This window comes from Reella acinonychis (assembly GCF_052828705.1).
Genome location: NZ_CM128256.1, coordinates 1382438 through 1497780, shown reverse-complemented (window position 1 = coordinate 1497780; position 115343 = coordinate 1382438). Strand labels below are relative to the sequence as shown.

The 115343-nt window shown below is 37.8% G+C and carries 97 protein-coding genes, 1 other RNA gene and 3 riboswitches (2 of these 101 running past the window's edge); of the genes, 68 read left to right on the top strand and 30 right to left on the bottom strand.

The window, feature by feature from the left end; translation table 11 throughout:
- From mepM to ACUXZ4_RS07375, 8 genes are all read left to right on the top strand, one after another.
- Positions 1 to 480, top strand: partial view of a murein DD-endopeptidase MepM gene (gene mepM / locus ACUXZ4_RS07410; protein WP_464972576.1) — the 3' portion only. The gene continues 984 nt to the left of window position 1, outside the view; 480 of the gene's 1464 nt are visible here — the last part of the coding sequence; the start codon falls outside the window, past its left edge; the stop codon is at positions 478 to 480.
- Positions 481 to 1000: 520 nt separating this feature from the next.
- Complete coding sequence (gene ompA / locus ACUXZ4_RS07405) at positions 1001 to 2065, top strand: porin OmpA (RefSeq protein ID WP_464972575.1); 1065 nt, start codon at positions 1001 to 1003, stop codon at positions 2063 to 2065.
- Positions 2066 to 2213: 148 nt separating this feature from the next.
- A complete protein-coding gene (locus ACUXZ4_RS07400) occupies positions 2214 to 2795 on the top strand; it encodes a LemA family protein (RefSeq protein WP_464972574.1) in 582 nt (193 codons plus the stop codon).
- Between the two features lie 62 nt (positions 2796 to 2857).
- Positions 2858 to 3298 (top strand): TPM domain-containing protein, encoded by a 441-nt coding sequence (locus ACUXZ4_RS07395; RefSeq protein ID WP_464972573.1) that lies wholly within the window; start codon positions 2858 to 2860, stop codon positions 3296 to 3298.
- A complete protein-coding gene (locus ACUXZ4_RS07390) occupies positions 3291 to 4082 on the top strand; it encodes a TPM domain-containing protein (protein WP_464972572.1) in 792 nt (263 codons plus the stop codon). The genes ACUXZ4_RS07395 and ACUXZ4_RS07390 overlap by 8 nt, the downstream gene beginning before the upstream one ends.
- A gap of 91 nt (positions 4083 to 4173) precedes the next feature.
- Positions 4174 to 4503: a Grx4 family monothiol glutaredoxin gene (grxD, locus tag ACUXZ4_RS07385; protein WP_464972571.1), complete on the top strand. Its 330-nt coding sequence runs from the start codon at positions 4174 to 4176 to the stop codon at positions 4501 to 4503.
- Between the two features lie 181 nt (positions 4504 to 4684).
- Positions 4685 to 6001 (top strand): glutamyl-tRNA reductase, encoded by a 1317-nt coding sequence (hemA, locus tag ACUXZ4_RS07380; protein ID WP_464972570.1) that lies wholly within the window; start codon positions 4685 to 4687, stop codon positions 5999 to 6001.
- 60 nt (positions 6002 to 6061) lie between these two features.
- Positions 6062 to 6724 (top strand): glutathione S-transferase, encoded by a 663-nt coding sequence (locus ACUXZ4_RS07375; protein WP_464972569.1) that lies wholly within the window; start codon positions 6062 to 6064, stop codon positions 6722 to 6724.
- Positions 6725 to 6759: 35 nt separating this feature from the next.
- On the opposite strand, the gene ACUXZ4_RS07370 is transcribed toward ACUXZ4_RS07375, so the two are convergent.
- Together ACUXZ4_RS07370 and ACUXZ4_RS07365 are read right to left on the bottom strand one after the other, a co-directional pair.
- Positions 6760 to 8688, bottom strand: a complete 1929-nt coding sequence (locus tag ACUXZ4_RS07370) for a MacB family efflux pump subunit (protein ID WP_464972568.1) — start codon at positions 8686 to 8688, stop codon at positions 6760 to 6762.
- 24 nt (positions 8689 to 8712) lie between these two features.
- The gene (locus ACUXZ4_RS07365; protein ID WP_464972567.1) at positions 8713 to 9873 is read right to left on the bottom strand and encodes an efflux RND transporter periplasmic adaptor subunit; all 1161 of its coding nucleotides are present in this window, start codon (positions 9871 to 9873) and stop codon (positions 8713 to 8715) included.
- Positions 9874 to 10110: 237 nt separating this feature from the next.
- Here ACUXZ4_RS07365 and glnS point away from each other — a divergent pair, with 237 nt between their 5' ends.
- The 9 genes from glnS to ACUXZ4_RS07320 all read left to right on the top strand — a co-directional run bounded on the left by glnS (position 10111) and on the right by ACUXZ4_RS07320 (position 24615).
- Positions 10111 to 11775 (top strand): glutamine--tRNA ligase, encoded by a 1665-nt coding sequence (glnS, locus tag ACUXZ4_RS07360; RefSeq protein WP_464972566.1) that lies wholly within the window; start codon positions 10111 to 10113, stop codon positions 11773 to 11775.
- Positions 11776 to 11922, top strand: coding sequence for a hypothetical protein (locus ACUXZ4_RS07355; RefSeq protein WP_464972565.1), 147 nt, complete (start codon positions 11776 to 11778; stop codon positions 11920 to 11922).
- 59 nt (positions 11923 to 11981) lie between these two features.
- A complete protein-coding gene (locus tag ACUXZ4_RS07350; RefSeq protein WP_464972564.1) occupies positions 11982 to 12425 on the top strand; it encodes a YcgN family cysteine cluster protein in 444 nt (147 codons plus the stop codon).
- A 65-nt stretch (positions 12426 to 12490) separates the two neighbouring features.
- Positions 12491 to 14578: a 4-alpha-glucanotransferase gene (gene malQ, locus ACUXZ4_RS07345; RefSeq protein WP_464972563.1), complete on the top strand. Its 2088-nt coding sequence runs from the start codon at positions 12491 to 12493 to the stop codon at positions 14576 to 14578.
- Positions 14579 to 14587: 9 nt separating this feature from the next.
- Positions 14588 to 17110: a 1,4-alpha-glucan branching protein GlgB gene (gene glgB, locus ACUXZ4_RS07340; protein ID WP_464972562.1), complete on the top strand. Its 2523-nt coding sequence runs from the start codon at positions 14588 to 14590 to the stop codon at positions 17108 to 17110.
- 67 nt (positions 17111 to 17177) lie between these two features.
- Entirely contained in the window at positions 17178 to 19151 is a 1974-nt protein-coding gene (gene glgX, locus ACUXZ4_RS07335; protein WP_464972561.1) for a glycogen debranching protein GlgX, read from the top strand.
- Between the two features lie 140 nt (positions 19152 to 19291).
- The gene (glgC, locus tag ACUXZ4_RS07330) at positions 19292 to 20596 is read left to right on the top strand and encodes a glucose-1-phosphate adenylyltransferase (protein ID WP_464972560.1); all 1305 of its coding nucleotides are present in this window, start codon (positions 19292 to 19294) and stop codon (positions 20594 to 20596) included.
- A 74-nt stretch (positions 20597 to 20670) separates the two neighbouring features.
- Complete coding sequence (gene glgA / locus ACUXZ4_RS07325) at positions 20671 to 22101, top strand: glycogen synthase GlgA (RefSeq protein WP_464972559.1); 1431 nt, start codon at positions 20671 to 20673, stop codon at positions 22099 to 22101.
- A 66-nt stretch (positions 22102 to 22167) separates the two neighbouring features.
- Positions 22168 to 24615 (top strand): glycogen/starch/alpha-glucan phosphorylase, encoded by a 2448-nt coding sequence (locus ACUXZ4_RS07320; RefSeq protein ID WP_464972558.1) that lies wholly within the window; start codon positions 22168 to 22170, stop codon positions 24613 to 24615.
- 102 nt (positions 24616 to 24717) lie between these two features.
- On the opposite strand, the gene ACUXZ4_RS07315 is transcribed toward ACUXZ4_RS07320, so the two are convergent.
- Entirely contained in the window at positions 24718 to 25332 is a 615-nt protein-coding gene (locus ACUXZ4_RS07315; protein ID WP_464972557.1) for a DedA family protein, read from the bottom strand.
- A gap of 11 nt (positions 25333 to 25343) precedes the next feature.
- On the bottom strand, positions 25344 to 25895 hold the full coding sequence (locus ACUXZ4_RS07310) for a nitroreductase family protein (protein WP_464972556.1): 552 nt from the start codon (positions 25893 to 25895) through the stop codon (positions 25344 to 25346).
- Positions 25896 to 25987: 92 nt separating this feature from the next.
- Between ACUXZ4_RS07310 and sppA the strand changes: the two genes are divergently transcribed.
- Both sppA and ACUXZ4_RS07300 read left to right on the top strand, forming a co-directional pair.
- A complete protein-coding gene (gene sppA, locus ACUXZ4_RS07305; RefSeq protein WP_464972555.1) occupies positions 25988 to 27838 on the top strand; it encodes a signal peptide peptidase SppA in 1851 nt (616 codons plus the stop codon).
- A 146-nt stretch (positions 27839 to 27984) separates the two neighbouring features.
- Positions 27985 to 37467, top strand: coding sequence for an ESPR-type extended signal peptide-containing protein (locus ACUXZ4_RS07300; protein ID WP_464972554.1), 9483 nt, complete (start codon positions 27985 to 27987; stop codon positions 37465 to 37467).
- Positions 37468 to 37586: 119 nt separating this feature from the next.
- Here the strand turns inward: ACUXZ4_RS07300 and tdeA are convergent, their stop codons facing one another.
- Positions 37587 to 38957: a toxin/drug exporter TdeA gene (gene tdeA / locus ACUXZ4_RS07295; protein ID WP_464972553.1), complete on the bottom strand. Its 1371-nt coding sequence runs from the start codon at positions 38955 to 38957 to the stop codon at positions 37587 to 37589.
- 208 nt (positions 38958 to 39165) lie between these two features.
- Between tdeA and dapB the strand changes: the two genes are divergently transcribed.
- The gene (gene dapB / locus ACUXZ4_RS07290; RefSeq protein WP_464972552.1) at positions 39166 to 39978 is read left to right on the top strand and encodes a 4-hydroxy-tetrahydrodipicolinate reductase; all 813 of its coding nucleotides are present in this window, start codon (positions 39166 to 39168) and stop codon (positions 39976 to 39978) included.
- Positions 39979 to 40033: 55 nt separating this feature from the next.
- On the opposite strand, the gene ACUXZ4_RS07285 is transcribed toward dapB, so the two are convergent.
- The 4 genes from ACUXZ4_RS07285 to ACUXZ4_RS07270 form a co-directional block, all read right to left on the bottom strand.
- Positions 40034 to 41410 (bottom strand): Do family serine endopeptidase, encoded by a 1377-nt coding sequence (locus ACUXZ4_RS07285; RefSeq protein ID WP_464974012.1) that lies wholly within the window; start codon positions 41408 to 41410, stop codon positions 40034 to 40036.
- 170 nt (positions 41411 to 41580) lie between these two features.
- Positions 41581 to 43719: a phosphate acetyltransferase gene (pta, locus tag ACUXZ4_RS07280; protein ID WP_464972551.1), complete on the bottom strand. Its 2139-nt coding sequence runs from the start codon at positions 43717 to 43719 to the stop codon at positions 41581 to 41583.
- Between the two features lie 65 nt (positions 43720 to 43784).
- Positions 43785 to 44978: an acetate kinase gene (locus ACUXZ4_RS07275; protein ID WP_464972550.1), complete on the bottom strand. Its 1194-nt coding sequence runs from the start codon at positions 44976 to 44978 to the stop codon at positions 43785 to 43787.
- A gap of 211 nt (positions 44979 to 45189) precedes the next feature.
- Positions 45190 to 46053 (bottom strand): fructosamine kinase family protein, encoded by an 864-nt coding sequence (locus ACUXZ4_RS07270; RefSeq protein ID WP_464972549.1) that lies wholly within the window; start codon positions 46051 to 46053, stop codon positions 45190 to 45192.
- Positions 46054 to 46160: 107 nt separating this feature from the next.
- On the opposite strand from ACUXZ4_RS07270, the gene grxB reads away from it, so the two are divergent.
- Complete coding sequence (gene grxB, locus ACUXZ4_RS07265) at positions 46161 to 46811, top strand: glutaredoxin 2 (RefSeq protein ID WP_464972548.1); 651 nt, start codon at positions 46161 to 46163, stop codon at positions 46809 to 46811.
- A 121-nt stretch (positions 46812 to 46932) separates the two neighbouring features.
- On the opposite strand, the gene ACUXZ4_RS07260 is transcribed toward grxB, so the two are convergent.
- Positions 46933 to 47514: a response regulator gene (locus ACUXZ4_RS07260; RefSeq protein WP_464972547.1), complete on the bottom strand. Its 582-nt coding sequence runs from the start codon at positions 47512 to 47514 to the stop codon at positions 46933 to 46935.
- A complete protein-coding gene (locus tag ACUXZ4_RS07255) occupies positions 47499 to 49217 on the bottom strand; it encodes a sensor histidine kinase (protein WP_464972546.1) in 1719 nt (572 codons plus the stop codon). Before ACUXZ4_RS07255 ends, ACUXZ4_RS07260 begins: the two co-directional genes overlap by 16 nt.
- 148 nt (positions 49218 to 49365) lie before the next feature.
- Here ACUXZ4_RS07255 and ttrB point away from each other — a divergent pair, with 148 nt between their 5' ends.
- The 9 genes from ttrB to rplT all read left to right on the top strand — a co-directional run bounded on the left by ttrB (position 49366) and on the right by rplT (position 59967).
- Positions 49366 to 50094: a tetrathionate reductase subunit TtrB gene (ttrB, locus tag ACUXZ4_RS07250; RefSeq protein ID WP_464972545.1), complete on the top strand. Its 729-nt coding sequence runs from the start codon at positions 49366 to 49368 to the stop codon at positions 50092 to 50094.
- A 1-nt stretch (position 50095) separates the two neighbouring features.
- Entirely contained in the window at positions 50096 to 51157 is a 1062-nt protein-coding gene (nrfD, locus tag ACUXZ4_RS07245) for an NrfD/PsrC family molybdoenzyme membrane anchor subunit (protein ID WP_464972544.1), read from the top strand.
- The gene (locus tag ACUXZ4_RS07240) at positions 51150 to 54239 is read left to right on the top strand and encodes a molybdopterin-dependent oxidoreductase (RefSeq protein WP_464972543.1); all 3090 of its coding nucleotides are present in this window, start codon (positions 51150 to 51152) and stop codon (positions 54237 to 54239) included. Before nrfD ends, ACUXZ4_RS07240 begins: the two co-directional genes overlap by 8 nt.
- Before the next feature lie 261 nt (positions 54240 to 54500).
- On the top strand, positions 54501 to 56432 hold the full coding sequence (thrS, locus tag ACUXZ4_RS07235) for a threonine--tRNA ligase (RefSeq protein ID WP_464972542.1): 1932 nt from the start codon (positions 54501 to 54503) through the stop codon (positions 56430 to 56432).
- A gap of 236 nt (positions 56433 to 56668) precedes the next feature.
- On the top strand, positions 56669 to 57622 hold the full coding sequence (locus ACUXZ4_RS07230) for a bile acid:sodium symporter family protein (protein WP_464972541.1): 954 nt from the start codon (positions 56669 to 56671) through the stop codon (positions 57620 to 57622).
- A 111-nt stretch (positions 57623 to 57733) separates the two neighbouring features.
- Entirely contained in the window at positions 57734 to 58546 is an 813-nt protein-coding gene (locus tag ACUXZ4_RS07225) for a D-hexose-6-phosphate mutarotase (protein WP_464972540.1), read from the top strand.
- Positions 58547 to 58699: 153 nt separating this feature from the next.
- Positions 58700 to 59218: a translation initiation factor IF-3 gene (infC, locus tag ACUXZ4_RS07220; protein ID WP_464972539.1), complete on the top strand. Its 519-nt coding sequence runs from the start codon at positions 58700 to 58702 to the stop codon at positions 59216 to 59218.
- Between the two features lie 109 nt (positions 59219 to 59327).
- The gene (gene rpmI, locus ACUXZ4_RS07215; RefSeq protein WP_005596065.1) at positions 59328 to 59525 is read left to right on the top strand and encodes a 50S ribosomal protein L35; all 198 of its coding nucleotides are present in this window, start codon (positions 59328 to 59330) and stop codon (positions 59523 to 59525) included.
- A gap of 88 nt (positions 59526 to 59613) precedes the next feature.
- The gene (gene rplT, locus ACUXZ4_RS07210; protein ID WP_006249240.1) at positions 59614 to 59967 is read left to right on the top strand and encodes a 50S ribosomal protein L20; all 354 of its coding nucleotides are present in this window, start codon (positions 59614 to 59616) and stop codon (positions 59965 to 59967) included.
- 241 nt (positions 59968 to 60208) lie between these two features.
- Here the strand turns inward: rplT and arcA are convergent, their stop codons facing one another.
- Together arcA and ribA are read right to left on the bottom strand one after the other, a co-directional pair.
- Positions 60209 to 60916: a two-component system response regulator ArcA gene (arcA, locus tag ACUXZ4_RS07205; RefSeq protein WP_464972538.1), complete on the bottom strand. Its 708-nt coding sequence runs from the start codon at positions 60914 to 60916 to the stop codon at positions 60209 to 60211.
- Positions 60917 to 61060: 144 nt separating this feature from the next.
- Positions 61061 to 61723, bottom strand: a complete 663-nt coding sequence (gene ribA, locus ACUXZ4_RS07200) for a GTP cyclohydrolase II (protein ID WP_464972537.1) — start codon at positions 61721 to 61723, stop codon at positions 61061 to 61063.
- Positions 61724 to 61793: 70 nt separating this feature from the next.
- Between ribA and ACUXZ4_RS07195 the strand changes: the two genes are divergently transcribed.
- Positions 61794 to 62549 (top strand): phosphatase PAP2 family protein, encoded by a 756-nt coding sequence (locus ACUXZ4_RS07195; protein ID WP_464972536.1) that lies wholly within the window; start codon positions 61794 to 61796, stop codon positions 62547 to 62549.
- Between the two features lie 14 nt (positions 62550 to 62563).
- The gene (nagK, locus tag ACUXZ4_RS07190) at positions 62564 to 63475 is read left to right on the top strand and encodes an N-acetylglucosamine kinase (RefSeq protein ID WP_464972535.1); all 912 of its coding nucleotides are present in this window, start codon (positions 62564 to 62566) and stop codon (positions 63473 to 63475) included.
- A gap of 64 nt (positions 63476 to 63539) precedes the next feature.
- Here nagK and purU read toward each other — a convergent pair whose 3' ends face one another.
- The gene (purU, locus tag ACUXZ4_RS07185; RefSeq protein WP_464972534.1) at positions 63540 to 64379 is read right to left on the bottom strand and encodes a formyltetrahydrofolate deformylase; all 840 of its coding nucleotides are present in this window, start codon (positions 64377 to 64379) and stop codon (positions 63540 to 63542) included.
- 41 nt (positions 64380 to 64420) lie between these two features.
- Positions 64421 to 64822, bottom strand: coding sequence for an H-NS family histone-like protein (locus ACUXZ4_RS07180; protein ID WP_464972533.1), 402 nt, complete (start codon positions 64820 to 64822; stop codon positions 64421 to 64423).
- Between the two features lie 168 nt (positions 64823 to 64990).
- Positions 64991 to 65161: riboswitch (Lysine riboswitch) on the top strand.
- A gap of 109 nt (positions 65162 to 65270) precedes the next feature.
- Between ACUXZ4_RS07180 and ACUXZ4_RS07175 the strand changes: the two genes are divergently transcribed.
- The 5 genes from ACUXZ4_RS07175 (at position 65271) to torA (ending at position 73417) form a co-directional block, all read left to right on the top strand.
- Positions 65271 to 66809: a Na+/H+ antiporter NhaC family protein gene (locus tag ACUXZ4_RS07175; RefSeq protein ID WP_464972532.1), complete on the top strand. Its 1539-nt coding sequence runs from the start codon at positions 65271 to 65273 to the stop codon at positions 66807 to 66809.
- Between the two features lie 277 nt (positions 66810 to 67086).
- Positions 67087 to 68823, top strand: coding sequence for an acetolactate synthase 3 large subunit (locus ACUXZ4_RS07170; RefSeq protein ID WP_464972531.1), 1737 nt, complete (start codon positions 67087 to 67089; stop codon positions 68821 to 68823).
- Positions 68816 to 69307, top strand: coding sequence for an acetolactate synthase small subunit (gene ilvN / locus ACUXZ4_RS07165; RefSeq protein WP_464972530.1), 492 nt, complete (start codon positions 68816 to 68818; stop codon positions 69305 to 69307). Before ACUXZ4_RS07170 ends, ilvN begins: the two co-directional genes overlap by 8 nt.
- Positions 69308 to 69655: 348 nt before the next feature.
- Positions 69656 to 70774: a NapC/NirT family cytochrome c gene (locus ACUXZ4_RS07160; RefSeq protein ID WP_464972529.1), complete on the top strand. Its 1119-nt coding sequence runs from the start codon at positions 69656 to 69658 to the stop codon at positions 70772 to 70774.
- Between the two features lie 2 nt (positions 70775 to 70776).
- Positions 70777 to 70912: riboswitch (molybdenum cofactor riboswitch) on the top strand.
- 18 nt (positions 70913 to 70930) lie between these two features.
- On the top strand, positions 70931 to 73417 hold the full coding sequence (torA, locus tag ACUXZ4_RS07155; protein ID WP_464972528.1) for a trimethylamine-N-oxide reductase TorA: 2487 nt from the start codon (positions 70931 to 70933) through the stop codon (positions 73415 to 73417).
- A gap of 59 nt (positions 73418 to 73476) precedes the next feature.
- Here torA and ACUXZ4_RS07150 read toward each other — a convergent pair whose 3' ends face one another.
- Together ACUXZ4_RS07150 and dnaK are read right to left on the bottom strand one after the other, a co-directional pair.
- Entirely contained in the window at positions 73477 to 74745 is a 1269-nt protein-coding gene (locus ACUXZ4_RS07150; RefSeq protein WP_464972527.1) for an O-acetylhomoserine aminocarboxypropyltransferase/cysteine synthase family protein, read from the bottom strand.
- 102 nt (positions 74746 to 74847) lie between these two features.
- The gene (gene dnaK / locus ACUXZ4_RS07145; protein ID WP_464972526.1) at positions 74848 to 76749 is read right to left on the bottom strand and encodes a molecular chaperone DnaK; all 1902 of its coding nucleotides are present in this window, start codon (positions 76747 to 76749) and stop codon (positions 74848 to 74850) included.
- Positions 76750 to 77016: 267 nt separating this feature from the next.
- Between dnaK and ACUXZ4_RS07140 the strand changes: the two genes are divergently transcribed.
- Positions 77017 to 78459, top strand: coding sequence for a YdgA family protein (locus ACUXZ4_RS07140; protein ID WP_464972525.1), 1443 nt, complete (start codon positions 77017 to 77019; stop codon positions 78457 to 78459).
- Between the two features lie 42 nt (positions 78460 to 78501).
- Here the strand turns inward: ACUXZ4_RS07140 and ACUXZ4_RS07135 are convergent, their stop codons facing one another.
- Complete coding sequence (locus ACUXZ4_RS07135; protein WP_464972524.1) at positions 78502 to 79248, bottom strand: YdcF family protein; 747 nt, start codon at positions 79246 to 79248, stop codon at positions 78502 to 78504.
- Positions 79249 to 79375: 127 nt separating this feature from the next.
- On the opposite strand from ACUXZ4_RS07135, the gene ACUXZ4_RS07130 reads away from it, so the two are divergent.
- The 7 genes from ACUXZ4_RS07130 to ACUXZ4_RS07100 are packed head-to-tail and all read left to right on the top strand — an operon-like array spanning position 79376 to position 86298.
- Complete coding sequence (locus ACUXZ4_RS07130) at positions 79376 to 80344, top strand: polysaccharide pyruvyl transferase family protein (protein WP_464972523.1); 969 nt, start codon at positions 79376 to 79378, stop codon at positions 80342 to 80344.
- 1 nt (position 80345) lies between these two features.
- On the top strand, positions 80346 to 81554 hold the full coding sequence (locus ACUXZ4_RS07125; RefSeq protein WP_464972522.1) for a lipopolysaccharide biosynthesis protein: 1209 nt from the start codon (positions 80346 to 80348) through the stop codon (positions 81552 to 81554).
- 1 nt (position 81555) lies between these two features.
- On the top strand, positions 81556 to 82341 hold the full coding sequence (locus tag ACUXZ4_RS07120; RefSeq protein WP_464972521.1) for a glycosyltransferase family 25 protein: 786 nt from the start codon (positions 81556 to 81558) through the stop codon (positions 82339 to 82341).
- Positions 82329 to 83501, top strand: a complete 1173-nt coding sequence (locus ACUXZ4_RS07115; RefSeq protein ID WP_464972520.1) for a hypothetical protein — start codon at positions 82329 to 82331, stop codon at positions 83499 to 83501. Before ACUXZ4_RS07120 ends, ACUXZ4_RS07115 begins: the two co-directional genes overlap by 13 nt.
- Positions 83501 to 84382, top strand: a complete 882-nt coding sequence (locus ACUXZ4_RS07110) for a glycosyltransferase family 2 protein (protein WP_464972519.1) — start codon at positions 83501 to 83503, stop codon at positions 84380 to 84382. The genes ACUXZ4_RS07115 and ACUXZ4_RS07110 overlap by 1 nt, the downstream gene beginning before the upstream one ends.
- Positions 84382 to 85191, top strand: coding sequence for a glycosyltransferase (locus ACUXZ4_RS07105; RefSeq protein ID WP_464972518.1), 810 nt, complete (start codon positions 84382 to 84384; stop codon positions 85189 to 85191). Before ACUXZ4_RS07110 ends, ACUXZ4_RS07105 begins: the two co-directional genes overlap by 1 nt.
- 9 nt (positions 85192 to 85200) lie before the next feature.
- Positions 85201 to 86298, top strand: a complete 1098-nt coding sequence (locus tag ACUXZ4_RS07100; RefSeq protein ID WP_464972517.1) for a lytic murein transglycosylase — start codon at positions 85201 to 85203, stop codon at positions 86296 to 86298.
- Between the two features lie 77 nt (positions 86299 to 86375).
- Here the strand turns inward: ACUXZ4_RS07100 and ACUXZ4_RS07095 are convergent, their stop codons facing one another.
- Positions 86376 to 87392 carry a branched-chain amino acid aminotransferase gene (locus ACUXZ4_RS07095; RefSeq protein ID WP_464972516.1) on the bottom strand — a complete coding sequence of 339 codons (1017 nt, stop codon included), beginning with the start codon at positions 87390 to 87392 and terminating at the stop codon, positions 86376 to 86378.
- Between the two features lie 432 nt (positions 87393 to 87824).
- On the opposite strand from ACUXZ4_RS07095, the gene ACUXZ4_RS07090 reads away from it, so the two are divergent.
- The 4 genes from ACUXZ4_RS07090 to truA are packed head-to-tail and all read left to right on the top strand — an operon-like array spanning position 87825 to position 91031.
- Positions 87825 to 88709: a transcriptional regulator GcvA gene (locus ACUXZ4_RS07090; protein WP_464972515.1), complete on the top strand. Its 885-nt coding sequence runs from the start codon at positions 87825 to 87827 to the stop codon at positions 88707 to 88709.
- Positions 88709 to 89131 (top strand): DUF423 domain-containing protein, encoded by a 423-nt coding sequence (locus ACUXZ4_RS07085; RefSeq protein WP_464972514.1) that lies wholly within the window; start codon positions 88709 to 88711, stop codon positions 89129 to 89131. Before ACUXZ4_RS07090 ends, ACUXZ4_RS07085 begins: the two co-directional genes overlap by 1 nt.
- On the top strand, positions 89124 to 90224 hold the full coding sequence (gene rlmM, locus ACUXZ4_RS07080) for a 23S rRNA (cytidine(2498)-2'-O)-methyltransferase RlmM (RefSeq protein ID WP_464974011.1): 1101 nt from the start codon (positions 89124 to 89126) through the stop codon (positions 90222 to 90224). The genes ACUXZ4_RS07085 and rlmM overlap by 8 nt, the downstream gene beginning before the upstream one ends.
- A 15-nt stretch (positions 90225 to 90239) precedes the next feature.
- Complete coding sequence (gene truA / locus ACUXZ4_RS07075) at positions 90240 to 91031, top strand: tRNA pseudouridine(38-40) synthase TruA (RefSeq protein WP_464972513.1); 792 nt, start codon at positions 90240 to 90242, stop codon at positions 91029 to 91031.
- Between the two features lie 38 nt (positions 91032 to 91069).
- Here the strand turns inward: truA and bioB are convergent, their stop codons facing one another.
- Positions 91070 to 92077 (bottom strand): biotin synthase BioB, encoded by a 1008-nt coding sequence (gene bioB / locus ACUXZ4_RS07070; protein ID WP_464972512.1) that lies wholly within the window; start codon positions 92075 to 92077, stop codon positions 91070 to 91072.
- 245 nt (positions 92078 to 92322) lie between these two features.
- Here bioB and accD point away from each other — a divergent pair, with 245 nt between their 5' ends.
- Together accD and folC are read left to right on the top strand one after the other, a co-directional pair.
- Positions 92323 to 93225 (top strand): acetyl-CoA carboxylase, carboxyltransferase subunit beta, encoded by a 903-nt coding sequence (gene accD / locus ACUXZ4_RS07065; RefSeq protein ID WP_464972511.1) that lies wholly within the window; start codon positions 92323 to 92325, stop codon positions 93223 to 93225.
- A gap of 19 nt (positions 93226 to 93244) precedes the next feature.
- A complete protein-coding gene (gene folC / locus ACUXZ4_RS07060) occupies positions 93245 to 94576 on the top strand; it encodes a bifunctional tetrahydrofolate synthase/dihydrofolate synthase (protein WP_464972510.1) in 1332 nt (443 codons plus the stop codon).
- Positions 94577 to 94605: 29 nt separating this feature from the next.
- On the opposite strand, the gene ACUXZ4_RS07055 is transcribed toward folC, so the two are convergent.
- Positions 94606 to 95244, bottom strand: coding sequence for a histidine phosphatase family protein (locus tag ACUXZ4_RS07055; RefSeq protein WP_464972509.1), 639 nt, complete (start codon positions 95242 to 95244; stop codon positions 94606 to 94608).
- A gap of 35 nt (positions 95245 to 95279) precedes the next feature.
- Here ACUXZ4_RS07055 and ACUXZ4_RS07050 point away from each other — a divergent pair, with 35 nt between their 5' ends.
- Positions 95280 to 95939: a TIGR01621 family pseudouridine synthase gene (locus ACUXZ4_RS07050; RefSeq protein ID WP_464972508.1), complete on the top strand. Its 660-nt coding sequence runs from the start codon at positions 95280 to 95282 to the stop codon at positions 95937 to 95939.
- Positions 95940 to 96038: 99 nt separating this feature from the next.
- Positions 96039 to 96380 carry a YegP family protein gene (locus tag ACUXZ4_RS07045; RefSeq protein WP_464972507.1) on the top strand — a complete coding sequence of 114 codons (342 nt, stop codon included), beginning with the start codon at positions 96039 to 96041 and terminating at the stop codon, positions 96378 to 96380.
- A gap of 15 nt (positions 96381 to 96395) precedes the next feature.
- Here ACUXZ4_RS07045 and ACUXZ4_RS07040 read toward each other — a convergent pair whose 3' ends face one another.
- Positions 96396 to 97328: a gluconeogenesis factor YvcK family protein gene (locus tag ACUXZ4_RS07040; protein ID WP_464972506.1), complete on the bottom strand. Its 933-nt coding sequence runs from the start codon at positions 97326 to 97328 to the stop codon at positions 96396 to 96398.
- A gap of 190 nt (positions 97329 to 97518) precedes the next feature.
- A riboswitch (molybdenum cofactor riboswitch) is annotated at positions 97519 to 97657 on the top strand.
- Here ACUXZ4_RS07040 and moaA point away from each other — a divergent pair.
- From moaA to ACUXZ4_RS07010, 6 genes are all read left to right on the top strand, one after another.
- A complete protein-coding gene (moaA, locus tag ACUXZ4_RS07035; RefSeq protein WP_464972505.1) occupies positions 97646 to 98656 on the top strand; it encodes a GTP 3',8-cyclase MoaA in 1011 nt (336 codons plus the stop codon). Its footprint overlaps the riboswitch before it by 12 nt.
- A 10-nt stretch (positions 98657 to 98666) precedes the next feature.
- Positions 98667 to 99143, top strand: a complete 477-nt coding sequence (moaC, locus tag ACUXZ4_RS07030; RefSeq protein ID WP_464972504.1) for a cyclic pyranopterin monophosphate synthase MoaC — start codon at positions 98667 to 98669, stop codon at positions 99141 to 99143.
- Between the two features lie 24 nt (positions 99144 to 99167).
- Positions 99168 to 99413: a molybdopterin synthase sulfur carrier subunit gene (gene moaD, locus ACUXZ4_RS07025; RefSeq protein ID WP_464972503.1), complete on the top strand. Its 246-nt coding sequence runs from the start codon at positions 99168 to 99170 to the stop codon at positions 99411 to 99413.
- Positions 99414 to 99866, top strand: a complete 453-nt coding sequence (moaE, locus tag ACUXZ4_RS07020; RefSeq protein WP_464972502.1) for a molybdopterin synthase catalytic subunit MoaE — start codon at positions 99414 to 99416, stop codon at positions 99864 to 99866.
- Between the two features lie 186 nt (positions 99867 to 100052).
- Entirely contained in the window at positions 100053 to 100856 is an 804-nt protein-coding gene (gene xthA / locus ACUXZ4_RS07015) for an exodeoxyribonuclease III (RefSeq protein ID WP_464972501.1), read from the top strand.
- Positions 100857 to 100868: 12 nt separating this feature from the next.
- Complete coding sequence (locus ACUXZ4_RS07010; RefSeq protein ID WP_464972500.1) at positions 100869 to 101672, top strand: TIGR01619 family protein; 804 nt, start codon at positions 100869 to 100871, stop codon at positions 101670 to 101672.
- Positions 101673 to 101720: 48 nt separating this feature from the next.
- Here the strand turns inward: ACUXZ4_RS07010 and sixA are convergent, their stop codons facing one another.
- A complete protein-coding gene (sixA, locus tag ACUXZ4_RS07005) occupies positions 101721 to 102179 on the bottom strand; it encodes a phosphohistidine phosphatase SixA (protein WP_464972499.1) in 459 nt (152 codons plus the stop codon).
- 205 nt (positions 102180 to 102384) lie between these two features.
- Here sixA and pyk point away from each other — a divergent pair, with 205 nt between their 5' ends.
- The 4 genes from pyk to ACUXZ4_RS06985 all read left to right on the top strand — a co-directional run bounded on the left by pyk (position 102385) and on the right by ACUXZ4_RS06985 (position 105488).
- Complete coding sequence (pyk, locus tag ACUXZ4_RS07000) at positions 102385 to 103824, top strand: pyruvate kinase (protein ID WP_464972498.1); 1440 nt, start codon at positions 102385 to 102387, stop codon at positions 103822 to 103824.
- Between the two features lie 201 nt (positions 103825 to 104025).
- Entirely contained in the window at positions 104026 to 104664 is a 639-nt protein-coding gene (gene sspA, locus ACUXZ4_RS06995) for a stringent starvation protein SspA (protein WP_464972497.1), read from the top strand.
- 5 nt (positions 104665 to 104669) lie between these two features.
- Complete coding sequence (locus tag ACUXZ4_RS06990; RefSeq protein ID WP_464974010.1) at positions 104670 to 105131, top strand: ClpXP protease specificity-enhancing factor; 462 nt, start codon at positions 104670 to 104672, stop codon at positions 105129 to 105131.
- Between the two features lie 66 nt (positions 105132 to 105197).
- A complete protein-coding gene (locus ACUXZ4_RS06985) occupies positions 105198 to 105488 on the top strand; it encodes a hypothetical protein (RefSeq protein ID WP_464972496.1) in 291 nt (96 codons plus the stop codon).
- 427 nt (positions 105489 to 105915) lie between these two features.
- On the opposite strand, the gene ssrA is transcribed toward ACUXZ4_RS06985, so the two are convergent.
- Positions 105916 to 106282: a transfer-messenger RNA gene (gene ssrA, locus ACUXZ4_RS06980) on the bottom strand.
- A 98-nt stretch (positions 106283 to 106380) separates the two neighbouring features.
- On the bottom strand, positions 106381 to 107289 hold the full coding sequence (locus tag ACUXZ4_RS06975) for a LysO family transporter (protein ID WP_464972495.1): 909 nt from the start codon (positions 107287 to 107289) through the stop codon (positions 106381 to 106383).
- A gap of 133 nt (positions 107290 to 107422) precedes the next feature.
- Here ACUXZ4_RS06975 and dinB point away from each other — a divergent pair, with 133 nt between their 5' ends.
- Both dinB and ACUXZ4_RS06965 read left to right on the top strand, forming a co-directional pair.
- Positions 107423 to 108490, top strand: a complete 1068-nt coding sequence (gene dinB, locus ACUXZ4_RS06970) for a DNA polymerase IV (RefSeq protein WP_464972494.1) — start codon at positions 107423 to 107425, stop codon at positions 108488 to 108490.
- A gap of 33 nt (positions 108491 to 108523) precedes the next feature.
- The gene (locus ACUXZ4_RS06965) at positions 108524 to 109075 is read left to right on the top strand and encodes an elongation factor P hydroxylase (protein ID WP_464974009.1); all 552 of its coding nucleotides are present in this window, start codon (positions 108524 to 108526) and stop codon (positions 109073 to 109075) included.
- Here ACUXZ4_RS06965 and ACUXZ4_RS06960 read toward each other — a convergent pair.
- On the bottom strand, positions 109072 to 109740 hold the full coding sequence (locus ACUXZ4_RS06960) for a SanA/YdcF family protein (RefSeq protein ID WP_464972493.1): 669 nt from the start codon (positions 109738 to 109740) through the stop codon (positions 109072 to 109074). The genes ACUXZ4_RS06965 and ACUXZ4_RS06960 overlap by 4 nt on opposite strands.
- Before the next feature lie 194 nt (positions 109741 to 109934).
- Here ACUXZ4_RS06960 and metX point away from each other — a divergent pair, with 194 nt between their 5' ends.
- Positions 109935 to 111005 (top strand): homoserine O-acetyltransferase MetX, encoded by a 1071-nt coding sequence (gene metX / locus ACUXZ4_RS06955; protein ID WP_464972492.1) that lies wholly within the window; start codon positions 109935 to 109937, stop codon positions 111003 to 111005.
- 17 nt (positions 111006 to 111022) lie between these two features.
- Here the strand turns inward: metX and moeB are convergent, their stop codons facing one another.
- Both moeB and moeA read right to left on the bottom strand, forming a co-directional pair.
- A complete protein-coding gene (moeB, locus tag ACUXZ4_RS06950; RefSeq protein WP_464972491.1) occupies positions 111023 to 111745 on the bottom strand; it encodes a molybdopterin-synthase adenylyltransferase MoeB in 723 nt (240 codons plus the stop codon).
- A gap of 1 nt (position 111746) precedes the next feature.
- Entirely contained in the window at positions 111747 to 112958 is a 1212-nt protein-coding gene (gene moeA / locus ACUXZ4_RS06945) for a molybdopterin molybdotransferase MoeA (protein WP_464972490.1), read from the bottom strand.
- Positions 112959 to 113093: 135 nt separating this feature from the next.
- Here moeA and folE point away from each other — a divergent pair, with 135 nt between their 5' ends.
- Positions 113094 to 113756 (top strand): GTP cyclohydrolase I FolE, encoded by a 663-nt coding sequence (gene folE, locus ACUXZ4_RS06940; RefSeq protein WP_464972489.1) that lies wholly within the window; start codon positions 113094 to 113096, stop codon positions 113754 to 113756.
- Positions 113757 to 114442: 686 nt separating this feature from the next.
- Entirely contained in the window at positions 114443 to 114793 is a 351-nt protein-coding gene (locus ACUXZ4_RS06935; protein ID WP_464972488.1) for an Asp23/Gls24 family envelope stress response protein, read from the top strand.
- A gap of 26 nt (positions 114794 to 114819) precedes the next feature.
- Here ACUXZ4_RS06935 and ACUXZ4_RS06930 read toward each other — a convergent pair whose 3' ends face one another.
- Both ACUXZ4_RS06930 and ACUXZ4_RS06925 read right to left on the bottom strand, forming a co-directional pair.
- On the bottom strand, positions 114820 to 115005 hold the full coding sequence (locus tag ACUXZ4_RS06930) for an antitoxin VbhA family protein (RefSeq protein ID WP_464972487.1): 186 nt from the start codon (positions 115003 to 115005) through the stop codon (positions 114820 to 114822).
- 41 nt (positions 115006 to 115046) lie between these two features.
- Positions 115047 to 115343 carry the 3' portion of a hypothetical protein gene (locus ACUXZ4_RS06925; RefSeq protein WP_464972486.1) on the bottom strand. It continues 123 nt past the right edge of the window, so the window shows 297 of its 420 coding nt (coding positions 124-420); its start codon lies beyond the right edge, outside the window; its stop codon occupies positions 115047 to 115049.

Sequence of the window (115343 nt, the reverse complement as noted above, 5' to 3'; positions counted from 1 at the left end):
GGTTTCGCTCGTATCCCATTGCAGCGACAAGCAAGAATATCTTCGCCTTTTAACCCTCGCAGACGCCATCCTGTAACTGGGCGTGTCCGACCACACAAAGGAACTGATTTTGCTTTACCTGTGGGCACACCTGTTATTGCTCCTGCTGATGCTGTTGTTGAAAAAGTGGCGTATCAAAGTGGCGGTGCGGGACGATATGTTGTTTTACGCCATGGTCGTGAATATCAAACTGTCTATATGCATCTCAGCAAAGCGCTTGTGAGAGCAGGACAATCTGTTAAGCGAGGAGAACGGATTGCTTTATCTGGCAATACGGGGATTTCAACAGGCGCCCATTTGCATTATGAGTTTCATATAAATGGACGACCAGTTAATCCGATGACGGTTAAATTACCGGGTGGAAATACGGGAATGGCAGATAGCGAACGTAAAACGTTCTTAGTGAGAGCTAAGGCAGTTGAAAGACAATTAAAAATATAAGCATTTATTAGGATAAATAATAAAGCGCGGTGGAAAAATGACTTTTTTTAACCGCGCTTTTGTTTTAGTATTAAGTTCTACTTTCATACATTAAAACAATGAAAAGAGAATCACTTAACTAAAAGTATCGACTTTTTAATAATAGCTGATATAATACAGACAATGTTTATGAATGTTCGTTCATTTTTATTTTGTAATAAAAATGTAAGATTGAACAAAAATAAACCAATATTTAGTTTCTTTGCTTATAAAACAACCAAAAAAGCAAAAAAATGTTTGATTTTTCCTATTTAGGATTGGATAATACGCCCACTTTTGAAATGTTCTTCTTGATATAGATCAAGGTAGAATTGAATTTGTCAAAAGGAATAGGGCAAATTCAACCCTAGTAGGCAAATCTAGTGCTATAAATCTTTATAGCTAAGATAAAATAAAAGGTACATCTTTTGTACTCGGAATTCAGCTGAATCCAGCTGATATTTTTGAAATTAGATGACTAAAAAGTAAGAGGATCATCACAATGAAAAAAACAGCTATCGCATTAGCTATCGCTGGTTTAGCAGCGGCATCAGTTGCACAAGCAGCTCCACAAGAAAACACTTTCTATGCTGGTGCTAAAGCAGGTTGGGCATCATTCCATGACGGTTATACTCAATATGAAGATGCTGCAAATGGTTTAGGTACACTTAAAAACTCTGTAACTTACGGCGTTTTCGGTGGTTATCAAATTTTAAACCAAGACAACATGGGTCTTGCAGTAGAATTAGGTTACGATGACTTCGGTCGTGCTAAATTACGTGAAAATGGCGTAACTTCTGCAAAACACACTAACCATGGTGCACACTTAAGCTTAAAACCAAGCTATGAAGTATTACCAGGTTTAGATGTTTACGGTAAAGTTGGTGCAGCATTAGTTCGTTCTGACTACAAAACTCAAAAAGGTTTCACTAACAACTTCAATGGCGTTGAGCGTACACATAGCTTAAAAACTTCATTACTTTTAGGCGCTGGTGTTGAGTATGCAATTCTTCCAGAATTAGCGTTCCGTGTTGAATACCAATGGTTAAACAACGTGGGTAAATTAAAAAATGCTGATGGTACACGTTTCGACTATACTCCAGAAATCCACAGCGTAACTGCAGGTTTATCTTACCGTTTCGGTCAAGGTGCTCCAGTTGTAGCTCCTGAAGTTGTGAACAAAACTTTCACTTTAAACAGTGATGTTACTTTCGCATTCGGTAAATCAACATTAAAACCTGAAGCTGCTTCTACTTTAGATGGTATCTATGGCGAAATCGCTCAAGTTGCTAGCCCAGCAGTTGCAGTAAATGGTTATGCTGACCGTATCGGTAAAGATGCAGCAAACTTAAAACTTTCTCAACGTCGTGCTGAAACAGTTGCTAACTACTTAGTATCTAAAGGTTTAGATTCTAACGCTGTAACTGCAACTGGTTACGGTGAAGCTAACCCAGTAACTGGCAACGCTTGTGACGCAGTTAAAGGTCGTAAAGCATTAATCGCTTGCTTAGCGCCAGACCGTCGCGTTGAAGTTCAAGTTCAAGGTAACAAACAAGTTACTATGTAATTTGAGATATCTAATTATTAGTTAGATTTATTCCGAAAAGACCTAAACTTAGTTTAGGTCTTTTTCTGTATTATGCGATATTCATTGAACTAAGTTTCAGTTTATTTGTCTTAATACTGATTTTATTTTTATAAAAGGAAACTTTAGAATGAAAAAATGGTTACTTATTCTTGTTGTTGCTGTTGTTGCTGGCTTTACATTAATGTCTAGCTACAATGGTTTAGTGAAAGCTGAAGAAGAAATTGATTCTGTGTGGGCGAATGTTGAATCTCAATACCAGCGTCGTGCGGATATGATTCCAAATTTAGTGAATACAGTGAAAGGTCAAGCTAATTTTGAAAAAGAAACCTTAACAGGTGTGATTGAAGCACGTGCTAAAGCAACACAGGTTAAAATTGATCCAGCAAATATGACGGAAGAGCAATTAACGCAATTCCAACAAAACCAAGATTCTGTTGGTTCAGCGCTTTCTCGTTTACTTGTTAGCGTAGAAAAATATCCAGAATTAAAAGCACATGATGGTTTTAATAACTTACAAGCTCAGTTAGAAGGTACTGAAAATCGCATTAATAAAGCACGTAATGACTTTAATGCGGCAGCAAAAATTTATAACCAAAAAGTGCGCCAATTCCCAACAAAATTAGCAGCGTTGATTTTAGGCTTTAAAGAAAAACCTTACTTTAAATCAACCGCTGGTGCAGAAAATGCACCAACAGTGAACTTCCAATAAGATTAATTGAATTTATATGGGGTTGTTGATTGTTCAGCAACCCTGATTTTTAAAGAAAAATTATGTCGCTATTTTCTCGAATTCCGTTTGATAAAAAACAAATTGAAGCTGCAATTGCAGAATTAGAAAAAAATTCTTCAGCAGAGCTTCGTGTTTATATTGAACGTCATTTACCTAAAAATACCTTAATTTTAGACCGCACTTTAGCTGTATTTAAGCAATTAGATATGCACGAAACAGCAGCCAAAAATGCAGTGCTGATTTATATTGCCTATAAGGATCATCAATGTTCAATTATTGGGGATATTGGTATTCATCAGTTTGTTGGTGAACAATTTTGGCAGCAGCAATGTGACTTAATGATAAGTTATTTTAAACAAAAGCAATATACTTCTGGTGTAGTAGCTGCTATTGAGCAAATTGCTGGCGAGTTGACGACCTATTTTCCTGTTCAAGCTGATGATATTAATGAATTACCAAATGAGGTGATTATTAATGAATAAATTATTTCAAAGTGCGGTATTTTTTTGCTTAGTTTTTGTTAGTGTTTTAGCAAAAGCAGCTGATTTCCCTGCTAGTCCGAATCCATTTCGCTATGTGAATGATTACACTAATACATTATCTGCAGCAGATAATCAGTATTTAGAAAATAAACTGATTCAATATGGGCAGAAGACGAGTTCTCAAATTGCAGTAGTTATTATTCCAACGACTGGCGAATATGAAATTGCGCAATATACAGCAGAATTAGGCGATAGATGGGGAATTGGACGTAAAAAGCTAAATAATGGCGTTTTATTTCTGATTGCTAAAAATGATCGCAAAGTGTTTATTGCTACTGGGCAAGGTTTGCAAGGTGTTTTACCTGATGCTTTTTTATCACAGTTAATTCGCAAGGTGATTTTGCCTTCTTTTAAACAAGGGCAATTTGCACAGGGTATCAACCAAGGATTAGACTATATTATTGCCGCTAGCCAAGGCGAATTTGATGCGGCAAAAGTAGAGTCAGAGGAAAGTTTAGAAGATTATATTCCTTTCTTTATGGTTGTCTTGTTTATTCTTTTTGTTTTATTTGGTGAATTGAGCTGGCGTCGTAAACCTTATATTAGCCCAACCGCAAATCATGATTTACAAAATGCAGCAATCATCGCTGCTTCCGTATTAAATAGTCGAAGACGTAACGGCGGTGGATTCGGAGGCGGCTTTGGAGGCGGTTTTGGTGGAGGATCTGGTGGTGGCTTCGGCGGCGGTGGTTTTGACGGAGGCGGTGCTGGCGGTAGCTGGTAAGCAAGAAGTTGATAATCCCACTCGGTTATAGCATAAAGGAAAAAACTTGTGATAAAATAACCGCACTTTTAAATACGACAAAGGAAAAATAATGGAAACATTAGATAAAATCAAAAAACAAATTGCTGAAAATCCAATTTTAATTTACATGAAAGGTTCGCCGAAATTACCTTCTTGCGGTTTTTCTGCGCGTGCAGTCGAAGCGTTAATGAACTGCCAAGTACCATTTGGGTATGTTGATATTTTACAGCATCCAGATGTACGTGCTGAGTTACCAAAATATGCAAATTGGCCGACTTTCCCACAATTATGGGTAGAAGGTGAATTAATTGGTGGTTGCGACATCGTATTGGAAATGTTCCAAGCTGGCGAGTTACAAACCCTGTTAAAAGAAGTAGCAGAACGCCATCCTCAAGCTTAAGTTAGTAAAGAGCAAGCCATCATATTGATGGCTTGTTTTTATTACAAACTATTCTCATTAAAAACAATTCTTGTGTATTTCATTGCAAATTTCCGCTAGAATATCCCCCATTATTTTTTAGTTCTATTTTAATCTAAGTATCAGATATATCTACTTATTTTGAGGTATAGAGTAAGATTCTATGACAATTCTAGTTTTGGGTATTAATCATAAAACAGCAACGGTGGCTTTGCGGGAAAAAGTAGCGTTTTCGGAAGAAAAGCGTCAAATTGCCCTACAACAAATTCACCAGTTGGACTTGGCTCAAAGCGCGGTCATTTTATCTACTTGTAACCGTACAGAAATTTATTTGCATAACAAGCAAATATCACCAGAAGAACAAGATGTTAGCTTGTTTTTAGATCAAGCTGTTGCTTGGTTTGCTCAAATTCATCAAATTAGCTCAGAAGAATTACAATCTTGCCTTTATTTGCATATTAATCAACAAGCGGTTAATCATTTAATGCGGGTTGCTTGTGGTTTGGATTCATTAATTTTAGGTGAGCCACAAATTCTAGGCCAAGTAAAACAAGCTTATCAATTAACGGAAGAATTTGCTGAGCTGCATCATTTAGCATTAACAGGTGAATTTTCTCGTTTATTCCAACGCACTTTTTCTGTTGCGAAACGTGTGCGTACGGAAACCAATATTGGTGAAAATGCAGTATCTGTGGCTTATGCAGCTTGTAGTTTGGCCCGTCAAATTTTTGAGAATTTAAAATCCTTATCGGTATTATTAGTCGGTGCGGGTGAAACCATTGAATTAGTGAGTCGCCACCTTTTACGCCATGGTGTGAAAAAAATCATGATCGCTAACCGCACTTTATCAAGAGCGGAAGAACTGGTTGCTCGCCTTGATCGCAGTGACAAAATTGAAATTATGCCTTTAAGTGAATTGCAACAAGGATTAAATCAATGTGATATTGTTATTTCTTCTACTGGTGCACCTCATATCTTAATTTCGCAAGAAATGGTTAAACAGGCTCAAAAGTTGCGTAAAAATGCCCCAATGTTATTGGTTGATATTGCGGTTCCTCGTGATGTAGAAGACAGTGTGGGCGATCTTGATCGTATTTATCATTATACTGTTGATGATTTGCAAAATATTATCCAACGTAATATGGATGAACGAGAAAAAGCGTCAGCTCAAGCACAACAGATTATTAATCAAGAATGTCAGGATTTCTTTGAATGGCTTAAAGTGCATCAATTTTCCAATTTAATTCGCACTTATCGTGATAATGCAGAACAAACGCGTCAGGCGTTGTTAGAAAAAGCCATCAATGCGTTACAACAAGGTGAAAATGCCGAACTAGTTTTACAAGAACTAAGCTATAAATTAATGAATAAATTAATTCATTCGCCAACTCAGGCTATGCAAGGAATGGTAAAAGCGGGTAACGCAAAAGGATTACGCAGTTTTTCGCAAGCATTAGGTGTAGAATATTTTGAAAAGTAGCGATAGCTACTTTTTTATTACTCGACAAACGATAAAATTCAGTAATTAATAGGATAAATTATGATTACCTTATATGCATTAAAGCAATCCCGCGCTTATCGTATTGCTTGGTTGTTGGAGCTTTTAGAAGTTGAATATAATCTTGTTTTAATCGACAGGGATAAACAGACCTTTCTGGCCCCAAATGATTTACGTAAAATGCATCCTTTAGGTAAATCCCCTTTAATTCAAGATGGCGAATTGATTCTGGCAGAAAGTGGCGCTATTGTTGAATATTTGCTCAATCGTTATGATGTTCAATGTCGTTTCAAGCCCCAAAATAGCGATGCATCTTATACGGATTATATTTACTGGTTACATTATGCAGAAGGATCAATGATGCCCTTGTTGGTTATGTCATTAATTTTCAACCGCATTGATGCACAAAAAGTCCCATTTTTTGTCAAACCTATAGTGAGAAAAATCACCACAACATTTCGTCATCATTTTTTACATCCTCAATTGAAATTGCATTTAGACTATATTGAACAAAAACTAGCGAATAAAACTTGGTTTTTAGGTGAACAATTAACGGGTGCAGACATTATGATGAGCTTCCCACTACAAGCATTGGTTTATAAAGGTTTAGATAATTACCCAAATATTAATAACTACGTTAAACGCATAACACAAAACAATGCTTATCAAAAAGCTGAAATGAAAATAGGGAAGTTGGAGATATGAGATAAAGCCTTTGATTATCATCAAAGGCTTTATTATTACTCTCTTGCAAGTGCCATAATGGGATCTAATTGAGCGGCTTTTTTAGCAGGCATATAACCAAAGATGATACCTATGAGTGTTGAAAATAACACTGCAGCGATAATGGAGAACATTGAAAATGCCATGTGGAAATTATTAACAAAACTATTAAATACATAGCCAATAATCAATGAAAGAGCAATGCCTGAAAGACCGCCTATGATACAAATAAGTACGGCTTCAATTAGGAATTGTTGCAAAATATCGCTTTTACGCGCACCAATTGCCATTCGGATACCAATTTCTTTTGTGCGTTCGGTTACTGATACGAGCATAATATTCATTACCCCAATACCACCGACAACCAGTGAAATAAAGGCAATAGATGAGATTAATAATTTCATCGTATCGGTTGTACTTTCAAGGGTTTGTTTAATCGTATCGCTATTCATAATAAAAAAATCTTTTTTACCATGGCGAGAAATAAGGTATTGCGTCACACTTTTTTCGGCAACGCTAGTATTTATATCATCATTCACTTTAACGGTAATAGAACTAATTTTGCTACCACCCGTTACACGATACATTAACGTGCTATAAGGCACATAAAGGTTGAGATTGCTTGATACGCCCATTTGACGATTGGAAACGACACCAATAATGCGAAATGGACGATGAGCAAAAAGCACAACTTTACCAATGGGATCTTCATGAGCAAAGATGGCTTGTTTGGCACTTTCATCAATAATGGCGACTTGGGCATTGTGAACGACTTCTTCTGCATTAATTAAACGCCCCATTCTTAATTTCATGCCTTCCACATCAAAGTATTGTTCGCCAATTCCTTTTAGATTTGTTGCCACGAAAGATTTATTGCCATAAATTAATGTGCCTGTGGCGGCATTATTTGGCGTAACCCCTTGCACATAGCTCTGCTTTAATAGAGCATTCGCATCTGCAACAGTTAAATTTTGCATATTTTCAGCACGTCGATCACCAAAGCCTGTACCATTAAAAATGGTCATGGTATTGGTGCCTAATCCATTGATATTCGACAATATTTTTTGTTGAGAACCGTTGCCTAAAGCAACCACAGAAACCACAGAAGTGATTCCAATGATAATGCCCAACATGGTGAGTAGGGAACGCATTTTATGCGCAATAATGGCACTCATCGACATTCGGAATGCTTCAATCAATTGATCTCGGTTAAAGCCAAAACCGCGGTGTGTTTTTGACGACTTTTGTACCGCACTTTTTACATTAGCTTTTTGTTGATCACTAATGATTTCACCATCTTTAATTTCAATAATACGGTTGGCACTTGCCGCAATATTGGGATCATGAGTGACGATAATAATGGTATGTCCTTCCTGATGAAGTTGACGTAAAATGGTCATCACATTTTCACCACTTTGCGAATCCAGTGCGCCAGTGGGCTCATCAGCTAAAATAATTTCACCACCATTCATCAACGCACGTGCAATACTCACGCGTTGTTGTTGACCACCTGATAGTTGATTAGGCTTATTATTTTCTTTATTGTCTAAGCCTAATTTGTGTAATAAGGTTTTCGCTTGTGCAAGACGTTCATATTTGGATTGACCTGCATAAATAGCGGGAAGCGCTACATTTTCTTGCGCTGTTAGCGTGGATAAAAGATTATAACGTTGAAAAATAAACCCAAATTTCTGGCTGCGAAGTTGAGATAATTGCGTTGAATTAAGCGTAGTGGTTTCCTGTCCTGCAATTTTATAAGAGCCAGTGTTGGCTGTATCCAAACAACCAAGGATATTCATCAGCGTTGATTTTCCCGATCCTGATTGACCAATAATGGCAACAAAATCGCCTTGTTGAATGTTCAAAGAGATGTTTTTTAGAATATGAACTTGATTTTCGCCTTCACCAAAATAGCGATTTAATCCATTGATTTCAATAATATTCATTCAATTTTCACCGCACTTTTAGGGTTACAATATACGGGGGCCACGCGTTGAATTTCCCACTTTTTCGCCTTCATTTAATTGCGATAAAATCACTTTTTCACCTTCTTTTAAGCCTGACTTAATTTCAGTTTGGAAATCATTTTGCATACCAATTTCAACCTGTCTTGGTTCCGATTTATTTTCACTCACTAATACATTGACCATGTATTTATTCTGTTGGCGTTGCAATGCCATATTGGGTATGGCTAATACATTTTGGGCTTGCGCGATTTTGATGGTGTTTTCAGTGGTCATGCCAATTCTCAACACTCGATTGGGATTATCAACAACTAAATTTGCATAATAATACACCGCAGTTGGCGAAGTATTTGTTGTGGTTCGCGCATCAGTAATAGTTGTTGTTGCAGGATCAACACTTTCAATCACAGCATGATACTGGGTTGAATAATCAGACAAAATGGTAAAGCTGACTTCTTGTCCTGCTTTCACTTTGGTGATATCTCCCTCAGAAATTTCAGGTTTAATGAGCATTTTGTCTAAATTAGCCACTGTTACAATTGTGGGAGCTGCTTGATTGGCGTTGACGGTTTGCCCTTGTGAAATGGGAATAGAAACCACAGTGCCTGTAATAGGCGATGTAATTTTAGTGTAGCCAACATTCGTTTCTGCGGTGTTGACTTCAATTTCTGCTTGTTTAATTAATTCTTTTAATGCCGCTATTTCATATTTTGCCGTATCTAAACTATTTTTAGCTGCATTAAAACTTTCTAAGGAAGTGGATTGTTGCGCGTATAATTTAGCCTGACGATTATAGCTAGATTGCGCTACATCATAGGCGGTTTTTTTCGCATTTAATTGCGATTGATAGCTCGCTAATACCGCTTTTTTGGTGTTCAACATATTCACTTGAGTGGTGGAATCTATTTCTGCGATCAATTCACCTTTTTGGATATCCTGTCCTAAGGTGACATGTAGTTTAGTAATTTTGCCTGATACCTGTGCGCCGACATCCACTTGATTCAAGCTATGAACAGTGCCTGATGCAATAACCACTTTTTCTAAATTAATGCGTTTTACTTCCTCTGTGAGATAAGTTGTCGCTTTGGTTTTGTTAAAGGCGAAGAAGTACAGTGCTGCGGCAGCACAAAGAAGTAATATGAGTAGAGCAAAAATTTTCTTTTTCATAATGTATTAATCATTTCAATCACAAACAGATAAAGCTAAGTTGAGTTTTATCTAAACAGCAAAATTCTAACATGAATTCAGGCAGAGAAGAAAAGTGCGGTGGATTTTCCTCATGTTTTATGTAAAAGCACGCTTGAATTTAAAATAAATAGGCGCTTGCAAGATAAAGCAAACTTTTGAATTTTCAGGCTAAAACGTGTAGAATGAACAGAATTTTTAACAACGCAATTTAGTACTATGACAACAGAGAATATTGAATTAGAAGAAGCTCGTCCGAGTAACTTTATTACCCATATTATTGATGAAGATTTGGCTTCAGGCAAACATACGCATGTACATACACGTTTTCCACCAGAGCCTAATGGTTATTTGCATATTGGTCATGCAAAATCCATTTGTTTAAACTTTGGTATTGCTAAAGATTACAATGGGTTATGTAATTTACGTTTTGATGATACTAACCCTGTAAAAGAAGATGTGGAATATGTTGAATCTATTAAACAAGACGTAAAATGGCTTGGTTTTAACTGGGAAGGCGAAGTGCGTTATGCATCAGATTATTTTGATCAACTTTATGCCTATGCCATTGAGTTAATTCAAAAAGGCTTGGCTTATGTTTGTGAATTATCGCCAGAAGAAATGCGTGAATATCGTGGTACCTTAACAGAGCCGGGTAAAAATAGTCCATATCGTAATCGTTCTGTTGAAGAAAACTTAGCGTTATTTGAAAAAATGAAAAATGGCGAATTTGAAGAAGGTAAAGCCAGTTTACGCGCTAAAATTGATATGGCATCACCATTTATGGTGATGCGCGATCCTGTGTTATATCGTATTAAATTTGCAAGTCATCATCAAACAGGCGATAAATGGTGCATTTATCCAATGTATGATTTCACTCATTGTATTTCCGATGCGATTGAACGTATTACCCATTCATTATGTACTTTGGAATTCCAAGATAATCGTCGTTTATATGATTGGGTGTTAGATAATATTTCCATTGAACGTCCATTGCCACACCAATATGAATTTTCTCGTTTAAATTTAGAAGGCACTTTAACGTCTAAACGTAAATTGTTGAAATTAGTCAATGATGGCATTGTTGATGGTTGGGATGATCCGCGTATGCCTACGGTTTCAGGTTTGCGTCGTCGTGGTTATACACCAGCTTCATTGCGTGAATTTGCACGTCGTATTGGTGTCACCAAACAAGATAATGTGGTGGAATATAGTGCGTTAGAATCCTGTATTCGTGATGACTTAAACACCAATGCACCACGTGCAATGGCGGTTATTAACCCAGTAAAAGTGATTATTGAAAACTTTGAAGGGGAAGAAATTTTAACGGCACCAAATCACCCAAATCGCGAAGAATTAGGTGTGCGTGAATTGCCTTTCACTCGTGAACTTTATATTGATGAAGCCGATTTCCGCGAAGAAGCCAATAAACAATATAAACGTCTTGTGCTAGGCAAAGAAGTGCGTTTACGCAATGCTTACGTGATCAAAGCAGAGCGTGTAGAAAAAGATGCAGAAGGCAAAGTGACCACTATTTATTGTACTTATGATCCTGACACTTTAGGCAAAAATCCTGCGGATGGTCGTAAAGTAAAAGGGGTAATTCAGTGGGTATCTGCAATGCAAAATTGCCCAGCAGAATTCCGTCAATATTCGCGTTTATTCACTGTAGCTAATCCTGGTGCAGAAGAAGATATTCTTGCTGCAATCAATCCTGACTCATTGATTATCAAACAGGGTGTTGTGGAAAAAAGTTTAGCAAATGCACAACCAGAACAAGCTTATCAATTTGAGCGTGAAGGTTATTATTGTGCGGATAGCAAATACAGTCGTCCAGATCATTTAGTATTTAACTTGACGGTCAGCTTAAAAGAAGGATTTTAAATGAAAAAACTCATGTTATTGATTGCCGGTGTCCTTATGATAGCGGCTTGTTCTCAACCAAAAGATATCTATTTTAATGGTTCAGAAGGCTCTCATTCGGGAATGAAATACGACAAAGCAAGTCAATCATTCCAAATTAATAAATAAGCCTAAAGTGCGGTTAAAAAATCAAAAATTTTAACCGCACTTTTTATTAAGGACATCTCATGCAACAACGATTTTGGGAACAGAAATCTTTAGCGGAAATGAGCGAAGCAGAATGGGAAGCGCTATGTGATGGTTGTGGAAAATGCTGTTATCGTAAATTTATTGAAGGCCACGGTAAGCGTGAGCGCCTGTATTTTACCCGCATTGCTTGTAATTTGCTGGATTTGGACTGTGGCAAATGCAGTGATTATCCTAACCGATTCAAAATTGAGAAAGATTGTACCAAGCTAACCAAGAAAAATTTACCTGATTTCGTTTGGTTGCCTTCCACATGTGCTTATCGCTTGCTTTATGAGGGCAAGCCGTTATTTGATTGGCATCCTTTAATTTCAGGTAAACCAGAATCTGTTAAATTAGCTAATGTGATGATCAAAAATGGTATTCATGAACGTGACGTCATTGATTGGTTTGATTTTGTGATTGATGAAGATCACAAAATTTAGCTAAATCGATTGTGTTTATTTGCCGCCTTGCTAGAATGAAAGCAGAATGATTGCTAAGGCGGTATATGATGTTTTCAGAACAACAAAAGCAACAAGCCGAACAACTCGGTATTTCCTTATCTCATTATGATATTGATGGGCATTTAATTTATGTGAAGCCCGAAACATTAGATTATTTCACCGCGCTTTTTACCCAAAAACGTGACAATTCAACCGCGCAAAACAGCCCCTTATTTGATGATGTTGTTGTGTTAAATGAAGCACAAACAACAGAATATGATTTTCAACATTTCTTTACTTCCACTGTAACTTGCCAACTTGTAGATGAAAATCAGCAAGCCATTTTTGAGCAAAAAGCAGCACAAAAAATTAGCTTGCCTGCGTTATCTATGGGGTATTATCAGCTAAATTTACGCAATAAAAATCAGCAGAAAACCATTCGTTTATTGGTTCAACCCAAAACCAGTTTTCAATCCCCTGTATTACAAAATAAAAAAGCTTGGGGATTGAATGTGCAACTTTATAGTTTGCGCTCAGCGCGTAACTGGGGTGTCGGTGATTTTGCGGATTTGATTTATTTAATTAAAAGTGCGGTGCAATTTGGTGCAGATTTTATCGGTATTAATCCTCTACACAAAATGTATGCCGCTGTACCAGACTGGGCAAGTCCTTATAGTGCAGCTTCTCGTCGTTGGCTTAATCCTATGTATTTAGCGGTGGATCAACTACCTGAATTTGCTTATGCCAAATCGACGCAAAATTGGTTTAATCAGCAGCAACAATATATTGAGCAGCTGCGAAATGAGGATAACGTAAATTATGCGGCAGTTTTTGCGTTGAAATTAGAGGCGCTTAAACAACTCTTTGCATTTAGTAATCGTAGCAAAAGTGCAGAAATCATCGAGCGCCGTCAACAATTCCAGCAATTTATGCAACAACATGGCGAGGCGTTGTTGGATCAAGCATTATTTGATGTGTTAGATCAACAATCACATCAGGGCATGCCAGAAGATGAAAATCAAATCGGTTGGTTAGGTTGGCAGGCAGAATGGCAGCAACTCGATCAAAAACAACGCCAAGCATTACATCAAAAATATCAAGCTGAAGTGCTGTTTTATGCTTGGTTACAATGGCTGACCGAGCAACAATTAGCAGAAGTGCAACAAGTTGCCAAAGATGTGGGGATGCAATTAGGCATTTATGGTGATCTTGCAGTGCAAAGTTCCAGAGGCAGTGCTGATGTATGGTGCGATCCTGAATTATATTGTGTGAATGCAAGCGTCGGTGCGCCGCCAGATCCTCTAGGACCCGTTGGTCAAAATTGGAACTTGCCACCCTATAATCCTTCCATATTAAAAGCAAGAGGATTCCAGCCCTTTATTGAAATGTTACGTGCCAATATGCAATATTTTGGCGTGTTACGTATTGATCATGTGATGGGTTTATTCCGTTTATGGCTGATCCCTGAACATAAAAACGCGAGCGATGGTGTTTATGTGCATTATCCGTTTGATGAGTTAATGGCCATTTTAGCCATTGAAAGTCAGCGTAATTATTGTATGGTCGTTGGCGAAGATTTGGGGACTGTTCCTGATGAAGTGCGGTCAAAATTAAGTGAGTTTTTCATTTTTTCCTATTTTGTGCTGTACTTCTCACAACGTCATGGCGAATTTCCACGCGCTGATCATTATCCAACTCATGCCTTTGCGACCATTGGTACACATGATGTGCCTTCGTTACGCAGTTTCTGGCATTGTCGTGATCTGGAATTATTTAACCAATTGGGCATTTTACAAGGTGATTTCTTGCAACAAAAATATGATCAGCGTGTGCAAGATAAACAGGCTTTATTGAATACATTACATCGAGATCAATATTTACCCGATGATTATCAAGGTGATGCAATGAGTATGGCGATGCATGATCATCTTAATGTCGTCATCCATCGTTATTTAGCCCAAAGTCAGAGTTTATTGATAGGGGTACAGTTAGAAAACTTGATTGATCAGGAAATGTCGTTTAATTTACCAGGTACATCAACAGAATATCCTAATTGGCAACGAAAATTAGCATTACCTTTAGAGCAGATTTTTATCAATCCTCGCATTCAAGCGTTATTGACTGAAATCAACCACAACCGAAATCAACAGTAGGAATGGCTTATGAAAAAATTAGTAGAACAATCCGTAATTAATGCTTTTTTTAATGGTACTCATGCAGATCCTTTTGCAGTATTGGGTATGCATGAAACAGAGCGAGGCATTGAGGTGCGAGTGTTAATGCCTGATGCTGATCAGGTTGTCGTTATTCATCGTGACACCCAACAACCTTTATTAACCTTAGATTGTATTGATGAGCGAGGTTTTTTCTGTGGCGTTGTGCCAGATATTCGAGAATTTTTTGCTTATCAGTTAGAAGTGACTTGGGGTCATGAAAGTCTGTTAATTGAAGATCCTTATCGTTTCCATCCAATGATTGAGGAATTAGATCATTGGTTATTGGCTGAAGGTTCGCATTTACGCCCTTATGAAGTGTTAGGTGCACATTTTATTGAACATGATGGTGTTGCAGGGGTGAACTTCCGTTTATGGGCACCAAATGCAAAACGTGTATCTGTCGTCGGGGATTTTAACTATTGGGATGGTCGTCGTCATCCAATGCGTTTCCATGCAAGTAGCGGTGTATGGGAATTATTTATTCCAAAAGTCACATTAGGACAGCTGTATAAATTTGAATTATTAGATAGCAACAATCATTTGCGTCTTAAAGCAGACCCTTACGCGTTTGCAGCTCAATTACGCCCAGATACCGCTTCACAAGTGAGTGCATTGCCTGAAATTGTTGAAATGACCGAGCAACGTCGCAAAGCAAATCAATCTGATCAACCTATTTCTATTTATGAAGTGCATTTAGGATCTTGGAGACGTAATTTAGAAAATAATTTCTGGTTAGATTATGATCAGCTAGGTGATGAGCTCATTCCTTATGTAAAAGATATGGGCTTTACCCACATTGAATTGTTACCGATTTCTGAATTCCCATTTGACGGTTCTTGGGGCTACCAACCGCTAGGTCTTTATGCACCAACAAGTCGTTTTGGTACACCAGAAGGATTTAAACGTTTTGTTGAAAAAGCGCACAAAGCGGGCATTAATGTGATTTTAGACTGGGTGCCAGGCCATTTCCCAAGCGATACCCATGGTTTAGCGGCTTTTGATGGTACAGCATTGTATGAACATGCCGATCCAAAAGAAGGATACCATCAAGATTGGAATACCTTAATTTATAATTATGGTCGCCATGAAGTGAAAAATTACTTATCAGGTAATGCATTATATTGGTTAGAACGTTTTGGCTTAGATGGCTTGCGTGTTGATGCGGTAGCCTCGATGATTTATCGCGATTATAGCCGTTCTGATGGTCAATGGATCCCGAATCAATATGGTGGGCGTGAAAATTTAGAAGCCATTGAGTTTTTAAAACATACTAACTATGTCTTAGGCACTGAAGCCTCTGGCACAATGAGTGTTGCAGAAGAATCGACTTCTTTCGCTGGGGTGACTTTGCCACCAGAGCATGGAGGTTTAGGTTTCCATTATAAATGGAATATGGGTTGGATGAATGATACTTTATCCTATATGAAACTTGACCCAATTTATCGCCAATATCATCACAGTAAAATGACATTTGGTATGCTATATCAATACAGTGAAAACTTCGTATTGCCTTTATCACATGATGAAGTGGTGCATGGTAAATGTTCATTGCTAGGTAAAATGCCAGGGGATGCATGGCAAAAATTTGCTAATTTACGTGCATATTATGCTTATATGTGGGGTTATCCGGGCAAAAAACTTTTATTTATGGGGAATGAATTTGCTCAAGGTCGAGAATGGAATTACGAAGAAAGCTTGGATTGGTTCTTGCTAGATGATTACCATGGCGGCGGTTGGCATAAAGGTGTGTTGCAGTTAGTGAAGGATTTGAATAAAACTTACAAAAATCACACCGCACTTTATCAGTTAGATAGCAAACCAGAAGGCTTTAATTGGCTTGTTGTTGATGATGCACAAAATTCGGTATTTGCCTTTGAACGCTGTGATAGCAATGGTGAACGCATTATTGTGGTCAGTAACTTTACACCTGTGCCTCGTGAAAATTACCGAATTGGTGTTAATGCCGAAGGCGAATATGAAGAAATCCTAAATACAGATTCAGTTTATTATAAAGGATCGAATTTGGGTAATTCTGGCGTTGTTGTCTCAGAGGAAGTGGAAAGCCATGGAAAAGCGCATTCTATTTCTGTTGTTGTACCGCCATTAGCAACAGTTTATCTCCGTTGGAAAAAAGTGGAGAAAGCAGTGAAAAAAACGCGTAAGCCGCGTCAGCCGAAAGCGGTAAAAGAGGCTGAAATGGGGGCAGAGAAGACTGTTAAAAAAACAAGAACAGTCAAAGCAAAAGCCACAACTGCAGAAAAAACGAAAACCACTAAATCTGTGAAATCTACGGCTGCGAAAGCAGAAAAAGCAAAAACAGCTAAAGCGGATAAAGAAAAAACAGAAAAAGTGGTAAAAGCGAAAGCAGAAAAGGTGGTTAAGGTAAAAGAAGAAAAAACGAAAACAGCCAAAGCTGCAAAAGAGAAAAAAGCAACAGAAAAAACAACAAAGGCAAAAACTGCCAAATAATATTATTTCACTCATTTAGGGCGTAGCGATACGCCCTATCATTTTATTATTGTAGTAGGAATGAACAATGCAAGATTTGCAAACTGAAATGGGAATTCAATTTGAACAACGAAATCAACAATCAGGCGTAAATTTTAGCCTGTATTCATCACAAGCAAGCCATATTGAACTTTGTTTATTTGATGAACAAGACAATGAACAACGCTTCGCGATGCAAGTCAATGACAAACATATTTGGCAATGTTGGTTGCCGAATATCTCTGAGGGGACTAAATATGGCTATCGTATTTATGGCGATAATGAATTAAGCAACCCGAACAAATTAATGCTCGATCCTTACGCCAAAAAAGTGGTCGGCAAACCTGATTTATCTCATTATGAAGCTTGCTCTTGGTTTCTCCTTTCTGATGATCGTGATAATGCACAAAAAGCACCTAAAGCAGTCGTATATCAACCAACAGAATTTGATTGGGAGGATGATAAATCGTTGCAAACACCTTGGGCTAACACAATTGTGTATGAATTGCATGTGAAAGGATTTAGCCAATTACGCGAAGATTTACCCCAAAATATTCGTGGGACTTATGCGGGATTAGCGCATGCAAAAAGCATTGCTTATTTGCAGGATCTTGGTATTACTGCGGTTGAGCTATTGCCGGTCAATTTTGCCATAAATGAACCGCACTTACAGGAAAAAGGCTTAAGTAATTACTGGGGATATAATCCTTTAGCCATGTTTGCTTTAGAGCCTAATTATGCTGCAACAGAAGAACCAGAGATCGAATTTAAGCAAATGGTTAAAAAGTTGCATAAAGCGGGCATTGAAGTGATTTTGGATATTGTTTTTAACCATAGTGCAGAGAGTGAAAAATATTATCCAACTTTTAGTCAGCGTGGCATTGATGATCAAACTTATTATTGGCAAAACGAGCAAGGGCAATATCTGAATTGGACAGGTTGTGGAAATATGCTGGATATTTCAAAACCAGCGAGCAGAGCTTGGGTGTTGGATTGTTTACGCTATTGGGTAACAGAATATCATATTGACGGTTTTCGTTTTGATTTAGCCACCAGTTTAGGCAGAGAAAGCCCTGAATTTAATCCTAAAGCAGTACTATTAACGGAAATGGAACAAGATCCTATTTTAAGCAAATGCAAATTGATTTGTGAACCTTGGGATCTTGGTGAAGGCGGATATCAAGTGGGAAGATTCCCCGCCTATTTTGCAGAATGGAACGACCGCTATCGTGATGATATGCGCTTATTTTGGTTGTGGAAAAGTGGCAACTTAGGCGCTTTTGCTGAACGTTTAGCTGGTTCAAGTGATATTTATCGCAAGGAAAACCAATACCCACATAAAACGTTGAATTTTTTAACCGCACATGACGGTTTTACATTACGCGATTTAGTGAGTTATAACCATAAGCATAATTTGGCGAATGGCGAAGATAATCGTGATGGACGCAATGATAATTTCAGCTATAACCATGGTGTTGAAGGAATGGTCAATGCCTTACCATTGCAGCAACAAAGTGCGGTGGAAAATCAACGATTTTTAACCAGTATGGCATTATTGCGCAGTTTATTATTATCTAATGGTACGCCGATGTTATTAGCAGGCGATGAGTTCGGCAATACGCAATATGGCAACAATAATGCTTACTGCCAGGATAATGAAATTAGTTGGCTAAAATGGCAAAATTTTGACCGCGCTTTATTTGTGGCGACAAAACAAGCCATTCAATTACGTAAAAAAATTGCGAGCTTGTGTCAGGATAAATGGTGGAGCGATGAGAATGTTCGTTGGCTCAATCAATGGGGCAATCCAATGAATGAAGGGGATTGGCAGAATCAGGAAAGTAAAAATTTACAAATTTTACTCGATGAGCAGTGGTTATTCCTTATCAATGGCAAAGATGACATTCAGCATTTTGTCTTACCAGAAGGACAATGGAAAATGCTCGATTTAATTGCCGAAAAAATCGTGGAGGGAGAATGCGAGATTGAACAGATCGGATTACATGTCTTTTCCCGAAAATAACCGACTTTTTTATAAAAATTTGAGGTATATCACAGAAATAAATTACATTCTAACTATAATGGGTTGTAAGGAATGTTGAAATACATCATACCTTAACTGAAACGATTAATTCGCAAATTTTATTTTATGGAGATCTGTTTATGAGCAGCAATATTTCACAACCGAGCAAACACGAATTAGTCAAAGATACTTTAGTATTAATTTTGGCAGGGGGACGAGGTTCTCGTCTATATGAATTAACAGATAAACGCGCTAAGCCAGCCCTATATTTTGGTGGTAACCGCCGTATTATTGATTTTGCATTGTCTAACTGTATTAACTCGGGATTAAACCGTATCGGTGTCATTACACAATATGCAGCTCATTCTTTATTACGCCATTTACAAACGGGTTGGTCGTTTCTACCACAAGAGCGCGGTGAATTCGTTGATATGTTACCTGCGCGCCAACAAATTGATGATAATACTTGGTATCGTGGTACAGCGGATGCGGTTTATCAAAATATGGCGATTATCCGCGACCACTATAAACCAAAATATGTTTTAATTTTAGCAGGTGACCATATTTATAAAATGGATTACGCACAAATGATTCTTGACCATGTTACCAGTGGCGCAAAATGTACAGTTGGTTGTATTGAAGTGCCTCGTGAAAGTGCAAAAGAATTTGGCGTAATGGCGGTTAATGAAAACTTAAAAGTTAAAGCCTTCGTAGAAAAACCAAAAGATCCACCACCAATGGTTGATAAACCAAATTCTTCTTTGGCTTCAATGGGTATTTATGTATTCGATGCGGATTATTTATATAACGTGTTAGAACATATTGTTGATACACCTTATACATCTCATGACTTTGGTAAAGATGTGATGCCGTTAGCATTAGAAGAGGGCGTGTTATATGCCCATCCATTTGATCGTTCTTGCAAAGGTCGAAATACGAATGGATCTATTTACTGGCGCGATGTGGGTACACTTGATAGTTTCTGGCAAGCCAACATTGATTTGGTTTCCGAACAACCTCAACTTGATATTTATGATCCGAGCTGGCCAATTCGTGGTAACCCAATTCAGCCTTATCCATCAAAATTCTTCTATCATCAACCAATTGAACGTCCGGTAGATAACTCATTGATTGCCGGTGGCTGTTTGATTACCGATGCTTCTATTAGTTATTCTGTTGTATTTGACAATGTGAAAGCGAATGAAGGCTCAATAATTGATCATAGTGTTGTTTTACCACAGGTAACAGTAGGTAAAAATGTAACCTTGAGACGTTGTATCGTGGATCGTAATGTGACAATTCCAGATGGTTTGCAAATCGGTGTTGATTTAGAATTAGATAAAAAACGTTTCCGTGTCAGCCAGAATGGTATTGTTCTTGTTACTCGAAGCATGTTACAGAAACTGCAAGGGGAAACGGTATTATCTGAAGAAAATTTAGATTAATCCCTCTAATTGATACGGACGCCATTATTGGCGTCCATTGTTATTTTAGCTATCTTCAAAAAAGAGAATGAAAGATGAATATTTTACATGTGTGCTCTGAAATTTACCCTTTATTAAAAACCGGCGGACTTGCAGATGTATTAGGGGCTTTACCAAAAGCACAAAATCAAATTGGCGATGAAGCAAGGGTATTAATTCCAGGATACCCAGCAATTATGCGTGGGATTCCTGAAACAGTTGTTGTTGCAGAAGTCCATACTTTTGCGGGTTATGTGACATTACGTTATGGAAAATTAGATGATGTGGGTGTTTATATTATCGATGCACCACATCTTTATGCAAGAGAGGGCAATCCTTATCATGACCAATGGTATAACGACTATATCGATAACTATAAACGCTTTGCATTATTAGGTTGGATTGGTGCGGAATTAGCTGTTGGTTTGGATTTTTGGTGGCGAGCAGAAGTTGTTCATTCCCATGACTGGCATGCAGGTTTAACTAGTGCTTATTTGCATTTAAAAGGTCGCCCAGCTAAATCCGTATTTACTATTCATAATTTAGCGTATCAAGGTAAATTCTCCTATCACCATCTTTATGAAATTGGTTTACCTTGGGATATGTTCCATGTAGATGGTTTAGAATTGTATGGACAAATTTCTTACTTAAAAGCAGGTTTATTCTATTCTGATGCGGCAACGGCAGTCAGTCCAACCTATGCAAAAGAAATTACACGTCCTGAATTTGCTTATGGTTTAGAAGGGTTATTATCGACTTTATCTTACCAAGGTCGTTTACATGGCATTTTAAACGGCGTTGATGAACAAGTGTGGCATCCGAATAATGATCCATATATTGAGGATCACTATAAATTAAAATTTATGGGTGGTAAGAAAAAGAATAAACAAAAATTACAAGAATATTTCAACTTGCCTCAAGATCCTGAAGCCTTACTCTTTGTAATGATTACGCGTTTAACAGAACAAAAAGGGGTTGATTTATTACTAGAAAGTGCGGATGAAATCGTTAAACAAGGTGGACAGCTAATTATTTTAGGCTCAGGTTCGCCGAATTTAGAAGAAGGCGTATATGGTTTAACCCAATATTACCCTAATAATGTGGCGGCTAAAATTGGCTACGACGAACCTTTATCTCATTTAATGGTTGCTGGTGGCGATGTTATTTTAGTTCCAAGCCGTTTTGAACCTTGTGGATTAACCCAATTATATGGTTTGAAATATGGTACCTTACCTTTAGTTCGCTCTACTGGTGGATTGGCTGATACTGTTGTTGACAGTTCGAGTGAAAATATCAAAGCCGGAACCGCAACAGGATTTGCCTTTGAGCACGCCGATCCTTATTCCTTACGCCAAGCCTTAATTAATGCCTTTAATCTATGGCAAAAACAGCGTTTATGGTTCAGTGTAAGGGCGAATGCGATGGAGCAAGACTTCAGTTGGACACTGGCAGCAAGAAGCTATCAATCCCTTTATTATAAAATTTAGTTGGATTTTTTATCAAAGTGCGGTTAAAATCCGCACTATTTTATTATATATGTATGGAGTTTATTAATGACAGATCAACTATTTTCCTATAGTCGTCCCGAGGAAAGTGTCGAATCACTAAAGAAATCAATTGTTTATAAATTAGTTTTTGCAATTGGTCGTTCACCAGAAGAAGCAAGCCAACGTGATTGGTTAAACGCAACATTATATGCTGTGCGCGATTTAGTCACAGAAGGCTGGATTTCTACAGCAAGACAAGCTCGTTCAGAAGAAACACGTCGCGTTTATTATTTATCAATGGAATTCTTAATGGGAAGAACCTTGTCAAATGCCTTACTTGCTGAAGGGGTGTATGACATTGCTAAACAAGCATTAAGTGAATTGCATGTTGATTTAGAAGATGTATTAGAAAAAGAAGTAGATCCAGGTTTAGGTAACGGTGGTTTAGGCCGTTTAGCTGCTTGTTTTATGGATTCAATTGCAACGTTGGCATTACCAGGTATGGGATATGGTATTCGTTATGAATACGGTATGTTCCAACAACATATTGAAGATGGTCGCCAAGTAGAGAAACCAGATGCTTGGTTAGAAAAAGGCTATCCTTGGGAATATATCCGTCCATCTAAACGTTTTAACATTCATTTTGGCGGTAATATCCATTTTGAAGGTAAAAAATGTGTTTGGACGCCAGCTGAAGAAATTTCTGCCTTAGCTTATGACCAAATGATCCCGGGTTATGCAACAGATGCTGCTGCAACATTGCGTTTATGGTCTGCTAAAGCGGGGGATAACTTCAACTTGGCGAAATTTAACCAAGGGGACTATTTCGGTGCAATCGAAGAGCGTTCATCAAGTGAAAACGTTTCTCGTGTACTTTACCCAGACGATTCAACTTGGGCGGGTCGTGAATTACGTTTACGCCAAGAGTATTTCTTAGTATCTGCTTCATTACAAGACATTTTGAAACGCCATAAACGTACTCATGGCACCTTAGATAATTTAGCAGACAAAGTGGCTATCCATCTAAATGATACTCACCCAGCATTAACAATCCCTGAATTAATGCGTATTTTAGTAGATGAAGAAGGCTACGCATGGGAAAAAGCATGGGAAATGACCGTTGCTATTTGTTCTTATACTTGTCATACCCTCATGTCAGAAGCATTAGAAACATGGTCTGTTGAAATGATGGGTAGCTTATTACCACGTCATTTACAAATGATTTTTGAAATTAATGATCATTTCTTAACTTATGTGCGTGAGAATGTGACTCAAGATGAAAACTTCATTCGTCGAGTGTCCTTAGTTGAAGAAGGTAATAACCGTAAAGTTCGTATGGGTTGGTTATCTGTTGTTGGTTCACACAAAATTAATGGTGTGGCAGCAATCCACTCTGACTTAATGGTGACATCAACTTTCTCTGATTTTGCACGTATTTATCCTGAGCGTTTCACTAACGTGACTAACGGTATCACGCCTCGCCGCTGGATTGGTGTTGCTAACCCGAATTTATCTGCATTATTTGATAAATATATTGGTAATGAATGGCGTAGAGATTTAAGTCAATTACGCAATTTAGAAAGCTATATTGGCGATGCATCATTCAAAGAAGCTGTTTACAACATTAAACATGTTAACAAAGCAAAATTAGCGGCTTATATTAAGAAAGAATTAGGCGTAACTGTTAATCCAAATGCGCTATTTGATGTACAAGTGAAGCGTATTCATGAATATAAACGCCAAATCCTTAATGTGTTACATATTGTTGCTCGTTATAACGCAATGTTAGCTAACCCTGAAAAAGATTGGACACCTCGCGTGTTTATCTTAGCTGGTAAAGCGGCATCAGCTTACCATGCAGCAAAACAAACCATCAATCTCATTAACGATGTTGCGAATGTGATTAATAATGATCCTCGCTTAAAAGATCGCTTAAAATTAGTTTATATTCCTAACTATAGCGTAAGCTTAGCGGAATTAATTATTCCAGCCGCAGATATTTCAGAGCAAATTTCTCTAGCGGGTACTGAAGCATCTGGTACAAGTAACATGAAATTCGCTTTAAATGGTGCATTAACATTAGGTACATTAGATGGTGCAAACGTTGAAATTTTAGAAAACGTTGGTGCTGACAACGTATTTATCTTTGGTAACACCGTAGAGCAGGTTGACGAGTTACGTCGTAACGGATACCGCCCATTTGATTATTACCAAAACGATGCGGAATTACGTCAAGTAATTGACCAAATTATTGGTGGTCATTTTTCTCCAAATGAACCTAATCGCTATCATCAGCTATTAAGCGGATTACAGTATCATGATTATTATCAATCATTTGCTGATTTCCGTAGCTATGTTGAAGCACAAAAAGTTGTGGATGAGAAATTCCAAAATAAAGAAGCTTGGGTCGATAGTACATTACAAAATATTGTCAATATGAGTTTCTTCTCATCTGACCGTACTATTGCTGAATATGCAGAGCGTATTTGGAATATTAAACCTCTAAAAGTTTAATTAAGTAAAAAAGAAATCCTCGTCAAGTGGCGAGGATTTTTGTTTGGTAAAAATAGAGTTTAAAAAAGTGCGGTGATTTTCACCGCACTTTTATATGGCAAACTATTCTTGTTCGGCTTTTTCTTTTTTGCCTTTATAGACTTTGAAAGCGATAAAAGCAGCAAGTAAGCCTAAGAAAATATATAACCCCGTTTGTCCTGTTTTAATTTGATGGGCGAGCCATTCGCGATTATTGGCACCATAGAAGCCTAGATAAACCCAAATTGGCACAGATATAATGGCAGCAAAGAAATCCAATAGTACAAAGCGAGTATAGCTCACTCGTTGAGTGATACCTGAAACCATATAAATTGGGGCGCGTAAGCCAGGTAAAAAACGAGCAACAAATAAAACACGATTGCCATAGCGTTCAAATTTTTCCCGCACCATCCGCAGACGTTTTACGTTGACAAGTTTGCGAATAGGGCGGAATCTTAAAATTTTGACACCATAAATTCGCCCTAGCCAATACATTGTGCTATCGCCAGCCAAAACCCCAATCATGCTGACCACAAGCATGATGTGCACATTGACATTTTCAGGATAAAGTCCTGCAATAATGCCACCAGAAACAAGCGTAATATCTTCTGGGATTGGCACACCAAATCCGCAAATTAGCAGAACAAATAATACTGCCCAGTAGCCATAATCTGTAAAAAAGCTAACTAATAAATCCATAAAACATCATCCTATAAATACGAAACAAAATGAGATAAATCAAAAGGTTTGGCTTCTCGTTCCATTTTTTCTTCTGCGCTACCAACCATTAACAAGGCAATGATTTTATCATGCTCGGTGCAACCAAAAGCTTGGTGTAATGCCGTTCCTTCGGTCCATTTCCCTGTGATCCAAACATTATCAAACCCCAGACTTTGTGCTGCTAATTGCATAGCATAAACAGCACAACCCGCAGTTAATTGTTGCTCCCAAGCGGGCACTTTTTCTATATGGGGATCAATTTTGGCAACAACCCCAATAATCATTGGTTTGCTACATATCCCAGCGATTTTGCCGAATTGTCGTTCATCTAAATTAAACTCAATCGCTGTTTGCGTTAAGAGGTCAGCTAAAGTTGTTAATCCTTCTTTTTCAATAACAACAAAGTGATAAGGATGTAATCGACCATGATCAGGTGCATGGAGTGCCGCATGAAAGATTTGCTCTAATTGTGCTTTATTCGGTGCTGGTGGCACTAATTTTTTATTTGAACGGCGAGTGGTAAGTAATGTTAAGGTATCCATTATTTTTATAAATTCTTTAATAAAGTGCGGTAGATTCTACCACATTTTTACGGTATATTCCTTGCAGTTTTTTACTATTCACTAGGATATATATGAATTCTCTTTTTCGTTTTTTTAAATTCATTTGGAAAACACTCAATTTTGTTCGCCGCGTGGTGATGAATCTTGTTTTTTTGCTTTTTGTTCTGTTGGCGATTACGGTATTTAGTCTTATTAATTCCAATTCTTCGCAGCAACATTCAGCACAGGTTGATGGCGCATTATGGTTAGCTTTAGATGGCTACCTTGCGGATAATCGTGAACAAGGAATGACTTGGCAACAAGCACTAAATGAATTGGAAGATAAGCCTATTCCTCGCAAAATTTCGACTTTTGATGTGGTTTATACCATTGAGGCTGCGAAACAAGATGAACGCATTAAAGGCTTGGTGCTAGATTTAAATTATTTTGAAGGCGCAGATTTGCCTGCATTAGAATATATTGGCAATGCGATTAAGGATTTTAAACAACAAAAGAAACCGGTAATTGCTTTTGCGGATAATTACAATCAAAGCCAATATTTATTGGCAAGTTTTGCGGATGAAATTTACCTTAATCCAGTTGGCGATGTGAATATTCATGGTTTGTCAGCACAAAATCTTTATTTTAAATCCTTGTTAGAAAAGCTGGAAATTACACCGCACATTTTCCGTGTAGGGACTTATAAATCTGCGGTGGAGCCCTTCTTACGAGACAATATGTCGCCTGAAGCCAAAACCAATACGCAACGTTGGTTAGGTGCTATGTGGGAAAATTATCTGGATTTAGTTGCACATAATCGTCAAATAGATAAAAGTAAAGTGTTGCCGGATTCAGCACAATTCTTAGCAGAATTAAAATCGTTAAAAGGTGATAGTACAGCTTATGTGAAACAACGTAAGCTTGTGACGCATTTTGCTACTCGAGCAGAAATGCAGCAAAAATTAACCGCACTTTTTGGCAAAACTGAGAGTAATGAAATTAAAAGTATTGATTTTGACGATTACTTAGCTTTATTGCCCGATCGTTTTGAAAGCCAAAATGAGCCTAAAATTGCGGTTATTAATGTTGAAGGAGCCATTGTTGATGGCGAGAATTCAGAAGAAGATGTGGGCGGTGATAGCGTTTCTCGTTTATTAAATTTGGCTAAACAAGATAAATCGGTAAAAGCGGTTATTTTACGGGTTAATAGTCCAGGTGGTAGTGCATTTGCTTCGGAAATTATTCGTCAAGAAATTGATAATTTGCAACGTGCTGGTAAACCTGTGGTGACTTCAATGGGGGCAATGGCAGCTTCAGGCGGTTATTGGATTGCTAGCACAACAGATTATATCATCGCGGATAAGAACACCATTACAGGATCTATCGGTATTTTTGCTATGTTTCCGACTTTTGAAAATAGTTTGAAGAAAATTGGGGTAACGGAAGATGGTGTGAGCACCTCGCCATTAAGTGAGCAGTCTGCTTTTAGTCCTTTATCAAAAACGGTCAATGATATTTATCAAATGGAGATTGAACATGGTTATGATAAGTTCTTGGATGTAGTCAGTCGTGGCAGAAAATTAACGAAACAAGAAGTCGATAAAATTGCTCAGGGACAAGTTTGGCTTGGTCAAGAAGCATTACAACATAAGCTAGTTGATGAACTAGGCGATTTTGAAAGTGCGGTGAAAAAAGCGCAAGATTTAGCTAATCAAAAATTAGGTGGCGAACAACAATATGCAGTTGAATGGTTTGTAGAAGAAGAAAAAGGTTTGGCCGCATTGGTGCAATCGTTGCGTAAAGAAATGCGCGTATTATTTGGTCAATCTTTTGCTTTACCAAAAGTATTAGAGCAATATGCTTATCCCTTGCATAATTTAAATCGTTTTAATGATCCCAAAGGGCAATATTTGTATTGTTTAAACTGCGCCAAAGTCAATTAAAAAACGGTCAATATTGTAATTAAATTAATTGGTTATACCTTTTTATTTTATTGTATAATACGGATAATTTTTAAACATATATTATGCCGATTGAAGTAGTATCGGCACAACATAGTAATTAATTCAACCACATTTAAAGGTTTTTTATGAATAAAGTATTTCGAGTCATTTGGAACAAATCAACACAATCTTGGATGGCTGTATCAGAATTAGCTCGCGGACGGGTAAAGTCTAGCTCGAGTAACACTGTTGATTTAGCAAAAATCACCGCAGTATTATCATTGGGAACATTAGCTTTAACACCATTGTCTGCAGAGGCCGCTCGTCAGCTTGCTATAGTCGGTGCACAAAATGTTTATATCGAGACAAATGCTGGTACTGAGACAGATACTAATAAAAAACAGAATATTTTAATTGGAGAAACAGCGAAGGTAGCACAAACATCAATAGGTTCTAGCCAAAGTAAATACAGTAATGCTTATGCAGATAAGAACGTAGTGATTGGTTATGATGCAACTTCAGCAGGTCAACGAAATGTAGTATTGGGTAATAATGCCTCCACATTTGGCGGTGTTTCCTTTGGTTCATCACGCGATCAAATTTCTATCGGTACAAATGCGATGGCAGCAGGGACATCAAGTATTGCATTAGGTTTGGATACTTTTACGAATTCTATTGATGGAATCGCCATTGGTACTTCTGCCAGAGCTAATTCAGAACGATCTATTTCTTTAGGTATAAATACGACTTCTGCGATGGATTCTGTGGCTATTGGTTCAAATGCCAAAGCAGAAAGTTTTCAGTATTCTGTTGCAATTGGTGCAGAGTCTAAGGCGGATGTTGCAGCCACTCAAGAAGGCAATATCGTTGTTAATGGTGTAAATTATGACGGAGCAACAGGAGCTGTTCCATCGTTAGCAACCAGTACTAGAGATAAAAGTTATGTCGTTTCTTTCGGTAACGATACGATTAAACGTCAATTAAAAAACGTGGCTCCAGGTAAAATATCTGCCACTTCCACCGATGCGATCAACGGTTCTCAACTTTACAGTATTACTAAAGGTATTCAAGATAATACTCGCACCTATTTCCACGTCAATTCGACAGATACTAAAAACTTTGATGCAGCAAACAAAAATGCTCAAGCAACGGGTGCGAATGCAATGGCGGTGGGTCCGAATGCAAGTTCTGCCGGGGCTGGTGGTTTAGCTATCGGGGCGAATGCGAATGTGACCAATTCTGCTGGTATAGCCTTGGGTATTGATTCGATTGCCTCTGCGGATGCAGCTACTGCGTTAGGTCAAGGTGCAGCGGCGAAAGGGTTAAACTCTGTTGCTATCGGTCGTAATTCGGTGGTGAATAATCAGTATTCTATTGCGATTGGTGAAAATGCAAATGCGAGCACCAACAATTCTATTGCGTTAGGTCATAATTCAGTGACTGCTGCAACGGGTACGAATAATGATTATGTAAGTAAAAATGATGCTCAGGCTAATGCGAATTTGCCAGCCTTTGCTGGTATTGCGAAAGATACTTCTGGCAGTGTGTCTGTCGGTAAAGCAGGTGAAGAACGCCAAATTCATCATGTGGCAGCAGGACGAATTTCTGCTACGTCAACAGATGCCGTAAACGGCAGTCAGCTCTATCAAATCGCTAATAATACGGGCTTTAATATCAAACAAAATGGCACTGCGAAATCTCGTATCAATAACAATGGCGAAGTAAATTTCACAAATGGCACCTATTCCACCGCAGTTGTGACGGATGGGGAGAATAGTTCAGCTGTTAAATTTGATGTGGTTACCCAAAACATTGATAGTGATGCAACCACAGGTGTGGCGTCACCGAATGGCAGCACCGCAGGTTTAACAACAGCACAAACCGTTTCTGATGCAATCAATAAAGCCGTTGAAAAATCTGGTTGGACAGTTAAAGCGAATAATGATACTGGCGAACGAATCAATAACAATGGGGCGGTGAGTTTTAATAGCGGTGACAATATCGTGGTAGAGCGCTCTGTTAATAACATTACGATTAAAACTGTCCAAAATCCAACCTTTACTGATGGTGCAACGGTTGGCGGAATGCTAAATGCCAATGGGGGTTTGACTGTGGCTGGCTCTAAAACGGTGAGCATGGGCGGAAATAAGATCACCAATGTTCAAGCTGGGCAGGCTGATACGGATGCAGTCAATGTGTCGCAGTTAAATGCGTTAGGCACTAACAATATCAAATTGGCTGGCAACTCAGGTAATACTGATACGCAGGCACTGAACAAATCAGGCGGATTGAGCTTTGGTGTAAAAGGCGATGGTACTTATATCACCAGTAATGCGGCGGGTTCGGATGTTACTTTATCTTTAACTCAAGCAACGAAAGATAAAATTGATAATGCCGCAAACAAAGATTTATCTAACATCACACCAGCTGGCACAACGGTGATTAAAAATGCGGCGAAAGACGCTGTCAATGTAGAAAATGGTACCAATACCGTTGCGTCTAGTCGTGATGTCAATGGCGTTAAAACCTTTAAAGTCGATGTGGATTTATCACCTTATGCGAGAACAGCTGATTTAGGCAATACGCCAATTACCTATAAAGCCAATGGTGCGGGACAGAAATCTACAAGTCTATCGAATGGGTTAGATTTCAAAAATACTAACGGCTTAACCATTGAGGCTAAAGACAATGGCGTTGTGGAATTAGGTTTAGATCAAGCCACTCAAAATGCAATAAATGTGCGTGAAACCGTTAAAGCAGGCACAGGTGTAACTGTAACGGATACCGAAACTAACGCAAGCGGTGGAAAACAATTTACGGTTTCTGTAAATGATAGCCATATTAAAGACAAAGCTAAAGAAGCTATTGAAGTGAAAGGCAATGGTTTAGCGAACGTTACTCCGAGTGTTGATGGTGAGAAACAAATTTACACTGTGAGTGTGTCTGAACAGGGCGTAAAAGATTTAGCAAAAGGGGCAGTCAATGTTACCAGCAATAGCGATATTACGGTTACACCAACAGCGACAAATGACACCAAAACCTTTGATCTTACTCTGCAAAAATCCACCGCAGTAACAGCAGGCGATAACAAAGTTGTGACTTCTGATGCGGTAAATACGGCGATCAATAATTCAGGTTGGAATTTAAAAGCGAATGCAGAAACAGATAGCAAAAAAATTACCAACGGAAATGATGTGATTTTCCAAGAAGGTAAAAACATCAATATCACACGTGAAGAAAATAAAATTGTTGTTAAAACGGTTGATAGTCCAACGTTCACTAATTTAGAAACCACAGGCACAGCGACACTTAATGGCTTAACAATGAAAGCCAATGCTCCTGTGAATATGGGGAACAATAAAATCACCAATGTTGCCGCAGGCGAAGCTGATACTGACGCAGTCAATGTGTCACAGCTCAATGCGCTAGGCAATAACACCCTTAAATTAAACGGTGACAGCACATCTACTAGCACACAAGCCTTGAATAAAGAAAATGGTTTGGAATTTGGCGTGAAAGGTCAAGCAGGCTATATCGAAACCAGTGCTAAGGGTTCAGATGTATCACTCAAACTTTCTGACGCCGTTAAAACGAAGTTAGACAATTTAGCGAACAACGCAAACGACACTTACGCTAACCAAAGTTTATCAAATATCAACGCTGCGGGTATCCAGAAAATTCAAGATCAAGTGGCAATCGAAAATGGTAGCAATACCATTGCTTCAACTCGCAATAACAATGGCGTAAAAACCTTTAAAGTTGATGTAGATCTCACAAAAACCAACCTTGCTTATAAAGCGGATGGCGAAACTACGTCAAAAAACACCGCACTTTCTGATGGGCTAACTTTCAAAAATACCGATGGTTTAACTATCACAAGTAAAGATGGCGGTGTTGTTGAGTTGGGATTAAGTGAGAAAACCAAACAAGATATTGCAATTCGTGAAACAGTGGTTTCAGGCAATGGTGTAACTGTAACGGATACTGAAACTAATTCAACTGGCGGTAAGCAATTCCGCGTTGCGGTGCAAGATGATCATATTAAACGCCAAGCCAAACAAGCGGTGGAAGTGGTTTCAGGCAATACAGCTGATGTGACTGTGGCACCGACCAGAACGGATCTCAAAGATACTTACACAGTGACGATAAATAAAGCAACGGAAGTGACTGAAGGCGATACCAAAGCGGTTACGTCCGATGCGGTGCATAAAGCCATCAATGCGTCTGGTTGGAAGCTTAAAGCCAATGACGAAAATGGTGATGGCGAAAAAATTGCCAACGATGGCGAAGCGATTTTCAACGCAGGCGATAACATTGTAGTGACTCGCCAAGGCAATAAAATCCAAATTGCTACCAACCACAACCCAACCTTTAATAACGGTGCGACAGTTGGCGGAATGTTAAATGCCAACGGTGGTTTGACTGTTGCAGGCTCGCAAACAGTGAATATGGGTGGAAACCAAGTTCATGGCGTGGCGAATGGTACAGTAGACACCGATGCAGTGAACTTATCACAATTAAACGCAACCACTAATAACTTAACGACCAAAGGTTTAGACTTTACAGGTAATGATGGCAAAACACACCGAAACTTAGGTGAAACGGTAAACATCTCAGGCGAAGGAACGACAAAGGGTCAATATACGGGCAAAAACCTCAAAACGGTTGTGAGCGAAGGCAAAGTCGAAATTCAATTTGCGGACAACCCAACCTTTAACGATGTGAAAGCCAATGATGTTAATGCGGCAACAGTGACAACCACAGGAGCGATTACTGCTGGCGGAATGTTGAACGCTAATGGTGGTTTGACAGTGGCAGCGAATAAAACTGTCGATATGGGCGGAAACCAAGTTCATGGAGTGGCAGAAGGTACAGCTGATACCGATGCAGTAAATGTGAAACAGTTGACGGATACTGTGGCGAACTCATCTTGGAATTTAACCAATGGTGCGGTCGATGGTGGAGAAGATGTCACAGATAAAGCGTTGGCAGTAGAAGAAATCAATCCAAACGATCAGTTGAGACTACAAGCGGGTAAAAATATCAAAGTCAAACGTGAAGCGAATGGTGTTGTGACCTATGCGACCAAAGATGATGTGACGTTCACCAATGTGAAAACGGATACCTTAACTACGACAGCGGGTGCAACCATTGGTGGTATGTTAACAGCCAATGGTGGTTTGACCGTTGCAGGCTCGCAAACAGTGAATATGGGTGGAAACCAAGTTCATGGAGTGGCAGCTGGTACAGCAGACACCGACGCAGTGAATGTATCGCAGTTGAATAGTTTACGTGACAATACTCGAACCTATTTCCATGTAAATTCGCAGAAACAAGAAAACTTTGCCAACGCAAATGCGATTGCACAAGCAACAGGCGTGAACGCTTTAGCCGCTGGTCCAAACGCAACGGCAGCCGGTGAGAGTTCAGTGGCATTAGGGGATGATGTTAAAGCGGCTGCGGCGAACAGTGTTGCAGTCGGTTCTGCCGCCTTGGCTGAGAATGACAAATCGATCGCTATTGGTGACCAAGCGAAAGCGAAACATGACAATTCAGTGGCATTAGGTGCAGGTTCTGAAACCGCAGCGATCGGTAACGATCAAAACTATGTGATTAAAGCAGATGATGGCACTGATGGTGCAATGCCTGAATTTGCGGGCGTAGCAAAAGCGACTTCTGGCAGCGTTTCTGTGGGTAAAACAGGAGCAGAACGTCAAATCCATCATGTTGCTGCAGGGCGTATTAGTGCGACATCAACAGATGCAGTCAATGGCAGCCAGCTTTACCATATTGCCAATAACACTGGTTTCAATGTGAAAGAAAACAATGCGGATAAATCACGAATCAACAACAATGGTATGGTCAATTTCGTGAATGGCACCTTCTCAACTGCGGTGGTTTCTGATGGAGAAAATGCTGCGGATGTGAAATTTGATGTTGTGACCCAAGAGATTGATAGCGATGACACCACAGGCGTCGCCACACCAAATGGTGCAACATCGGGGTTAACGACCGCAACGACAGTGGCTAACGCAATCAATAAAGCGGTAGAAAAATCAGGTTGGACAGTAAAAGCCAATGGGGATGAGGGGCAACGCATTAATAACAATGGCGAAGTGAACTTTGAGCAAGGAAAAAACATCAATATCACACGAGATGGAAGCAAGCTTGTCGTCAAAACCATTGATGATGTGAACTTTGCAACAGTCACAACATCAGGCAATGTGAATGTCGGTGGACTGTTAAATGCTAATGGTGGCTTGACTGTAGCGAAGAACCAAACTGTCGATATGGGTGGAAACAAGATCACCAAAGTAGCAGCGGGAACGGAAGATACTGATGCAGTGAATTTATCGCAATTAAACGCAACCACTAATAACTTAACGACCAAAGGTTTAGACTTTACAGGTAATGATGGTTTGCCGAAAACTCATCGTGATTTAGGACAGGCATTGGCTATTGAAGGGGAAGCAGCTACAACGGGTCAATATTCTGGCAAAAATGTCAAAACGGTAGTTTCAGACGGCAAGGTTGCTATCCAAATTGCAGAAAGCCCAACTTTTGTTGATGTTTCTGCAACTAGCCTTACAACCACAGGAGCGATTACTGCAGGTGGTTTATTGACTGCGAACGGTGGTTTAGCGGTTAAAACTGGTACTTCAGTGAATATGGGCAATAACCAAGTTCATGGCGTGGCAGAAGGTACAGCTGATACCGACGCAGTAAATGTGAAACAGTTGACGGATACTGTGGCGAACTCATCTTGGAATTTAACCAATGGTGCGGTTGATGGTGGTGAAGATGTCACAGATAAAGCGTTGGCAGTAGAAGAAATCAATCCAAACGATCAGCTGAAATTACAAGCCGGTAAAAACATCAAAGTCAAACGTGAAGCAAATGGTACAGTGACCTATGCGACCAAAGATGATGTGACCTTTGCAAATGTAACTACTCAGAATTTGAATGTGACTGGAGCAAGTACGCTCAACCAATTAACGGTAAACGGTGCAACCTTATTCAATAAAGGCTTTACGGTTGCTTCGAATCAAACCATTGATATGGGCGGTAATCGTATTCAAAATGTAGCTAATGGTACAGCAGATAGTGATGCAGTGAACTTATCGCAGTTAAATGCAACGACAAGTGGTTTAACAAACAAAGGGTTAGATTTTACGGGTAATGATGGTGAAACACATCGTAACTTAGGTGAAACCTTATTGATTACAGGTAAGGCAGCATCAGGAACAAATTACAATAGTAATAATGTGAAGACGGTAGTAACAGATAAGGGAGTAGAAATCCAGATTGCTGAGAATCCGACGTTCACTAATGTAACAGCGACTAATGTAGATACAACAAACCTTGCAGTGTCAGGTAATAGTACTTTTGGAGGAGAAGGTAAAACCTTTACTGTAAACAAAGGTACAACCATTAATATGGGCAATAACCAAGTGAAAGGTGTTGCGAAAGGAACGGAAGATACCGACGCAGTAAATGTGAAACAGTTGACGGATACGGTAGCGAACTCATCTTGGAATTTAACCAATGGTGCGGTTGATGGTGGTGAAGATGATACTAAACTGACCGAAGCAGAGAAAATCAATCCAAACGATCAGCTGAAGCTACAAGCGGGTAAAAACATCAAAGTGAAACGTGAAGCAAATGGTACAGTGACCTATGCGACGAAAGATGATGTGACCTTTGCTAATGTAACTACTCAGAATTTGAATGTGACTGGAGCAAGTACGCTCAACCAATTAACGGTAAACGGTGCAACCTTATTCAATAAAGGCTTTACGGTTACTTCGAATCAAACTATTGATATGGGCAGTAATCGTATTCAAAATGTAGCTAATGGTATAGCAGATAGCGATGCGGTGAACTTATCTCAGTTAAACGCAACGACAAGTGGTTTAACAAACAAAGGGTTAGATTTTACGGGTAATGATGGTGAAACACATCGTAACTTAGGTGAAACCTTATCGATTACAGGTAAGGCAGCATCAGGAAAAAATTACAATAGTAATAATGTGAAAACTGTAGTGACAGATAGAGGCGTTGAGATCCAGATTTCAGAAAATCCAACGTTCACTAATGTAACAGCGACTAATGTAGATACAACAAACCTTACTGTATCAGGCAATAGTACTTTTGGTGGAGAAGGTAAAACCTTTACTGTAAACAAAGGTACTACGATCAATATGGGGGACAATAAAGTTAGTGGAGTTGCTAATGGTGATATTTCTGCAACGAGTACAGACGCTGTAAATGGTAGCCAATTATACGCAGTAAAACAGCTTGTTGGTGGTAACAGTGGTTCTAATACAACTATTGTCAATCCAGATGGTAGCACAACAACGGTTTCTGTTGCAGAATCAAATGGTTATACCTTAACAACTTATAATGTTGAAAACCAAAAAGAGTATAGAACCAATAATGTTGTTGAAGCTATTGGACGTATGAATGAACAGGGTATTAAATTCTTCCATACCAACGATGGTGTTGTAGATCCTGCAATTCAAGGGGAAAATACGATCGACTCAAGTGCCTCTGGTAAATTCGCAACCGCAGTGGGTTATCAGGCGAGAGCTACGGGTGAAAATGCCATTGCCTTAGGTAAAGGTTCAACTGCTAGTGGAACGAATACTATCAGCATTGGTACAGGTAACCAAGTAACAGGCAATAACTCAGGTGCAATTGGTGATCCAAGCACAGTGTCTGGCGATAATTCCTATTCATTGGGTAATGACAACAAAGTTGCAACCAATAATACCTTTGTGGTCGGCAATAATGTGACTCAAACTGTGGATAATTCGGTCTTCTTAGGAGCTAATACGGGTTATGTAGCTGCTGGAGATACGACTAAGGGCAATATCGCTCACACCTCACAAACTATTGGTGGAACAACATATCAATATGCTGGCGGTAAAGCAGATGAAGTGGTTGGTGTGGTTAGTGTTGGTAATGTAAATTCTGACGGTTCAATGCAAACTCGTCGTATTCAAAATGTAGCACCAGGTTTAGTAAGTGCAGAAAGTACGGATGCGATCAACGGCAGTCAACTTTACAGCTTAACGAGCTTTGTTGACCAAGGCTGGACATTGAATACCGGTGCAGTTAGTGGTACTAATGGTGTTGCACAGGGTTCATCCCCAACTAAAGTTGGATTAGGACATACTGTAAAAGTGAATGCTGGCCAAAATATTGTCATTAATCAGAAAGGACAAGAGTTTAATATTGGCACCTCTATGTCACCGAATTTTAACCGTTTAACCATCAATCCAAATGGTAAAGTGGATATGGGGGGGAATCGTATTCAAAATGTGGGTAGAGCAGTTGCACCGAATGATGCGGTCAATTATGGTCAGTTCAAATCGGAAATGCAATCAGTGGATCGTCGTTTGCGTAGTGGTATTGCAGGGGCGGTTGCGACAGCAGGTTTAGTACAAGCATTTAATCCAAATGATAGCTTAGTAGCTATTGGTGGCGGTACTTATCGTGGTGCAGCAGCTGTTGCATTGGGTTATTCTCGCGTATCGGATAATGGCAAAGTGATCTTTAAAGTAACGGGTAGTGCGAATAACTACGGTGATGTAACTGGTAGTGCGAGTGTGGGCTTTAAGTTCTAATTTTCGCTGATGAAAAAGGCTGTACTTTTCAGTACAGCCTTTATTTTTATCAAAGTGCGGTTAAATTTGGCAGAGTTTTTTAACTGAATTTAATCGCTCATCATTATGATATTTTCTGTTTATTTCGCTGAATAATACCCACCCATTGCACTATAAATCGCATTTTCGCTTTGGATTACCGCGTATTTTGCATTCAAAATGGCGACTTGAGAGGCTTTTTCTGTATTTGCTGCATTTAACCATTCACGCAATTCAGAAACGCCTGCATCATAACGATTTTTATAATATTGCGTAATGCGCTTGTCATAATCATATTTTTTCGTCAAATTCGCGAAATTGCTGACAGATTGTGTATAAGCGAAATAGTTGGTATCAATTTCATTGAGCGCACTGGTAATGCCTTTTTCGTAGCTCACTTTTGCTGCCTCGTAAGCGGCTTCTGACAGTTTTACATTCCATTTAACATGGTTCCAATCTAAGAATGGCAAGCTAATACCTAATATGCCAGATGCCATTGGATTTTCAAATGCATTGCTCACTTTATTACCTGATGATGATAATGATGCACCAAGGCTGATGGTTGGAAACCAAGCTTTTTGCATGGCTTTTGCATCTTTAAAGGCACTGTTAAAGCGGAATAAATTCCCTTTTACATCAGGTCGATTAGCAATAGTTGAAACAGGGACATCTAAATTTACTTTGGCGGTTTTAACATTCAAAATATGAGGAAATTGAATATTTAACGCTTCTTGTGGTTTTAGGTTTAACAAATTGCGTAAGGTTTTTTCTGCTGTTTTACGTGCAGTTTGATAAGTAATCAGATTATTGCGCACCATTAATACCGCTTGAGTCGCTTGGTCTGTGCTTGCACGATCTGCTACACCTTGCGTCAAACGGTTTTGCATAATTTTATTAATACGTTCGTAGTAGCTAATGCTATCATTTGTTGCGCTAATTGCATCATTTAAATAAGCAATTTGGTAATAAGTGACAACTACCGCGTTAATAAGTGATAAACGCGCAGCTTCAAGATTTTGCTGTGTTGCCTTGTATTGCCATTCTTTTGCGTTAGCAGCATCGGCTAGACGTTGCCATAAATCCAATGTATAGCTGACATTTAATGATCCTTTATGGCTAATCGTCGAATTAGCATGTTGATCAATTGGTCGGCCAGCAGATGAAGAGGTTGAACCACTAAAAGATGGTACCAAATCTGCACCTAATAAATTAGCTTGATAAAGTGCCGCGTTCACAGCGATGGCAGCTTTAGCTAAATCTTTGTTATTTAATAATGCACTTTCAACCACTCGATTGAGTTGTGCATCATTATACAATGCCCACCAATTGTCCTTAATATTGTATTGTTGGGTGATTTCAACATATTGCTGATAATCTTGTTGGGTGCTTTGATAGCTATCATTGAGGTTTGCGCAGCCCGCCAAAAAGGCAGAGAGCATTAATCCCATTGTTAATTTGGAAATATTCATCATGTGATACCTTGAATAAAAATGTAAGTGCGGTTAAAAACTTGCTTATTTTTCACCGCACTTTTTTGTGAATTATTACTGAACGTTCGTTCATTTTTGTGTTGTGTATTGTAACAGAAAAAAAATGAGATTGAAATTATTTCAATAAATCATTCATCAAAGGCAAAAAATTTTTATATAATGCAAGCAAGTGCAAAATAAGGAGTAAATCATGACATTAAGAATTGGTATCGTTGGCGCTGGCGGTAGAATGGGGCGACAACTTATTCAAGCGGTGCATAATGCACAAGGTGTGGAATTAGGTGCTGCATTTGAGCGAGCAGGATCTTCTTTAATTGGCAGTGATGCAGGAGAGCTTGCTGGTATTGGACATTTGGGTATTCAGGTTCAGGGTGAACTAGCGCAGGCAGTTGATCAATTTGATGTGTTAATTGATTTTACTCGTCCTGAAGGCACGTTAAATCATATTACCACCTGTGTTACTCATCAGAAAAAAATGATTATTGGTACCACAGGATTTGATGAAGCAGGAAAACAAGCTATTCAAACTGCAGCGGAAAAGATTGGTATTGTTTTTGCTTCTAATTATAGCGTGGGCGTGAATTTAGTGTTTAAATTATTGGAAAAAGCTGCAAAAGTGATGGGCGATTATTGTGATATTGAAGTGATTGAAGCGCATCATCGTCATAAAGTGGATGCGCCTTCCGGTACTGCTTTATCCATGGGCGAACATATAGCTAAGGTTTTAGGGCGTGATTTAAGCAAAGATGGCGTATTTGCTCGACAAGGTATTACAGGCGAACGTAAGTTAAATGAAATTGGTTTTTCAACGATTCGCGCATCAGATGTTGTTGGTGAACATTCTGTTTGGTTTGCGGATATTGGCGAGCGAGTAGAAATTTCACACAAAGCATCTAGTCGAATGACCTTCGCTAATGGTGCAGTAAGAGCGGCAAAATGGATTGCTGATCAGCCTAACGGTTTATATGATATGACGGATGTGTTGGATCTGAATAATTTATAAATGACATAAAAAAGTGCGGTGGATTTCACCGCACTTTTTGTTTCGGAGCGAAATATTATTGTACTAATAAATAGAAATTATTATTGCCACGCTTAATATTTAACGCGATCACAGAAGGTTTTTTATCTAAAGCTTCTTTTAATTCTCTTAAATTATTAACACTTTGACGGTTAACGCCCACAATTAAGTCACCCACTTTTAAACCACGTTGAGCAGCAGAGGAGTTTGTTGCCACTTTCACGATTTCCACGCCATCTTTATGATTATTAAATACTGCACCTTCTAATGCTGGGATTAAATCATTTGCGTCAGAAGACACAGATTGAACTAAATCATCTGATTGTAAGGTCACTTTTGTGGTTTCTGTTTTACCATCGCGCCAGTAGGTTAGCTCAAAGGTTTTACCTGCGCCAGAAGTCGCAATTTTGGCACGCAACTCAGCGAAACTTATAATTTTTTGACCATTAAGAGCAATGATTACATCGCCTGCTTTTAAGCCAGCTTTTTCTGCCGCTGATTTTGGTAATACTTCACTGATAAATGCACCTTGTTGTGCATCTACATTAAATGCTTTGGCTAAATCTGCATTTAATTCGCCACCTTTGATACCTAAAACACCACGACGTACTTCGCCAAATTCAACGATTTGTTGTACTAAATTATTCGCCATATTAACAGGAATAGCAAAAGCAATCCCTGCATTGCCACCACTTGGTGAAATAATAGCAGTGTTGATACCAATTAATTCGCCATTTAAGTTGACTAATGGACCGCCAGAGTTACCGCGGTTTACTGCCGCATCTGTTTGAATGTAGTTTTCATAAGTACCACTGTCTGATCCCATTGAACGACCTAAAGCTGACACAATGCCCGAAGTAACGGTTTGTCCTAAACCAAATGGGTTACCGATCGCTACAGTAAAGTCGCCAACGCGAAGTTTGTCGCTATCTGCCATTTTAACTGCGGTTAAATTTTTCGGATTTTCGAGTTGAACTAAAGCTACGTCAGATTGTTTATCTGCACCGAGGATTTTACCTTTAAATTCACGACCATCATGTAATGTCACAGTAATAGTATCAGCTTTATTGACAACGTGATTATTGGTTAATACATAGCCTTTTTCTGCATTAATAATGACACCTGATCCCATGCCTCTGAATTTACGTGGTGAGGATGAACGACCACCGAAAATATCATCACCAAAGAAACGACGGAATTCTTCAGGAATACCCATATCCATTTGGGAGTTTGCGCTGTCTTTTCCTTCCACATGAATAGATACAACAGTTGGTAATACTTTTTCTAGCATAGGCGCTAAGCTTGGTATTGTTGTCCCCGAAACTTCGGTTGGTAATTGCGCCATGCTTGTTGTTGGCGCTAAAACACTTAGTCCTAATACAATTGCACTTAGGGCAAAATGGATTTTTTTCATCTTCATAAGTTTTCTCCTAAATAAAATAGAACAAATAAATCTCAGTGCTCTATATGACAAAAAAATGGGGCAAATGTTCATAAATTCAAGACTGGAGAATAAAAAAACGCTCCCAATAGGATGGGAGCGTTCTATTTATCGCAAAAGTGCGGTTAATTTTTTAGCACTTTTTATTGTGTCGCTTGGATTGCTGTGAGCGCAATGGTGTAAACGATATCATCAACTAATGCACCACGAGATAAATCGTTTACTGGTTTACGCATACCTTGTAGCATTGGACCAATAGACACTAAGTCTGCTGAGCGTTGTACCGCTTTATATGTGGTATTACCTGTATTTAAATCTGGGAAAATAAATACAGTCGCTTTACCAGCAACAGGTGAATTTGGCGCTTTAGATTTCGCAACATCTTCCATTACCGCAGCATCATATTGTAACGGACCATCAATTAATAAATCAGGGCGTTTTTCTTTTGCAATACGTGTTGCTTCTTTCACTTTTTCTACATCAGCACCTGAGCCTGATGTACCTGTTGAATAAGAAATCATCGCTACTTTTGGATCAATACCAAATGCTTTTGCAGAATCAGCAGATTGGATAGCAATTTCAGCAAGTTGTTCAGCTGTAGGATCTGGGTTTACCGCACAGTCACCATAAACTAGCACTTGATCTGGTAACAACATGAAGAAAATTGAAGAAACAATTGAGCTACCAGGTGCTGTTTTGATAATTTGCATTGGTGGACGGATAGTATTGGCTGTAGTATGCACCGCGCCAGAAACTAAACCATCAACTTCATTTGCTTCTAACATCATGGTTCCAAGAACAACGTTGTCTTCAAGTTGTTCACGAGCAGAAGTTTCAGTCATTCCTTTTGCTTTGCGAAGTTCAACTAAACGATTAACGTAGTTTTCACGAACAGAAGCAGGATCAATTACAGTAATGCCTTTACCAAGTACCACATCTTGTGCTTCAGCAACACGTTGTACATCCGCAGGGTTTGCTAAAAGTACACATTCTGCAATACCACGTTCTGCACAAAGTACAGCTGCTTTAATTGTACGAGGTTCATCACCTTCAGGTAGTACAATGCGTTTTTTAGCTGCACGAGCTAATTCGGTTAATTGGAAACGGAATGCTGGAGGTGATAAACGACGAATACGAGAAGATTCACCAACGATTTGGTTAATGAAATCAGTATCAAATTGTTGGCTAGTGTATTGTTTGATGTTTTCAATACGTTCTTTGTCGTCAACAGGGACTTCTAAATTGAAACTTTGTAGGCTGAGCGCTGTTTGCCAAGTATTGCCTTCAATACGGAAAATAGGTAAACCTGAGGTCTCAAAAGCGCGTTGGCATAATTTATTGATTTGGTTATCAATTTTATAACCACCAGTTAATAAGATACCGCCAAGTTCAATACCATTTGTTGCAGCAAGCGCTGCTGCTGTTAATACATCAGGGCGATCCGCGGAGGTCACTAATAAGCTACCAGTACGGAAATGCTCAACCATATTTGGTAAGGTACGAGCACAGAAAGTAATGCCACGAATACGGCGTGTTTGGCTTTCACCTTCATGAATAATAGATGCGCCTAAGTGTTTGATTAAATCTACAACACGACTTGCCACAAGCTCGGTATTCCAAGGAATACATGCAAGCACTTTAATTGGGCTGGTTGCAAATAAGCGATAAACCTCGCCAGCTTGATTATGGCTATGTTGGAATGAGTCGAAAATTTCAGTTAAATCAGGGCGTGTGCGACCAGTGTCATCAACTGGAGCATTGAATTTATTGATAACCACACCAAGTAGGTTAGGGTTTGATTTACCACCAAAAGACGCTGCCGCTGCTTCAACGCGTTCTTTTAATTCCGCAGGAGTATCTGTGGATGGTGCTACCACTAAAATTATTTCTGCATCTAATGCTTGAGCAATTTCATAGTTAATGCTGTTTGCATAAGAATTTTTACGTGTTGGGATTAAGCCTTCAACAATCACAATATCATTGTCTTTAGCTAATTTTTGATGGCGTTCAACCACTTTTTCTAATAACACATCCGTTTGATTTTGACCGATTAAGTTTTCTGCTTCACTTAACATGAATGGTTCAGCGGTTTCAATACTTGTGCTGGTACGAACGATAGAAGTTGTACGGTCTAATTTATCTTCGCCAGTATTGGGTTGAGAAATTGGTTTTAGGAAACCAATTTTGCTGCCTTTTTGTTCCAAAGCTTCGATTAAACCTAGACTTACACTAGTTAAACCAATGCCACTGCTAATTGGAATAAGAATAATAGTTCTGGACATAATTTTTCCTAAGTTTGAGATAAAAAAGAAACTGCCGATATCTATCGGCAGCTTATTCTATTTGATTAGAAGCAAAGACCTGCAGTGTCTTGTGCAATTACTAATTCTTCGTTAGTTGGAATTACCATAGCAACTGGTGTGTTATCAGCTGTAATAATACCTTCATTACCAAAACGCGCTGCTAAGTTTTTATCATGATCTAATTGGTAACCGAATAATTTTAAGTGACCTAATGCTTTTTCACGAACAAGGGCAGAGTTTTCACCAATACCACCAGTGAATACGATTGCATCTAAACGATCACCAATAACCGCCATGTAAGAACCGATATATTTCGCTAAACGGTAGCAGAATACATCTAAAGCACGTTTTGCTGGCTCTTCTTTGTCGTAGTTATCTTCTGCATAGCGGCAGTCACTAGTAATTTGAGTTAAACCTAATAAACCTGATTTTTTAACTAAGGTTTCTTCAATTTGTTCAACAGACATGCCTAATGATTTATGCATATAGAAAATAATTGCTGGATCTAAGTCGCCTGAACGAGTACCCATGACTAAGCCTTCTAATGGCGTGAAACCCATAGAAGTATCAATACATTCACCATTGCGGATTGCAGCAACAGAAGCACCATTACCTAAGTGGCAAGTAATTACATTGATTTTATCTGCTGGAATACCTAAACGATCTGCAACTTCGCGGCTAACGAAATAGTGGCTTGTACCATGCATACCATAACGGCGAACACCTTTTTCTTTATATAATTCGTATGGCAATGCATATAAGAATGCTTGCTCAGGCATTGTTTGATGGAATGCAGTGTCAAATACAGCAACGTTATTATTTTTTAAATGTGGGAAAGCTTTAAATGCTTCTTGGATACCGATTAAATGAGCAGGGTTGTGCAGTGGCGCAAATTCTGCTGCTTCTTGAATACCTTGAACAACTTCATCAGTAATCACAACTGATTTAGTGTATTTTTCGCCGCCATGAACAATACGGTGACCGATCGCAGCAATGCTGTCTTTTAATTCTTGCGTTAAGATATGAGAAACAATGAAGTTTAATGCTTCACTGTGCGCAGCACCTGCGCCTAAATCTGCATTACCTTTTTCGCCATTTAATTTCCATTTGATACGTGCTTCTGGAAGATAGAAAGCTTCAGCTAAACCTGATAATTTTTCTTCGCCAGAAACAGGATCTAAGATTGCAAATTTTAATGATGAACTACCACAGTTTAAGATAAGAACTAATTTTGACATAAATTAACCTATTATGTAGGGTTGAAATTAAAATGTATTCAGCTCAATTTAAGCTGAACAGAGGTTGAAAACCATCTTGCCGCATAGGATACACTTTTCAGGCTATAAAATAAATTATTAAGCATGGAAAAATGTCAATTTCTTCAAAAGAAATTGATAAATTCAATATTTTTTGAAAAGTGCGGTGTAAAATTTCGTCGTTTTTGCTACATCAGAGATCATTAATGTAACCTAAAATGGCTTTTGTTAACTCAACATAATGACCTTTAAAGCGATGACTGAAATTCAGTAAATAATAAAATTGATATATAAGTTTACGCTCTGCATAGCCATCATCTAGGGGGAACACTTGCTGATAGCTTTGGTAAAATGCTTCAGGGAAGGGTTCAAATAATTCACTAAACGCCAAATCACATTCACGATCGCCCCAATAACAAGCAGGATCGTAACTATATATTTGATCTTTCACTTTAGCGCAATTTTCAATCCATAAGTTACCATGTAACAATGAGGGTTTCGGTTTATGTTTAGCAAGTTTTTTCGCGATCATTGACACGATTTCATCAATATTGCCAAAGTCCAATCCCTTTTCATGACAAATCTGTAATTGCCAACCGATACGTTGTTCTGCAAAAAAGGTTGCCCAATTATTGTGCCACGCATTTGGTTGATGGACGGGGCCTAACCAAGTATCAAAATCTAAACCATAACATTCAGGTCCCTGTACTTGATGTAATTGTGCTAATTCCTTGCCGAATTGAGCAAAATCTTCTTCATCATCTTGTTCAATTGACAAAGCTTCTAATAATAAGAAACTGTGATTTTGCGAACAACCGACCGCATAAGCTTGAGGCACTTTAATGGTATGTGTTTTTGCTAATAGCTCAAGTTGATCTGCTTCTGCGCGGAACATCGAACGATAGGATTTCTCGTTACATTTCACAAAAACGGGTTGCAAACCGTCATTAATCATCCAAGCTTCGTGCATTTCGCCTGTGTGAACTTTGTCTTTTTCTTTAATGTGATAATAAGCACCAAATTGATCTGCTAGTACTTGAGAAACGGATTTCCACATAATTACCCCCTTAAAATAACACGCAACTAGGATTAACTTGATATTAAAGGAATTTTTGTCAATAATCTGTGATGAAGTTCAAATTATAGAAAGAAAAAGGAGAGAATATGCAACTTTATGTTTATGATCATTGCCCTTATTGTATTCGTGCCCGCATGATTTTTGGACTGAAAAATATCCCATTCGAAAAACGCGTTTTATTAAATGACGATGAAACGACACCAATTGGATTAATTGGTAAAAAAGTTGTGCCAATTTTAGTGAAAGAAGATGGCACCGCCATGCCAGAAAGTTTAGATATTGTGCGTTATGTAGATACGCATTTTGGCTCGCCAATTTTATCGGAACAAGTTCGCCCCGCATTAGAGCAAGCAATGAAGAAAATTGGCAGCTATTATAATCATTTATTACTGCCTCGTTTTATTCAATTAGGTTTACCTGAGTATGGCACTGAAAGTGCGGTGCAATATTTTGTGAAAAAGAAAACGGACTTTATCGGGGATTTCGCTGAGAATTTATCGAACAGTCAGCAATATATCGATCAATTACAGCAAGATCTTATTGAACTGGGTAACTTGATTTTGGCTGAAGATAAAGCCAATGGCGAACAACTTTCTTTTGAAGATATTATGCTTTTCCCAATGTTGCGTAATTTAACTTGCGTGAAAGGATTAACATTCCCAACGCATGTTAAAAATTACATTAATACAATGGCACAACTAAGCCAAATAGATCTCTATTGGGAGAACGCTATTTAAGTTTTCAAGCTCACAAAAATTGTGTTAAAATGCACCGCACTTTTGCTCACACATTGTAGGTGTATATCAAAAGTGCGGTGCGTTTTGACGCACTTTATTTAATTAATTTAAATAGTCTTTATTATTGAATTAAAGTAATCTTATAAATCAATTCCGCAATAGTTTGTGCCTGCATTTTCTCCATAATATGTGAACGATGTACTTCCACTGTTCTTATAGAGATATTGAGTGTTTCTGCAATTTGTCTATTAATTTGTCCTTGTAATAATAAATTTAAAATTTCAATTTCTTTATTACTCAATTGCTGATAACAAGTTTGAATGTGGTGACGTTGTGTATTGGCTAGCGTTTTTTCTGTTGCTAATTTTAACGTAGCCTGTAATTGTGAAAACTGAACAGGCTTTTGTAAGAAGTCCACTGCACCTTGTTTTAAGCCTTGTACGGCCATTGAAACATCAGCATAAGCAGTCATGATAATGACTGACATAGTGCTTTGTTTTTCACATAAAAATTGATGTACTTGTCTACCATCAAGCTCAGGCATATTCATATCTAAAATGACTATGGCTGGCTCGAAGTGTGATGCGTTTTCGATGAATTCTTTACTCTTCGACCAAGTTTTCACTTGATATCCTGCTTGTTCAAGTAAAAAGCGAGTAGCATCCAAGACATTAAGATCATCATCTACTAAATGGATCTGCATTTTTCCTCCTTCACCAAAGTTAAAATCACCTCGGCGCCTTGTTTATCTTGGCGATTTTGTAGGTGAATATCACCTCCAATAGTGTGAATTAAACGTTGACATAATACTAAACCTAAGCCTAAACCTTGATTTTTACTGCTACGAAAAGGTACGAAAGGAAAACGTAACTCAGTATCACTAAATCCGGTACCGTTATCTAAAATATGGATGTTAATTTTTTTATATGAAGGATTAACAACAATATGAATTTGACTTGAATGTGCTTGTGAAGCATTTAATAAACAGTTACATAAAATTTGTTCTAATAGAGTAGGTTGTATTCTTATTTTTAATTTTTCAGGGCAACTCAATTGTATTTTACTCATAGCGCTATGTTGCAATGTCATAAAATGGATTGTGCGTTGCAAAAATTTTTTCAGCTCAATACACTCTATATTTTCATTATTTTTTCTTTTTACCCAATCCATCAAATTACGAATAATGTCGGCTGTTTTATCCACTTGGTTAAGGATCTTATCTAAAATTTCCATAGACTTTTTATCTTGTTGTAGTTGTGGTAGATATTTAACGCCCTCGACATACATTCTAATGGCAGATAAAGGTTGATTAATTTCGTGGGCAATGCCTGCGCTCATTTCGCCTAAAATACTTAAACGATCTGCTTGAATAAGTTGTTGTTCATACTGACGCATTTCCTCGTAAGCAGTTTGTAGTGCCTTGCTTTTACGATAAATTTGAATCCTAATCCAAAGATAATTTAATATTAATAATAAGACGATGATAATGATCCAAAATCGATATTGATAAAACCAGTAGCGTAAGCTATCCCATAAATTTTGTTGTGGATGTTTATGTAATTGGCGCAATAGGCTGTCTGCTTGACTGGTGGAATAAGGCGGTGTCCATTGTGGTAAGTGCGGTGGAATTTCACTGAGTAATAGACGAACTAACTGCGCTGCCAGTGATTCTGGCACTTGTGGCATGGCAGCCAGCGACCAATTAGGCAGTAACACCGTGCTAGCAAGGCAATCTAGATCATTCGTTTTACTGTCTAATAAACGGAAATTTTCACTTTTAATTGTCCCTTCTTTCACTAATTCCTCAAAAATACAAACGGGAACAATGGCGCCATCTACTTTTTTCTCTTGTAGTAAAAGTAAAGTGTTATCAACCGGGAAACCAGTAAAAACAAGTTTAAAATCTTTATTTTCAATGAGTCCTTGTTGATAAAATTCGTTATAACCTAATAAAAACCCACCAAAGGCATTTTTTCCAACAGCGCTAATAGTATGAGATTTTAAATCTGACAGTTGCTTAAAATCGCTGTCTTGACGTACAAAAATAGCGCTACCAATTCTTCCTCGACTATGTTGACGAATTTGGCGAGGAGACATCAGAGTCACTAACCAACGTACCGTATTATTATTTTTTAAGTAAAAGAATTGAGCTTGATTCGTGAGAATAAAATCTACACCTTGTGCTTGCTCTTGTTCAAGATCGTTTAGATCGAGAGTGACAAGAGAAAAATATTGTTCAGGTAATTGTTGATTGAGCCAATCAATCCAAGGCTGCCATGTGGTGTGAGCATGAGAGACACCTCGTTGTGCTAATATGCCAATACGCCATTCCTGTGCGTATAGGATGCTAGGTAGTAAAGTACAGAACAAAATAAAGCTTTTCAAAAATAGACCGCACTTTTTCACATTTGTTTCCTTTTTTTGATAGAGATCAAATTCACTTATTTTTTATGTGGAAAACCACAATGGTTTTCTTAGTTAGATTACTGAACAATACGTGAAAAAAAATGATAACTCAATGGAATTATATGGGGAATGATACAAGGGGGAGGAAATGCAAGTAACAAAACGGACTTTTTTGAAAAGTTTATCTGCTTTAACTGTGGGGCAGGCTTTTATTCCTTTCAGCCAAGCTGAAAGTCAATTTCAACCTAAACGGCGTGCAGGTAATGAAAAACATCGTTATGCTATGTTGATCGATTTAAGACGTTGTATTGGTTGCCAATCTTGTACAGTGAGCTGTGCTGTAGAAAATAACATTCCAATTGGACAGTTTCGTACTACTGTTCGTCAGTATGAAGTGAGCTATGCACAACAAGTGAATAATGTGTTGTTACCTCGCTTATGTAATCATTGTGATAATCCTCCTTGTGTGCCCGTTTGTCCTGTACAAGCTACTTATCAGCGTAAAGACGGGATTGTAGTGGTTGATAACAAGCGTTGCATTGGTTGTGCTTACTGCGTGCAAGCTTGCCCTTATGATGCGCGTTTTATCAATGAGGAAACTAAAACGGCAGATAAATGTACATTTTGTGCCCATCGCTTAGAAGTAGGATTATTACCTGCTTGTGTGGAAAGTTGCGTTGGTGGTGCGCGTATTATCGGCGACCTGCTTGATCCCAATAGCCAAATTAGCCAAATGGTAAAAGAATTTAAATCTCAACTTAAAGTACTAAAACCTGAATCAGGCACATTACCTCAAGTATTTTATTTAGGACTTGATGATGCCTTTGTGAGCCAAGTGCAAGGGCAACCTATGTTATGGCAAGGAAAGGAGGCATAGTATGACTATTCGTGAAATTCTTGTTGAACCACAGGGTGTTACATGGTTACCTTGGGCTGTAAGTTATTTTTTCTTTATTGGACTATCGTTTTCCTCTGTATTTATTGCTTTTTTTCTTTATCAGCGTGAAAAGCACATAAGTAAAGAATTTATAGCGATTGGCGTTGCGTTGGTTTGTGCTTTTGTTGCATCTATAGCTTTAATAGCTGATCTGCACCAACCAAGCCGTATAATAAATTTTTATTTACATCCAACACCTTGGTCATGGATGGCATGGGGCGCTTTATTTTTACCATTCTTTATTTTCTGTCTATTAACCTATTTTGTTTGTTTATTGCGTCAAGTTATCCCCATGGACATATTGCCGAAGTGGTTACACGTGCTTTATAAAGGGCAATTGAATTTACCTCGTTGGGTATCAGTATGTCGTCTTTCTAGTCTGATATTGGGCTTATTAATCTTACTTTATACCACCATGGAAGTATTTGTTGTGGCTGCTCATCCATTATGGCATCAGTATTGGTTAATGCCATTGATTTTATTTAGCGTTCTACCAACTGCCAGTATGCTTTGTGAATTTTGTATTCAGCTCTGCTTACCTACGCAGACGTCAACTTTATTACATCGTATAAACTTAGTGAGTTTAGTACTTTTAATCTGTTCGATAATTGGTCTCTATTTCTTCTCAAATCAGACCGCACTGCAGCTCACTCAACTTTGGCAGTCTAGTGGTTTACCTTTAATAATTTGCTTGTTGATTGGCCTATTAATGCTTTTTGTAAGCTTACCAAATAATTTCATCACTCGTTTACTAAACTTATTGATGGCTGTAGGTATGACTTGGCTCGTGCGTTGGGTGCTGCTCATTCAAGTGCAATTGTTATCTAAATATAGTGCAGCCATTCATCCATATACATTAAATTGGGAAGTGGATGGCATTATCGGCATATTGGCTATGTTCAGTTTATGGTTTTTTATTACCTTTGTATTCTGGCAATATGTTTATAGACAACTTTACTTACAGAATGGTGTGCAATCGATGGTAGGGGGACAATATGAATAAGCAAAAAAGAAATTTGTTAAAAGGTGGGTTAGCGGTGGGCACAGCCACTGCATTTTGTGCGGGCTATGTCCCTAAATTAAAAGAAATTGCCGTAGGTCTTACAAAAGGTACTTCGGGAGAAGTAACAAAAGATGCTATTTATGGCAATGCCTTAACTCCTGAATATCAAGTTAAAGATGGACAACTGATTGGTAATAATCAACAAGTTGTGTGCAATACACAATGTATGGGTTGTTGGACATTATGTGGTTTACGTGTACGCGTGGATGTCGAACAAAATAAATTGTTACGTATTAACGGCAATCCTTATCATCCACTTTCTGCCGAAAAATATATCAATTTTAATCAACCAGTTCGTGAGGCAGAGTTAAGCGTAGCAGGGGAAAATGGATTAGTGCAACGCTCAACGGCTTGTGCGAGGGGTTCTGCATTTTTAGAAGGTATCAATAGCCCTTATCGTATAACTCAACCTTTAAAACGCGTCGGTAAACGTGGAGAGGGGAAATGGCAAACTATCAGTTTTGAACAGCTTGTTGACGAAGTTGTCAATGGAGGGGATTTATTTGGTGAAGGTCATGTGGAGGGCCTAAAGTCAATTCGTGATTTAAAAACCCCTGTGGATCCGATAAATCCAGAGTTTGGTGCGAAAGTAAATCAGTTAATGGTTACTTTCGCAGGTCCTGAAGGACGGCAACCTTTGCTTAAACGTTTTGCTAATAACAGTTTTGGTACCATTAATTTTGCTTCTCATGGCTCTTTTTGCGGATTATCTTATCGTGCAGGTTCTGGAGCATTTATGAATGATTTAGATAACAATGCTCATGCGAAACCTGATTGGGATAATGCCGAGTTTATTTTATTTATGGGAACATCGCCAGCTCAAGCAGGAAATCCGTTTAAACGTCAGGCAAGACAATTAGCAAAACAACGTACGGAAGATAATTTTGATTATGTCGTCGTGGCACCACGTTTAGAATTAAGTTCTATTAAAGCTACGGATAATAACCGTTGGATTCCTATTATACCTGGGACGGATCTTTCTTTATCATTAGCTATGTTACGTTGGATTATTGAGAATGAACGCTATAATGCAGACTATTTACGCATACCAAGTGAAACAGCAATGCAGCAAGTAAATGGTGCCAGCTTTTGTAATGCCACCCATTTATTTATTGCCGATCAAACAGATAAAAATTATGGAAAAGCCCTTCGTATTCAAGATTTACAAGATGTTGCAGAACCTGAAAAAGCGGAAGATGGCGATATTATGGTTAAAGACGGTGTCAGTGGTGAATTTATCCCATCGCGTCAATGTCAAAGTGCGGTACTTTTTGTGGACGATTTGGTTCAGTTGAAAGATGGCAGAGAAATCAGAGTAAAATCCGCTTTGCAATTATTAAAAGAATCTTGTTTTGAACAGCCCCTTGAAACCTATGCCGAGCAGTGCGGAGTGCCAGTTGATACTATTATTCAATTGGCCAAAGAATTTACTTCTCATGGTCATCGTGCCTCAGTAGTTACCCATGGTGGAACCATGCATAGTAATGGATTTTATACTGCGTGGGCTATTTTATTGCTCAATGCAATGGTGGGCAATATGAATAAAAAAGGCGGCATGAGTATGTCTGGTGGCAAATTTAAAGATTTTGGTGGTGGTCCTCGTTATGATTTAGCCAATTTTGACAATATGGTCAAACCGAAAGGTATTAATTTAGCACGCAGTAAAAAGTCGTATGAAAAATCTTCTGAGTTTAAACGTAAAGTTGAACAAGGGCAGAATCCTTATCCTGCAAAAGCAGCTTGGTATCCTTTTGCAGGCGGGCAAATGTCTGAAATGATTACCTCTGCTTTACAAGGTTATCCTTATTCCCTTAAAGCATGGATTAGCCACATGAGTAATCCATTGTATGGGATGACGGGAATCCATCATATTACAGATGAAAAACTGCGTGAACCGAAAATTTTACCGCTATTTATTGCGGTGGATGCCTTTATGAATGAAACTACAGCAATGGCAGATTATATTGTGCCAGATACGCATAACTTTGAAAGTTGGGGGTTTAGTACACCTTGGGCTGGCGTGCCAACTAAAACAAGTACAGCTCGTTGGCCTGTGGTAGAGTCAATAAATGGAAAAACTGCAGATGGTGAAACCATCTGTATGGAAAGTTTTATTATTGCCATTGCGAAAGCCATGAACTTAGCAGGGTTTGGTGACAACGCAATTACAGATAAACAAAAAAATTACTATCCATTGAATCGCTCTGCAGACTTCTTTTTACGTGCTGCTGCTAATATTGCCTATGATGGTAAAGAGCCGGTAAACGATGCTTTACCCGAGGACTTATTATTGACAGGAGTTCAGCGTCTGATGCCACAATTTGAGCAGATCTTAAAGCCCGAAGAAGTGATGAAAGTAGCAAATATTTATTGTAAAGGGGGACGTTTTGCTCCTTATCAAAGTGCATGGCAAGAAGACAATATGCAAGCCAAATGGAAAAATTGTTTGCAAATTTGGAATGAAAAAGTAGCTACTGCAAAACATGCACAAACAGGTAAGCATTATCATGGTTGTCCAACCTATTTTGAACCACAATTTGCTAATAATAGTACGGTTGAAAGTCGCTATCCATTAGCACAATGGCCATTTAAATTGGTTTCATTTAAATCCAATTTAATGAGCAGTATTACCGCACCTTTATTAAGACTACATAGCATTAAGCCTGATGGCATTGTTGCCATGAACGAACAAGATGCACAGCAATATGGATTTAGTCATGGCGAATTAGTGCAATTAGCCACACCAGGTGGACAACAGCATGTTCAGATCATCCTCATTGAAGGCGTGATTAGAGGCACTATTGCCATTGAGCATGGTTATGGCCATAAACAATTGGGGGCTACAAGCTATGTGATTGATGGTAAAGAAATTCAAGGTCATACTCAAATTAAACGTGGCGTGAATATCAATGCTCTTGGGGTGTTGGATGATACTAAAGAAATTGCATCACCTTGGGTAGATTGGGTATGTGGTTCAGCTGTAAGACAGGGGATTCCTGCTAAATTAACGAAATTGACTTAATTTACAGCTTAATTTTTCACTCTGTTTTTATTTAATTACATTAATAAAATGGCACAACTAAGCCAAATAGATCTCTATTGGGAGAACGCTATTTAAGTTTTCAAGCTCATAAAAATTGTGCTAAAATGCACCGCACTTTTGCTCACACATTGTAGGTGTATATCAAAAGTGCGGTGCGTTTTGACGCACTTTTTTATTTATCATTAGTTTAGAAATCAACAAGTAACCTCTCGTATGGGTTACCACTGTAAAGGAAAAATTATGCCAATTATTACCCTTCCAGACGGCTCTCAACGCCAATTCGATAATCCTGTTTCAGTTTTAGAAGTTGCCCAAAGCATTGGGGCAGGGCTTGCCAAAGCAACCATCGCAGGGCGTGTGAACGGCGTGCGTCGTGATGCCTGCGACATTATCAGCGAAGATGCTTCTCTGGAAATTATTACTGCAAAAGATGAAGACGGTTTAGAAATTATCCGCCACTCCACTGCCCACTTGCTCGGTCACGCTATTAAGCAACTTTTCCCTGATGTGAAAATGGCAATCGGTCCGACTATCGACAATGGCTTTTATTATGATGTGGATTTAGACCGTTCTTTAACGCAAGAAGATATTGATGCCCTTGAAAAACGCATGCTAGAACTGGCGAAAACCAACTATGATGTGGTAAAAAAAGTGGTTAGCTGGCAAGAAGCCCGTGATACCTTTGAACGCCGTGGCGAGCCGTACAAAATGGCGATTTTAGATGAAAATATCGACCGTTGCGACACGCCAGCACTTTATCATCACGAAGAATATACCGATATGTGCCGTGGGCCACACGTTCCCAATATGCGTTTCTGCCACCATTTCAAATTGATGAAAATCGCAGGGGCGTACTGGCGTGGCGACAGCAAAAACAAAATGTTGCAACGTATTTACGGCACCGCGTGGGCAGATAAAAAACAATTAAGCGAATATTTAACCCGTTTGGAAGAAGCGGCAAAACGTGACCACCGTAAAATCGGTAAAGCCTTAGATTTATATCATATGCAAGAAGAAGCACCAGGTTTGGTGTTCTGGCACAACGACGGCTGGACGATTTTCCGTGAGCTAGAAACCTTCGTGCGTACCAAACTCAAAGAGTACGATTATCAGGAAGTAAAAGGTCCGTTTATGATGGACCGTGTGCTGTGGGAAAAAACAGGTCACTGGCAAAACTACGGCGATTTAATGTTCACCACTCAATCAGAAAACCGTGAATATGCAATCAAACCGATGAACTGCCCAGGTCACGTTCAAATCTTTAATCAAGGCTTGAAATCTTACCGTGATTTGCCAATTCGTATGGCAGAATTTGGTTCTTGCCACCGTAACGAACCGTCTGGTTCTCTGCACGGCTTAATGCGTGTGCGTGGCTTCACTCAAGACGATGCTCACATTTTCTGTACCGAAGAACAAATCGAAAGCGAAGTAACAGCCTGTATCAAAATGGTGTACGACATTTACAGCACCTTCGGCTTCCAAAACATTCAAGTGAAACTTTCCACTCGCCCTGAAAAACGTATCGGTGCGGACGAAATGTGGGATCGTGCGGAAGAAGGCTTAGCAAATGCTTTACGCCACAATGGCTTGGAATACGAAATCCAAGAAGGAGAAGGGGCATTCTACGGGCCGAAAATTGAATTTGCCTTGCGTGACTGCTTAGATCGTGAATGGCAATGCGGTACTATCCAGCTCGACTTCGCCCTACCAGGTCGCTTAGATGCGTCTTATGTGGCGGAAGACAACGGTCGCCGGACTCCTGTAATGATCCATCGTGCGATTTTAGGTTCTATCGAACGTTTCATTGGTATCATCACCGAAGAATACGCTGGTTTCTTCCCAGCGTGGCTTGCACCAACTCAAGCTGTGGTTATGAACATCACCGACAGCCAAGCGGATTACGTGCAAAACGTGGTGAAAGCCTTGTCTGATGCTGGCTTGCGAGTGAAATCGGATCTTCGTAACGAAAAAGTAGGCTTCAAAATCCGTGAACACACCTTACGCCGTGTGCCGTATATGCTCGTTTGTGGCGATAAAGAGATCGAAGCGGGCAAAGTGGCAGTGCGTACTCGCAAAGGTGCAGATCTCGGTACCTTCACAATTGCAGAATTCACCGAAATGCTCAAAAAACAAGTGTATTCTCGTGAATTGAAATTGTTTGGCGAAGAGTAAATCCTCTTTATCTGTAAAAGTGCGGTTAATTTGACCGCACTTTTTTATAATAAGATTTTATCTAAAAAAGTGACTATTTATTACAAAATAATCTAATTATATTGCGGATATTTTAAATGCATTGATTGACATCTAAGATATTTATGGTAATTATTAAATGTACTTGCTTACAGGATTTAGCAAGTACATTTTTTTATATTTTTAACTTATATAACCACTTTAATAAGGAATCTAGCATGTCGTTTTTAAAGCAACTTAGTCGGTTATTGTCAAAATATACCGCACTTTTTATTATTTTATTAGCTGGGGTGACGTTTTTTAAACCTGAACTTTTTACTTGGGTAAAAGGGGATGCGCAAGTACTTATTCTTGGCTTAATTATGCTTTCTATGGGGATGACCTTAGGCGTTGATGATTATAAAATTCTTGCTCAGCGTCCCTTAGATGTTTTTATTGGTACAGTGGCACAATATAGTATTATGCCATTCGTTGCTATCAGTATTGCAAGATTCTTTGACTTATCGCCAGAACTGACGTTAGGATTAGTCTTAGTAGGTTGTTGTCCAGGTGGTGTTGCCTCTAATATTATGAGCTTTTTATGTAAAGGCGATGTGGCATTTTCCGTTGGAATGACCACTGTCTCAACTATTTTTGCACCAATTATGACGCCATTATTGCTCAACTTTTTAGTGGGTGAAACAGTGGATATGGACGGTTGGGCAATGTTCCGTTTTATGTTATTAGTTACCTTATTGCCTGTTGTAGTTGGCTCTCTTTTAAATATTACATTGCAAAAATACAAATGGTTCCAAGATTTGCGTGAATTAATGCCAGGTGTAGCGGTGATTAATTTTGCATTCATTGTTGGTGGTGTTGTTGCTGTTCATGGCAATAAATTCTTACATATCGGCTTTATTATTTTTGTTTGTATCCTATGCCATAATGTGATTGGTTATGTTTTAGGCTATTTGGCTGGCAAAGTTGTTGGCATGAGTAAAGAGAAAAAACGCACATTAGCTATTGAAGTTGGGGTACAGAATGCAGGATTAGCAACAGGATTGAGTGGTAAATTCTTCCCAAATACTGCGGAATCTGCAATTGTTTGTGCTGTTTCTACTGTATGGCATTCTGTTTCAGGCACTGTATTAGCCAATCTATTTATCTGGTGGGATAAACGAAGCAGTAAATAATCTTTGTTCAAGTAAAAGTGCGGTGAATTTCACCGCACTTTTTTATTGGTGGTGATAAAAGGACAAAGAGAGTATGATTGAGCATAAAACATGACATTGAGAGGTGCTTCTATGAACATTGAAAAAGTAAAACAACTATCGCCAGAATTAGCGTTGTATCAATATAATCAAATTCCCGTATTGGAATTAAAACATGCGGTTGGCGAAGCGAAAATTGCGTTGCAAGGCGCACAATTATTAACTTGGAAAGCTAAAAATGAAACTCACTCTGTTTTATGGTTAAGTGATATAGATCCTTTTACTTTAGGTAATGCGATTCGTGGTGGAATTCCTATTTGCTATCCTTGGTTTGGTGCAGCAAAACAACCTGCTCATGGCACTGCACGTATTGCATTGTGGGAACTCAGTGATTATGAGATTTCATCTGAAAAAGTGCGGTTAATTTTTTCCTTATTTGATCAACAAATTTTGCAAGCAAAAGTGGAAATGCAATTTAGCGAACATTGCCAAGTTACCTTCACACATTGTGTCGCTGAACCTGCTCAATTAGCATTACATAGCTATTTTCAGGTGGGCGATATTACGCAAGTTGAAGTCAATAATTTGCCAACGACGGTATTTAATAGCTTAACTCGTGAACAAGATACGGTGCCTGCAACACGCCAAATTGATCAAACAATTGATGCAATTTATCGTTTAGAGCAAACAACACATTATATCAATGATAAGAAATTGCAGCGTCAAATTGAGATTGAACATCAAAATGCCACAGAAATGGTATTGTGGAATCCATGGCATAAAGCAACAAGTGGTATGAAAGCAGAGGATTATCAACAGATGTTATGTGTGGAAACCGCTCGAATTCATACTGAATTGCAATCAGGCGAGAGTGTTTCTGTTTTATTAAAAGTGAACAAAAAATAGTTGTGTTTGCATTGCATAAATCTGCGAGATCGAGTAGAATCTTGCACGTTTTGTTTATTTTTGAACAGTAATTTATTTTCTTCTGAATTGCAGATGAAAGCCTAAGAAAACCAATAGAGGAATAAGACTATTAAAACCGTAAAAAAAGCACCAGTGACGAATCGCCCTAATCGTATTAATGACGAAATTAGAGTGAAGGAAGTTCGTTTAATCGATCAGGATGGCGAGCAAGCAGGTATCGTTTCTATTCAACAAGCCTTATCTATGGCAGAAGCTGCTGAATTAGACTTAGTTGAGATTAGTCCTAATGCCGAACCGCCAGTGTGCCGTATTATGAATTACGGTAAATTCCTTTATGAAAAAGGCAAAGCTGCAAAAGAGCAGAAGAAAAAGCAGAAAGTTGTACAAGTGAAGGAAATTAAATTCCGTCCTGGTACAGACGAAGGCGACTATCAGGTAAAACTACGCAGCCTGATTCGCTTTTTAGAAGAAGGGGATAAAGCTAAAATCACAGTTCGTTTCCGCGGACGTGAAATGGCTCACCAAGACATCGGACTAGATGTGTTAGAACGTGTGAAAAATGATTTAGCTGACATTTCTGTGGTTGAATCAGCACCGGGAAAACTTGAAGGTCGTCAAGCGGTGATGGTGTTAGCCCCTAAGAAGAAGTAATTAGCGCAGTTCAAGTAATAAAGTGCGGTTAATATTTTTGTTGTTTTTAACCCTATTTTATTCGCCTAATTATATGTATTAACGTTAAACAATGCGGAGTTATTAAACAATGCCTAAAATTAAAACAGTACGTGGTGCTGCTAAACGTTTCAAAAAAACAGCGTCTGGCGGTTTCAAACGTAAACAATCTCACTTACGTCACATTTTGACTAAGAAAACGACTAAGCGTAAACGTCACTTACGTCACAAATCAATGGTAGCGAAAGCAGACCAAGTTTTAGTAGTAGCGTGCTTACCATACGCATAAGCGTTTGATTAAGTACAACGTACGATTAGTAAATTTTTAGTTTTTAAAATGTGGGCAAACGCCCAATAGACAATTAGGAGATAAAATAATGGCTCGTGTAAAACGTGGTGTTATTGCAAGAGCACGCCATAAGAAAGTTCTTAAGGCTGCTAAAGGTTATTATGGTGCACGTTCACGCGTGTATCGCGTTGCTTTCCAAGCAGTAGTTAAAGCTGCACAATATGCTTACCGTGACCGTCGTCAGCGTAAACGTCAATTCCGTCAATTATGGATTGCTCGTATCAACGCGGCAGCTCGTCAAAACGGTTTATCATACAGCAAATTCATCAACGGCTTGAAAAAAGCATCTGTTGAAATCGATCGTAAGATCCTTGCTGATATCGCAGTATTTGACAAAGTGGCTTTCGCAGCATTAGTTGAGAAAGCAAAATCTGCTCTTTAATTTTAAAGAATAGAGAATTAGGACGCGAAAGCGTCCTTTTTTATTTGTATTGATTACTCTACACAGATAGTGTTTTTGAGATTTTTTACTCAATAGTAATCAATTTTTACGTTGATATTGCCACAAATATTACAGGCAAATAAATCCCCTTAACTTTATTGAAAGGTAAGGGGGTAAATTAAAATGGTATAATTGTTTTTTGTAAGAGTTAAATAAAACTCATAAAAAAATACCGCACTTTTTATTCTAATTCGCCGCAAAAGCGATAGCCTTCGCCATGAATAGTGGCAATAATTTCTGGTGTGTCTAAATGATCTTCGAAGTGTTTGCGAATTCGACGGATTGTGACATCAACGGTGCGATCATTTTCTTTTAAGTCACGACCTGTCATTTTTCTCAACAACTCTTCGCGAGTTTGAATTTTGCCTGGGTTCTGGCAAAAGTGTAACATTGCGCGGAATTCACTACGAGGCAGTTTGAGGATATCACCTTCAGGATTAATTAAGGCATGTTGGTTAATATCTAAGGCCCAACCATTAAAACGATAATATTCAATATTTTTATCCTGATATTTATCATCTTGCATGGTACGTTGTAACAAATTACGAGCACGAATCGCTAATTCTCTCGGGTTAAATGGTTTTGTAATGTAGTCATCTGCGCCAATTTCTAAACCCAAGATTTTATCTACTTCATTATTTCTTCCTGTTAGGAAAATTAATGCGGTATTGGTATTTTCACGTAATTCCCGCGCGAGCATTAAACCATTTTTGCCGGGTAAATTAATGTCCATTACAACCAAATGGATTTCTTGATTAAGTAAAACGCGATGCATTTGAGAACCATCGCTTGCCTCAAAAACATCATAGCCCTCAGCTTCAAAAATACTTTTCAGTGTGTTTCGAGTGATGGTTTCATCTTCAACAATTAAAATCTGTGGAGTAGTCATGCTTTATCCTTAATCAAAATTTCCATTTACAACATGTTACTACGATAAACTTTTCATATTGTATGAATGTAACAATCTTGCAACAATAAAAATTAACAGCTAGTTGATGTTTTTATGATCTATATCATGAAATGTTAACATTAGTTATTTGCTTTTATCTGTCTGAGGAATTTCAGATTGGCAATGTGGGCAATTTAAAAAATGTTTTTCGTTATTATGCACGATATAGTGCCCCATTTTTTTCGCTTTGGTATCTAAATAGTCGGTGTTATAGCGATTTTCCCCTACATTGAGCGCGACACGTTCTACAATATTGATTCCTGCTTTGCGCATGGTTTCAATTTTATTGGGATTGTTGGTTAATAAACGTACTTGATTAACCCCTAATAATTCAAAAATATCGGCGCATACTGCAAAATTACGTTCATCAGCAGCAAAACCTAAAGCTAAATTTGCTTCGATAGTATCCATACCTTGATCTTGTAGGGCATAGGCACGAATTTTATTAATTAACCCAATGCCACGACCTTCTTCCCGATGATAAATCAATACGCCTCGCCCTTCCTCACTGATTTGACGTAAAGCACTTGCAAGTTGAAAGCCACAATCACATTTTAAGCTGTGCAATGCATCGCCGGTCAAACATTCAGAATGAATACGCGCAAGCACTGGTTGGTTATCATCAATTTTTCCCATTACTAAGGCAACATGTTCTTTTTTTGTATCAGGAAATTCAAATCCAACAATTTTGAAAATACCAAATTCGGTGGGTAAAGTGGCTTCAGTTACAAGCTGAATTTTTGCCATAAGATAAATCCTTATTTTTCTTTTACTTTTGTAATGTTAGAATAGCTTTTATTTTCATAGGATAATTACTATGTTAAAACGTTTGTCATTATATACTTTTTTACTTTGTCTTGTTCCACTTTTTGCTTGGATTTTTTCATGGCAGTGGAATGGCGATGCCAACCTCACTTCTTTTGATTATTTTTTATATTGGATAACTGAAACGGGGAGTGTGCCTTACGCATTAATTACCTGTGTTTTCTTTGTTTTCCTATTTTTACCTCTTTTCCCAACGAAAACACAATGGATAAGTGCGGTATTAATTATGGTTGTTTCCATGATTGTTACTCAAGGTATTAAAACAGCAGCGAAAACAGTTTTTGCAGAGCCTAGACCTTATGTGGTTGCTTTAACTCAGCAAAGTGATATATCAGAAGATTATTTTTATGATCAAACAAGAGATCAACGAGCAGAAATCGTCAATCAATTTTATGTAGATAAAGCCGATGTACCGACTTGGTTGGTTAAACATAGAGCCAATGAAACGGGCTATTCTTTCCCTTCGGGCCATACGATTTTCGCTGCTAGCTGGTTGTTGTTAGCGGTTGGTTTTACGCAGATTGTTGGTCGTCATCCTTTCTTTACATTAGGAATGTTGTTATGGGCGGTGTTGATGTTAGTTAGCCGTTTACGTTTAGGTATGCATCATCCGATTGATTTACTTGTGAGCACCTTATTAGCTTGGCTTGTTCACCTTGTGTTGTTTGCAATTGTACAAAGTCATAATACAAAATTAGAGCAATTGGTTAGAAATTTACTGAAAAAATGCCACATAAACATTCAGTAATAAGTGAGGACATAATGCTATACGGATTAGATATTGGCGGCACCAAAATTGAATTAGCTGCTTTTAATGAAAAGCTAGAAAAATTACATTCTGAACGGGTAGAAACACCAAAAGAAAGTTATGAAGATTGGCTAAATGTCATAGTCGATCTGGTGAATCGTGCCGATGAAAAATTTGGCTCAAAAGGAACTGTGGGATTAGGTTTGCCGGGTTTTGTTAATCATGATACGGGATTAGCAGAAATTACTAATATTCGTGTGGCAGATAATAAACCTATTCTAAAAGATCTTTCTGAACGTTTAGGACGAGAAGTAAGAGCCGAAAACGATGCGAATTGCTTTGCTTTATCTGAAGCATGGGATAGTGAAAATCAGCAATATCCTTTTGTATTGGGATTAATTCTAGGCACAGGTTTTGGCGGAGGATTAGTTTTTGACGGCAAAGTCCATTCAGGCAAAATTGGCATGGCAGGCGAGTTGGGGCATTTACAGTTAAACTATCATGCAATGAAATTATTAGGTTGGGACAAAGCGCCTATTTATGAATGTGGTTGTGGTAATAAAGCTTGTTTAGATACTTATTTATCAGGACGTGGTTTTGAAATGCTATATCGCGACATTCAAGGCGAAGCATTATCTGCAAAAGAAATTATCCAACGTTTCTACGATAATGATAAAAGTGCGGTGCAATTTGTCGAACTTTTCGTAGAATTAGCTGCTGTTTCTATTGGCAACATTATTACTGCTTTGGATCCACATTTAATAGTATTAGGCGGCGGATTATCTAATTTTGACCACTTATATGATGCCTTACCAAAAGCCTTACCAAAACACTTAATGCGTTCAGCGAAGGTGCCATTAATCAAAAAAGCCAAATATGGTGATTCAGGTGGTGTTCGTGGAGCAGCTGCGTTGTTTTTGAAATAAAATAGATAAAACCATAAAAAATAAGACCGCGCTTTTTTAAAGTGCGGTCTTATTTTTATAAGATTTATAAAACAATTGTTTTATTTTGGAAGACAAATAAACGGTCATGTAGGGCGAGATCTAAAGCGCGCGTTAATACGGTTTTTTCTACATCTCGACCTGCTTTCATCATGGCTTCGGCTGAGTAGGTGTGATCCACATCGATAACATTTTGCATAATAATTGGTCCTTCATCCAATTCATTATTAATGAAATGTGCGGTCGCACCAATAATTTTCACACCTCTTTCATAGGCGCGCTTATAAGGGTTTGCACCAATAAATGCGGGTAAGAAGGAATGATGAATGTTAATCACACGATTTGGATAACGAGCGACAAACTCAGGATTTAATACGCGCATATATTTTGCCAGCACGATTAAATCAGGCTCATATTGATCAATTTTTTCGGCCAGTAATCGATCATGTTCAACTCGGCTTAAACCTTCATGGCTGACACAATGGAATGGCACATCAAACCGCTCAGCCAATGTTCTTAAACAATCATGGTTACCAATTACCGCAGCAATTTCAACATCTAAACCACCATAATAAGTTTTCATTAAAATATCGCCTAAGCAATGGGCTTCTTTTGTCACTAAAATAACAATACGTTTTTTACGATCTGCATTAATTAAACGGCAATTTGTTCCTTCTGGTAAACTAAATTTTAAATCCGCTAACAAGGTTTCTTCATTAAAAATACCTTGTAATTCTGTGCGCATAAAAAAATGTTTCGTTTCAAAATCAACAAATTCATTGTTATGAATAATATTTAATTGATGCTTATAACAAATATTCGTAATTTTAGCGATAAGTCCTTTATCATCTGGACAATCGGTTAGCAGAATTTTATTTTCAATCATGCAAGTTTTCCATCGATTAAATAATAGAAAATTGGTATTACTTAGATTTTAAATGCGTCTAATGTTTTACCAGAATCTAATGCTTTTTGAATGGCTTTTGGTGTGCGACCTTGTCCTGTCCAATACTTTTCATTACCTTGTTCATCGACATATTTGTATTTTGCAGGAAGTGGTTGACGTGCTTTTCTAGGTTGTTTTTGTGATACTGAATCTAAATTTAATTCAGATAAACTAATACCTTGTTGTTTTAGTTCTTCTCTGTATTTTTTTATTAATTCTTCACGCTCTTTTTGTTTTAAAAGATTAGTTTCTTCCGCTTGGCGTTTTTCCTCTACAACACGTTGGAATTTCGCCAAAATAGATTCAGCTTGTTTTAAATCAACTTGTTCTAAAAGTGCTCTTAAACTATGTAAGTTATTTAATGATTTGATTAAGTCTGTCATTTGTTATTTTCCTAAATAAGTGAATGAAATTAATAACTGAATAATCATAACTTCATTATTATTTGTTGTAAATATTTTATTATTTTCTCATTTTTCTGAGAAAATTTATCAAAATTTTTGAGAATTGATCTTGCATTTTACAATTATTCAGTTAATCTAAGAGCAACCTACATAGGTAGAGGTGCGACTATTATAAGTACTTTTTCTGAGTGGATAACGATGAAGGAAAAGGAAAGGAATAGCCGCCGAAATCAATAAAAAGTCATTTTTATTGGTTGGTAACGTTACCGAAAGGGACGCTACTGTCATAGTTCATAACTATGGAGCGCTACTGTTAGGGTTGGTTTTCTCTTACCTACCTTTTATTTTAATTATTTCAACTTTGTTGTCCTGAAGTATTTAAGTCAGTAGTTTTCCTTTTATTTATTTACTTTTTAGGTATAACAAAATGGAACTCTTAGATTTCTCAACTTCAATTTGGTCGGTCGTACCACCAGTATTAGCCCTTAGCTTAGCCATTATTACTCGTCGAGTATTATTGTCTTTAAGCCTTGGTATTCTTATCGGAAGCTTAATGTTATCTGATGGTAGCATTTCAACCGCATTTTCTTATTTAACAGATCGCGTTTCTTCGCTTTTATATAGTTTTGATGAAAACGGACAATTTGCGTTAAATGATAGCAATGTGCATATCATTATTTTCTTATTATTACTCGGTATTTTGACCGCACTTTTAAGTGTATCTGGTAGTAATCAAGCCTTTGCTGAATGGGCACAAAAACGCATTAAAGATCGTCGTGGTGCAAAATTAATGGCAGCGTGCCTTGTTTTTGTTACTTTTATTGATGACTATTTCCATAGCCTAGCCGTAGGCGCGATTGCTCGCCCTGTAACAGATCGCTTCCGCGTTTCTCGTGCAAAATTAGCCTATATTCTTGACTCAACTGCCGCACCAATGTGCGTTATGATGCCAGTGTCAAGTTGGGGTGCTTATATTATGACCCTAATTGCAGGTTTATTAGCAGAACACGCGATTACAGGTTATACCCCTTTTGGTGCATTTATTACCATGAGTGCGTTAAACCTATATGCAATCTTCTCAATGATTATGGTGTTCGTTGTTGCTTATTTTGCTTTTGATATTGGACCGATGGCACGTCATGAAAGATTGGCTTTAGAACAAGCGGATGCAGCGAATGAAAATGAAGATCAAGTGAAAGGTCATGTGCGTAATTTAGTATTACCAATTGTTGCATTGATTTTAGGCACTGTGGCAATGATGATGTACACAGGGAACGAAGCACTTGCAGCTGATAATAAACCATTTGATGTTTTAGGTGCGTTTGAAAATACCACTGTTGGTATTTCATTAGTAGTCGGTGGCGTAACCGCATTAGTAGTGTCTACATTATTAATCATTGCAAACCGTAACGTGAGTTTCAATGAATATGCGAAAGCTTATTTATTAGGCATGAAATCAATGATGGGCGCAATTGCTATCTTATTCTTCGCTTGGACAATTAACAAAGTAGTAGGGGATATGCAAACGGGTAAATACCTTTCCACTTTGATTTCAGGTAATTTAAATGCAGCCTATTTGCCAACCTTATTATTCATTTTAGGGGCAGCAATGGCATTCTCAACTGGTACTAGCTGGGGAACCTTCGGTATTATGTTACCAATCGCGGCTTCTATCGCAGTAAATGCGGCACCTGAATTATTATTACCTTGTTTATCAGCTGTTATGGCGGGGGCGGTATGTGGTGACCATTGTTCTCCAGTATCAGATACCACAATTTTATCTTCAACTGGGGCAAAATGTAATCATATCGACCACGTTACGACACAATTGCCTTATGCTTTATTGGTTGCTTTCGCTACCTGTATTGGTTATTTAGTGATTGGTTTTACTCAATCAGGTTGGTTAGGTTTTGCTGCAACAGCAGGCGTATTAGTACTTAGCGTACTTATTGTTAGAAAACGTTAAAATGTGATCTGAATCACAAAGTTAGATAAAATATTAAATTTTTAAAATTTTATAAAATACGGCTTTATCGCCGTATTTTTTTATATTTAGCGGTCTTGTTTTTATTTTATATTGTTCATTCTTGTTATTTTAGATTTAAGTTCTGATTTGTGGTATTTTCTTGCGTAAAAAAGCAATAGACAACTTAATAAAATAAAGTACACTGAGTTTAACTGTGTTAAAAAGCAAATGATTTTAAACAAAACTAAAAAAGTGCGGTTAAAAAGGGAGTGATTTTATGAAGAAATTGTCTGGCGCAGAAATGGTAGTGCAATCTTTGCGAGATCAAGGGGTAAAATATTTATTTGGTTATCCAGGTGGTTCCGTATTAGATATTTATGATGCAATTCACACCCTAGGGGGAATTGAACATGTTTTGGTTCGCCATGAACAAGCGGCGGTTCATATGGCTGATGGTTACGCACGTTCAACAGGCGAAGTGGGGTGTGTATTAGTCACTTCAGGTCCGGGTGCAACTAATGCGCTAACCGGTATTTTTACAGCTTACACTGATTCTGTGCCTTTAGTCATTCTCAGCGGACAGGTAATGTCACATTTGATTGGTACGGATGCTTTCCAAGAATGTGATACTGTTGGATTAAGCCGACCAATTGTAAAACACAGTTTTATTGTTCAGCGTCCAGAGGATATTCCGACAATTATCAAAAAGGCCTTTTATATCGCCTCGACAGGTCGTCCTGGCCCTGTATTGATTGATATTCCAAAAGATATGGTGAATCCAGATAATAAATATCCTTATGAATATCCTGCGGAAGTGAATTTGCGTTCTTATAACCCAACTATTCAAGGACACAAAGGACAAATAAAAAAAGCCTTAAAGGCACTTTTAGTAGCGAAAAGACCAGTGATGTTTATTGGTGGTGGTGTTATTATTGGTAACAGTAGTGACAAGGTCACTCGCTTTGCACAACAATTAAATTTACCTGTTACTTCTTCTTTAATGGGCTTAGGTGGCTATCCGGCGACCGATCGCCAATTCCTTGGCATGTTGGGTATGCATGGCACTTATGAAGCCAATACAGCAATGCATAATGCCGACTTAATTTTAGGGGTAGGGGTGCGTTTTGATGACCGTACCACAAATAACCTTGCTAAATATTGCCCAAATGCAAAAGTGATTCATATTGATATTGATCCAGCATCCATTTCAAAAAATGTACCTGCTGCGATTCCAATTGTTGGTAGTGTGGATAATGTGTTCAGCGAGTTTTTATCCTTATTGCAAGATGACAACTTAGCTAAATCACAGTCCGATCTTACAGAGTGGTGGCAAGAAATCGAACAGTGGAAAGCGAAAAAATGCTTGGAATTTGACCGCACTTCGCAAGAGATTAAACCTCAAGCAGTTATTGAAACTATTTATCGTTTAACCCAAGGTGATGCCTATATTGCATCAGATGTAGGGCAACATCAAATGTTTGCCGCATTGCATTATCCGTTTGATAAACCACGTCGTTGGATTAATTCAGGTGGTGCGGGCACCATGGGATTTGGTTTCCCTGCGGCAATAGGGGTGAAATTCGCTCATCCAGATTCTACGGTGGTTTGTGTTACAGGTGATGGCTCAATTCAAATGAATATTCAAGAGCTTTCCACCGCAACCCAATACAATATCCCAATTGTGATTGTCAGTTTAAATAACCGCTTCTTAGGCATGGTAAAACAATGGCAAGATTTGATTTACTCAGGTCGCCATTCACAAGTGTATATGAATTCCTTACCGAATTTTGCCAAGTTGGCGGAAGCCTATGGCCATGTTGGTATTCAAATCGATCGCGCGGATGAACTTGAACAAAAATTGACAGAAGCTTTTTCCATTAAAGATCGTCTTGTATTTGTTGATGTCAAAGTGGATGCAACGGAAAATGTGTACCCGATGCAAATTCGCGGAGGTGCAATGGATGAAATGTTATTAGGCAAACCAGAAGAGAACGAAGGAGTAGAAAATGCGTAGAATTTTATCTGTATTATTGGAAAATGAATCTGGGGCATTATCAAGAGTCATCGCTTTGTTTTCTCAACGTGCCTTTAATATCGAAAGTTTAACGGTGGCGCCAACAGATGATCCAACACTTTCTCGCATGACCATTGAAGCCTCAGGCGATGAACGTGTGCTAGAGCAAATCGAAAAGCAATTACATAAATTAGTGGATGTGTTTAAAGTCATGAATTTAAGTGATTGCGAATATGTGGAACGAGAAGTGATGTTAGTCAAAATCCGCGCCACAGGTGCAATGCGTGATGAAATTAAACGTCTGGCGGATATCTTTCGTGGTCAGATCGTGGATGTTACTGCGAAAACATATACCATCCAACTGACTGGCACCAAAGATAAACTTGATTCTTTTGTACAAGCCATCACTGAACAAACCAGCATTTTGGAAATCGTGCGTTCTGGCTTAATCAGCCTATCACGCGGTGAGAAAAATATGCTGTAAATTGCCATTCAGTCATAAAAGTGCGGTGGAAAAATAAAGAGTTTTTCACTTTGCGCTTAATAACAATAAGTAAAATCTCCATTGAACTAGCAATAGCAATGGAGATTTTTTGTAACGATGTTTACCTTAAATAAACCAACCTCAGTATTAAAAAACATCAACGTTTTCCACCGCACTTTTTTACTTTTCTTTTATATAAATCTATTTATAACGACTATTTGATTTATGTCAAAAATCACGCCTGTTTTTCTTTCAAATAGGGGCAAGAATTTTCTTTCTGGTGACAGAAAATATATAGTAACTACCACTTATGAGTTATTTTGTATTTATGAGAATTTGGAGTGAGATATGCTTAAATTTAATAAAAAAACAATATTAAGTGGTTTAGCGCTTATGGTGTTAGGTGCAGTTTGTTTGGGGGGCGTGCAATTTATTATGCATAAAACCAATACGCAGGAATTTTGTGTGAGTTGCCATGCTATGTCTTATCCAAAAGAGGAATGGGAGGGCAGTGTGCATTTTTCCAATCGTAAAGGGATTCGGGCGGAATGTTCGGACTGCCATATTCCTGAAGGCGGAATGCATTATGTGAAAGCGAAATTTATTGCGCTTAAAGATTTGTGGTACACCATTGTTGATGACAAATTACCTGATCAAGAAGCGTATGAAAAACATCGCTTAGCCTTGGCGCAGCATGTTTGGGAAGATATGAAAAAGAATGATTCGATGACCTGTCGCAGTTGCCACAGTTTTGATGCAATGGCTTTATCTGAACAAACGGAATCTGCACAAAAAATGCATAAGTTAGCGTTGGAAACCAAACAAACCTGTATTGATTGCCACAAAGGTATTGTGCATTTTATGCCAGATATGCCACAAGATAATAGTGCTGCTGGTGAGCTAACGAAACATGCAGGCGAATTTAGTGCGACGGATAAAATGCTTTATTCCTTATCCATGACCAATACGCAATTAGTGAATGGTGGCGAAGTACGCTTAATGCCTTATACCGAATTGACAAATTGGAAAGAAGAAAATGGCAAAGTAACAGCTAAAATTCAAGGTTGGCAACAGGTTGGTGCTGAATCAGTGGTTTATATGCAAAAAGGCAAACGCATTATGCTCGCCTTGTTAGGTGATGATGCTAAAGATAAAGTGCAAGTATTAAATACGGTTTATGATGAAGTAACAGCTTCTGATTGGAAAGAAATTTCATTTGAAATCACCGCACTTAAAGAAACCTTAACTGCCAATATTAAAGCATTAAATGCTTTTGGTAATAATTTGAATGATGTGCATTGTGGTAGCTGCCATGCGCCGATTTCTGCGGAACATTATACGGCGAATCAATGGATTGGCGTGGTGAATTCAATGAAAGATCGTACTGCCATGGATGCGGATCAAGTACGCGCTGTAACGATTTATTTGCAACGTAATGCAAAAGATATGATAGGGGTAACCCACTAATTATTTTAACTGGACTCCGAGCTTGTTGCCCTAAGTCGAAAGATATGGTCGCAATGCCAGTGGTATAAGGTTACCACCATGGATAAGCTAGAAATAGGTTATCCTCCCAAATTGGAAAGGTGTCTTAATTTTAACTTACTCAATATGAGGTTTAATATGAAAGAGAAAGAAAAAATTAATGCAAAACGTCGAGATTTTCTGCGTAATTCTTCTTTGGGGGTCGCTGGTGCGTCATTGACGACAGGCTCTGTGAGTTCATTATTTTCTGCTCCCGCTCAAGCAGCTGAAAGTCATACTGTATTGACAGCTGCGCATTGGGGAGCGTTGGGTGTTGTGGTTGAAGATGGAAAAGTGGTGAAGTCAGGCCCTGCATTTGAACCTGTGGTGGAAAATGAATTGCAATCAGTGGTTGCAGATCAGCTTTATACAGAAGCTCGCGTGAAATATCCGATGGTGCGTAAAGGTTATTTAGAAGGTAATAAAGATAATAGTCTGCGTGGTCGTGATGAATGGGTGCGTGTATCTTGGGACAAAGCTTTTGAATTGGTGGATGCTGAATTTAAGCGTATTCGTTCCGTTGAAGGTGGCGGAGCAGAGCATATTTTCGGCGGTTCTTATGGTTGGAAAAGTTCTGGCTCATTACATTCTTGCCGTACCTTATTACACCGCTATTTAAATGCAACCGGTGGTTTTGTTGGGCATAAAGGGGACTACTCAACAGGGGCTGCTCAAGTGATTATGCCTCATGTGTTGGGAACTATTGAAGTGTATGAACAACAAACCAGTTGGGAAACCATTTTATCTGACAGTGATATTGTGGTGCTTTGGTCTGCTAACCCAATGACAACTTTGCGTATTGCATGGACTTCAACAGACCAACAAGGTATCGCTTATTTCAAAAAATTAAAAGAAAGTGGCAAACGCATTATTTGTATTGACCCAGTGAAAAGTGAAAGTTGCGAATTCTTAGGCGCAGAATGGATTCCAATTCATACTGCAACAGATGTGCCATTAATGCTTGGTATGGCGCATACTTTGGTTTCTGAGAATAAACATAATACGGAATTCCTGAAAAAATACACAACAGGTTATGACAAATTCGAAGCCTATTTATTAGGTAAAGAAGATGGTCAAGTTAAAGACGCTGAATGGGCAAGTAAAATCTGTGGTGTGCCTGTTGATGTAATTAAACAATTAGCGCGTGACTTTGCTTCTAAACGTACTATGTTAATGGCGGGTTGGGCGATGCAACGTCAACGCCATGGCGAACAATCTCATTGGATGTTGGTGACATTGGCTTCTATGCTTGGTCAAATTGGTTTACCTGGTGGTGGTTTCGGTTTAAGTTATCATTATTCTAATGGTGGTGCGCCAACAGCAACAGGCGGTAGCTTAAGCTCAATTTCAGCAACATTGGAAAACAATAGCGCAAATACGGGACAATCTTGGTTAGCGAAAACCTCATCATTGAGTTTCCCATTAGCTCGAATTGCTGATGTTTTACTCAATCCAGGCAAGAAAATTCAATACAATGGTACAGAAGTGACCTATCCTGATATTAAATTAATTTATTGGGTGGGTGGTAATCCATTTGTTCATCATCAAGATACCAATTTATTAGTCAAAGCGTGGCAAAAACCAGATACAGTGATTGTCAATGAAATTTATTGGACACCAACTGCACGTATGGCAGATATTGTGTTGCCAGCAACTACGAGCTATGAGCGCAATGACTTAACCATGTCTGGCGATTATGCGTCTATGCATATTTTCCCAATGAAAAAAGTGGTTGAGCCACAATTTGAAGCGAAAAGTGACTATGATATTTTCGCTGAATTAGCGAAACGCGCTGGGGTAGAAGATAAATTCACCGAAGGTAAATCTGAAATGGATTGGTTAAAATCCTTCTATCAAGATGCCTTTGATGGTGCGCGTAAAAATCGTGTGTTAATGCCTAAATTTGAGAAATTCTGGGAAGAAAATAAACCTATTACTTTCAACGTAAGTGAAAAAGCGAAAAAATGGTTACGTTATGGTGAATTCAGAGAAGATCCATTACTCAATCCATTAGGTACACCTTCAGGTAAAATTGAAATTTTCTCTGATGTTGTGGCAAAAATGAACTACGATGATTGCAAAGGTTATCCATCTTGGATGGTGCCAGAGGAATTTGCCGGTAATGTAACTGAAGAATATCCTTTAGCATTAGTGACACCGCATCCTTACTACCGTTTGCATAGCCAATTAGCACAAACTTCACTACGTGAAAAATATGCAGTGAATGATCGCGAGCCAGTGTTAATTCATACTGAAGATGCACAAAAACGCGGTATTGCGAATGGCGACATCGTACGAATTTTCAGTAAACGAGGTCAAGTGCTAGCGGGTGCTGTGGTGACTGATGGCATTATCAAAGGCACTGTGGCATTGCATGAAGGGGCTTGGTATGATCCAATGGATCTTGGTGCGAGTGAGCAACCATTATGTAAAAACGGTTGTCCTAACGTATTGACCATGGATATTGGTACTTCAAAATTAGCGCAAGGTAACTCAGCAAATAGCTGTATTGTTCAGCTTGAGAAATTCACCGGCGAAGCGCCAGAAGTAACCGTATTTAAGCAACCTAAAATGGCAAAAGCTTAAGTTAATATGAAAGCAAAAGTGCGGTGAAATTCACCGCACTTTTTTGTTTTCGATATTTTTTATTTACTTGCTTCAAAAGCTTGCTGTAAATCAGCGAGGATGTCATTAATGCTTTCAATACCACAAGAAAGGCGAATTAATCCTGCGGAAATCCCCGCTTTTTCTAACTCAGCTTCATTTAATTGACGATGCGTTGAACTGGCTGGATGTAAGGCACAAGTGCGAATATCTGCCACATGCACTTCACGAGAAATTAATTTTAAGGCATTTAGCCATTTTGCTGCAGTTTCACGCGTGCCTTTAATTTCAAAGGAAATCACACCGCATAAGCCATTCGGCAAATATTTTTGTTTTAAATCATAGTCTTGAGAATTACTTAATCCCGGATAATTGACTTTTACCACCTGAGGATGTTGTACAAGGAATTCAGCAACAGCTTGTGCATTTTCATAATGGCGTTGCATACGAACCGCAAGGGTTTCCATGCCAAGATTAAGTAAAAAACTGTTTTGTGGTGCTGGAGTGGCGCCTAAATCACGCATTAATTGCACACGCGCTTTTACAATATAGGCTGCTGCACCAAAAGATTCCGTATAAACTAAACCATGGTAAGTTTGATCTGGTGTGCTTAATTGGGGAAATTTGCCATTATTCCAATTGAAGTTACCACAATCAACAATAGCACCGCCAAGCGCCACTGCATGACCATCTAAATATTTGGATGTGCTATGAATAATAATATTTGCACCAAATTCAATAGGGCGACAGAAATAAGGCGTAGCAAAGGTATTATCAACTAATAGTGGAATATCTGCTGATTTTGCTAAAGCAGCAAATTTTTCAATATCTAATACCCGTAATGCAGGGTTAGCAATAGTTTCTGCAAAAACAGCTTTTGTATTTGGGCGAATCGCTTTTTTCAATTCCTCTAAAGGCAAATCTTGATCAACAAAGGTTACATCAATCCCCATTTTTTTGAACGTGTGGGCAAAGAGATTATAGGATCCGCCATAAATATAAGAAGCAGAAATAAAATGATCGCCAGCTTCAAGGATATTTAACATCGCGTAAAATACAGCCGCTTGCCCTGAAGCAGTACACATGGTTGCCACACCACCTTCAAGTGCGGTTAATTTTTCTTCCGCTGCGTTAGTGGTTGGATTAGACAAACGCGTATAGAAATATCCAGACGCTTGTAAATCAAATAACTTACCAATTTCTTCTGCAGAATCATAGGTATAGGTTGTACTTTGTACAATTGATTGAACGCGAGGTTCTCCGTTTTTAGGCTGATAACCAGCGTGTAAACATTGTGTTGCGAAATCCATATTGTCTTCCTTGTTTATTATTATTTGAAAAAAGATTCAGATAATATATATGATAAAAGGGCGTATTGCTACGCCCTTATATTTTTAAGATTAAAAGTAAAATTATTTATCTTTCACTTCTTCAAATTCTGCATCAACGACATCATCATTTGGTTTACCACCTTGCGCTTGTTGTGCTTGCGCTTCAGGTTGTGGTTGAGCAGCTTGCATTAATTTCTCAGAAACTTGAATTAATGCTTGTACTTTCGCTTCGATATCCGCTTTATCTTCACCTTTCGCCGCCGCTTCTAAATCTGTAACCGCTTTTTCGATTGGTGCTTTATCTTCAGCTGATAATTTATCGCCCACTTCGCTTAATTGTTTACGCGTACCATGAACTAAATGATCTGCTTGGTTACGAGCCTGTACTAATTCTTCAAATTTACGGTCTGCTTCCGCATTTGCTTCTGCATCACGTACCATTTGTTGAATTTCTTCATCGCTTAAACCTGAAGAGGCTTTAATCGTAATTTTTTGTTCTTTATTAGTACCTTTATCTTTTGCAGATACATGGATGATACCGTCCGCATCAATATCAAAGGTTACTTCAATTTGTGGCATACCACGTGGCGCAGGGTTGATACCCTCTAGGTTGAATTGACCTAAAGATTTATTATCTGCTGCACGTTTACGTTCACCTTGAAGTACGTGAATTGTCACCGCACTTTGATTATCTTCAGCCGTTGAGAACACTTGTGATTTCTTAGTCGGAATCGTGGTGTTTTTCTCAATTAAGGTTGTCATCACGCCACCCATGGTTTCAATACCTAATGAGAGTGGAGTAACATCTAATAATAGAACATCAGTTACGCTACCTGATAACACACCGCCTTGTACTGCTGCACCTACTGCAACTGCTTCATCTGGGTTTACGTCTTTACGTGGTTCTTTACCGAAGAACTCAGCCACTTTTTGTTGAACTAATGGCATACGAGTTTGACCACCCACAAGAATCACATCATCAATTTGTGAAACACTTAATCCTGCATCATTTAATGCCACTTTAACAGGTTCCATTGAACGTGCCACTAAATCTTCCACTAATGCTTCTAATTTCGCACGTGTTAATTTAATGTTTAAGTGTTTTGGACCTGTTGCATCTGCAGTGATGTATGGCAGATTTACATCGGTTTGTTGTGCTGATGAAAGTTCGATTTTCGCTTTTTCGCCAGCTTCTTTTAAACGTTGCATCGCTAATGGATCGTTACGTAAATCTACACCTTGTTCTTTTTGGAATTCATCTACTAAATAGTTAATGACGCGGTTGTCGAAGTCTTCACCACCTAAGTGTGTATCACCATTGGTTGCTAATACTTCAAAGGTTTTTTCGCCACCTACTTCATCAATTTCAATAATAGATAAGTCGAATGTACCACCACCTAAGTCATATACTGCGATAGTTTGGTTGCCTTTACCTTTATCTAAACCATAAGCTAATGCAGCTGCAGTTGGTTCGTTAATGATACGTTTAACTTCTAAACCTGCGATACGACCAGCATCTTTTGTTGCTTGACGTTGCGCATCGTTAAAATATGCAGGTACTGTAATAACCGCTTCTGTTACGGTTTCACCTAAAAAATCTTCCGCTGTTTTCTTCATTTTTTTCAATACTTCAGCAGAGATTTGTGGAGGTGCTAATTTATCGCCTTTTACATCAACCCAAGCGTCTCCATTATCCGCTTTGATAATTTGGAATGGCATAATGTTTACATCACGTTGTACTTCTTGATCTTCAAAACGACGACCAATTAAACGTTTGATTGCAAATAACGTATTTTTCGGGTTTGTTACTGCTTGGCGTTTTGCTGGTTGACCCACTAAAATTTCATTATCATTCGTATAAGCAATGATTGACGGGGTTGTGCGATCGCCTTCTGCATTTTCAATTACGCGAGGTTTGTCGCCATCCATTACAGCCACACAAGAGTTGGTTGTACCTAAGTCAATACCAATAATTTTTCCCATTTGTTTTTCTCCTAGTTTTAAATCTGTTTTCACAACGCTTTTGTTATGAGCTTGCTTGCTATACAAAATGTGGATTGTTTTTCTCTTTTCAAGAGCATTTTTAAAAATTTTTGTTTTTATTTTATGCCATTGATATAAAAGATAAGCTTCACATGGGTAACAAAATAAGGCTGAATTTTGTGATTTCAAGAGAAAAGTTAATAAAAATTCACCGCACTTATGCTAAGATAGCCAAAATATAACCATTCTTTTTAGTAGGAAATTGAAATGAAAAAATCAACGATTGCATTAGCGGTTGTCGCTATTTTGGGAAGCGTTTGGGCGGGTGGTGCTTGGTACACAGGTCAAAAAGCGGAAGCTGAATATCAACGCCAAATTGAAGTGGCAAATACCAAATTAAAACAACAAACCTTAACGAAAGACGTAGATGGCATGAATTTCTATGCACAAATTGAAAATGTTAAATTTGAGCGTGGATTTTTTAGTTCAGATTATCGTTATGATTGGGTAATGAAAATCAATGATATGGATTTCAATCTTCCACTTGAAGGTAAGTTTTATCATGGTCCAATCCCATTAAATCATTTAACGCAATTTAATTTAATGCCAGTGATGTTTTCTGTTACAGGACAACTTGTGAACAATGAACAAACACGAGCAATTTTTGAAGCGACAAAGGGCAAGTCTCCGTTCTTTTCTCAAGCTGCTGTTTCTTATGATCTTCAAACCAAAGGCTATGTTGATATCAATTCAGGTAATATGAAGTCATCGGGCGTTGAAGCCAATTGGGATAATGGCAAAATTAAGTTTGATGTAGATAAAAATGGACTTGGCAAATCAGAAATGGAGATGCCTAAAGCTGATTTATTATTGTCAATAAACGATCCTAGATTGGCCACCATTAAAATAACAATTGATGACCTAAAAGCGCATTCAGATGTGAAAAGTACTCAGTTTTCAACGTTATTTGATGGTTTTGTGAAAGCAAATATTGGACAAATTCAATATGATTATACTTATCACGAAAATGTGCCTGAAAAATCAAGAGTGCAAAATTCGGTATTTAAGAATATTGCTCTTGATTATAATAGCAAGTTAAACAACGATTTTATTGATAATGGTATTAAGCTAGATTTTGAATTTTTTGCCAATGAACAAGCATTAGGTAAATTTAAATTGAATGCAGAAGTGAATCATTTATTGGCTTCTGCGACAGATGAAATACAAAAAATATCTGCGGATAATGAAGCAGAATACCAACGTTTAGGTTTAGAGGTATTACAAAATGAACCGCACTTAAAAATTGATGAATTAAGTGTAACCAATGAAAAAGGAAAAATTGAAGCGGACTTAAATATCAATGTGGCGAAAGTGGATTTAGCAAAAGTAAATTCAGCGCCTTTGAGTTTATTTAAAGAACTAGCTTTACATGCTAAAGCAGATAAACAAGCTATTAGCCATTTATTAAATCAATTAATTCAAGTGGGCAAAGCTAATATGGATAAAGCAAAATATGAGAAAAACATCGAATTAGCAGTGGACTCTTGGATTGATGAAGCGAAACAACAAGGCATACTCATTGAGAAAGAGGGTAAATTGACCTTAAACATTGAAGCTCAAAAAGAAGGTCTTAATTTTAATGGCTATGTAATTTCAGAACAAGACCTAAAATTCTTCTTACTCGGCGTACTAATGAAATTTGCTCATTAAAACGAAAAAAGTGCGGTGAATTTCACCGCACTTTTTTATTCATTAAAATTTTTCTTTCCAATAGCCTAACCATTCTTTCAGCAATTGCATGTTGGCATTGATTGCGCCGGCTTGAGGGATAAAATGCATATAATTAAGTCCGTAGCTTTCTGGGGTAACGCCATTTCCTACACTAGCAGGTAGAACAATAAATCCTTCGCGTTCGAATAACAATTTGGCACGTTGCATATGCCATTGATTTGTGACCAAAATAATTTTTTTTATACCTTCTCGTTCAAGCATTTCATAACTGAATTTGGCATTTTGTATGGTATTTAACGCGCGTTCTTCCAACCATTTCGGTTTAATGCCAAAAAAGGTAAATAATTCTTGCCCCATGACTGCCGCTTCAGAATTGCCATTTGGACTGGCACCACTGATTAAAATAGGTAATTCAGTTTCTTTATGTAAATAAGCCGCATAACGCATACGTTCTAGCACTAATCCCGGAACAGTTAAGCTACGGTAAAGTTCTTTGCTATCTCGTAGTCCACCGCCTAGTACGACAATGGCTTGGGCTTGTTGGTAATCTGCAACGGTTAAGTTATCCTCTTTGGTTAGGCTATCATTGAGCCATTGAGCCGTATAGGGAATGCTGACAATGTACAATATGCCAATGCTGAGAAAAGCACTTAAAAACGCCATTTTCTTGCATTTAAATAATAAACATAACAGAGCAAAAATGCCCAAAATAATGACGTTAAAAGGGGGAAGTGCAATCGCACTAAGTAATTTAGTTAATTCAAACATAATCGTCCTTAAAATAGGCTAAAAGTGCGGTTATTATTACGGAAATATTGCACGAACTCAATCACTAAAATACTGTCAAATAATTAGCCAAAATGCTATGATATGGCAATTTTTTAGGAAGGTAAAAATGAACCCAATTCTCGTTGAATTAAAACAAAAATTACAAAAAATTGAACAACTCATTGTTGATAAAAATGACGTGCTATATTTCGATTATCCGCTGCATTTAAATGTGGGAGATTTATTAATTTATGCAGGAACTGAACAATTTTTTAAAGATTATCAGATTAATGTTCGTTTAAGACGTGCATTACAAGCGTTTGATATTGAAGAAGCAAAAAAATATGTAACGGAAAAAACCACGATTCTTTGCCATGGTGGTGGAAATTTTGGTGATCTTTATCCGAGCATTCAAAAAATGCGTGAAGATTTAGTGCAGGCATTTCCAAATAATCGCATTATTTTAATGCCACAAACCGCGCATTTTTCTCATTCTCAAGCTATGCTTGCTTCCGCTGCAATTTTTTCTCAGCATAAGGATCTGCATTTATTTGCCAGAGATACAAAAACCTTTGCGCTTATGCAAGCGAACTTTTCAGTCAATACTTATTTATCACCAGATATGGCGCATCAGCTGTATGGCATTTTGCCACAGAAAAATGTACAACAAAAAACAGGGAAAATCCTTTATTTTTTGCGTAAAGATATTGAAAAAAGTCATATTGAATCTGAAGTGCAGGCGAAATTATCCAGTAATGATGATGTGAAAGATTGGGAAGATATTTTATTACCAAGTGATTTGAAATTTGAATTATGGTGTAGCCGTTTTTCTAAACTTGCTAATAAATTTAAATTACCATTTGTTAAAAATAAAGTTAACGATCTTTGGTATCAGCATGCTTTAAAAGTTATCCAACGTAGCCAAGATATTTTCTTAAACTATGATGAAGTGGTAACAAGCCGTTTGCATGGGCATATTTTTTCTTGCTTATTAGGTCTGCCAAATCAAGTCTGTGATAACTCTTACGGTAAGAATACGGGCTATTATCATCAATGGACGCAAGAGATTAGCTACACAAAATTATATGAAATCTAGTATGCATTTAATTAAATTAATTAGTGTTACTTTGCTAAGTATGGTGCTGACAATGGTCAGTGCCTTTATTCTTGCCCGTTTTTTGTCCGTTGAAGATCGTGGTTTACACCAATTATTTATTACTTCCGTATCCTATGTGGTTACCATTGCAACCGGTGGAGTCGGTTTCGCCTTAGTGTTAAGCATGCGTAATAAGCAATATCAAGGATGGCAAGGCTATTTAGTCGCCTTTTTGATTTTATCTTTAGTTGTTGCTTGTCTTGCCTTAGTTTTATTTGATTTTACCAATTATTCCGTATTGTTTATCGTCAATGTTGTGTTAACTGCTATTGCGACCGTTACTTTAGAAAAAAGTAAAAGCGATCCTGCGTTACGCATTTATCGCAAAATTACCTTGCAACAACCAATTTTGTTGGTCGCCGTTTATGGTATTGCTTATTTAATTTTAAAAGAGCAACCTTTGGTGATTGCGCTCTATTTATTTACCTTGTATAGCTTGGTGCAAGCCTTGTTATGCTTGCATTATTTATACCAAATTCATCGTGGATTTATTCAGCATAACCCAGTTCAACCTATTGATAAAAAATTCTTTTTTACTACTTGGTTTAAACAAAATTTATTACAGCTGTTTGGTGCAACGACCGTTAATTTAGATAAATTTTTGATTACATTATTTATGGGCAACTATGTGCTAGGGCTTTATACGGTCTGTATTGCTTTTGATAGTTTGCTTACCCGTTTTATTAATATGTTGGCGGATTATTATTATTCAGGCTTAATTAATCATTTAAATCGACTCAAAGCGGTATTGGTAATTGTGGTGTTAATGAGTATTTCTGCGGTTATTTTAGTACCGTTATTGGCCGAACTTGTTATCGTCTTTTTCTTTAGTGCGAAATATGCTGAGGTCGCGCCAATTTTAGTTTGGTTTATTATTAATTCGATTTTGGCGGGATTATCTTGGGTGCTATCGCAAAATATGCTATTGCAAGGTAAACAAATCTTATTATTTACTCGTCAATTGATTTCTATTGTGGTGTTTACCCTTTTATTTTATGTGTTTAGAGAACAACAACTTTATGGTGTGGCTTATGCCTTAATTGGCGCGAGTGCAACCCGATTAGTGATTTCAATTATTTATTATTTTAAATATCCGATCACAGATTTATTAAACAAAGAACAAAATTTAGAACAAAAAAGTGCGGTGTAAAATGAGAAAGTTTTTAATTTCCTTAGCAAAAGATGTACAACGTCGAGAGCTATTTTTCTCCCAACCTGATACGGCGGATTTTGAAGTGTTTGATGCCGTCAACACAATGAGTTGGTCAGAGGAACAGCTAGAAAGTTATTTTGATATCGACAGTTTTAAATTAGCTTATGGTCGTGCCGCAACTAAAGGTGAAATCGGTTGTACATACAGTCACTTAGATGTGTATAAGCTGATTATAGAAGATGAAAACATTGGTGAAGACGAATATGCACTTGTTTGTGAAGATGACGCCTTATTTGCCGCAAATTTTCAGCAAAATTTAACCGCACTTTTACACCAAAAGCCAAAGGCCGATATTATTTTAGTTGGTCAGTCAAAAATTGCAGATTTTAATGACAAGGAACTTTGCATTAATTATCCAACCACTTTTAAGTCATTACAAAAAAGTATTGAAGGTACGCCTTATCGCTATGCTTATCCTTATAAAAATTATTTTGCCGGCACCGTTGCTTATCTAATTAAAAAATCGGCTTGTCGCCGTTTTTGGCAGGAAGTGGAACAAAGTTGTTCAGTGTATTGGCTTGCTGATGATTTTATTTTATTTGGTAAAAGATTTGGCTTGGATATTGTTGTTGTACGTCCCTTAATGGTGATTGAGAATCCGGTGTTGGTGAGTAATTTATCGAGCACAAGGGCTGAAAAGAAAAATAATTTAGCTAAAAAACTCATCAAGTTTCCAATGAAGAAAGTCATGGCGATCATGAGAAATTTATCATGTCCAGTTTAATCAGTCTCTTTTACCTTTATGATCCTTGGTTATGGCATATCGTCCGCATGAGTTTGGTGGCGGGCATTTTTGCTACGCTGTTGTTAGGCTATAAATGGTATAAAAAAACATTAAAGCAATTTGTAGTGCCAGTGGATAGCCTTCTGGTAATTTTAGCGTTAATTGCGATTTCTGTTGTTCCTATGTTAATCAATGGCACCCATGAATTGGGTGTGGTTAGCATGTATGTTAAAGCATTGATTTTATTTGTCTTTGGTATTGTTATTTATAATTTGTTTTATCATAAACAAACAGGACAAATGCAGTTCATCAACGATCTCAAAATAGGGGTTGGTGTGCAATCTGCGCTAGGTTTACTTGCCTTAATGGGCATCCCATTATTTATTAGTATTGCGTTGGGAACAAATGCGGATTATTTTCTACCGCGCTTTCAAGGTTCAGAACAGGAATATCGCCTATATAATTTCACTTCTTCGGCGTTTTTCCAACTCAGTGCATTTTATTTAATGCTGTTTCACTTTTTATTAGCCTATGCGCATAAACAACATAATTTAAACCCTGTTTATGTATTTTTATTGCTTTGTATTGGTTTGATTTCGGGCAGAACTTTTTTAGTTTTTTCGGTGGTAAGTTTGGCGTTGTATTTTAAATGGCGTTATTTACCAGCCATTATTGCTTTTGCTGGACTTGTACTATTCCTAGTCATTGTGTATCCAACGAATATCTATGTTGAACATGCCTTAGAACCAGTGATTAATCTTATTCAAGGCGGACAGCGTTTAAGTTCTTCAACGGATACGCTCATGAATAAGCATTTGTTTATGCCTCAGTTAAAGCAATTCATTATGGGCGATGGGCAATATTATGTGAACGGGATTAGCTATTATGGTGGTTCGGATTCAGGCTTTATTCGTCAAGTGTTATATGGTGGCGTCGGTTATATGCTGGCTTGTTTACTTTTTACCGTTTACTTCATCAAACGTATTGCGGATAACTGGTTTAATGGCAGCTGGAAATTTATTTTATCAACGCTATTTTTATTAAGTGTATTGAATGTTAAAGCGGATACCTATGCTTATCCGGGAATTATGTTTATTTTTCTAATGTTTATCTCTTTATTTGGTCATAAAGGGAAACAATTTCTATTTGAGCAAAAATAATGTTTAGTATTATTGTCCCTTCTTATAATCGCAATGCTGAAGTGAATGCATTGCTAGCAAGTTTAGCACAGCAAACGGTGCATAATTTTGAGGTGATTGTCATCGATGATTACTCACCAAATCCCATAAAAATAGACCGCACTTTTGATTTTGATGTCACGCTTATTCGCAACCAAACGAATTTAGGTCCTGCGCAAAGTCGCAATATTGGTGCGGACGCAGCGAAAAATGATTGGCTTTTGTTTTTAGATGATGATGATCGTTTTGCAGATAATAAATGTGAAATTTTAGCTGCAAATATCGCTGAAAATGCACAGTGCAATTTTCTATATCATCCTGCAAAATGTGAAATGGTGAACGAAGGCTTTTTCTATACGACAAGTCCATTTCCACCATCAGAGATAACCTTGGATAATATTTTATTAGCCAATAAAATTGGTGGGATGCCGATGATGTGTATTCAGAAAGCATTTTTCTTTCAATTAGGTGGCTTAGATACTCAATTAAAATCTTTGGAAGATTATGATTTTGCGTTGAAATTAGCCTCTAGTCCTGATTTACATGCCATATTAGTGGCTGAGCCATTAAGTATTTGTGCATTTCATACCAAACGTTCTAGCGTATCAACGAATACGACTAATACAGAACAGGCAATAAAAATTATTGCGGAACGCTACGTGACGACGTCACAACAAAAGCACAATTTTGCCATTAATTCTTTGTATATGTTAGCTTATCCCAATGCGATGAACCTTTCTCGTAAAGCGGCAAGCTATTATTTTAAGATGTTTAAATTAAGCCATAATGTGAAGCATTTAATTATTGCCATTGTGAGCTTTATTTCTCCAAGTTTAGCCATTAATTTAAAACGGTTCGTATAATGAAATTTTCAGTATTAATGTCCTTATATATTAAGGAAAAGCCTGCTTTTTTAGCAGAAAGTTTGCAAAGCCTCGTTGAGCAAACATATCCAGCGGATGAAATTGTCATTGTGTTAGATGGTCCAATTACCGCTGAATTAGAAAATGTATTAGCGGAGTTTGCGCCCAAATTACCATTAAAATTAGTGCCTTTAGCGCAAAATATGGGATTAGGAAAAGCGCTAAATGAAGGCATTAAACAGGCAAGCAATGAATGGCTATTTAGAATGGATACCGATGATATTTGCTATCCTCAGCGTTTTGAAAAGCAAGTTGAATTTATTCAAAACAATCCAGATGTTGTTTTGTTTAGTACGCAAATAGCGGAGTTTGATGAAGATCCAAATCAAATTATAGCGATTCGAGAAGTGCCAGTGGGCTACGAAAATATTGTGAACTTCAATCGCTTGCGTTCGCCATTTAATCACATGACGGTAGCTTATAAAAAATCAGTGTTAGAAGAGGTTGGCGGTTATCAGCACCATTTATTTTTAGAAGATTATAATTTATGGAATCGTATTATTGCTAAAGGCTATAAAGTAGGCAATTTATCTGAGGTGCTACTTTATGCAAGAACGGCTGGAAATGCGATGTTTAGTCGTCGTAGAGGATTGATCTACGCAAAAAGTGAATGGAAACTTTATCAGTTGAAACAACAGCTTGGAATTCAAAATGGGTTGTCTGGATTCGCTACATTTTTACTGCGTACTTTACCCAGATTAATGCCTGTTTGGCTTGTAAAATTAATTTATAAATTTGTTCGTAAATAGGAAAGCTTAATGAAAACTTTATTAAAATCCACCGCACTGTGTCTTGGTTTCGCATTGGTAGGCTGTTCTTCTCAGACAACAAATCATGGATCATTATCGCCATTGGCCGAAAACGCGGTGTATAACAAAGACCGTAATCTCAGCCATTTTAATGATTATGTGCAATTTTTGAAACGTAAAGCGGCAGGTCAGGGCGTTTCAGCTAAAACATTAAATGCACAGCAGAATATTCGTTACATAGAAAGTGCGGTGCGTTTAGATCAAAAACAAGCGGGTAATGCGGCGAGACGAAAAAATCAGCCTCCATTGCCACCTAATCCAAATGGTGCAACGAATTACATTAATAAGCATTTAACACAAGGCAAAGTGAATAAAGCAGAAGAAAATTATTGGGATGTCCGCACTCAGTTGCAAAAAGCCAGTAAGCAATATGGCGTACAGCAAGAGTTTATCTTAGCTTTATGGGGAATGGAGAGTAGTTTTGGTTATTACCAAGGTAACTACGATGTGTTATCTGTACTCGCCACATTAGCCTTTGATGGTCGTCGTGAAAAATTATTCAGTAAAGAATTTATTAATGCGATGAAAATGCTCGATCAAGGTCATTTAGATCGTGCGAAAATGTTAGGCTCATGGGCAGGAGCCATGGGGCAAACGCAATTTATGCCAACATCTTATTTAAATTATGCGGCAGATGGTGATGGAGATGGTCGCAAGGATATTTGGCGCAATGAATATGATGTTTTTGCGTCCATCGCTAACTATTTGCATACAGTGGGTTGGAATGACAATTTACCTTGGGGCGTTGAAGTCGTTTTAAATCAACCGCTTGATTTATCCATGGCAGGAACTGAGAAAAATAAAGCACGCTCATTGGCTTATTGGCAATCTCAGGGCGTGATGTTAAAAAATGGCAATGAAGCGCAAAAATTAAATGCATTATCCAATGCTGATTTGTGGCTTGTTCGTCCAGATAAAGAGGTTGGACGCGCATTTTTAGTTTCTAACAACTACCGCACAATCCTAGATTGGAATCGTTCTAATTATTATGCGTTAAGTGTCGGAATGTTTGCTGATCGTATTAAGCAAGCGTTGTCATTGCAGTAATAATCAAAATTAGATTTCATCTTTATAAATAATTTAGGCATAGTAAAAACTATGCCTAAATTTTTAATATCAAGTAATTATTCCACTTTAACAATCCAACCTTCTGGCGCAGGTTTATCGCCAAATTGGATGCCCACAAGTTCATCGTAAAGTTGACGAGTTACAGGCCCCACCTCTGTTTCTGAGTAGAAAACATGTAATTTATCATTATATTGAATACCACCAATTGGCGTGACCACCGCTGCTGTACCGCAAGCGCCAGCTTCAGCGAAATTATCTAATTCATCAATATACACATCACCTTCAATGGCTTCCATTCCAAAACGTTCTTTAGCTAAATAGAGAAGTGAATATTTAGTAATACTTTCTAAAATAGAAGGCGATTTTGGCGTGATAAATTTATTATCTTTAGTGATACCAAAAAAGTTGGCTGAACCTACTTCTTCAATTTTAGTATGAGTAGTTGGATCTAAATAAATACAATCTGCAAAGCCTTGTGCTTTTGCCTGTTTACCTGGATACAAACTTGCTGCATAGTTACCACCGACTTTCGCGGCACCTGTACCTTGTGGCGCGGCGCGATCATAATGAGAAACCATGAAATTGGTTGGTTTTAAGCCACCTTTAAAATAAGCACCAACAGGGCAAACAAAAATAGAGAAGATATATTCCGGCGCAGGACTTACTCCAACATTGTCACCCACACCAATGACAAAAGGACGCAAATAAAGGGTAGCGCCAGAACCATAAGGACCCACCCATTCTTCATTGGCTTTAACCACTTGTTTACACGCATCGATAAACATTTCTACTGGAATTTCAGGCATTAATAAACGGCGACAGCTACGTTGCAGGCGTTTACCATTTTCATCTGGACGGAATAAATTAATTGAACCATCTTTAGTACGATAAGCTTTTAAACCTTCAAAACATTGTTGACCATAATGTAATGCAGTAGAACCTTCGCTAATATGTAAAACATTATCAGTGACTAATTCGCCTTTCTGCCATTCACCATTTTTCCAATAGGCTAAATAACGATAATCTGTTTTAATATAATTAAATCCAAGGTTATGCCAATCAAGATCTTTCATAGATATATCCTTTAAGTTGTCATTTGCAAAGCTGTTAAGATTTGATAAATCTACACCATTATCATAGGCTTGAAAACAATTATTTGAGATTTTGCGAGCGGAAGTGTAAAATTTTAACATAAAAAAACACCGCACTTTTGTGCGGTGTTGTATCCCTAAAAACAGGGTAAAATATACAGGAAGTTAATGAATTTCTAATTAGCTACTAGAAATTCAGTTCGGTTGCCCGAACAATATGCAAACACAACATAATACTTAACTAAAAGTCGGAACTCTTAATCAATTAAGGAATTACCAATCATTAAGTATGGCGGTAGTATAGGGATTAGATTGAAGTCAGACAAATGAGAAATTTTTATCTGATGGATAAAAAAAACTAATCCTTTCCGAATATAAATTATTATTACAAAAATTAAGATTAGAGAGAAAACTATGTTTAAACGTTTGCCTCCCCTGAATTCACTGAAAGCGTTTGAAAGTGCTGCAACCCACTTAAGTTTTACTAAAGCAGCGGATGAGCTCTTTGTGACCCAAGCTGCAGTGAGCCATCAAATAAAACTGTTAGAAGATTTTTTAGGCATATCGCTCTTTATTCGAAAAAATAGAACCTTAGAATTAACCGATAAAGGCAGAATTTATTACAACGAAATTTCCGCTATTTTGCATAAATTAGCGATGGTTACCGAAGATTTAGTTTCTACGGGCAAGTCTTATCTTAATATTAGCGTCCCTCAAACCTTTGCGATTCAATGGCTTGTTCCTCGTCTTATGTACTTTAATCAGCAACATCCTGATATTGAAGTTCGAATACGTGCCACCGAGCAAGACGAAGGATTATTAAATAAAGATATTGATGTGGCTATTTATTATGGCTACGGAAACTGGGATAATCTGCAAGTCGAGTTATTAGCAAATGCCAATCTGGTGATGTTGGCATCGCCAAAGTTATTAGCTGAAATGCCAGTGAATTCGCCAGAAGATTTGCAATTGCATAAACTCATTCATATTCATACCAGAGAAAACTGGCAGATGATGTCCCATCATTTGAATATCGATTTACCCAATGTGCAGCAAGGCGCGTTATTTAGTCATACATTTATGGCATTACAAACCGCGGTTTATGGGCAAGGTCTTGTGATTGCGAATCAAATGTTAGCGCAACAAGAAATTGATCGGGGCAATTTGCAAATTGTGTGGCCAACTTCATTATTAGATCCAAAATCTTTTTATGTGGTAAATAGCCAAACAAGGCATAATGAAAAAATTATTCAAACATTTCGTGATTGGATCGTGCAAGAAATACATAAGGAAAATTAATGGGAAACCGCTTTTTATCTTTAGCCGCTTTAAGTGGCTTTATTGTCGTGGCCTTTGGTGCCTTTGCCAGCCATGCATTACAAAAACAATTTGACATGCAACAATTAGTTTGGCTTGAAACTGGTTGGAAATATCATGCTTTTCATACTATTGCATTATTGGTATTAGGTTTTTATCTGTCAGCAACAACACACCAACCTCAGCCAAAATGCCGTAAAAGTGCGGTGAATATTATTGGATTTTCTTGGACAATAGGCATTGTTGCCTTTAGTTTTTCTCTTTATGCCATGGCAGTATTCAATACCAAATCTATGGCGATGATTGTGCCAATGGGCGGTATTGCATTTTTAGTGGGATGGGCAACCTTATTTTATGTTGCTTTGCGTTCAAGTGTAGCGAAAAAGGGAAATGAAATTGAATAAATTAGCCTTATATTGTCGTGCTGGCTTTGAAAAAGAAGTGGCCGTAGAAATGACTGACAAAGCTGCTGAACGTGGTGTATTTGGTTTTGCGCGTTTACAGGAAAATAGTGGCTATGTGATTTTTGAATGTTACCAAACGGGTGAAGCCGATCGTTTAGCGCGTGAGATTCCCTTTCAACAACTGATTTTCGTCCGCCAGATGATAGTAGTCTCTGATTTATTGGATGAGCTTAACCCAGAAGATCGCATTAGTCCTATTATTGAAAAATATCAACAAATTGCACCGCACTTTGCTTCGCAATTAACGCATAGCGCAGATATTTTGGTGGAAACTGCGGATACCAATGAAGCAAAATCGCTGTCCACCTTTTGTCGTAAATTTACGGTGCCGTTGCGCCAAGCGTTGAAAAAACAAGGCTGGTTGCAAGGTAAATCCAGTAAAAAAGGAATTACATTGCATTGTTTATTTACTGCCTCTCATGCTTGCTATGTTGGTTATTCTTACAATCACAATCATTCGACTCATTTTATGGGTATTCCTCGCTTGAAATTCCCTGCTGATGCGCCGAGCCGCTCAACGTTAAAATTAGAAGAAGCAATTTTAACCTTTGTACCAAGAGAAGATGAAACTAAGCGTTTAAATGAAAATATGATTGGTGTTGATTTGGGCGCTTGCCCAGGCGGTTGGACATATCAATTGGTGCGTCGTGGTTTGTTTGTGTATGCAGTGGATCATGGCAAAATGGCGGCTAGCTTGCATGATACTGGACGTATTGAACATTGTTCAGAAGATGGTTTTAAATTTCAACCACCTAAGCGTAAGAAAATCGATTGGCTTGTATGCGATATGGTGGAAAAACCAAGTCGTATTGCGGATTTGATCGGAAAATGGTTGCTGAATGGTTGGTGTAGAGAAACCATTTTTAACTTGAAATTACCTATGAAAAAACGTTATCAAGAAGTACAGCAATGCTTACAACAATTGTCGGATAAATTGAGGTCACAAGGGTTGGCATTTCAGCTACAAGCGAAGCATTTATATCATGATCGTGAAGAAATCACAGTGCATATTCAACTGAAAAGCGCGGTGTGATTTTTAGGAGTTTTAATGAAAATTGCGTTGGGAATTGAGTATAACGGCAAAAATTATTTTGGTTGGCAGCGACAAGATAAAGTCTTAAGTGTACAAGAAGAATTGGAAAAAGCTTTGTCATTTGTGGCGAATGAGCCAATTGAAGTTTTTTGTGCAGGGCGTACAGATAGTGGCGTTCATGGTACTGGACAAGTGGTGCATTTTGAAACCAATGTTATTCGTCCAGATAAAGCTTGGGCATTTGGTACCAATGCTAATTTGCCCGATGACATTGCAGTCAAATGGGCAAAGCCTGTACCTGATGATTTTCATGCTCGTTTTAGTGCAAAAGCTCGTCGTTATCGTTATATTTTATATAGCCACAAATTGCGTTCTGCCATTTTGCCTTATGGTGTTACACATACGCATTTGGCGTTAGATCATCAATTAATGCATCAAGCTGGACAAGCATTGTTGGGGGAGCATGATTTTTCTTCGTTCCGCGCGGCACAATGTCAATCCAATACACCTTGGCGCAATGTTCATCATCTGAATGTGTATCGTCAAGGAGATTATATTATCGTAGATATTCAAGCTAATGCCTTTGTGCATCATATGGTGCGCAACATTGTGGGCAGTTTGATGGAGGTGGGAGCAGGTCGTCAGCCGGTGGAATGGATGTCTTGGTTATTATCACAAAAAGACCGCACTTTAGCAGCGCCGACGGCAAAACCTGAGGGATTATATTTAGTGGATGTGATTTATCCACCTCAATTTGACTTGCCTAAAACAGCGTTAGGGCCTTTGTTTTTACCTCAACAGTTATAAAAAAGACCGCAAAAGTGCGGTCTATTTTTTATGAGTTTTTATTCTTCAGTTTGATAAGTTAAAGGATATAAATCTAATTTTGCCATTAGCAACTGATCATGATCTTCTTCTGGGTTTTCGGTAGTTAATAATTTGTCGCCATAGAAAATCGAATTGGCACCAGCCATAAAGCAGAGCGCTTGCATCGCTTCAGGCATATCGCTACGACCAGCAGAGAGACGTACAAAACTATTTGGCATAGTAATACGTGCTACAGCAATAGTGCGTACAAATTCCGTCCAGTCCAAATCTTCTGCATTTTCTAGCGGTGTGCCTTCCACTTTGATAAGTTGGTTGATTGGCACGCTTTCTGGTTGCGGATCTAAGTTAGCCAAGCTAGCAATTAACCCAGCTCGTTCAGGACGGGTCTCATTCATGCCCACGATACCACCACAGCAGACCTTTAATCCAGCATTACGCACTTTTCCAAGCGTATCCATGCGATCTTCATGATTACGAGTATGAATAATTTTGTTATAGCGTTCAGGATCTGTATCAAGGTTATGATTATAATAATCTAGCCCTGCGTCTTTTAAGCTTTCAGCCATACCTTCTTCTAATAAACCAAAGGTACCACAGGTTTCTAGTCCTAATTCTTTCACCGCACTGATAATTTTAGAAACGGTATCAATATCTTTCGGCTTTGGACCTCGCCAAGCAGCGCCCATACAAAAACGGCTTGCGCCACGCGATTTTGCAATACGCGCTTTTTCCACGATTTCTTCAACATCTAACATGGTTTGTCGTTCTAAGCCCGTATCATAGCGAGCTGATTGTGGGCAATATTCACAATCTTCAGGGCAACCGCCCGTTTTAATTGAAAGCAGGGTAGAGAGTTGAATTTCTTGTGGGTTGAAATGTTGGCGATGAACTTGTGCTGCTTTAAACACCAATTCCATAAATGGCATTTCAAATAATTCTTCCACTTGGCATTTGCGCCAATATTGTGCAGTTGGATGTGGGGTGAGCTCGTTTTTACCTTTTAAACGCAGATTGTAAGTCGTCATGTCATCTCCTTTTCTATGAACAACTTAAGAAAGAAGTTCGATTTTACTCATAGTATGAATATTGGTCAAATAGCGAAAGCTTTTTTAAAGGCTAAATAATAGATGAAAAACGCATTAAAAATAAACCGCACTTTTACAAAATAATTCTGATCAGATCTCATACTTTTCACAATAAAAAGATACTAAAAAGGCAAAAATTGTGGTTAAATAGGCAAGATTTTTATTTAGCAAATTTAAGGTTAAATATGAGCTGGATTGATAAAATTTTTAGTAAATCACCTTCATCTTCTTCAAGTAAGAAATCAAATGTACCTGAAGGTGTATGGACAAAATGTACTTCATGTGAGCAGGTTTTATATCGTGATGAATTAAAACGTCATTTGGAAGTTTGTCCAAAATGTGGTCATCATATGCGTATTGATGCACGTGAACGTTTAGAAGCGTTGTTGGATAAAGACAGCATTGTAGAAATTGCTGCTGATCTTGAGCCAAAAGATATTTTAAAATTCAAAGATTTGAAAAAATATAAAGATCGCCTTACAGCAGCACAAAAAGAAACAGGCGAAAAAGACGCATTAATTACCGTTTCTGGTACCTTGTATGGTATGCCAATTGTTGCCGCAGCCTCTAATTTCAGCTTTATGGGCGGTTCAATGGGCTCTGTTGTAGGTGCGAAATTTGTTAAAGCAGCAGAAGAAGCCTTAGAAAAAAATTGTCCTTTTGTTTGCTTTTCTGCAAGTGGTGGGGCTCGTATGCAAGAAGCCTTATTCTCATTAATGCAAATGGCGAAAACTAGTGCAGTATTAGCGAAAATGAAAGAAAAAGGTGTGCCTTTTATTTCTGTGCTAACAGATCCAACTTTAGGCGGTGTTTCTGCAAGTTTTGCAATGCTAGGTGATATCAATATTGCAGAACCAAAAGCATTGATCGGTTTTGCTGGTCCTCGCGTAATTGAACAAACAGTACGTGAAAAATTGCCTGAAGGTTTCCAACGCGCTGAGTTTTTATTAGAGCATGGTGCGATTGATATGATTGTAAAACGCTCAGAAATGCGTGAAAAATTAGCAAGCGTATTAAGTAAATTAATGCATTTACCTTCGCCGTTTGTTGAACCCGAATTACTTTTGGAAGATAAAAGCGAAGCATAAATAAACACAGGATAAACTGATGTTACATAATGTAAAAGCCATTTCGCCAACGCTGAATTCAAGCCTAGACGAATGGCTTTCTTATTTAGAAAATAGTCATTTTAAAGCAATTGATTTAGGCTTAGAACGGATTAAATCTGTTGCGCAAGCGTTGGATTTGTCACATCCAGCACCTTATGTTATTACAGTTGGTGGCACCAATGGCAAAGGCACAACTTGTCGTTTGTTGGAAACCATTTTATTAAATGCGGGTTTAAAAGTCGGCGTTTATTCTTCTCCGCATTTGTTACGTTATAACGAAAGAGTGCGAATTCAAAATCAAGAGCTTGATGATCAACAACATATTCAATCTTTTGATTTTATTGAGAAAAATAAAACCCAATCCCTCACTTATTTTGAATTTAGTACCTTGTCTGCATTGCATTTGTTTAAACAAGCCAATTTGGATGTGGTCATTTTAGAAGTGGGATTAGGTGGTCGTCTGGATGCAACCAATATTGTTGATAGCCATTTAGCTGTCATTACCAGTATTGATATTGATCACGTTGATTTTTTAGGCGATAGCAGAGAACAAATTGGCTACGAAAAAGCGGGGATTTTTCGTGCGAATTGCCCTGTGGTGATTGGCGAACCCGATGTACCAAAATCAATGACCGATCATGCAAATTCATTAAATTGTTCTGTTTTCTGCCGTAATCAACATTGGCAATTTGAAACTTCTGAGCAATCTTGGTGTTGGCAAAGTGAAAAAGTGCGGTTAGAAAATTTACCGTTTTGCCAAATTCCGTTAGCTAATGCCGCTACCGCTTTAGCAGCAATTCAATGCTTACCTTTTGCGATTTCAACGGATCTGATCAAACAATCCTTACAACAAGTAGAATTGGTTGGTCGTTTTCAACGCATTAAACCTGAAGCGCTTAATCCAATTGCAAAATTAGCGCAGAAAAATTTGGCTGATTTACCACAAGTGATTATTGATGTGGGGCATAATCCACATGCAGCACGTTATTTAGCAGAAAAATTAACCGCACTTAAAACAGAAATCAAGGGCAAAATCATTGCTGTATGCGGTATTTTGAAAGATAAGGATGCGCAAGGTGTGATTGCCCCATTATTGCCTGTGATTGATCATTGGTATTCTGTGGGTTTAACAGGATATCGTGGACAAACAGGGGAAGAATTGTTACAAAAATTGCAACATTATGCACAACTTGAAGGAAAGACACTATCGGCGCAAGCGGCAGAATCTGTCTTATTAGGTGTAAAAAATGCGGTGCAAAATAGCACAAAAAATGATTTACTACTTGTGTTTGGCTCTTTTTATACCGTTGGGGAATTTTTGCAAATTTAGCGATAATAAAAAAGGGCGATTGCCCTTTTTTAAATTAAATGTGTTGCATCGTTCACCTTTTCAACAATAAATCGTGATTCATTTTCATCTTGATGATAATGCACCACTGAAATTGAGGTGTTTTTTAACGACGCACAATATTTTTTTTCTCGGTGAGTTTGCCAAGTTGCACCCTGTAATAATGCGATTAACAAGCGTAATGTATGCCCATGTGATACCACTAGAATATTGCCTTCATGGTGAATTTTGATGATATCTTGTAATGCACTATAAGCACGTTCCGCCAATTGTTGCCAAGTTTCACCGCCATTGCAAAGTGCTTTGTAATTAGCGGGTTCGTTCAGCATTTGTTGAAATTCTTCTAGCTGTTTAATTTGGGTAACATCTTGACCTTCCCAACTACCGAAATGGTGTTCATTTAATCCTTTGTGTTGAAATAATGGAATGGGGCGTTGTGCTAAGATATGTTGTGCGGTATCGATGGTGCGTTGTAAACAGCTTGAATAGGCAGCAACGAATGGAATATGGGATAAGGCGACGCCAGTTTTTATTGCACCTTGAACACCTTCTTCTGTGAGGTCGGAATTGCCTGAACCCTGTACTAAACCTTGTTCATTCCAAAGGGTGCGTCCATGGCGAATAAAATAAAAGGTTAATGCTTTTTTCATTATAGGCTTCCTTAACATAAAAAGGGGGTAAATTTATGATTGAAATTATATATCAACATTCAGATTTTATCATTATTAATAAACCCGCAGGGTTATCCGTTCATAAAGATGATGGGCAGAAAGGTTTAACTCAACTGGTTGCGGAGCAATTACAATTACCACAGGTTTGGCTAGTTCATCGCTTAGATAAAGCCACATCGGGTTTGTTAATTTTAGCCTTAAATGCACAAAGTGCTGCAAATTTTGGTGTGATGTTTGAACAACATCAAATTAAGAAAACCTATTTGGCATTATCCATGCAAAAACCAAAAAAGAAGCAAGGATTGATTATTGGTGATATGGAAAAATCCCGACGTGGAGCATGGAAACTTTGTCAAAGCCGAGAAAATCCAGCGATTACACGATTTTATTCCATAAGTTGCGAACCGAATCTACGTTTATTTGTGTTAAAACCACAAACAGGTAAAACGCACCAATTAAGAGTGGCAATGAAAAGTTTAGGCAGTCCAATTTTAGGTGATGCGCTTTATGGCGGAAATGTTGAAAATATTGACCGCACTTATTTGCATGCTTATGCCTTAACATTTAATTATCGTAATGAACCATTACATATCATTTGTCCTGCAAAGTGCGGTGAATTTTTTAATAAAAATACGGTACAGCAACAAATTGAGCAGTTAGATTTAAATCACTGAATTTTTAGCAAAAAAGAGTTGAAAATTTCAGCTAATCACTTATGATTTGAATGTGGAAAATCCTTTCCATACTACACAAACTTAATAAGGAAAAACAAAATGGCATTAGGTTGGTATGAATTAAAATTAGCAAATGACGGACAATTTATGTTCAATTTGAAAGCAGCAAACAGTCAAGTGATCTTGACGAGCGAACTATACAAAAGTCGTGCAGCTGCGGAAAATGGCATTGCTTCTGTACAAAAAAATGGCGTAGATGAAAGCAATTTTGAATTTAGAATGACAAAAAGCGATCAGCCGTATTTCATTTTAAAAGCAAAAAATCATCAAGAAATTGGTCGTAGCCAATATTATTCTTCACAAGAAGCAGCGAAAAAAGGTGTTCAGTCTGTAATGAACAACGCTGCAACAACAGAGATTAAAGATTTAACTGCAGAATAATTCAAGTAAAGCCATTCATTTGAATGGCTTTTCTTTTAACTCTCCAATCATTTCATTAATTGCATTACATAAACGATCTCTATCGTGACGATAAATCACATCGTCAGCATTTAATTTTCGAGCCAACACATTGATATGGGATAAATTTGCTTCCTGAGCCAGCTCTGGCGGTGTAATCACGCCATGAATAATAGGTTTACCAATTAGGCGATGAACCCAATCAATACGATCTTTAAGAGATAAGCGGGCGGCAGGGCTATGCTCAATTCCTAAATTATCAATAAAAATTATTTTTGCTGCGGTGATTTGTAGTGCATTGATAATTTCGGGTAAAAGAAGCGTTGGCATAATACTAGTAAGAAAACTGCCAGGACCTAATAAAATGACTTCTGCTTGTAAAATCGCATTGACAGCTTCGGCTGAAGCGGGAACCTGAGGTGATAAAAATAAAGATTGCGGTACTTCATTTAGGTTATCGATTGCCACTTCGCCAAGAATTTGCTCGCCAGAATGAAGCGTAGCACCTAAATGAACGGGCTGATCGGACATTGGCAATAAATAAGATTTAACGCGTAGGAAATTACGAATAAGATTAATGGCTTCAGTTGGGCGGATATGCATATCTTCTAAAGCTTTTAAGATTAAATTACCCAAATTATGTCCTGCGAGTTCGCCGGTACCGCCAAAACGATATTCAAAAACAGAAGAAGCAGTGGTTGGATTCGCGATAATTTGATTCAGGCAATTGCGTAAATCCCCCCAAGCAATGCCGCCATGAGCATCACGAATTCTGCCAGTTGAACCACCATTATCAGTAGTGGCAACAATGCCTGTTAATTTTTCTTTAAGGAAACTAAGTGATGACATTATGCGTCCCAATCCATGTCCTCCACCAATGGCGACAATATGTTGGAGCTGCTGTAAATGTGGGTGTTGCTGTTCTGTCATTCATTCGTCCTTCTGAAAAGTGCGGTGATAATTTACCATTTTTTACTCATTTCAAAAAACACTATTTTTTATTTAGATGGTTATATATTTTTTTATACAAAACTAAATCAAAAAAAGATGAGATTTATACCACAATCCAGTGAATTTCAGGCTTTTATATTGTACTTATAGTTTAACTCTTTTAGAATAAAACCAATTTTAGTACCGAGCTTGTGTGCCTAAGTTCTATGAGAATAGGGCAGCAATGCCAGCAATGAAATCTATTGCTCAGGGATATGTTGGAAACAATCTATCCTATTTATTTATAAAGGTATCTTATGCAAACTATTCCAATTCGACATTTGGACAATCGATTAGTCGATCCTTTTCAACGTGAATATTATTATTTGCGTTTATCTATTACAGATGTGTGCAATTTTCGTTGCAACTATTGTTTACCTAATGGTTATCAACCCAATCCAGAACGAGATAAATTTCTTTCTTTAGATGAAATCCGCCGCGTAGTGCAAGCTTTTGCTGCCATGGGAACGGAGAAAGTTCGGATTACGGGCGGAGAGCCGACGTTACGCAAAGATTTTATCGAAATTGTTGAAAATATCACCGCACTTAATCAAATTCGTAACATTGCGTTGACTACCAATGGCTATCGCATGGCTAAAGATGTGGATGCGTGGCAAAAAGCAGGTATTACTTCAATTAATGTCAGCGTTGATAGTCTTGACCCTCGCCAATTTTACAGTATTACTGGCGAAAATAAATTTCATGATGTAATGAAAGGTATCGATCGTGCTTTTGAAATTGGTTATAAAAAAATCAAAGTCAATTCAGTATTGATGAAAGATTTAAACCATCATGAATTTGATCAGTTTTTAGCTTGGGTAAAAGACCGACCTATCCAAATGCGATTTATTGAATTAATGCAAACGGGTGAAATGAACCATTTCTTTGAAAAATATCATCTTTCTGGGCAAATTCTGGCAGATAAATTAATTAAACAAGGTTGGCAATTATTGCCAAAAGCGCGTTCTGATGGGCCAGCAAAAGTCTTTGCTCATCCTGATTATCAAGGTGAAATTGGTTTGATCATGCCTTATGAAAAGAATTTCTGTGCAAGCTGTAACAGATTACGGGTTTCCGCCAAAGGCAAATTACACCTTTGTTTATTTGGTGAAGAGGGCATTGATTTGCGTGATTTGTTACAAAATGATCAACAGCAACCTCTTTTGCAAGCAAAAATTTTCTCTGCGTTACAGGGTAAGCGTGAACACCATTTCTTGCACCAGGGTGATAGCGGTATTCGAACAAATTTAGCCACCATTGGCGGATAAAAGGAAAATTATGACAGAATTTACACATATTAATCATAATGGCGAAGCCAATATGGTGGATGTTTCAGGAAAACAAGATACGGTGAGAGAAGCGCGTGCAGAAGTTTATGTGACAATGTCACCAGAAACATTAGCGTTGATTATGTCGGGCAATCATCACAAAGGAGATGTATTTGCCACCGCTCGTATTGCAGGAATTCAAGCAGCAAAACGTACTTGGGAACTTATCCCATTATGCCATCCTTTGTTATTATCCAAAGTCGAGGTAAATTTAACCGCACTTCCTGAAAGTAATCAGGTGAGAATTGAAAGTCTGTGCAAATTAACGGGCAAAACTGGGGTAGAAATGGAAGCTTTAACTGCCGCAAGCGTAGCCGCATTGACTATTTACGATATGTGTAAAGCGGTACAGAAAGATATGATTATTTCTGGCTTACGTTTGTTGGAAAAGTGCGGTGGAAAATCAGGAAATTTTATTGCTAAATAACGCAGCGAAATAAGAGACGAAATCATGTTGAATATATTATTTTTTGCCCAAACAAGAGAGTTGATTGGCGTAGAGAAAATGACGCTAGAAGCGGATTTCCAAACCGCAGATCAAGTACGTGCGCATTTAGCACAGCAAGGCGATAAATGGGCATTGGCATTGCAAAAAGACAAATTATTGGTCGCAATTAATCAAACCCTATTACCTCTTGAAAGCGCGGTGAAATCTGGCGATGAAATTGCCTTTTTCCCACCTGTAACGGGAGGCTAAATGCAAGATATTCAAATTTGTGTGCAACAAGCACCTTTTGATCAAAATAAAATCTATCATTGGCTTTCTGAACAACATTCTGTTGGTGCGACCACCATTTTTGTGGGTAAAGTGCGAGATTTAAATTTGGGCGATACGGTGTCCAGTTTATTTTTAGAACATTATCCTGCCATGACAGAAAAAGCCCTCACCGAAATTGTGATGGAAGCCAAACAACGCTGGGATATCCAACGAGTTGCCGTTATCCATCGTATTGGTTTATTGCAAACGGGTGATGAAATCGTATTAGTGGGCGTCAGTTCTGCACATCGAGGCGATGCCTATGCTGCCAATGAATTTATTATGGATTATCTTAAAACCAAGGCGCCATTTTGGAAAAAAGAGCAAACCAACCATGGCGAACGCTGGATAGAAGGTCGTGAAAGCGATCAACAAGCCGCACAAAAATGGTAAAAGAAAGGCTAGGTATTTCCTAGCCTTATTCATAACCATGTCATTTTTCCCATTCAAACTCCAATAATATTGCCAGTTTTGTCTATGGCTTTAGCAGCGTTTTGGATAAAACTTCACAAAAATACACCGCACTTTTACTTAAAACACAGTATAATAGCCCGACGAAATATAGAATAAGAGAACAGTATGAAATTTATATCTTTTAATATCAATGGATTAAGAGCAAGACCTCATCAGTTAGAAGCGATTATTGAAAAATACCAACCTGATGTATTAGGTCTGCAAGAAATTAAAGTTGCCGATGAGCAATTTCCTTATGAATTAGTGGAGCATTTGGGTTATCACATTTATCATCATGGGCAAAAAGGGCATTATGGTGTGGCATTGTTATGCAAACAAGAGCCTGTAGCGATTCGTAAAGGTTTTCCTACCGATGATGCAGATGCGCAAAAACGCATTATTATGGCGGATTTAGAAACAAAGTTTGGTTTATTGACGGTGATTAATGGTTATTTTCCGCAAGGAGAAGCGCGTAACCATGAAACGAAATTTCCAGCTAAGCAAAAATTCTATGCAGATTTACAACAATATTTAGAACAAGACCATACAAAAGAAAATCCTATTCTCATTATGGGTGATATGAACATTAGTCCAACAGACTTAGATATTGGTATTGGCGAAGAAAACCGCAAACGTTGGTTGCGTACTGGCAAATGTTCCTTCTTGCCAGAAGAACGTGAATGGTATCAACGTTTGTATGATTATGGTCTAGCAGATACTTTCCGCCATTTAAATCCTACAGTAAATGATCAATTTTCGTGGTTCGATTATCGCTCAAAAGGCTTTGATGATAACCGCGGTTTACGCATTGATCATATTTTGGCAAATCAACATTTGCTTGAGCGTTGTGTTAACACAGGGATTGCATTGGATATTCGCGCGATGGATAAGCCGTCTGATCACGCACCAATTTGGGCTGAATTTAAATAAAATAGGGATATTATGGATCTACAACGAGATATCAATGAAGCGTGGAAATCGTACCGTACTTGGTTAAATGAGAAGCCTGCGATTGTTTCCGTTAATATGCGATTAATAGAGAAATTAATGGACAAGCAGCCGGATGAATATGTGCAAATTGCTTACGTTTATCGCAATTATGAAGCGGATGAAAAAGGTTTGCCCGAAGACGATTGTTGTAGTGATGTGTTTAGCCACCTTATGAAAACCATTGCTCAAATGCAAGCGTTACCAAATGTGTTGTACGCAGGACATGTGCTATCGGGCGGACGTAGTCAAATTTTCCTCTATTTCAATGATAAAGCTGATTTTTTAGAAGCATTAGAACAAGTAGAGTATGATGAATTGGTTATTCAACAAGATACAAATTGGGATACCTATTTTGAATTTTTGATGCCAAGTCCATTGGAAGAAAAATTCAGCCAAACGGAAGAAACCTTAAGTATTTTATCTCGTGAAGGTATTGATTTATCTGCGACTCACACAATTGAACACCGTTTCCATTTTGTCGAAAAAGAAGATATTGAACGTTTTGTGGAAAAATGTGCTTTATCGGAAGTACGTTTCGATACCTTAAAATATACGGAAGATCCAGTTCAAATTTTTGATGACATAGTAGAAATGGAAAATGTCTATTTGGTCAAAGTTCAGCAAGAAATGGCATTTAATTCAAAGGAAATTTTTAGTGTTGTTGAATTTTTTGAACAAATGGCAGAGGAGTTTTCAGCACAATACTTAGGCTGGGAATTTGATTATTCGGCGCATAAAGGCAAATACTTGAATTAAGATGGGCGAGGAAACTCGCCCAAAACTTTTCTTTTTTTCACCGCGCTTTTACGGTCTTTTTGATTGTAAAATGGTTGCTCTGTCTTCATTCCATTCTAATTCAGCGATAGTGGCAGGTAAAAATGACACATTATTTTTACCGCATAATTCTAAAATAATGTCACTGACTAGGGGTAAATGCGAAATAAGTAAAAGCTGTTTTACCCCTTCCGCGCGTAATACATTTAAATAAGATGCAACGACTTCTGCGCTGCCATATGGCGTAATGCCATCCCAAGTTTCCATTTTATGCGTTAATTGTTGTTCAAAAACCTGATTGACCAGAGCAAAGGTTTGTTGTGCACGAACAAAAGGGCTCACCAATACCTTATCAAAGGAAAGTGCGGTGTTTTTTAACCAAATTCCTTGCGAATGACTGGATTGTTGTCCAAATTGCGTTAACGGGCGTTCAGCATCTGATTTTGCAAAGATTTCCGATTCGCCATGACGCATAATAAAAATTTTCATAAAAACCTCAGGAAAATACTCGTCGTCAAATATTAATCGTAACTTTATATAAAAGTCAAAAAGAAATTTTATGTAGTTTTTCTAGCTTTAAATAGGGTTTAGGCATATAATGTGCGACAGTTTTCTGACCAGAAAGTAGGCGATAAGCTTTGGTTAGATTGAGTAAAATGATTTAAATTGATGGCAAAAAATAACGGAGAGCGTAATGTCAAGAAAATTAAGAAGAACGAAAATTGTATGTACAATGGGGCCTAGCACAGATAAAGGAAATAATTTAGAAAAAATCATTGCAGCGGGTGCTAATGTTGTACGTATGAACTTTTCTCATGGTACGCCAGATGATCATATCGGTCGTGCAGCAAGAGTACGTGAAATTGCAAAAAGATTAGGTAAACAAGTTGCAATTTTAGGTGACTTACAAGGTCCGAAAATTCGTGTATCTACTTTTAAAGAAGGCAAAATTTTCTTGAATGTTGGCGATAAATTCGTTTTAGATGCAGAATTACCAAAAGGCGAAGGTCATCAAGAAGCTGTTGGTTTAGACTATAAATCATTGCCACAAGATGTGGTTCCTGGCGATATTTTATTATTAGATGATGGACGTGTTCAATTAAAAGTCTTATCCACTGAAGGTGCAAAAGTATTCACTGAAGTAACTGTTGGTGGTCCTTTATCTAATAACAAAGGGATTAACAAATTAGGCGGTGGCTTATCTGCTGATGCCTTAACTGAAAAAGATAAAGCAGATATCATTACTGCAGCTCGCATTGGTGTGGAATATTTAGCGGTGTCTTTCCCTCGTTCAAGTGCAGATTTAAACTATGCCCGTCAATTAGCAAAAGAAGCAGGTTTAGATGCGAAAATCGTTGCGAAAGTAGAGCGTGCGGAAACGGTTGTTGATCAAGCTGCAATGGATGACATTATTTTAGCGTCTGACGTTATCATGGTTGCACGTGGTGACTTAGGGGTTGAAATCGGTGATCCTGAATTAGTTGGTGTTCAAAAGAAATTAATTCGTCGTTCTCGTCAGTTAAACCGCGTTGTGATTACCGCAACTCAAATGATGGAATCGATGATCAGCAATCCAATGCCAACTCGTGCGGAAGTTATGGATGTTGCAAACGCAGTATTAGATGGTACGGATGCAGTAATGCTTTCAGCCGAAACAGCTGCAGGTCAATATCCATCAGAAACAGTTGCTGCAATGGCAAAAGTGTGTTTAGGTGCTGAGAAAATGCCAAGCATTAACGTTTCTCGTCATCGTGTAGATGGTGAATTCACCACAATTGAAGAATCTGTTGCGTTCTCAGCAATGTATGCAGCGAACCATATGAAAGGCGTTGCAGCAATTATTGCGATGACAGCTTCTGGTCGTACAGCAAGATTAATGTCTCGTATTAGTTCTGGGTTACCAATCTTTGCGTTATCTAAAAATGAAAAAACATTAAATCTTTGTGCATTATACCGCGGTGTAACACCAATTCATTTTGATAATGAAACCCGCTCAGCAGAAGGTGCTCGTATTGCAGTACAAATGTTGAAAGAAAAAGGTTTCTTAGTTTCTGGTGATTTAGTTTTATTAACTCAAGGCGATGCGTTGAGTAATGGTGGTACTAATACTTGCCGCACATTAATTGTTGAGTAATAAATAAGATAGACGTAAAAAACGGTGAGAAATTCACCGTTTTTTTATAGGTATATATTTTATCTATCCGTTGATCCTACCAGTAAATTTCAGTAAAACTTGGAAATTAAAGCAAGATTTATGCTATAATAGTCGCCCCTTATATTGAGGGTACTGAATTTTAATCACCATTATATTCTATTTTAGTCGTCGGAGGACTAGATGAGTAGCGCTGCAAACAAACGTTCAATAATGACTCTTTTTTCTGATAAATCAGATATTTACTGCCATCAGGTTCGTATAGTTTTGGCAGAAAAAGGTGTAGCGTATGAAACAGAGCAGGTGGATCCTCAAATGGTCTCTGAAGATTTAATGGAATTAAATCCTTATGGTACTGTACCGACTTTAGTTGATCGTGATTTAGTGCTATTTAATTCTCGCATTATTATGGAATACCTTGATGAGCGTTTTCCTCATCCACCATTAATGCCAGTTTATCCAGTAGCTCGTGGTAAAAGTCGTCTTTTAATGATGAGAATTGAGCAAGACTGGTACCCAACCTTATTAAAAGCTGAAAAAACTGAAGGCGCAGATCGAGATAACGCATTAAAGCAATTAAAAGAAGAAATGCTTGCTATTGCACCTATTTTTAATCAATTCCCGTATTTTATGAGTGAAGAATTTAGTTTAGTGGATTGCTATATCGCACCATTATTATGGCGTATGCAAGAACTAGGCGTGAAATTTACTGGTACAGGAAGCAAAGCGTTAAAAGCCTATATGGATCGTGTATTTGATCGTGATTCATTCCAACAATCTGTTGGCAGATTAACACCTAAAAATTTAATGGATGATAAATAATGGCAATGGAATATAAATCGTCCCCGAAACGACCTTATTTATTACAAGCCTATTACGATTGGTTGATTGATAATAGCTTTACACCTTATTTAGTTGTCGATGCAGATTATCCTGGTGTTTTAGTTCCACAAGAATATGTAAAAGACGGTCAAATCGTATTAAATATTTCGCCAGGTGCTGTGGGCGGTTTTTCTTTAGGCAAACAAGCTGTTGAATTTAATGCGCGCTTTCAAGGCATCCCTCGTAATATTTACATTCCAATGGGCGCAGCTCTCGCTATTTATGCTCGTGAAAACGGCGATGGGGTGATGTTTGAACCTGAAGCGGCTTATGATGAAATGAATTTAGTACCAACAGAGCAGCCAATTGGCTTTACCGATGTTGTGGATAAACCGAAAAAAACATCAGCTTCATCGACAAAGAAAAACACGATAGCCTCAGTATCTCATTTGAAAATTATTAAATAGTGTATAAAAAGTAAAAATCCACCTGCATAGAAGGTGGATTTTTACTTATTAAAATTAGGAGTATTTATGTTTGATTCTACATTTTCAAAAATTCTTGCTGGGTTTTGTTTATTAGATAATGAATCAACAAATAAATGTTATGAGAGATTGGAAGAGCAAGAACAAAGAGAAACTAAACGTCTATTAGCTCAAGCAGAAAAAGATTTACAAGAACTGAAAGCAATGGTTACTAATTTTGAAAATAATAAAGTTAATAGGTTAAGCGAATTATCACAAAAAGAAAAAGAGATTAAATCAAAAGAAAAACCAAATAAAAATATCTTTTTTTGGAGCAATTTCATCAATAAACTCAAATAAAAAGCTGTGTCTTTACCTCAATTTTCTCATCTATACTTTCTTACATTGAGCTATAAAATTACTTCATAGTTGTATAGCTTGCCTACTTAATTTGAAATAATCAGAATAGTTATAATGTTGGCTTATGCTATCTCTTACACTATGCGCTATCCACTTCTTTATTTGTGAGCTGTTTAGTTATACGTGCCATTTTTTAGTTATACGATATGTAAAAATAAGAAAATCCCGAAAAGCCTTGATATGCAAGGGTTTTCAATGGTTTTAGTTATACGGTTTTTTGCTATATGCTAACAGTATAACTAAACGTATAACTAAAATCATCAGTTTTTATTAGTTTATATCAGTCAGGATTAGGCAATAAAAAAGCCTTGAAGTGTTGATTTTCAAGGCTTTATCGGTCTATTTTAGTCTGTATTGTTTAACGATTTGGTGGAGCTGGCGGGAGTTGAACCCGCGTCCGAAATTACTCTACCTTCAGCACTACACGTTTAGTCTGGTCTTTAATTTCGTAAATTGACTGCGGACAGACACGCCATCAATAAACTAGCTTTATTCAATTTAGTGCTTCGATCCTAAAGCGGCGGCTTCAACACGATCTCGTTTGGGTTTGACTCCGCTTGATCCCCGTCTTACGAGCGGAAGCTGGGGAGCGAAGGCTATGAGCAGGTTATTAAGCTGCTAAAGCGAATTGTTCGTCGTTTGCGACTATTGTTTTGCGGTTTATTTACGAGGCCTACCGCACCTCGACGTGCACCTTGGGCTTCGCCAATCCCGTCGAATCCAGAATCAGCCCCAAAAAGTGCGGTTAGTTTAGCAGAGATTTTGATAAAACTAAAGAAAAATGCACCGCACTTTTATTTCATGCTTATTGATTACACAATGATTTTATTGATTAAATCGGAATGGAAGAAAAGAATACCAATAAAATCGGTGGGGCAATATTGGTCACAAAACCGAAACTAATGGCTAGTGGCACCACTTCTAATCCGCCTGCACGTTGAATAATGGGTAGCGTACAATCTAACGCTGTTGCGCCCGCAATACCAACGGCAGTGGAACGGTATTTAAAGATAAAGAAGGGAATAATAAATAGACTTAGAATTTCACGCGATAAATCGTTGAAAAAAGCAATGCTACCAAATTCCGGTCCCCAAGCATTATTGATTACCACACTTGATAAAGAATACCAACCTAAGCCAGATGAAATAGCCAATCCTTGCGTTATTGGAAGTTTCAAGAACAATGCGGATAACATGCCACCAATTAATGAAGTTATGATCATGATCAAGCCGGTGTAAATACCTCGTTTATTGAAAATTACTTCGCGTAGAGCAATGCCATTATTGCGTAATTGAATACCAATAAAAAAGATGAGCGTGATTAATACATAGGTGCTAGTACCAAAAGGTAACGTGATGGCATTTTGGCTAAAGAAACCGACAATAAAACCAATAAAGACCATTGAGCAAAGTTTTAGGCTATCGATCAATAATTTCCAACGCGGTGGCATATTGGTTGATAACTGTTTCAATGGTGCTGGGTTTAATTTATCGAAGGTGAGTAAACCTGCCATATTACATAATGTGATAATGGCACTAAACACAAAGGCTGAAAAACCAATGATTGGTAATTTGGTGGCGACGTCCTCTAATTGACCGAGAGAAATACCCATAATCAGCAAAATCATATACAACAAAAGCATCACGATTTTGTTGATAATTGCTAAAAATGTTTGATTTTTTGATTTAATCAAATATCCCAAAAACATTGGGATTAACACAATAAGTAAACCGTTTAACATTCTATTTCCCACCATTCATAAAGCAGTAAGTATAGCATTATTAAAAATAAGTTTTAAGATAATTTTACTGGTTGGTTATACAGTTTTGTGGTAAAGTGCGGTGAAAAAATAGAGTATTTTTAACCGCACTTTTATGGCGAAATTACGAAAAATTATTCATATTGATATGGATTGTTTCTACGCAGCAATTGAAATGCGAGAAAATCCAGCATTAAAAGATAAACCCATTGCTGTGGGTGGCTCAGCGCAGAATAGAGGTGTGCTAGCTACCTGTAATTATGCAGCGAGGGCTTTTGGCTTGCATAGCGCCATGCCGACAGCACAAGCATTAAAACATTGTCCTCATTTGGTGCTATTACCTGTCAGAATGGCGTTGTATAAACAAGTTTCTCAACAAATTCATCAGATTTTTCGTCGTTATACCGATATTATTGAGCCATTGTCTTTAGATGAAGCCTATTTAGATGTAACGGATTGCCAAAAATGTTCAGGCTCAGCCACTTGGATTGCAGAAGAAATTCGGCAAGCGATTTTTAATGAACTGCAATTGACGGCTTCTGCTGGTGTCGCGCCGTTAAAATTTCTAGCTAAAATTGCCTCAGATCAAAATAAACCTAATGGATTGTTTGTGATAGAACCGGAACAAGTGAATGAGTTTATTGCACATTTACCATTAAAGAAAATTCCCGGCGTGGGAAAAGTAACCAATGAACAGCTTGCCAATTTAGGTTTGATCACTTGTGCCGATGTGCAAAAACAAGAACTCGTCACCTTGTTACATCACTTTGGCAAAATGGGAAAACGTATTTGGGATTTCAGCCATGGCATTGATTTGAGGGAAGTGCAAGTTCATCGTGAACGTAAATCTATCGGTGTTGAGGTGACATTGTCACAGAATATTTTGCGTATTGAACAATCAAGAGAAATCATGGAGCAGCTATACGTTGAATTGGAACAGCGTATGTTAAAAGTGAAGCCGGATATTGCGTTAAGTTCGTATTCTAAAATGGGCATAAAGCTAAAATTTGATGATTTTCAAATCACCAGTTTAGAAAAAAGTGCGGTTAAATTTGAGCAACAAACTTTCCACCAATTATTACAACAAGCTTGGCAACGTAGTCAGGGTAGAACAATAAGATTAATTGGTCTTTATGTAAATATTCCAACACAACTACAAAGCAAACAAATGTGTTTGTGGTAAAATGTTCAAAAATTTTAACGAAAGGAATAAATGATGCAACAAAATGAAGAAACCCATAAATTAGAAGATATTATTGCGATTTTTGAGCAATGTTTTTTTGAAGAATATAACACGAAATTAGTGAAAGGCGGGGATGAGCCTGTGTATATTCCCGCAAATGAAAACGTGCCTTATCATGCAATTTATTTTGCGCGTGGTTATTATAGTAGCGCGTTACATGAAATTGCGCATTGGTTGGTTGCTGGTAAACAGCGTCGATTATTAGAAGATTTTGGTTATTGGTATGAACCTGATGGGCGTTCAACTGAGCGTCAACGTGATTTTGAACAGGTTGAAGTAAAACCGCAAGCGATTGAATGGATTTTAGCTACTGCAGCGAATTTCCGCTATTTTGCGAGCGCAGATAACTTAAATGGTAATCCTGGCGATACTTTACCGTTTAAACAAGCGGTTTATGATCAAGTAAAACTGTATGCGGAAAAAGGGTTGCCTAAACGAGCTGAAACGTTACGCAAAGCATTGGCCCACTTTTATCATACAGAAGATTGTATTGATTTAGCTAAATTTGATATTAGTCGTATTTAACGACTAATTGGCGGAGGCAATGGCTCTGGCGAGCCTAAAAAGTGCGGTTCTTTTTCGGTCAATAATTCCCATACCATTAAGAATCGCGCTAACATTTCACGCAAACGGACTAAAGTATAAATATCGGGGTTGTCCGCAGCAAAACAAATGGCGTTAATATTGTGATAATTTGCAATAAACAGCGCCCGTTCACAATGAAAACGTTGCGAAATAATCAACATAGGTTCCGCTTTAAACACTTCTTTCGCGCGAATAATACTATCAAGCGTTCTGAAACCTGCATAATCAGGAAATAAAAACTGTTCTTCAATGCCCATCTTAATTAAATCTTTTCTCATGGTGCGAGGTTCATTGTATTGCAATGTGCGGTTATCACCACTGAGCAGAATATAATCAATTTTTTTTGCATCAAATAAGGCTTTGGTGCTTTCAATACGGTGATTATAAAATTGATTAGGGGTATTTTTTGCAACGTATTTGGCGGTGCCGAGTAAAACGGCATAGGGGCGATAAGGTGTGTTGTCTATTTGATCATAAATTTGCGATTTGACGCTATAACCAACAAATTGATCCACAGCAAATAAACTGATTATGCCTAAGCTTATCAACGCACTGGCACTATAAATAAGTCTTTTTGTGAAGGATTTATAAGGGATGTTTATCATTGGGTTACAGCAATAGGTGTAATCTATCCATGTTCAGAATATAAGTACCATAAAGAAAAGTGCGGTGAAATTCAAGCGAATTTTCCAAAATAAATTTTAGCCATCTAAACGTCTAAAATTTCTTGACAACTTAGGTACACGAAGGTAGTTTATAACTATTCAACTATAGGAACGCTTTCGTTAATGGAATAGTAATGGCTGTAAAAAAAATCATTTTATTTGCGCAACAACCTTTAAATCTTGCTTTAGGTGGTGAACTTAAACATATTGAAGTTGCTTATCAAACTTACGGTACGTTAAACGCAGATAAAAGTAATGCGATTTTATTATGTCATGCATTAACGGGAGATGCAGAACCTTATTTTGCTGAAGGCGGATCGGGTTGGTGGCAACACTTTATGGGAGAAGGGTTGGTTTTTGATACCAGCAAATACTTTTTTATTTGTTCCAATGTGTTAGGCGGTTGTAAAGGCACAACGGGGCCATCTTCAATCAATCCCGACAGCCAAAAACCTTACGGCAGTCAATTCCCACATATTGTTGTACAGGATATCGTTCAAGTACAAAAAGCACTCATTGATTATTTGCAAATTCCTCATTTACATGCTGTTGTTGGCGGATCATTTGGTGGTATGCAAGCTACACAATGGGCAATTAATTATCCTGATTTTATGGACAATGTGATTAATCTTTGTTCTTCTTTAACCTTTAGTGCTGAAGCTATTGGTTTTAATCATGTGATGCGTCAGGCGGTGATTAACGATCCTAATTTTAATAATGGCGACTATTATGACGGCGAGCCACCTCACAAAGGACTGGCAATAGCTAGAATGTTAGGTATGTTGACCTATCGGACGGATATTCAGTTAGCCAAAGCATTTGGGCGCGCGATGAAATCAGAAGGGCAATTCTGGGGGGATTTGTTCCAAGTCGAAAGCTATTTGAGTTATCAAGGCAAGAAGTTTTTAGATCGTTTTGATGCCAATAGCTATTTGCATTTATTACGAGCTTTAGATTTGTATGATCCTGCATTGGGGTTTGATAATATGCAACAGGCACTTTCTCGCATTAAAGCGCGTTATACCTTAGTTGCAGTCGCCAATGATCAATTATTTAAACTGGTTGATTTACACAAAAGTCGTCATTTATTAGAACAAAGCCAAGTGAATTTACAATATTTTGAATTTGAATCCGATTATGGCCATGACGCTTTTTTAGTGGATTATGACATATTTGAAGGGAAAATTCGGGCAGGATTAAATTAATCCTGCTCGACAACAGATTAGCAAGGTAACTTGATTTCTCGAATTGCCATATTCAGCCCATCGATCATTAATAAACGACCGCACAAATTCTTGCCAATATTTAACCGCACTTTTATGGCCTCTAAAGCTTGAATAGAACCTACAATGCCGACAATAGGAGAGAGCACACCAGCCTCAACACAGGTTAACGCGTTCTCGCCAAATAATTGGCTTAAATTGCGATAAGTTGGGGATTTCGGTTCATAAGTGAACACCGATATTAAACCTTCCATTCGAATTGCTGCGCCTGAAATCAGTGGAATTTTGGCTTGTTGGCAACAACGATCTAGCTGATTTCGCGTATCCACGTTATCAGTACAGTCTAAGATCACATCAAAGTGCGGTATAATTTCAGCGAGTTTTTCTTCGCCGAGTAAACCGTTAATGGTCTCAATTTGAACGTGAGGATTTAATTGTTGCAACGCGATTTTGGCAGATTCCACTTTTGGCATATCTAAGCGACTATCATTATGCAAGACTTGGCGCTGTAAATTCGATAATGAAACAGTATCGAAATCTAATAAAGTTAAATGGCCCACGCCTGCAGTGGCTAAATATTGGCTCGCTGCACAACCTAAACCACCTAAACCAACAATTAACATTCGACTGTCTTTTAATTTTTCTTGCCCGTCAAAGTCCACCGATTTGAGAATAATTTGGCGGTTATAACGTAATTCTTCTTGATAACTTAATTCAGCCATATTAACTCAACAAATAATTAAAGGGTTCAATGGTCACATTTTCACCAATTGCAACATTACCGCGTTCTTGTTCCAAACGAATAAAACAATTGCTTTTCACAAAAGAGCTAAATAAATGAGAACCTTGGAAACCCACTGGCTCAACTTCAATTTGACCTTGTTCATTCACTTGATAAAAGCCACGTTGGAAATCTAGGCGCCCAACTGCTTTTTTCATCGGTTTTTTAGCAATAGCGGGCAATGTTTGAGGAGGAACATAATTTGCACCTGATAATTTTGCAATAACAGGTTGCACTAATTGATAAAAAGTGACCAAAGCAGAAACCGGATTTCCTGGTAAACCACAGAACCACGCTTGAGGCAATTTACCAAAGGCAAAAGGTTTGCCCGGTTTAATTGCTAATTTCCAGAAATTAATTTCGCCCACATTTTCTAAAACTGTTTTGGTAAAATCAGCTTCACCCACAGAAACACCACCACTAGTAATAACTAAATCAGCTTGTTCTTGTGCTTGCATAAATGCTTGCTCAAATTGTGCTGGATTATCAGGTAAAATGCCAAAATCCAATACATCGCAACTTAATTTTTCTAACATTAAGCGTACAGCAAAGCGGTTAGTATCATAAATTTGTCCTGATTTTAATGGTTGCCCAACAGGAACTAATTCATCGCCAGTTGATAAGATAGCCACTTTCAGACGAGGATATACTGCCACGTTTTCAATACCCAAAGAGGCTAGGAGTGGCAAAGAAACTGCGGTGAGTTTTTCGCCTTTTTTCAACACAACATCACCCTGAGACACATCTTCGCCAATGCGACGAATATTTTTCCCTAATTTAGGCATTGATGAAAAGGTTACAGTGCCGTCATCATTTAAGGTAACTTCTTCTTGCATAACAACTGCATCCGTCCCTTCGGGAATCATTGCACCTGTCATAATTCTCACCACACTTTGTTCTTGCCATTCAGCAGAAAAAGGATTGCCAGCAAAGGATTTTCCCGCAATTTCTAATTTCATGGATTGTTGTAAATCCGCTAAACGAACTGCATAACCATCCATTGCGGAATTATCAAAAGAAGGCACGTTAATTGGAGAAATAATATCTTCAGCACAGATGAAATTAACTGCTTGATGAATAGGTAATTGAAATGTTGTATTTGGACTTGGAAGAGTAGTTAATATTTTATCAAGAGCTTGATCTAACGTTAGCATAATGAAATCCTTCTCAGTTTCAATTTTGTTCTTTATTTTATACTAAAACTTTTCATACTGCCTAACGAATATTCTCATTTTATTCTTGTAAGAATGTTTGCTAGAATAGCCGATTATTTTGTATGGGAGTTACAAATGGGCAATATTTCAGTAGAAGCAGCTAAAGTGCGTAATGCTTTAGTTGAAAAGGGGATTGAAACCCCAATGATTGATATTAATTTAACGCAAACCAAAGATGAACGTCGCACTCAAATTGAAAGCAAAATGCGCGAAGTGCTAGCGTTAATTGGTTTAGATTTAAAAGATGATAGCATTGAAGAAACACCTCATCGTTTAGCTAAAATGTTCGTTGATGAGATTTTTAGCGGTTTAGATTATGCAAATTTTCCTAAAATCACCAATATAGAAAATCGTATGAAAGTCAGCGAAATGGTGTTAGTGAATGATGTAACATTAACCAGCACCTGTGAACACCATTTTGTGACTATTGATGGCACCGTTTCTGTTGCATATTATCCCAAAAAATGGGTAATCGGTTTATCTAAGATTAATCGAGTAGTAGCGTTTTTTGCTCAACGTCCGCAAGTGCAAGAACGTTTAACTGAACAAATTTTATTAGCATTTCAAACAATCCTTGAAACTGAAGATGTCGCAGTTTATGTAAAAGCAACGCATTTTTGTGTGAAATGTCGTGGGATTAAAGATAGTAATAGTTACACCGTCACCTCAGCATTTGGTGGTGTATTCCTTGATGACAGAGAAACTCGCAAAGAATTCTTAACACTGATCAATAAGTAAAAGTGCGGTCAAATCTAGCTACTTTTTATAAATAAACATCTAAAAATGGGCGTAATATTAACGCTCATTTTTATTATCTAAATTTATTCACATCATCAGATTTCATTGAAATATATAAGAACAATTCATTGCTTTTTAAATATCTTATAACACAGCTACAAACATATTAAAGCCAATCTTAATATATTTATATGATCGGTCGCTTAAAATTATCCAACATTTCTTATCTAATCATAAAAACTTCTTATTAAAAATAAATTTCGTTAACTTCAATTTCAGTAACAATCCATACTGAAAATCATTTTATTAAAAATAGAGGACACAAAAGTGACTTGTTTAATATTTAATTTAACATAATATACATTATGCGAAATTAGTTACAATGTTAGCGAAAACTACGTAATAATAAAATCATTGAGTTATAAACTGTATTGATAGCCTAGTTTAACAAGGCAATGAAATGGAAAATTGAAATGATTTAAGGCGGAAAATGCCGAAATATATCCACAAATGCGGGTACGTCCTCGTAAATATTTTATTAGTAGATCACTTTACTAAATATGCAGAGCACTAATAAAATATAACGAAAAAATTAATAGATTACCGCAGAATATTATGCTAGAGTCCAAATATTAGAATTCCCGAACTTATATGGTTATTTTTTTGAACTAAAATAAAGAGGCTATATGAATAATAAAACATCTGAAATGATTAAATGTCCATTTTGTTTTACTGAATCCGAGCGAGGTATCTCTGTATGTCGTGGTTGTCAAGCAACAGTTAAATATGGAGAAAGTGTACTCCCTTATTTCGTTATATCGCTAGTTGTAGGTTTAGTAGGCGGATTTTATCTATTGCGTTTTTTGGGAGAACATATTTTTACATCAATACAACATTTAAGTAAAACTGCTGGCTGGACTTTATTTGGCATTATTGCAATAGTACTATTTTCATTGTCCCTTTATGCTTTACTAATCTATGTTAGAAGTCCTGATGCAAAAAATAAGGTAACATTTTATAGATATATGCCTAAATAATGTAATAAAGCCGATATTCGTCGGCTTTATAAACCTTTATTGATGGCATCAATAAATTCTTTATCAAACTCCTCTTTATCTAAAATACCATCTGCATAATTTTCTGCGATTTTCCATAGTTCTTTTGATAAAACTACGCCATCGAGTTCAAGAGTTGCCTTTGCATACTCAATAGCCTCACGTCTAATGCGTTTTTCAGCTTCTGAAATCATAATAATCACCTTTTATAAAATTTTGCTCTTATAATTGATATTTATAAGTAAGCTCGCATACTAAAATCATATTGTTGAATTTGATCAGCTGTTAACAATCCCTTTTTATGTAACATTTCTGCTGCCCATTTCCAATCAACACAAGGACGGTAATAATGGCAAGGAAAGGTTTGGATTCCTAATGCGATATCATCAATAATTAAATCACCAAACGCTTTTGGTGAACTGGTAAATTTATGCTGCTGTGGATTAACATTAATCCCATATAGGCTAATCTTATTTTGTTTAAACCAATTCAGCGCATCTTCTAAATAACAATCTTCTGCACGCATGGTAAA

Excerpts from the sequence above, each read along its gene's own strand:
- ompA (WP_464972575.1), top strand. The coding sequence starts at position 1,001 with ATGAAAAAAACAGCTATCGCATTAGCTATCGCTGGTTTAGCAGCGGCA.
- ACUXZ4_RS07400 (WP_464972574.1), top strand. The coding sequence starts at position 2,214 with ATGAAAAAATGGTTACTTATTCTTGTTGTTGCTGTTGTTGCTGGCTTT.
- ACUXZ4_RS07395 (WP_464972573.1), top strand. The coding sequence starts at position 2,858 with ATGTCGCTATTTTCTCGAATTCCGTTTGATAAAAAACAAATTGAAGCT.
- ACUXZ4_RS07390 (WP_464972572.1), top strand. The coding sequence starts at position 3,291 with ATGAATAAATTATTTCAAAGTGCGGTATTTTTTTGCTTAGTTTTTGTT.
- grxD (WP_464972571.1), top strand. The coding sequence starts at position 4,174 with ATGGAAACATTAGATAAAATCAAAAAACAAATTGCTGAAAATCCAATT.
- hemA (WP_464972570.1), top strand. The coding sequence starts at position 4,685 with ATGACAATTCTAGTTTTGGGTATTAATCATAAAACAGCAACGGTGGCT.
- ACUXZ4_RS07375 (WP_464972569.1), top strand. The coding sequence starts at position 6,062 with ATGATTACCTTATATGCATTAAAGCAATCCCGCGCTTATCGTATTGCT.
- ACUXZ4_RS07370 (WP_464972568.1), bottom strand. The coding sequence starts at position 8,688 with ATGAATATTATTGAAATCAATGGATTAAATCGCTATTTTGGTGAAGGC.
- ACUXZ4_RS07365 (WP_464972567.1), bottom strand. The coding sequence starts at position 9,873 with ATGAAAAAGAAAATTTTTGCTCTACTCATATTACTTCTTTGTGCTGCC.
- glnS (WP_464972566.1), top strand. The coding sequence starts at position 10,111 with ATGACAACAGAGAATATTGAATTAGAAGAAGCTCGTCCGAGTAACTTT.
- ACUXZ4_RS07355 (WP_464972565.1), top strand. The coding sequence starts at position 11,776 with ATGAAAAAACTCATGTTATTGATTGCCGGTGTCCTTATGATAGCGGCT.
- ACUXZ4_RS07350 (WP_464972564.1), top strand. The coding sequence starts at position 11,982 with ATGCAACAACGATTTTGGGAACAGAAATCTTTAGCGGAAATGAGCGAA.
- malQ (WP_464972563.1), top strand. The coding sequence starts at position 12,491 with ATGATGTTTTCAGAACAACAAAAGCAACAAGCCGAACAACTCGGTATT.
- glgB (WP_464972562.1), top strand. The coding sequence starts at position 14,588 with ATGAAAAAATTAGTAGAACAATCCGTAATTAATGCTTTTTTTAATGGT.
- glgX (WP_464972561.1), top strand. The coding sequence starts at position 17,178 with ATGCAAGATTTGCAAACTGAAATGGGAATTCAATTTGAACAACGAAAT.
- glgC (WP_464972560.1), top strand. The coding sequence starts at position 19,292 with ATGAGCAGCAATATTTCACAACCGAGCAAACACGAATTAGTCAAAGAT.
- glgA (WP_464972559.1), top strand. The coding sequence starts at position 20,671 with ATGAATATTTTACATGTGTGCTCTGAAATTTACCCTTTATTAAAAACC.
- ACUXZ4_RS07320 (WP_464972558.1), top strand. The coding sequence starts at position 22,168 with ATGACAGATCAACTATTTTCCTATAGTCGTCCCGAGGAAAGTGTCGAA.
- ACUXZ4_RS07315 (WP_464972557.1), bottom strand. The coding sequence starts at position 25,332 with ATGGATTTATTAGTTAGCTTTTTTACAGATTATGGCTACTGGGCAGTA.
- ACUXZ4_RS07310 (WP_464972556.1), bottom strand. The coding sequence starts at position 25,895 with ATGGATACCTTAACATTACTTACCACTCGCCGTTCAAATAAAAAATTA.
- sppA (WP_464972555.1), top strand. The coding sequence starts at position 25,988 with ATGAATTCTCTTTTTCGTTTTTTTAAATTCATTTGGAAAACACTCAAT.
- ACUXZ4_RS07300 (WP_464972554.1), top strand. The coding sequence starts at position 27,985 with ATGAATAAAGTATTTCGAGTCATTTGGAACAAATCAACACAATCTTGG.
- tdeA (WP_464972553.1), bottom strand. The coding sequence starts at position 38,957 with ATGATGAATATTTCCAAATTAACAATGGGATTAATGCTCTCTGCCTTT.
- dapB (WP_464972552.1), top strand. The coding sequence starts at position 39,166 with ATGACATTAAGAATTGGTATCGTTGGCGCTGGCGGTAGAATGGGGCGA.
- ACUXZ4_RS07285 (WP_464974012.1), bottom strand. The coding sequence starts at position 41,410 with ATGAAAAAAATCCATTTTGCCCTAAGTGCAATTGTATTAGGACTAAGT.
- pta (WP_464972551.1), bottom strand. The coding sequence starts at position 43,719 with ATGTCCAGAACTATTATTCTTATTCCAATTAGCAGTGGCATTGGTTTA.
- ACUXZ4_RS07275 (WP_464972550.1), bottom strand. The coding sequence starts at position 44,978 with ATGTCAAAATTAGTTCTTATCTTAAACTGTGGTAGTTCATCATTAAAA.
- ACUXZ4_RS07270 (WP_464972549.1), bottom strand. The coding sequence starts at position 46,053 with ATGTGGAAATCCGTTTCTCAAGTACTAGCAGATCAATTTGGTGCTTAT.
- grxB (WP_464972548.1), top strand. The coding sequence starts at position 46,161 with ATGCAACTTTATGTTTATGATCATTGCCCTTATTGTATTCGTGCCCGC.
- ACUXZ4_RS07260 (WP_464972547.1), bottom strand. The coding sequence starts at position 47,514 with ATGCAGATCCATTTAGTAGATGATGATCTTAATGTCTTGGATGCTACT.
- ttrB (WP_464972545.1), top strand. The coding sequence starts at position 49,366 with ATGCAAGTAACAAAACGGACTTTTTTGAAAAGTTTATCTGCTTTAACT.
- nrfD (WP_464972544.1), top strand. The coding sequence starts at position 50,096 with ATGACTATTCGTGAAATTCTTGTTGAACCACAGGGTGTTACATGGTTA.
- ACUXZ4_RS07240 (WP_464972543.1), top strand. The coding sequence starts at position 51,150 with ATGAATAAGCAAAAAAGAAATTTGTTAAAAGGTGGGTTAGCGGTGGGC.
- thrS (WP_464972542.1), top strand. The coding sequence starts at position 54,501 with ATGCCAATTATTACCCTTCCAGACGGCTCTCAACGCCAATTCGATAAT.
- ACUXZ4_RS07230 (WP_464972541.1), top strand. The coding sequence starts at position 56,669 with ATGTCGTTTTTAAAGCAACTTAGTCGGTTATTGTCAAAATATACCGCA.
- ACUXZ4_RS07225 (WP_464972540.1), top strand. The coding sequence starts at position 57,734 with ATGAACATTGAAAAAGTAAAACAACTATCGCCAGAATTAGCGTTGTAT.
- rpmI (WP_005596065.1), top strand. The coding sequence starts at position 59,328 with ATGCCTAAAATTAAAACAGTACGTGGTGCTGCTAAACGTTTCAAAAAA.
- rplT (WP_006249240.1), top strand. The coding sequence starts at position 59,614 with ATGGCTCGTGTAAAACGTGGTGTTATTGCAAGAGCACGCCATAAGAAA.
- arcA (WP_464972538.1), bottom strand. The coding sequence starts at position 60,916 with ATGACTACTCCACAGATTTTAATTGTTGAAGATGAAACCATCACTCGA.
- ribA (WP_464972537.1), bottom strand. The coding sequence starts at position 61,723 with ATGGCAAAAATTCAGCTTGTAACTGAAGCCACTTTACCCACCGAATTT.
- ACUXZ4_RS07195 (WP_464972536.1), top strand. The coding sequence starts at position 61,794 with ATGTTAAAACGTTTGTCATTATATACTTTTTTACTTTGTCTTGTTCCA.
- nagK (WP_464972535.1), top strand. The coding sequence starts at position 62,564 with ATGCTATACGGATTAGATATTGGCGGCACCAAAATTGAATTAGCTGCT.
- purU (WP_464972534.1), bottom strand. The coding sequence starts at position 64,379 with ATGATTGAAAATAAAATTCTGCTAACCGATTGTCCAGATGATAAAGGA.
- ACUXZ4_RS07180 (WP_464972533.1), bottom strand. The coding sequence starts at position 64,822 with ATGACAGACTTAATCAAATCATTAAATAACTTACATAGTTTAAGAGCA.
- ACUXZ4_RS07175 (WP_464972532.1), top strand. The coding sequence starts at position 65,271 with ATGGAACTCTTAGATTTCTCAACTTCAATTTGGTCGGTCGTACCACCA.
- ACUXZ4_RS07170 (WP_464972531.1), top strand. The coding sequence starts at position 67,087 with ATGAAGAAATTGTCTGGCGCAGAAATGGTAGTGCAATCTTTGCGAGAT.
- ilvN (WP_464972530.1), top strand. The coding sequence starts at position 68,816 with ATGCGTAGAATTTTATCTGTATTATTGGAAAATGAATCTGGGGCATTA.
- ACUXZ4_RS07160 (WP_464972529.1), top strand. The coding sequence starts at position 69,656 with ATGCTTAAATTTAATAAAAAAACAATATTAAGTGGTTTAGCGCTTATG.
- torA (WP_464972528.1), top strand. The coding sequence starts at position 70,931 with ATGAAAGAGAAAGAAAAAATTAATGCAAAACGTCGAGATTTTCTGCGT.
- ACUXZ4_RS07150 (WP_464972527.1), bottom strand. The coding sequence starts at position 74,745 with ATGGATTTCGCAACACAATGTTTACACGCTGGTTATCAGCCTAAAAAC.
- dnaK (WP_464972526.1), bottom strand. The coding sequence starts at position 76,749 with ATGGGAAAAATTATTGGTATTGACTTAGGTACAACCAACTCTTGTGTG.
- ACUXZ4_RS07140 (WP_464972525.1), top strand. The coding sequence starts at position 77,017 with ATGAAAAAATCAACGATTGCATTAGCGGTTGTCGCTATTTTGGGAAGC.
- ACUXZ4_RS07135 (WP_464972524.1), bottom strand. The coding sequence starts at position 79,248 with ATGTTTGAATTAACTAAATTACTTAGTGCGATTGCACTTCCCCCTTTT.
- ACUXZ4_RS07130 (WP_464972523.1), top strand. The coding sequence starts at position 79,376 with ATGAACCCAATTCTCGTTGAATTAAAACAAAAATTACAAAAAATTGAA.
- ACUXZ4_RS07125 (WP_464972522.1), top strand. The coding sequence starts at position 80,346 with ATGCATTTAATTAAATTAATTAGTGTTACTTTGCTAAGTATGGTGCTG.
- ACUXZ4_RS07120 (WP_464972521.1), top strand. The coding sequence starts at position 81,556 with ATGAGAAAGTTTTTAATTTCCTTAGCAAAAGATGTACAACGTCGAGAG.
- ACUXZ4_RS07115 (WP_464972520.1), top strand. The coding sequence starts at position 82,329 with ATGTCCAGTTTAATCAGTCTCTTTTACCTTTATGATCCTTGGTTATGG.
- ACUXZ4_RS07110 (WP_464972519.1), top strand. The coding sequence starts at position 83,501 with ATGTTTAGTATTATTGTCCCTTCTTATAATCGCAATGCTGAAGTGAAT.
- ACUXZ4_RS07105 (WP_464972518.1), top strand. The coding sequence starts at position 84,382 with ATGAAATTTTCAGTATTAATGTCCTTATATATTAAGGAAAAGCCTGCT.
- ACUXZ4_RS07100 (WP_464972517.1), top strand. The coding sequence starts at position 85,201 with ATGAAAACTTTATTAAAATCCACCGCACTGTGTCTTGGTTTCGCATTG.
- ACUXZ4_RS07095 (WP_464972516.1), bottom strand. The coding sequence starts at position 87,392 with ATGAAAGATCTTGATTGGCATAACCTTGGATTTAATTATATTAAAACA.
- ACUXZ4_RS07090 (WP_464972515.1), top strand. The coding sequence starts at position 87,825 with ATGTTTAAACGTTTGCCTCCCCTGAATTCACTGAAAGCGTTTGAAAGT.
- ACUXZ4_RS07085 (WP_464972514.1), top strand. The coding sequence starts at position 88,709 with ATGGGAAACCGCTTTTTATCTTTAGCCGCTTTAAGTGGCTTTATTGTC.
- truA (WP_464972513.1), top strand. The coding sequence starts at position 90,240 with ATGAAAATTGCGTTGGGAATTGAGTATAACGGCAAAAATTATTTTGGT.
- bioB (WP_464972512.1), bottom strand. The coding sequence starts at position 92,077 with ATGACGACTTACAATCTGCGTTTAAAAGGTAAAAACGAGCTCACCCCA.
- accD (WP_464972511.1), top strand. The coding sequence starts at position 92,323 with ATGAGCTGGATTGATAAAATTTTTAGTAAATCACCTTCATCTTCTTCA.
- folC (WP_464972510.1), top strand. The coding sequence starts at position 93,245 with ATGTTACATAATGTAAAAGCCATTTCGCCAACGCTGAATTCAAGCCTA.
- ACUXZ4_RS07055 (WP_464972509.1), bottom strand. The coding sequence starts at position 95,244 with ATGAAAAAAGCATTAACCTTTTATTTTATTCGCCATGGACGCACCCTT.
- ACUXZ4_RS07050 (WP_464972508.1), top strand. The coding sequence starts at position 95,280 with ATGATTGAAATTATATATCAACATTCAGATTTTATCATTATTAATAAA.
- ACUXZ4_RS07045 (WP_464972507.1), top strand. The coding sequence starts at position 96,039 with ATGGCATTAGGTTGGTATGAATTAAAATTAGCAAATGACGGACAATTT.
- ACUXZ4_RS07040 (WP_464972506.1), bottom strand. The coding sequence starts at position 97,328 with ATGACAGAACAGCAACACCCACATTTACAGCAGCTCCAACATATTGTC.
- moaA (WP_464972505.1), top strand. The coding sequence starts at position 97,646 with ATGCAAACTATTCCAATTCGACATTTGGACAATCGATTAGTCGATCCT.
- moaC (WP_464972504.1), top strand. The coding sequence starts at position 98,667 with ATGACAGAATTTACACATATTAATCATAATGGCGAAGCCAATATGGTG.
- moaD (WP_464972503.1), top strand. The coding sequence starts at position 99,168 with ATGTTGAATATATTATTTTTTGCCCAAACAAGAGAGTTGATTGGCGTA.
- moaE (WP_464972502.1), top strand. The coding sequence starts at position 99,414 with ATGCAAGATATTCAAATTTGTGTGCAACAAGCACCTTTTGATCAAAAT.
- xthA (WP_464972501.1), top strand. The coding sequence starts at position 100,053 with ATGAAATTTATATCTTTTAATATCAATGGATTAAGAGCAAGACCTCAT.
- ACUXZ4_RS07010 (WP_464972500.1), top strand. The coding sequence starts at position 100,869 with ATGGATCTACAACGAGATATCAATGAAGCGTGGAAATCGTACCGTACT.
- sixA (WP_464972499.1), bottom strand. The coding sequence starts at position 102,179 with ATGAAAATTTTTATTATGCGTCATGGCGAATCGGAAATCTTTGCAAAA.
- pyk (WP_464972498.1), top strand. The coding sequence starts at position 102,385 with ATGTCAAGAAAATTAAGAAGAACGAAAATTGTATGTACAATGGGGCCT.
- sspA (WP_464972497.1), top strand. The coding sequence starts at position 104,026 with ATGAGTAGCGCTGCAAACAAACGTTCAATAATGACTCTTTTTTCTGAT.
- ACUXZ4_RS06990 (WP_464974010.1), top strand. The coding sequence starts at position 104,670 with ATGGAATATAAATCGTCCCCGAAACGACCTTATTTATTACAAGCCTAT.
- ACUXZ4_RS06985 (WP_464972496.1), top strand. The coding sequence starts at position 105,198 with ATGTTTGATTCTACATTTTCAAAAATTCTTGCTGGGTTTTGTTTATTA.
- ACUXZ4_RS06975 (WP_464972495.1), bottom strand. The coding sequence starts at position 107,289 with ATGTTAAACGGTTTACTTATTGTGTTAATCCCAATGTTTTTGGGATAT.
- dinB (WP_464972494.1), top strand. The coding sequence starts at position 107,423 with ATGGCGAAATTACGAAAAATTATTCATATTGATATGGATTGTTTCTAC.
- ACUXZ4_RS06965 (WP_464974009.1), top strand. The coding sequence starts at position 108,524 with ATGCAACAAAATGAAGAAACCCATAAATTAGAAGATATTATTGCGATT.
- ACUXZ4_RS06960 (WP_464972493.1), bottom strand. The coding sequence starts at position 109,740 with ATGATAAACATCCCTTATAAATCCTTCACAAAAAGACTTATTTATAGT.
- metX (WP_464972492.1), top strand. The coding sequence starts at position 109,935 with ATGGCTGTAAAAAAAATCATTTTATTTGCGCAACAACCTTTAAATCTT.
- moeB (WP_464972491.1), bottom strand. The coding sequence starts at position 111,745 with ATGGCTGAATTAAGTTATCAAGAAGAATTACGTTATAACCGCCAAATT.
- moeA (WP_464972490.1), bottom strand. The coding sequence starts at position 112,958 with ATGCTAACGTTAGATCAAGCTCTTGATAAAATATTAACTACTCTTCCA.
- folE (WP_464972489.1), top strand. The coding sequence starts at position 113,094 with ATGGGCAATATTTCAGTAGAAGCAGCTAAAGTGCGTAATGCTTTAGTT.
- ACUXZ4_RS06935 (WP_464972488.1), top strand. The coding sequence starts at position 114,443 with ATGAATAATAAAACATCTGAAATGATTAAATGTCCATTTTGTTTTACT.
- ACUXZ4_RS06930 (WP_464972487.1), bottom strand. The coding sequence starts at position 115,005 with ATGATTTCAGAAGCTGAAAAACGCATTAGACGTGAGGCTATTGAGTAT.